Source organism: Ornithinibacillus jepli (genome assembly GCF_047228935.1).
Lineage (GTDB): Bacteria > Bacillota > Bacilli > Bacillales > Amphibacillaceae > Ornithinibacillus.
The window spans coordinates 115,343-230,685 of sequence record NZ_JBFEGG010000004.1 but is presented as its reverse complement, the minus strand read 5'-3'; the positions used below and the strand labels follow the sequence as shown (position 1 = coordinate 230,685).

Here is a 115,343-nt window from a genome sequence, read left to right as displayed (position 1 = left end):
TAAGTGGGTCTTCAATCTTATCTTGAATTACGCGACGTAATGGGCGTGCACCAAACTTAGGATCGTAACCTAATTTTACAAGAGCTTTTTTCGCTTCATTAGTAATGGTTATTTCAATATTATTTTCTTTCACTGCTTCCGTTAGTTCACCTAACATTAAGTCGATGATGCGCATTAGGTTATCTTCAGTTAATTCGTTGAAGTTAATAATCGTATCAAAACGGTTTAAGAACTCAGGTTTAAAGTAAGAGCTTAAGTTTTCTAATGTGGAGACAGATTCATGCTTATCTTTGTTAAATCCAACGGTGATGGATTTCGTACCTGTTCCAGCATTACTTGTCATAATAATGACTGTATCTTTAAAGCTCACTTTTCTACCTTGTGAGTCCGTTAAGTGACCATCCTCCATAATTTGCAAGAACATGTTTTGCACATCTGGGTGTGCTTTTTCAATTTCATCTAGGAGGATGATGGAATATGGACTACGACGAACACGTTCTGTTAATTGACCAGCTTCATCATGACCAATATATCCTGGAGGTGCTCCGATTATTTTAGATACAGAGTGTTTTTCCATATACTCACTCATATCCAGACGAATCATCGCGTCTCTCGTACCAAACAGTTCTTCCGCAAGTGCTTTTGTAAGCTCTGTTTTACCTACACCAGTCGGACCTACAAATAAGAATGATCCGATTGGGCGAACTTTAGATTTAAGTCCAGCTCGACTTCTGCGGATTGCTTTTGCCACTTTATCAACCGCTTCATCTTGACCAATTACTTTTTTACGAAGGTTCACACCAATATTTTTCATTTTCACTTGTTCATCTGATTGTAGTTTTGTTACAGGAATCCCTGTCTTTTCTTCTACAATTAGTTGAATATCTGAAATATCTACATCAATCACTTGTTCTTCGCCTTTTGCTTTTTCCAGTTGCTTTTGTAATTGGATTTCTTGGTAGCGTAAGTTTGCTGCGCGTTCATAATCTTCTTGCTCTGCTGCAGCTTCCTTTTCTTTTATGATTTCATCAATTCGTTGTTGGATCGAGCTGGAATCATTTTGATAATTTGCTAGGTTCAAACGTGACCCAACTTCATCCATTAAATCAATCGCTTTGTCTGGTAAGAAACGGTCTTGAATATAACGTGCAGATAATGTTACAAATGCACGGACTGCTTCATCAGAATAGCGTACTTCATGGAATTTTTCGTAACGATCCTTAATTCCATTTAGAATTTGAATTGCTTCTTCTACTGATGGTTCTTTCACAATAATCGGTTGGAAACGTCGTTCAAGCGCTGCATCCTTTTCAATTTTGCGATATTCTTTTAATGTAGTCGCACCGATAATTTGTAATTCACCACGGGCTAAAGCTGGTTTTAAAATATTCCCAGCATCCATTTGAGAACCTTCTGCAGTTCCAGCACCTACTACCTGGTGAATTTCATCTATGAAAAGAATGGTTTCTTTTCGTTCTTGAAGTTCTTTAATTAATTGTTTCATACGTTCTTCAAACTGACCACGAACACCTGTATTTGCTACTAAAGAAGCAACATCTAAAATATATACTTCTTTGTTGATTAATTTTGCAGGGACTTGACCTTCTACGATTTTTAAAGCTAGTCCTTCTGCAATTGCTGTTTTACCTACGCCGGGTTCACCAATTAAAACAGGGTTATTTTTATTTCTTCTATTCAATGTTTCGATTACTCGTTTAACTTCTTGGTCACGACCAATTACTGGGTCTATTTCCCCACTACGAGCAGCATCGGTTAAGTTTCTCCCTAGTTGGTCAAGTAAACCATTTCGTTTAGCTCTTCTTTGTTTTGTCTTTGTCGATGTATTTGAATATGCTGAACCATTATTTTGGAAAAAGTTATCCTGATATGCGTCATCTTCTTCTCCAAATGGGTTAGAGAATAATCCATTTGCATTCATCATATTTTCTTGGATTTCACGGAAACATGAATTGCAAAGGTGCATATGCATCTTTTCATGATTCATTTGCATCGCCATATTAATGTTCGCTTCATTCACACCACATTTTTGACATTTCATTTTCCATTCCTCCTAATGTTTAAGTATCAAGAATAAATCAAATTTGACTTTGACTATCTTTGACCTTGTGATTTTATTATACTCTGACCTTTTTTGACTTTCAAGTGTTTTGAACTAATATTTTATTAAACATGAAAGAGATGCTTGTTCATATCACTTTTTTATTTGGAGAAAATATATATTGCTGGAGTTTATCGTCATTCTTATCACGTACAGTTTTCTTTATTTACCAAAAAGCACGTTGATTCCTTACAATACAAAGAAAAAGCAACCAAATGGCTGCTTTTAAATAACTTATTGAGATACTTTCCTATCTAATTCTTTCTTCCTTAGCTCCACCCGTCTAATCTTGCCGGAGATTGTTTTCGGTAATTCTTTAATAAATTCAATTTCTCTAGGGTATTTGTAAGGTGCGGTTGAGTTTTTGACATGTTCTTGTAATTCCTTTACTAGATCTTCCTCATCACCTTTAACTTTATCTTTAAGAACTACGAAAGCTTTTACGATACTACCACGAACTTCATCTGGACTAGCTACTACTGCACATTCCTGTACATATGGATGTTTTACCAAAGCGTCTTCCACTTCAAATGGTCCGATTGTATAGCCTGAGCTAATAATAATGTCATCACTTCTACCTTCAAACCAGAAGTAGCCATCTTCATCTTTACGAGCTTGGTCGCCTGTTATATAAAAATCTCCTCGGCGTGAAGCATTCGTCCGTGCTGGATCTTTATAATATTCCTTAAATAAAGCTGGGCTGTTTAACCTAACTGCGATATCACCAACTTCATTTACACCAACAGGTTCTCCAAACTCATTAATGATTTCAACATCATTGCCTGGAGTTGGTTTTCCCATCGATCCTGGTTTTACTTCCATGTTCTTCATAACGCCAAGTAATAACGTGTTTTCTGTTTGACCATACCCATCTCTTACAGTTACATTGAAATACTTTCGGAACGTATTAATGACTTCAACGTTTAACGGTTCCCCTGCAGAAACAGCACTTTGCAGATGGGAAAGCTTATATTTACTTAAATCATCTACCTTTGCCATTAAGCGATATTCTGTCGGTGTACAGCATAATACATTAATTTCATTTTCTTCTAGTAAGCTTAAATATTTCTCTGCATTGAATCGCCCATTATAAACAAATCCAGTTGCACCCATACCAAGTACAGATAAAAACGGACTCCAAATCCACTTCTGCCATCCAGGACCTGCTGTTGCCCATACCTTGTCTCCAGCTTTAACACATAACCAATTCTCTGGAGCGGTTTGAAGATGAGCAAAACCCCATCCGTGCGTGTGGACGACTCCTTTAGGATTACCTGTTGTACCAGATGTATAGGAAATAAAGGCAATATCATCACGATTAGTATCTGCTATCGCTAACTTACTCGATGTATCTTCCATTAAACCATCTAAAAATAACCAGTCATCTACTGGCTTACCGACTGCAAATTTAAGTAGAGAATCATATTCTTCAAGGTCTTTATATGTTTCAGTAAAACTATAATAACTTACAACTCCGTTTACTTCCCCATGACTAATACGGTATTGTAAATCCTTTGTCTTCAGCATTTCTGAACTAGGAATAACAACAATTCCCGTTTTTAATGCAGCAATATAAACCTCATAAGCTTCAATTCTACGAGGTATCATGACGAGGATTTTATCTCCTTTTTTTAAGCCACTCTCTAAGAAAACGTTTCCAATTTTATTTACATTATCCATTAATTGACCATATGTAATTTCCCGTCTTCTTCCTTCTTCATCTTCCCAAATTAGCGCTTTTCTTTTTTCATTTTTTGCATGCTTTTCGATTTCCATCACTATGTTGTAATCCATAGGAGCAATTAGATCTTCCCGATTCATCCTATCAACTCCCTTTGCATATTTTCAACTATTATAACAATAAGTTCGAAATTTTAAAATAAATAAAATGAATCAAAAAAATATCCCAAAAGGGAATAGTCCCTTATGAGATATTAGTAGCCGTAAATCGGTTCTGGTATTTTATCTTTTATAACTAGGTCATCCAAGCTTTTAAAGGTATATCCTTCTTTCTTTAAATCTTTTATAATCTTTTCCAATGCTTTTGCATTATCTTCTGACACGGCATGGAGAAGGATTATTGCCCCGGGATGAATTTGCTCCATTACTTGATCATAGGCATATTGCCAGCCTTTTTGATTATTAGTATCCCAGTCAATGATTGCAAGTGACCAGAAAACATGGATATAACCTAATTCGTTTGCCCATTGTAATGTCTGCTGATTAAACATCCCTTTAGGTGGACGAACATATTTTATATCGTCTTGTTTTGATGCTTTGGCAACTGATTCCTCAAGGGTCTCTAACTCTCGCTTCATAACCTCTTTTGTCAAAATTGTAAAATCCGGATGATGATAAGAGTGATTCCCAATAGTATGTCCTTCATCTACCATTCGTTTAATTAAATCAGGAGCACTACTTACATAATGTCCGGTAACAAAAAAAGTGGCAGGTACCTTTTCATTTTTCAATACATCTAATATTTCTTCGGTATGCCCCTGCTCATAACCATTATCAAATGTTAAGTATACTGTTTTATCCCCAGAATCATCTACATAGTAACTTCCATTATCCTTTAATATTTGATGATACTTTCCAACATCTGGTCTTTCATGATCCTTATTTTTCTTATATCCCCAGCCATAAGCTCCTGCCTCGTCTAAATCAACATAAAAAAAGGCAAGAAAAAATATGATGGCAGATCCTAATACGTAATGCAATTTTTGCATGATACCCCACCTATTTTTTTCTTACCTTTTGCAAAATCAATACTTTTTATGCACTGTTATTTTGTCTACCTTAAAGGAATAGTGATGCTGCCCAACCAAAAATGAATAACGGGATGTTAAAGTGAATGAATGTTGGTACACAAGTATCCCAAATGTGATTATGTTTTCCATCTGCATTTAAACCAGAAGTTGGTCCTAGTGTACTATCTGAAGCAGGTGATCCAGCATCTCCAAGTGCACCAGCAGTTCCAATAAGTGCCGCAGTTGCTAACGGCGAAAATCCTGCAGTAAGGCAAATTGGAACAAATAAAGCCGCTACAATTGGAATAGTACCAAATGATGATCCAATCCCAATCGTAATTACTAAACCTACAAGTAATAATACAAATGAAATAAGTGCTTTATTATCTCCTAAAAATCCCGAAGAAGCCTCTACTAATGCATCTACTGCGCCAGTTTCTTTAAGAATCGTTCCGTAGCCCGATGCTACAAGCATTACAAATGCAATTGAGCTCATCATACTTACACCATCGGTAACAATTTTATCACCCTTAGAAAACGGAACGACAAAGAATAATACCATTAAAATTAAACCAGTTAAAGCTCCTAGAACTAAGTTTCCTGTTATAATTTGAACAATTAGTGCTCCTAGAATAGCTATAATAGTTAGTACATGTTTAAGGTTAAAACTTACATCTTTAACTGTTTTAACGTAGTCAGGAGTCCCTTCTACATCTGGACGTGGTTCTTTATCTTTTCGGTACGTAAAGAAAATCGCAACTAATAAACCTACAACCATTCCTAATCCTGGAATAAGCATTGCTAATGTAACATCATTCTTCGTAATATCAGCACCGTTTTGTACCATGCCATCAAAAATAAGACTGTGGAAAAGCAATCCAAATCCAGCTGGAATCATGACATATGGGGCCTTTAATCCGAATGTTAATGCAACGGCAACTCCACGTCGATCAACACGCATTTGATCAAACAATTTTAATAATGGTGGAATTAAAATCGGTATAAATGCAATATGAACGGGTACAACATTTTGTGATAAAGAAGCAACACCAGCTATTACTAATAAAAGCATCGTCTTCTTACCCGTTAATATTTTGATTAAAAAGTTTACTAAAATAGTTGTGATACCGGTATAACTAATAGCTACAGCAAATGCACCAAGCAGTATGTAGCTTAACGCTGTATTTGCTTGATCTCCCATGCCACTAACTAGCATTTCAATAGCTTCGATTATATTTAAGCCTGCCATTAAACCAGCAATAACAGCAGCGATAATAACAGATATAATGACGTTTACCCGTAATAAACTTAGTATAGTCATTACTAATACGGAAATAATTACTACCCATTCCATTATGTTTTCCCCCTCAACTCTTTCGCTTCATTACTTTAACATGATAAAGCAATGAAGCGAAAGAGTCAACCTATTATTTTTGCCATCGGTAACTTTTTTATACTACAGTATCCATAAAAAAGCTCTGAAACCTTATCAGAATCAGAGCCACCAAACTTCAAGATGTTTTATTTTAATTCAAAGGAAAATGATACATGATCTTGTATTGGAATCCATGCACCGATACCTTGTTTGGTCACATTTTTAATAACAAGGGATTTCTTACTGCCCTTTAATTCAATATACACTTCACCAAATGTCACTTTTCCTTTTTCATTAATTGCTGGAGCAAAGGCATGCAAATAACCGTACTTTTGTGGTGGTACAGCATATGAATTCGCTTTTTTCGTGCCTGCCCCGATAGTCGTTGTATAGGAAAGCGGTAATTTTGTTTTTTGTTTCGATGTAATAATTATCATTCGCTTCACATCATCTGGGTTAGCGATTTTATTCGTTAATGCACCTTTGATTTCTTTTTGAGTTTGTTGGTTGAAATTCAATTTTTGGTTATCTTTCCCACCGATATTGTTTAATTCATTAACATTAATCTTTTGATATTCCCAATTAATATTCGTATCACCTGATTCGTAGTTTAATGGCCAACGTCCTAAGAAAATTAAACCGCGATAACCAAAGCCAATTGGGGATGGTTCTATACTTGATTCATTGAGCATTTTAATTAAATTTGGGTTAGTAATATTAACTTCTGCACTTTCAATTAACTCCTGTGTTAATTCACTTGGTTCAACCACTTCTTCATCTTCATTTGAATTAGGATAAGTATTTTCTTTTGCAATATCTAAGACATGACTTGGAACTTCATAGTCATTTTTATTGCTTTCCTTGTCTTCTTTCTCTGCCGCTAAGACCATAATGGGGGTGAATATTGCAAGTAGAAATATAATTAATCCTATGATATATTTGTTTTTCATATGCCCATTCCTCTCTTTTTGCCTTAGTTTTTTCGTGCACTAGTCATTTTATACATAATTGTCATCTCTAGGGGGGACGAAATTTGATTTTAGATCGCTATCGCTTTTGGATTTTAATTTTACTTGTCATGATTTCTGGCTTATCGCAAGGAATGTTAATGCCGTTACTTGCCATAATTTTAGAACACTTAGGTGTATCCTCTTCGGTTAATGGCTTACATGCTACAGGGCTTTATATTGGTGTTTTACTTGCATCTCCCTTTATGGAAAAACCGATGCAAAAGTATGGATTTAAACCAATCATTCTAATCGGTGGGTTGTTAGTCATTATTTCTTTACTAATGTTTCCTTTATGGGAGACGCTTTGGTTCTGGTTTATACTGAGGGTAGCGATTGGAATTGGGGATAATATGCTACACTTTGGGACACAAACATGGATTACGACAAGTGCGGATAAAAAAACTCGAGGAAGAAGTATTTCACTTTACGGGATGTCTTTCGGATTAGGATTTGCCATTGGTCCCTTATTAACAAGGCTACTTGAAGTTAATCAAGCATTACCATTTATCGTATCTGCATTACTTAGTACAATCGTTTGGTCCCTTATGTTATTTGTACGGAACAAGTTTCCAGATACTAGTGTGAATGCAGTAGAAACGTCAAAAGATAGTTCGATTAAGCGTTTTATCCAGACAACTAAAATAGCTTGGATTGCTTTATTACCACCATTTGCCTATGGCTTTTTAGAAGCAACATTGCATGCTACCTTTCCAATTTATGGGCTAAGAATCGGTCATGAAGTAGATACACTTTCCTTGATTATTCCGTGTTTTGCAGGTGGAAGCTTAATTTCTCAGTTACCATTGGGTATTCTAAGTGACAAGATTGGTAGAAGAAAAATACTTTTATTCATCGTAAGCTTAGGAATGTGCTGTTTTATTGGAGCTGCATTTTTGGAATCATCTGTTATAGCTTTATTTATCTTATTTACTTTAGCAGGAATTTTTGTTGGTTCGCTTTATTCATTAGGGATTTCTTACATGACTGATTTATTACCACAGTCACTACTACCTGCCGGAAACCTATTATGTAGTATTGCTTTTAGTATTGGAAGTTTGGGTGGTCCTTATGTTGGAGGGTTATTTATAGATGTATTACCTGAAGTATCTTTCTTCTATATTATTGCAGTGGTATTAGCCGTTATTGTTGGGGCGATGTTGATGAAACGTAATACCTCAGTTTCGGTGAGTGAAGCCTCGTAATCGTTATTTACATTATAAACGGCTGATTCGAGATTTCGTCTATAAGAAATGTTTTATTGGACAATTTAATATGTTTAGTAAGCAAAGTTGTCCATTAGAACAACTCTATTAGACAATTTATCTTATCATCAAATTATAATGTCTATTAAATTGATTCTATTGGACAAAAACTTGGTATGTGTATTGAAATTTGTCTAGCAGAAAAAGAAACAGGGAATCCAATTGGCGGATTCCCTGTTAATTTATAGCTCTACTTTCTTTAGCTCTTACATCAATATAATTCCCATACCGTTTTTCTAATCTATCTTGTAGATAAGAAATACCAATTCCTATTGGCCAGTATAAAAGTGCAACCATGATATACATCGTCATCGCATCAAATTCTCTACCAGCAACAATTTGTGCTTTTTGAAACAACTCCGGTACTGTAATAATCGAGGCAAGAGAAGTTCCTAGCATTAAACTTAAAAACACATTTGCTAAAGGCGGAATCGCAATACGAATCGCCTGTGGAAGAATAATCAAGCGCATTGCTTTCCAATATGGAATGTTTAATGCTTTCGCCGCTTCCCATTGCCCTTTATCCACACTAAAAAGAGATGCACGGTAAATTTCAGCAATATAGCCTGCACTATTTAACCCGAATACTATAGAAGCAGCAATAAAGGCAGTTAACTTTATTCCTATAATAGGTAAGCCGTGATAAATCAAGAACAGAAATACTATGATTGGTGTACTTCTCATAAAAGAGATATACATTCTTGATGGCCAACGAAGTACAATGTTTGATGAACTTCTAGCTAACGAAATAAAGAAGCCTAAAATAAGACCAATGATCATACCAATTATTGCAAGAGAGATAGTCATCGGAATTCCTTCTAATAAAAATGGTAGGCTCTCCCATGCAAGCTTTAGATCAAATAATTTATCTAATTGGACTCTATCAATTTCAAACATCTGATCACCTATTATTCAATGCCTTCGATTTCAATTACTTCCTCTTCTGGTTCTTTCGATACATCAAGTCCTCCGAAGAATTCTTCCGAGATCTTAGTTAATGTTCCATCTTCTTTCATATCTGCAATAATTTCATTAATTTTTTCTAATAGAACAGTTGCATCCTTTTGCATCACAACATTGTTAGTAGTCGGGTGGAATCTAAGATCTGGATGTAACGTAATATTGAATTCAGGAAATGCTTGAATTGCTAAAGATTGAAGATAGTAATCGTTAATTACTACATCTGTACGTCCATTATGAACGTCTCTTAAATAAGCATCATTCGTTACATTTCCGTATGTTACAACTTCAGCACCATATTTTCTAGCTATATCACTATAAACTGTAGTTGCGGCTCCACCAGCTCTTTTACCTTTTAAATCTTCTAAAGTATGAATACCAGATAAGTCATCTGCACGAACAATCATAGTTGCAAATGAATACTTCACTGGCTCAGAAAATGCGAACTTATCGCGGCTTGCTTCTCTTGGGCCCGCTTGAATTATATCAACACGACCACTTTGTAATGCAGATAGCATTGCATCAAAGCCGAGAGTTTCAAATTTAATATCTACACCTAAACGCTCCGCAATTTCACGGAAAACTTCAACATTGTACCCTGTTAATTCATCAGACCCCTCAGGATAATAAGAGGCTGGATATAACGTTCCTGCAGTTCCAACTACAATCTCACCAGACTCCTCAATTTGTGACCAAACACTATCCTCTGCTTGTTCTTCTGTTTCTCCCCCACAAGCAGCAAGGATAATTAATGTACTTAATACTACTAGTATAAGGATAAATTTCTTCACCTTAAAACCCCCCTTTTGTTTTCTGTTACAATTCATTGAACATTTCAGATTATAACAGATAAATACTGAATTATTCAAGTTTTACTCACCTTTCCAAAAACTGTTATTAAGCATAGCAGATAATAATAGATACAATTTGTTTTATCTTGAAAACTAAAGTATTGATTCCTGGTAATCTTATGTTATTATAATATATATTAGATTATAATTATTATTAACTAGTACATATTTTTAATTATAGGAGGGAATGAAAAATGGAAGAACGTACAGCTATTACTCCTACTAGCTTGTTTAAAAAAATAACACCACATATGGAATTAATTGCTGCCTTATTAAGTGGGGTTATCATCCTTGTCACTTGGTCACTAGAAAATAATATGCCACATTCAGCATTTGTAATACTTCACCTGATTGCCTTTGCAATTGGCGGTTATGCTAAAGCAAAGGAAGGAATTTCCGAAACAATTCAACATAAACAACTCAATGTTGAAATGCTTATGATATTCGCTGCCATCGGTTCTGCTATTATCGGTTATTGGACAGAAGGTGCAATATTAATTTTTATTTTTGCTCTATCAGGTGCTCTAGAAACATATACGTTAAATAAAAGTAAAAAAGAAATTTCTAGCCTTTTGAAACTTCAGCCTGAAGAAGCAACAAAAATATTAGAAAAAAAGGAAGAGATTGTACCGGTCAACCAATTAAAAATTGGTGATGTAATTCTAGTTCGTGCAGGAGAGCTAATTCCTGCAGATGGCATTATCCTTACCGGCTCTACTTCGATTGATGAAAGTGCAATAACAGGCGAATCTATTCCTGTAACAAAAGCAAAGGATGAGGATGTTCTTGCAGGTACCGTGTCTCTCGACGGGACGATTACCATCTCTATTACTAAAAGTGTAAATGAAAACATGGTTCAAAAAATAATCAATCTCGTTCAATCAGCACAAGAAGAAAAATCTCCCTCACAGTTATTTATCGAACGATTTGAAGGAATCTATGTGAAGGTCGTAATAGTAGTATTTGCTATTATGTTATTTTTACCTTTCTTTTTATTTAACTGGTCATTAGAAGATAGTATTTATCGAGCTATTATACTTCTCGTTGTTGCATCTCCTTGTGCACTAGTCGCATCTATTATGCCGGCTACTCTATCTGCTATTTCAAACAGTGCACGAAAGGGAGTATTATTTAAAGGTGGCATTCACCTTGAAAACCTTAGTCATATAAAAGCAATCGCTTTTGACAAAACTGGCACATTAACAAATGGAGCCCTAGTTGTTACTGATGCATATTTTGCTCCAGATGTTGATAAAGATTCCGTAATTGCTATAACAGGCGCCATTGAGAATAGGTCCACACATCCATTAGCAAAAGCAATCGCTGCTTATAGCAAAGAACATACTGAAACAAATTCAATTGAAGTACATGACATGAAAACAATTAGTGGTAAAGGTGTAGAAGCAGTAGTTAATGGTCAGTTATGGCAAATTGGTAAACCTGATTATATCGGTAACCAAATAGCTGAGGAATTTTTAGATGGAATCTTAAATACATTTGCTGCTGAAGGAAAGACAGTAGTTTTTGTAAAAACAGAAGGTAAAATCGCTTCGGTATTTGCCTTAAAAGATACAATAAGAAAAGATACAAAGACAGCAATACAATCTTTACAAAAGCATGGAATCAAAACAATCATGTTAACCGGCGATAATAAACTAACCGCTGAAGCAATTGCTAAAGAGGTTGGAATAGATGAATATATCGCAAATTGTCTTCCTGAAGATAAAGTTACTCATATAAAAGCGTTACGAAATAGATTTGCTAATGTCGCAATGGTTGGAGATGGAATTAATGATGCTCCATCCCTAGCTACTGCTAATCTAGGTATTGCTATGGGGGAAGGCACAGATGTTGCATTAGAGACTTCAGATGTAGTTCTAATGAAAAATGATTTGTCTAAGATTTTGAATGCAATTAAGCTTTCAAGTAGGATGAATAGCATAGTAAAACAAAATGTTATCTTTTCTGTTGGTGTTATAATTGTTTTACTTATTTCTAATTACTTCCAAGCAATTGATCTACCCCTTGGTGTTATTGGTCATGAAGGAAGTACTATTTTGGTTATTTTAAATGGATTACGCTTACTAAAATAAGAAGCATGGGGAAGTTAATTCCCATGCTTCATTTTGCTTATTGTCGCGTTTAGTATACCACCAACTATGACAATAAAAGCGGATAAGTAAAACCATATCATTAACGTAATAACGGCTCCTAGACTGCCATAAGTAGCAGAATAATTTCCAAGGTTAGATACGTAATAAGAAAATACAAGTGACGATAATTGCCATGCTACTGTAGTAAACAAAGCACCCCAAAAAGCTTCTCGAAACTGCACCTTAAGGTTGGGTGCCAATTTATATAAAAAGAGAAATACAATGAAGAATACAATAGATGTGAAGACCCATCTTAGCATTTCCCACACCGTTAGAAAATCATCTGATAATCCAAAAAAGGAAAATAGATACACACCAATCATTCTGCCAAGTACTGGCAGTAATATTGCTATCACAATTACACCTATCATAGCAATCGTTAGAACTAATGCTATCAACCTCGAAATAAAGAAAAATCGATCTTCCTCCACTTCATAAGCATGGTTAAATACACGCATAATCGCATTAACCCCATTAGATGCTGCCCAAAGCGTACCTATAATCCCAATCGATAATAAGTGTCCATGTTGATTTGAAACAAGTTGATCGATATTCTCCTTAATTAATTGCATCGATTCCGCAGGAGCAACAGAAGAAAGAATACGGATTAATACATTTGTATCGATAGGCAAATATCCGACTAATGTAATTAACACAACTAATAACGGAAATAGGGATAAGAGAAAGAAATAAGCTAATTGGGCGGCTAATCCGAAAGCTTCCTCTTCCAAAATTCGACCAATTAGCTTTTTCATAAAGGATATCATTTGCTCCAAGCTTTAACCCCCTAAAGGCTTCTGTTACCCTTGTATTCTTTTTGGTCTTGAGGTTACTCTTGTTAGCGTATTTTCCACTTGTTCCAATGCATTTACAGCATTTTCTGCTTGATAAACTAGACTCTCACTAAACTCTTCCATGGCAATTCGGGCATTATGAACGGATATAGTTGGATTTTTAATCATCTCAACCGATTTATCCTTTACATTTGATAATTTATGTTTTGTATAATTCCTTGTATCCCAATCAAATAGAGCAGCAATACCACCAATTGCAGCACCGATAGCAATACTAGAAATTAATCTCTTTTTACCCAAAATATATCTCTCCTTTTTTTATATGTTGTGCTTCTCCCTTATATACTGAAGTAAATTTGTACATCCTTCTGAAACTAATTCATAGGTGTAATCAAAATTACCCGTATAGTATGGATCTGGTACTTCTTGTTCTTTTGGTTTGTCAACAAAATCCATTAGTTTAGCAACAACAACATCTTCATTTTGTGTATTGAATTTTTGTAAGTCTTTTATATTTTGGTCATCCATCGCAATAATATAATCAAAATCGTTCCAATCATTTTTAGATACTTGTCTCGCTTTCATTCCTGAATAAGAGATTTTTTGTTTATCAAGAACTTTCCTTGTACCTATATGAGGAACTTCATCGATATGCCATCCCCCTGTTCCGCCAGAGTCTACCTTAATTTTATTGGAAATATTTTCTCTTTCAACTAAATGACGAAAAACCGCTTCAGCCATCGGTGAACGGCAAATATTTCCTAAACATACAAATAAAACATTAATCATAACGTACCACCCTTCCACTACTATTATAATAAAAGTTCTACTTAGTTTTAAATAATTTGGTATATTTATCTAGTAATACTCATTGAATGTTCAAAATATTATATCTATAATAGATACTAAAAGGAGGGGTTATGTGGAAGATTTAATTGGTCAGATTAGTGATTTTGTCTGGGGACCACCGACTTTAATTTTAATAGTTGGTACAGGGATTTACCTTACATTACGGCTAGGATTTTTACAGATTCGCGCACTTCCTTATGCATTAAGGTTGGCATTCAGTCCCGCAAAACAGGATAAAAATTCTAAAGGGGATATTAGTCATTATCAAGCTTTAACAACTGCAATGGCAGCGACAATCGGTACTGGTAATATCGTTGGGGTTGCAACTGCTGTTGTGTTAGGTGGACCTGGTGCCGTCTTTTGGATGTGGATTACTGCTTTATTTGGCATGGCAACCAAATATGCTGAAGCTATCTTAGCGGTTAAATATCGTGTAGAAAATAGTAAAGGTGAAATGTCTGGGGGGCCAATGTATTATTTGGAAAAAGGACTTAAGGCAAAGTGGCTCGGAGTTCTTTTCGCAATATTTGGTGCATGTGCAGCATTCGGTATTGGAAACATGGTACAGGCTAATTCGGTTTCGGACGCATTAAACAGTTCCTTCAGTATACCAACCTGGGTTACTGGTTTGGTTCTAACCGTTTTAGCAGCATTAGTTATTATCGGGGGCATTAAAAGTATCGGTAAAGTAACTGCCTTCTTTGTTCCAATTATGGCTTTATTCTATGTGCTTGGTGGACTAGTTATTATTGTTATGAATTTGGACATAGTTCCGGCGGCTATAGGATTGATTTTCTCTGACGCATTTACAGCAAGTGCTGTCGGAGGTGGATTACTTGGAACAGTAATTCGATATGGTGTTGCCAGAGGAGTATTTTCTAATGAAGCTGGTTTAGGGTCAGCACCAATTGCAGCTGCTGCCGCCAAGACTGATTATCCAGGAAGGCAAGCACTTGTATCCATGACACAAGTATTTATTGATACGATTATCGTATGTTCCATTACTGGAATTACTATTGTTATGGCAGACCTTGCAGGAAGTGGCTTAGAAGGAGGACCTTTAACACAAGCATCATTCGCTGCCTTCTTAGGTGATTGGGGAGGTTACATTGTCACAATAGGAATTGTTTTATTTGCCTTTTCAACCTTAGTTGGTTGGTCATATTACGGCGAGAAATGTTTTAGTTATCTATTTAATGATAAAGTTGTTCCGGTTTACCGAATAATTTTCGTTATCGCTATTTTCTGGGGATCTGTACAAACCCTCGATCTTGTTTGGAGTATATCGGATGTCATGAATGCATTAATGGCAATACCAAACTTGATTGGCTTATTAGGGTTATCAGGGGTTGTAGTATATGAAACAAAGAAATTCTTAGAGATAGCGAAAAAAGAAAAAGAAGAAGCCCGTGCATAAAAGCTTCATCTTGTACAAAGAAAGGACAGTTCCCTTCCTTAGGGAATTGTCCTTTTGTCTTAATCCTCTAATAAAATCCCTAGCTCCCTTAAAGACTCACACGCTTCATCCAATTGGTCTTCCTTTTCCGCCGCAATCGTATGTAAATGGACACCTTCTGTTAGTTTCGAGAGAAGCGATGCCCCTGTATCTTTTAATTCTCCAAGAAATGAATCAGCTTCTTTTCGAGTTTTTATCATTAATGAACCAGTTATATCACCATAGATTGGATGTTCAACCATTACATTTCTTACAGTAACCCCATGATCAACTAATGTATACAACTCGGTTGCAGTTTGATCTGCAGTATGTTTTACAACAATTACACGAGTTGCTAGTTCGTTATCATTATTTTCTCGCAAATATACATACCCTCTTGCTGTCGCCATAATCGGTTCACCGGTCGCTTTAAGTAAAGAAATATCTTGGACTATTACTTGACGGCTGACTTTAGTACGTTCAGACAATTCCTTACCAGTAATCGGTTCACGTTCTCCCTTTAACCAAGATAAGATTAATTGTCTTCTTTCTTCTCCGAGTATTTTGTTCGTTTCTCCCCTCATTCAACACCCTCCGCATATTTTTCACCTTATCATGCACACTAACGTTACACATTTCCTTTTATTATACATTACGTTTTGACTTGACACACTTATAGCAGCTTAATAAATTTTGTATTGATTTTTCCTCCTCTATATGTAAATATATGTGTAAAGACACATGTAAAGTATTTGTTGAATCTAGTAAATTATTAATTGAAGGAGACTAAAAATGAAACGTTTTTGGGGAATTATCATCATTTTAACGATACTTCTAGCTTACATTATTCCGTATACGGTTTTGTCTGATGTTCAATCATGGACGGGAAGCTTCTTGTTTTGGGGTATTACAGGGATTGTCATCATTATTGCAAACATCATGCTTACAAGGGATTGGAGTGAATAGTTTTGAATACTAGTTATGTCATTTGGGGAATTGTCATTTATACAATTATCGCATCTATTATTGCATTACTGTCCCGAAAAGGGAATTTACCTGGAATGTCAGGTTACTTTATCGGTAATCGAAAAATGAATGGGATTTTATCTGCTTTAAGTTATAGTGCAACTACCTATAGTGCATTTATGATGGTAGGTTTAGCTGGGCTTACCTATCAAGGTGGCGTTGGTGCACTTGGTTTTGAAATTATATATTTTATCGGTGTTTCGTTAATCTTAATCTTCGGTCCTAGATTTTGGCTAGCTGGTAAGAAAAATGGTTATGTTACACCTTCTGAAATGATTGGGGATCGTTATCAAAGCAAAACAGCCGCAATGGTTATTGCACTAATGAGTTGTTTATTCCTTATCCCTTATAGTGCTGTTCAATTAGCTGGTGTTGGATATTTATTACAAGGGATGACTGGAGGAGCGATCTCTTTTTCAACTGGAGTCATCATTGCCATTGTACTAGCATTATTCTTTTCTTACGCAGCCGGTATTCGGTCTGTTGTTTGGACGGACTCCCTTCAAGCTATTTTTATGATTATAACATCCACGATTGTTGTTATCTTAATCGTTAATTCACTTGGAGGGTTTGGTCAGTTTTTCGAGAACATACAAACAACACAGCCAGAAATGCTAACTGTACCAGGAAATGGTTACTTCAGTATTCTAACATTCTTAGGGCTGACTATACCGTGGTTTTTCTTTAGTATTTCAAACCCACAGGTAAGCCAACGTTTGTTTATGCCAAACTCCTTTAAAGGGTTGCGACAAATGTTAATCGGTTTTCTAGTATTCGGTCTAATTTATACGTTTGTATCCGTTATGTGGGGATTTTCTGCATTACAACTATTCCCAAATTTAGAAACTGCAGACTTAGCAACACCGAGCTTACTTTCTTCTGACGCTGTTCCTCCTCTCTTAGGAGTAATTGTCATGGTTGGTATTTTAGCAGCTGCGGTTTCAACTATCGATTCAATTATGCTTACACTATCATCGATGTTTGCTCGAGATGTATATGGAAACATGAAGAGCCGGCCAGATGATTCCAAGCAATTGAAGATAGGAAAAATTGTAATTCCGGTAATTGCCGTACTAGCTTATGCTTTCGCAGAACTAGAGTTAGATTTAATTGCTGTATTATCTGTAGCAGCTTCATCTGGATTAATCGTCGGAGTTCCAGCAACGGTAGGAACTTTTTTCTGGAAAAAAGGAACAGCAGTTGGCGTTATCGTCAGCGTTATCGTTTCTGCAATATTTGTCCTTTCCCTTGAAGTTACTGGCACAAAACCACTTGGACTTGGATCTGGTATTTGGGGACTAATCGTGTCTAGTGTACTATTTGTTGGTGTTAGCTTGGTATCTAAGGCACCGAAGGAGAAAGCAAATGAGTTTGTTAATTTGATGAAGGAACATCGGAAAGCTAAAAGAGTTTAGATATACTTAAGTCCTTAGACCGTTGGTTTAAGGACTTTTTATATAGGCTTGAAGTTTAAAGTCAACCACTTCTATTCTGCCAATGGTGCTATGCAACTCTCATCATTGTTTTTTGCGGTATTTACATAACTAGAAACATTATAAGCAGCAAATGTTTCTGGTTCTAAATGGAAAAGAAACTCTCGAGCATCTACAGGTTCTAAAAATTCCGGAGCAATCCATTCATTTTCCTTATCTTTCGGTAGAATAATCGGCATACGGTCGTGAATGTCTTTCATAAAAGGATTGGCTTCACGTGTCAAAATCGTACAAGTAAATAAATTTTTATCCTGATGTGTCCATTTATCCCATAATCCTGCAAAAGCAAATAGTTTACGGTCTGTTAAATGGATTCTCTTTGGTTGTTTCCCATCTTCTGTCTTTTTCCATTCGTAAAAACTGTCAGCTATAATAAGACATCGTTTTCGAGCCATCAACTGTTTAAAACTAGGCTTTTCATGTGCAGATTCACTTCTAGCGTTAATCATTTTATAACCGATTTTTTCATCCTTTGCCCAAAATGGTACAAGTCCCCAACGCAGGTATCCTGCACGTTTTTCCTTTCCATCATGGATAATAGCAAGAACGTTCTGCCCTGGTGCGATATTGTAGCTAGGTTGGTATCCTTCAATCCCCCGTTCTAGATCAAATTCTTCCAATATTTCTAGTTCATCTGCTAGTAAAGTATATCTCCCACACATGACAACTCCCCCTTTTTTAACTTATCTAAAAAATACTCAAATCCCATTGTGATGCAATATGTTTTAAGAGTTTCATCCCTGCAATACTGTTTCCTCTATCTTCTAAAGCAGGACCATAAACCCCGATACCACAGCCTTCTATAAAAGGAAAAGGTGCATTTCTAACTCTAGGAGGCGCTACTGCCACAATACCACCTGATACACCACTTTTAGCTGGAATCCCGACATAGGTAGCAAATTTTCCTGATGCATCATACATGCCGCAAGTTAGCATTAATGCTTTCGTAATTCGAGCAATCTGCCTTGGGATAATTTCTTCTTCATTATTAGGATCTTGGCCATCATTTGCTAAAATTAATCCAATTCGTGCTAAATCATCCACTGTTATTTCAATTGAGCATTGTTTAAAATACGTCTCTAATGTTACTTCTAGGTCAGACTCCAAAAATCCTGTTTCCAATAAATAATAACCAATTGCTCGATTACGTGCAGAAGTCTCATCTTCAGATTTAAATACTTCTTGATTGACACTAGGACGATAGCCAATCATTCTTTCAAGTAAATTGAATAATGGAGCTAGTTTATCACTTGATGTTGCTCCATTTAGCATGGATGTTACCGTTAATGCACCTGCATTAACAAAAGGGTTAAAAGGTTTATTGAGGCTTTTCATTTCTAAATGCATTATAGAATTAAATGCTTCTCCAGTCGGCTCAACGTCCACCCTGTCTAATACATAACTAACCCCATTTTTCATGCATGCAACCATAAAACTAATCACTTTGGAAATACTTTGTATCGTAAATGGTATATCAATATCCCCAGAACAAATCTTCAGTCCATTTTTCCCATGTATCGCGATACCTAAATGATTTGGATTTGCTTTAGCTAATATTGGAATATAAGATGCCACGTTTCCTTCCTTTGTAGCTTTACGGTAGAACGCTACCCAATCATCTACATATTCCTGTAACCATTCCTTATCTAGCTTAATATTCCAATTGACTGTACCTTGGACCACCGATTTCACCTCAAATAATATGCAAATTAATTTATAACTATCTCTAGTATGCAACGTTATTGCTTGGGTTATAGAGATTTTTAAAATAAAAAAACAGCAGGCTAACACGCCTAACTGTCTAAGATAATTATGAAGTGGTAATAGCTACTTTTGATTCTTCAACAGTTGAATTTGGTAATGCACTTTCAACTATTTCTTGCAGTTCTTTTGCAAGTTCAGCACTTTTTAAAGCTTCATACGCTTCGGGAAAAACTGGATCATGAATTGTCATTGTAACCTTAGACCCTTGTACACGACCATTACGCTCCTCAAGCATCTTATATGTCCCATTAATTGTTACTGGTACAATTGGCACCTTCGCCTTCGTTGCAAGACGCAAACTCCCTGGTTTAAATTCATTAAGGTTACTTCCTTTACTTCTTGTACCCTCCGGAAAGATGACTAGTGAATGACCCTTTTGTAAGTTTTCAATCCCTTGATTAATTGCCTTCATTGATTGCCGTCTGTCATCACGATCGATAAAGACACAATTTAATAGCCCCATCCATGTTCTAATAATAGGTAGCTTATTAATTTCCTTTTTTGCAATAAAGCCTATAGGTTTTTCTAGATGCCCTAAAAAAGCTAAAATATCAAACAAACCTTGATGATTTGCTACATATAATACGGCACCTTCGGGTATTTTCTCTTGGCCAGTAACCATTACCTCGGTACCTGTGGCTTTTATTACCTTTTGTGAAACGGTTTTTGGTGTTTCAAATATTTCTTCTCTTATTTCTTTCGTACTAGGCTTCTCATATAACTTTTTGGCTTTTTGTAAGCTAAAGAGACTACCTATAACTAAAATAGCTGCATAGGTATATATCCATATCGTAAATAACATATTTATGCTCCCCCCATTATCCAATATTATTATACTGTGAAACGTTCCATGTTCAAACAATATTAACAGTAATGTTAGATGCAATGGATTAAAAAGTGTATTCTAGTAAAAGAAAATCTAATATAAAGGAGTATTTAAATTGAAAACCGAGAAAGAAAAGATGCTACTTGGCGAGCTTTATCTTGCTGGTGATACAGAATTAGTAAATGAGAGAATAGAAGCTAGAAGGCTAACAAGACTATATAACGAGACAATTGAGACAGATAATCAAAAACGTAAAACGATTTTAGAAGAATTATTTGGTTCAATTGGAAAAAATATATTTATTGAACCGACATTCCGATGTGATTATGGTTATAACATTCATGTAGGAGAAAATTTTTACGCTAATTTTAATTGTGTGTTTCTAGATGTATGTGAAATTAAAATTGGGGACAATTGTTTTATCGCACCAGGTGTACATATTTATACCGCTACACATCCTTTAAATGCGAAAGAGAGGATTTCAGGTGCTGAATTTGGAAAACCGGTTAGAATCGGAGATAATGTGTGGATAGGTGGTAGTTCAGTTATAAACCCAGGAGTAACTATCGGTAATAATGTTGTGATTGCTTCTGGTTCAGTTGTGACGAAGGATGTGCCAGATAATGTACTTGTTGGTGGAAATCCTGCAAGAGTGATAAGGGAAATAACAGAGTAAAATGAAAAGAGTACATTCTGAATATACTACCTAAAATAGCGGACAGTTAAAACTGTCCGCTATTTTTTACCAATAAATTGTTGTGTCCATATAATTTTGTCCCTTACAAATCCTACCCCAATATGAGTATAATCAGGATTTAATATATTTGCCCGATGTCCTTCACTATTCATCCAAGCTTGCACTACTTCCTCTGGAGTAAATTGTCCCCTAGCAATATTTTCCCCCGCTGTCTGATAAGTGACACCGAATTTATCCATCATATCAAAAGGGGATCCATATGTTGGACTAGTATGGTCAAAATAATTGTTTTTTGCCATATCGATTGATTTCTCACGGGCAACTTCTCTAAGCATAGGATCTAAGGTTAATGGTGCTAAACCATGATTACTACGCTCCTGATTCGTTAATTCTACTACCTGCTCTTCAAACGCAGACGCATTTACTGATGTATCCAGTGCTTTAATAAATTGCTGTGTCCAATGATACCCTTTTTCTTCAAACCCCACTCCAATGTGGGTAAAATCAGGTTGGAGAATATTTTCTCTATGGCCTTCACTATCCATCCATGCTTGAACTACTTCTTGAGGTGAAGTTTGACCTTTTGCAATGTTTTCTCCTGCAGAGTAATAGGTAATTCCAAAGTTCTCCATCATATCAAAAGGTGACCCATACGTTGGACTATCATGGGAAAAATATTTATTTTTAGCCATATCAAGCGATTTTCCCCGTGCCACTTGAGCTAATTTTTCAGCTAACTTCAATGGTACTAGTCCATGTTTTTCACGTTCCTTATTAGTCAGCCTAATAACCTCTTGTTCAAATTCAGCTTGATTAATTACTACTTTTGGAGGAGCTTGCTCTTTCGGTTTTTGTTGGGTATGTTGAGAAGGTTTGACTGGTTTTGATTCCTCGTTCGCTTTAGGCATTTCTTGCTGAAGCTTTAGTTTCTCGGACTCCTTTTCCTCAACTACGTTCTGTTCTTTTTCTACCTTTAGTGCAAGAACTCGATTATCTAACTCTTTCCAATCGATATTTGCTAAACTTCCTTCCTTTGATTCAGACCCTATATGAAAATACTCATATAATGAAGAGTATGTATATTTATAAAAAGTTCCATTTTTATAATAATAACGGAAAAATTCTTTACTATCTGCAGCAACAAGACCTGGTATAATAAGAAATATAATCATGAGGATAAGTAATGCTCTATGTATTTGCTTCGTTTTCATGTTGCCACCTCCTTTATTTCTACAATCCTTTTAAGAATTCGACGTTTCTCTATACCATTATCTCACGTTTTACCGTTATGGGAATTTCCAGTTTTATTACATTTAGTCAAAAATGTAAAGGAATTGAAACTTGTAATTCCCTCTGTTTTATCTTATTTTTATATAGTAACGCTTTTAATTTTGCATTATTGGACTTTTAACCATTTATTGCTAATAATGTTATATAGATTGTAGATAATAAAAGTATGTCTGTTTAACACCCATAAATTTTTTGTCGAAACAGAAGACTATATTGTTATACTATTTGTCACCAATGGAGGAACTTATTATGTTTTCGAATGCAGAAATCGGAATTGATTTAGGAACTGCTAATATACTTATCTATGCCAAAAATAAAGGCATTATTTTAAATGAACCATCAGTTGTTGCAATTGATATTAATTCGAAGCAAGTTGTAGCTGTTGGCGCAGAGGCGAAGGAAATGATTGGTAAAACGCCAAGAAATATTGTGCCAATTCGTCCTCTTAAAGATGGTGTTATTGCTGATTATGATATTACTGCTCAAATGCTGAAAGCTTTCTTAAAGAAGGTTAGTAAACAGTTAGGTACGTCTATGCGTAAACCAAATGTTGTGGTTTGTACACCATCTGGCAGTACCACTGTAGAAAGAAGAGCTATTCATAATGCAGTAACAAGTTACGGTGCAAAACAAGTTCATTTAATTGAAGAACCTGTAGCTGCTGCTATAGGAGCTGATTTACCGGTGGATGAACCAATTGCAAACGTTATTGTTGATATTGGTGGAGGTACTGCTGAAATTGGTATTATTTCACTTGGTGGAGTCGTGTCGTCAAGCTCTGTTCGTGTTGGTGGAGATAAAATGGACGATGAAATCATCCAATACATCCGCAAGAAATATAATATACTAATCGGTGAACGTACCGCGGAAAACGTTAAAATTGAAATCGCCTATGCTCATAGCAATCATAAAGAAGAGTTTATGGACGTTCGTGGTCGTGATATGGTAACAGGATTACCAAAGACAGTTTCTATCTCTTCAAAAGAAGTGTATGAAGCGATTAAAGAATCATTAGAACAAATTTTACAAGCAATCCGTGTTACACTAGAAAACTGCCCACCAGAATTAAGTGGTGACATTGTTGATCACGGTATAGTAATTACCGGTGGAGGAGCCCTACTAAAAGGTATGCAAGAATGGCTAGCACATGAACTATCTGTGCCTGTTCACCTTGCACCAAATCCATTAGAATCAGTGGCGATTGGTACTGGTAAAGCGATTAAAATGATATCTAAGCTTGAAAAAGCTATGAAGTAGTTGGTAACGGGAGTGGATGCTCCCGTTTTTTTGTTGATGTTCGATACTCACACCGGACCTTCTACAACTTCTACTCCCCCAAATCATAATAAACTTATGAAATTTATACAATACCTATTTACAAATTTTTCAGAATAAATTAAACTATAGTCAAGAGTCATGTTAAAGCGCTTACACCGTTATTCCACATGACCTTTCTAAAAAAGATTAATAAATTTCCACCTTACTGCCTAGCTTGTTCACATTTCATACCCTGAATTGTTCCAACAAGCGAAAAGCCAGTTCAATTTGTGTACAGCGAAGACTGTGTTCATTTTGAATTGGCTTTTTTTCATGAAATGAAGAAAGGAGTGTCGCCGTGTCAGGAGCTTTAAAACATATAAGAGTTCTTGATTTAACCCGGGTTCTAGCTGGACCTTATTGCACAATGATTCTCGGAGATCTTGGTGCAGAGGTCATAAAAATTGAAGCACCTGGTGGAAGTGACGAAACGAGAAAATGGGGTCCGCCTTTCCAAAATGATGTAAGTGCCTATTACTTGTGTGCTAACCGAAACAAGAAGAGTATCACAGTAAATTTAAAGTCCGAGGATGGCATTCATACCATTAAAGAATTAGTAAAAGAATCTGATGTAGTGATTCATAACTTCAAAACAGGCACGATGGAACGATTTGGAATTGATTACGACAACCTCACTAAAATTAATCCAAAGATTATTTACTGTTCTATTACGGGATTTGGTGAAACAGGTCCATATAAAGACTTACCTGGATATGATTTTATCATTCAAGGTATGAGCGGCCTAATGAGCATAACTGGTGATGAGGTATCTGGTCCACAAAAGGTAGGCGTTGCCATTACCGATATATTAACTGGTCTTTATGCAGCAATCGGTATACAGGCGGCAATTATCGAAAGGGAGCAATCAGGAAAAGGACAAAAATTAGACCTCTCTCTTTACGATTCTGCTGTTAGTGCCTTGATTAATATTGGAAGTAATTACTTAATGTCTGGCAAAATACCATCCCGACTTGGTAACCACCATGCCAATATCGTTCCATATCAAACCTTTCAAACGATGGATGGGGAAATGATTATTGCGATTGGGAACGACAATCAGTTCAAAGCTTTTTGTACTATTATAAGAAAAGATCAATATAGTGATGATGAGCGTTTTAAAACTAACCCAGCTCGTGTGAAGCATCGAGATATTCTCGTTCCATTAATCCAGGAGGTTTTAATTACAAAACCAACTAGTTATTGGTTGGACCAATGTCATGAAAACAATATCCCATGTGGCCCTATTCAAAATATACAAGAAGTAACAGATGATCCACAGCTACATGCGCGAAATATGTTTTTAGAAACTGAACATCCGACAGCTGGCATCATAAAAATGATAGGAAGTCCATTAAAACTATCGAGAACACCTGTCACGTTAAGGTACCACCCACCAGATGCCGGTGAACATAATGATGAAATATTACAATCTATTAAAAAAACTAATATAAATCAGGAGTGATGAAAAATGAACTTTAATTTTACTGAAGAACAGAATATGCTGCGTGAGACCGTTAGAAGTTTCGTAGACAAGGAAATAATGCCATATATTGCTGAATGGGATCGCGAAGGAAAATTTGATCAAAACATTTATAATCGTTTAGCAGACCTCGGCCTTATGGGGGTTTGTATCCCGGAAGAATATGGTGGAAGTGGCATGGATTATAACGCTCTTGCAATTGTATGTGAAGAGCTAGAGCGCGGAGACACTGCATTTCGTACAGCAGTATCGGTTCATACAGGATTAAACTCTATGACCCTATTACAATGGGGTACGGAAGAACAAAAACAAAAATACCTTACCCCACAAGCAAAAGGAGAAAAAATAGGTGCTTTTGGCTTAACTGAGCCAGGTGCAGGTTCTGATGTTGCCTCCCTTCAATCTACCGCTGTTAAAGATGGCGACTATTATATTTTGAATGGGCAAAAAACTTGGATTTCTCTATGTGACGTCGCGGATCATTTTCTCGTCTTTGCCTATACCGATAAATCGAAAAAACATCATGGTATCTCCGCCTTTATTGTAGAAAGAACATGGGACGGATTTTCCTCAAAAGCTATTAAAGGAAAACACGGGATTCGCTCTGGAAACACAGGTGAACTGTTTTTCGATAATGTAAAAGTGCCTGCTGAGAATTTACTAGGTGAAGAAGGAGAAGGATTTAAGATTGCGATGTCTGCATTGGATAATGGCCGCTTTACAGTTGCCGCTGGGGCTGTTGGTCAAATTATGGCATGTCTTGAGGCTTGCGTGAAATATTGCCATGAGCGCGAGACGTTCGGCAAGTCAATTGGCCGTCACCAGTTAGTTCAGCAAATGATTGCCAAAATGGAAGCAGGACTTCAAATGAGTCGCCTACTTGTATATCGTGCTGGTGAGCTTAAAAATGAAGGAAAACGTAATACAAGAGAAACGTCATTAGCAAAATGGCAAGCCTGTGACTTTGCTAATCGTGCTGCGGATGATGCCATGCAAATTCATGGAGCATATGGTTATTCAGATGAATATCCAGTTGAACGCTATTTACGCAATTCTAAAGCTCCTGTTATTTACGAAGGAACTCGAGAAATTCATACGATCATGCAGGCTGAGTATGTACTTGGATACCGAAAAGATAAGCCACTAAATAAAATGCTCCCTGCTTGGAATCCTGATAAGGAACTAGTTTAATAAACTCTTAAGATTAGCACCTACAATTTGATAGGATATTGTAGGTGCGTTATGCTTAATTTATATCGATGTTTGTTAGCATAAGCAGGAGTTGGGTTTACATGTGACCTTTTGTGAGGAGCATCTAACCTTTTGGAGTTTACATGTGACCTAAGGTGAGGAGCATCTACCCAATTCGAGTTTACATGTGACTTTAGGTGAGGAGCATCTACCCAATTCGAGTTCACATGTAACCTTAAGGTGGGGGCATGGACCCTTTTTGATTGTACATGAGCCCTTAGGTGAGGAGCATCTACCCAATTTAAGTTTACATGCGACCTTTTGTGAAGAGCATCTACCCAATTCAAGTTTACATGTGACCTTAGGTGAAGAGCATCTACCCAATTCAAGTTCACATGTGACCTTATGTACTGGGCATAGACCATTTTTGAAGTAGTATTTAATAATTTTATAACAACCCAATAAAATATATTGAGGAGGATTGACATGATTTCAACCTTAACAAAAAGCATTTACATTAATGGTGAGTGGCGTGATGTTGATTCATCGAAAACACAAACTGTATATGATCCAGCAACATTAGAGCCAATAACGGAAGTAGCTTATGGTGGTCAGGAAGAAACAAAGGAAGCAATTGTGGCTGCATCAAATGCATTTCCTCTTTGGAGCGAAATGACCGGTAGACAGCGTTCTCGAGTTTTATACAAAGCTGCTGAACTAATGCGGAAAGACGCTAAGCGACTTGGTGAAATTTTAACAAAAGAACAAGGTAAGCCACTTCCTGAAGCGATTGGTGAAGTTAAAGGTGCCGCAGGATTTTTACTTTGGTATGCGGAGGAAGCTTCTCGAGGGTATGGGGAATGGATTCCTTCATCGGTTAAAACGAAGCGTATGTTAGTGATTCCTAAGCCAATTGGAGTGGTTGGAGCGATTACACCATGGAACTTTCCATCGTCGATGATTACTCGTAAATTAGGTCCAGCACTTGCTGCAGGATGCACGGTAGTATTGAAGCCATCACCTGAGACTCCACTTTCTGCAATTGAAATAGTGAAGATATTTGAGGAAGCTGGAATGCCTGCTGGAGTTGTAAATCTAGTAACTGGAGACGCACAAGCTATTGGTAAAGAAATGCTAACCAATCAAGACGTGAAACTCATCACCTTTACTGGTTCAACTGCAGTCGGAAAATACTTAATGCGTGAAGCAGCAGATCAAGTGAAAAAGGTGTCCCTTGAGCTTGGTGGCCATGCACCAATTATTGCTTTTGAGGATGCAGATCTTGAAAAAGCTACCACTCTATCATTAGCAAGTAAATTCCGTAATAATGGGCAAACCTGTATTTGCGCAAACCGTCTATATGTGCATGAATCGATTGCAGATGAATTTACTGCATTATTAAAGGAAAAGCTTGAGAAAATGAAGGTTGGATATGGATTGGATGAAGGGGTTGATTTAGGACCTTTAATTAGTGAAGCTGCTCGTAAAAAGGTAGAAAGTCATCTAAACGATGCCCTAGAGAAGGGGGCGGAAATCGTCTCTGGTGGAAATAAATGGGACGGGGACCTAAAAGGTTATTTCTGTCCACCAACCATTGTGAAAAACGCAACCGATGATATGAAGGTAATGCGTGAAGAAACCTTTGGACCACTCTTCCCAATTCAGACGTTTACAGACGAAGCAGAGGTTATTAAAAAAGCAAATGATACCGACTACGGTTTAGCCGCTTATATTTTCACGGAAAATACTGGTCGTACGTTACGCGTTGCAGAAAAACTTGATTATGGAATGATCGGGGTAAACGACGTCTTCCCTTCTGTACCTGAAGCACCGTTTGGTGGAATCAAGCAATCTGGTAATGGTAAAGAGGGCGGGCATCATGGTATGGCTGAATTTTTAGAAGAAAAGTTAATTTCAATAGCAATAGATTAATGAAAAATCGGTATTAGCTCATGCTGGTACCGATTTTTTTAATTATCCTGGACAATTCCAGCCATACTCTTCATCAAAACCACAAGCAACTCTCTCTCTTTCCGTTCCATCAGGCATCAGCTCATAAAAATAGATAGTCCTCTCATCACTATTTAAAAATAATACGGTATATGCTTCCACATTATTATTTGTATTCCATTCCACAAATAGTTGGGCTTGGATAATCCCCCTTTGCATCCCTTCAATATCCGCATGATCATAACCTTCATTATATATATAACCACCTATTGCCCCAAAGTCATATCGCCAAATTTCAGCTTCGTCAAAAGCAGATTTTACCTTATGGTAATTTTCGCCAAATAAAGCCTCTACTTCATTTTTCGATAGGTCTAATATTAGTTGCTCCTTCACATCATCTAAACTTCCTAACGGATCATTACTACTCTTAATGGAAGGATTAATTAAGTATGTTAAGTCGGTAGAATTCCCCCTTAATTCAAGGGTGTAATCCTTTTGATCACTAACCTCTAATAAAACTCTACTAGATGAATGTTCAGGAGGTTGACTACTGTTATTGGTTGGTTCATTGGTAAAATCTATTTCAATTTCATATGTTCCTTTCCCCAGTTCATTTGGGTAAAAAATAAAATCTAAGTGATCTCCTGCTTCAATCGGTGAGTCGTCGGCAACAGTTCCTCCTTGTGTATGCTTTATCATCCCGTCTTTAATAATTTTTATTTTCATAAAATAGATATCCAAGCTAGTTTGATTCACTATATTTAAGGTAATTTCCTCTTTTTTCTCATCAATTGTACCTGGAGTATTAACCTTAGAACCATGTGTCTCTTCATGATTTCCTCCAACTAAGTTAAAATCACTATTCATAAGTGGTAAAGCAATCAATCCTATAAGAAGTATCGAAACCGCTGATGCAAGGTGGTACTTCCATTGGAGAGATTTACGTTTTTTTACTGGTGCATTCATTTTCTTATTAATCTCCGATAATAGTTTTGATTGTTCTTCTTCTGGTAACATAAATTTTTGATCCAACGATTTCAACCCTTGATTCAAGTCATCATATTGTTTCATGGCCAAAATTCTCCTTTTCTAATTCTTTACGAAGAGCTTTCATTCCCCTAAACAAATTCACCTTCACTTTATTCTCAGAACAGCCTAGAACACTTGCAGTTTCACTAATGGATAGCTCTTTAATTTTCCTTAAAACTATTACATCACGATAAGCGAGTTTCAGTTTACTTAGTGCTATGTATAGTTCCTGTTCTGATTCATTTAGGAGAGCTATTTGCTCAGGACTTAGTTCAGACGACTTTAGTATAGGAATGGAATCTAAAAAATAAGAGATAGGCTTTTTCTTTCTGATATCATCTATCGTTAAATTCCTCGCAATTCGAAAAAGCCACCCCCTGATATTTTCGCCCTTAAAGGAGTCGTAATGGTTGTATGCGCGTAGGTATGTTTCCTGTAAGATATCCTTCGCTTGTTCATGGTTACCTATCAAAAAATAAATATAGTTGTATACATCATTACTATAAGCGTGGTACCAATCATTAATTTGTTCTTTTCTACTTTGTAGGTCCATGACCTCAAATCCTCTCAATCTATGATTTGCTTTTCAATGAATCAACGGATGAAAAATGAAAAAGTTACAAAAAAATAAAAAACGCTCCGTTACGAGCGTTAGTATTCATCATTTTCAGTAAATGGATCAACATATTGATCTAGGTCCATTCCGACTCCAATATCAATCATAAATTGCATTTGTTCAATAGTAAGAGAATATCCTGGAGACAATCCACTACAAACATAAGGAACCATCCCAATATATGGTCTAACACCTAATTCATCTTTAAGTTCGTTTATAATTTGCACTTTGTCTTGAAATGTCTGGACGATTAAATCTACTAACCCTTCAAAGTCTAGAGTTTCAATTCTACCTGTACTATATTTCCATTTTGTAAATGAATATTGTCTAATCTTTTTATAATATTCTCCTTGTTTTTCTGTTTCAGTAGGAATAATTCCAAGTCTTTCTGTCACATAATCTAAATCAAAATCATAATCATTCTCTTCCGTGCCATACAAAGCAAAATATATCTCGACAGAAGTTAATATAGTACTTTCAACAAACTCCGCAAACTTCTCCTCTTCCTCTGAAAATGGATTATGATTACTTTCTTCAAAAATCGTCAACGAGGCATTTGGAATAAGCTCAGCAATTTCAATTCCAAACTTTGCTGGGCACTGGGAATCATGTCTTCCCGTATAAATATAACTTGGAATATTGATATATTGTATCTCTTCCCTTATATCATAAGTTGGATATTCGACTTTTCTAAAATAGTCTAGTCTTGTCCCTACAGTCTTACCACTGTTTGGCTTCTTCATCGATTCCTGAAACTTTTCTTCTGAATGATAAGACATTAGTGACCACTCATAACCTATTTTTCTTCTCGTTTCGATTGGGGTTGAAGGATTCTCTAACAAATTCATGATTTCTACAATTCTATTGAAATTCGGATTCTTACTACAATATATTGAATCAGGATCTGCACCATACTCATAACTTGCTGCTGCCCCACCTGCAATTATTTTTGATAATGAATCTGGTCTAGCTATAGCATATTTTAATGCAAGCATACCACCAGTAGAATGCCCTGCAAATCCCCATTTTACAAAACCTAAAGCTTCCCGAATTGCCTCTAAATCTAGAACAGCAGTATCCATACTATATTCACTATCATCCTTTGCAGGAGAAGAGTTTCCTGCACCTCTTAAGTTAATCAGATATACATGATAATGCTCTGTAAATGGATTGGCAAATGTATTACCATTTTCATTGTAAGCACTATAATGATGGGTTACCGCGAGTGGTGCTCCATATCATTTTTCAAATAACTCAAATACCCCTCTGTTTGTTTCTACTAATCTTGTTGTCCACATATTGAATCCCCCATTGTTTTCTTTATAAAATCTTTAATAATTGGTAAGTAGAGAATTAACTCGCCATTCTACAATAGTTAATACCTCCAAATTTAATTCCTTCTTGACGCATTGATTTAGTATCCTAATATCTATATTTAATTCAACTGTAGGTGTGGAGTTCATTTTATATCTCCTTATTTACTAACTTGTTTACCTGTTCTTTTACATAATCTCTTAACTGCTGAAGTTCATCCATAGTAAAATTGCTCGAATTTCCCTCATTTATATAACCATCTATAGCTTTACGTACTGTTGCTTGTAACTTCTCTGGTAGGCTTACCAATCCCCATTCACCCGCTTCTAGCTTCGAAGAGATTACTCCTTCTTTTAAATACCAATATACTCGAATCATGTTCAAACAACTATATATCGGGTCACCACTTATATTTTCTATACATCCTTGGAAGTCATCCATAATTGCATCGATATAATCAAGCTCTGATACTTGAGGAAATACCTCTTCAATTTGTTCTCCTTCTAAACAAATACCTCGCTCGTGAAGAATCGTTATATGGGCAGTTAAATCTGCATCTGCTGGAATATCTTCGTTCAGGTACTTAGTTGTTCCGACCAAATCTTCTTCATAGCGCGTACGCCAAAACTCACTATAATGAAATTCAAACGGACAAGGATGTTGCCAGTTTTTTAATGAATCTATATGTAAAATACTTATTTCAACTGGGTATGGGGAATTGGATTCCTTTAATAAAAGTTTAGCTAAATTACGCTTTGTATCTACAGATAAAGAGTCTTCTGTAACCACAAGCAGATCAATATCACTCCGATTTGGGTTAAAGCAACCCATAGCTAATGAGCCATGAAGGTAAAACCCGATCATGTTTCCTTCCATCATTTCTTTTATTTCTTTTTGCAAAAGAATAACAAGATCTTTAATTTCATCGTTAACCGTTTCCCATGAATAAGTCATATTTGTTCCCTCTGTTCTAAGATTTTTGTCTAATTTACTTATATTCTATCAAAGATTCTGAACCTTTTAATAGATTTATTAAAATTTCTGGTAAAAATAAAAGAAACGTATAGATTAACTATACGTTCGATTTCGTTTACGGATTATAGTGAAGCACTTTTTCGCTTTTCTAGATACAATTCATATTGCTTATGCAAATCCTTTAATGCCGAAACAATTGCATTTCCCGCTTTCCCCATGTAATGACTTTTAACTGTCTTAATCGGCTCTTCTATTCCATCTTGTAAACTATAACCTCTTAATAAATGTTGAACAAAATCACGGCCATGCTCCGTTGCCAATGTACAGCTAGCCGCAACAATGACACCATATTTCTGATCCATCTCTGCTGTAATCGTTAACGTTTCAAACATATTCTGCGCTGCCATCCCCGATGGTAATCTCGCATGCCCAGCGATAAACACCGTATTCATTTTCAATCAACAACTCCTTGGATGTGACCACGAAATCCTAGTTTTCTAGAAATTTTCGCGGCTGTTTCTTCGGTTTTCACTTTAATTCGGGTTAAGTTTTCACCTTCAAAATAAGTGGATAAGCCACTCACCGTTAAAGCTGCAATAACACGGCTCCGATAATCAAATATCGGGTATGAAATGCCTGTTGTATTTTCATCTTGCTCGCCAATACTATAGGAATAACCTTCTAAACGAATTCGTCTTAACTCTTCTTTAAAATTTCCTCGATTGATCCTGTTATCAGCTTCGTTTAAAATGGTCTCTTGTTCCTGTTCTGGTAAATATGCCAAAAGTAGCTTTGGTCCAGATCCAATATAAAGTGGTGAGTTTTTTCCAATCCTAGTATATAAACGGATTGCTTTATGACTTTCCACTTTTTCTATATAGGTAGCCTCTTGATGGTTCACTATTACTAGGTGAACAGCTTCCTGTATATCACGTGCTAGCATCTCCATATAAGGAAAAGCAATCCTTCTAACTTCTAATTGATCGGAAACTAGTTGTCCAAGCTCTAACAGCTTTAGACCCAACCGGTAACGACTATCATGTTCACTATCTTTTAATTTATAAACATATTTCATCGATTCTAATGCAGACAATAAGCGATAGGCGGTCGGTTTGGGCATATTTGCTCGGTCTGCAATTTCTTTTAACGTTAATTCATAGTTTTTTTCATCAAATAAGTTTAATAGGTTTAGTGCTTTCTTTACACTTTGATTCATCACCATTCCCCTTATTGAAAATTAGAAAAGACCCCTCTGCCTAGACAGAGGGATAACATTTAACTTCTAATCTTGGAATCTTCTTTTATTACGGTTTCTTTTATATGAACATCTCGTTTTGCCATTTCTTCGATATAAATATCACCTGGAACACTTTGCTCAGGAGGATATACTCCTTTTTTCGTGATTACTCCATTTCCTATTAATTGAGCAACAACTGAGATGGTATTAGCAGTTGCTCTTGCCATCGCTGTTACATTATGTTCTCTATCTTTAAATGTGGCCATTTCATATTGATACGTAGTCGGCTCTCCATCCTTCAATCCAGACACAACAACACGAAGTAATACTGCGTCATCTCTATCTCCAAGTTCTACAATTGGGTCTAATACCTTTAATAATACTTCTCTAGGATTGATTTTTTGACCATGTAATTCAATCTCATAATCGTTACGAGTTAGATTTAAATCTACTAATAACTTAAACTTCTCCGCATGACCTGGATAGCGAATCGTTTTATACTCTAATCTATCTACATTTGGATAAGAGATTGGAAGTGTGGATGTGCCGCCTGAAGTATGAAAAGCTTCTAACGGACCAAATTTATCAAAGTGAATACGCTCCACTTCAGATAAAGAAGGGATCTCTTGTTTTACACCATTACGTATGATTAAGGATGGATCCGTATAATGATCCATTAATCCTTCCATAGAAAAAACATGGAAATACTCTAACGGTGGTTCTGGTCTTACTGGGATTCCACCAACGAATAATCGAATTGATTTTACTTCATCCAGTTTACTTGCTCCATATCCGGAAAGAATATTAATCATTCCCGGGGCAACCCCTAAGTCTGGAATGATGGTTACGTTTGCTATTTCGGCATCTTCATGCAGTTCAAGTACTTTATCTGTTATGTGCCCGATATGTCCTCCTAGGTCAACGGAGTTAACTCCGACTTGAATTGCTGTTTTAGCTACGATTTCATTAAATGAGTAGAAAAGGGCATTGATAATAACGTCATATTGGCGCATGAATGCTGCTAGTTCTTTTTCATTGGATGCGTCTACTTGGTGGGCTGTTAGTTTTGGTGAGTTTAGTTGGGTTACTACTGTTTGTGCGCGTGATAGTTCGATGTCTGCAAGTCCGATTGCTGTTACTTGTTTGCTTGCTGCTAGATCGCGTGCTGCTTCTTTTCCCATTAGTCCTGAACCTAATACTCCTACTTTCATGTGATCACTCCTTCAAAATATTATGTCTATTGTTCTTAACTTCCTTACCTAATCCGCGGGCGGAATACACTTCGCTTTCCGTGGGCGGCTGGTGAGCCTCCTCAGAGCTAAAGCTCTTGCGGGGTCTCACCGAAGCCTATCCTCCCACAGGAGTCTCCGTGTATTCCGCCCGCTCAGTGCAAACTCTTAGCACACACTCTCGTTATTAAAAGAACACCACTCAATCAAAATCAACTAATTTTTTACTCCACGTCTATTTGTGCTCTCTGGAGTTTGCCGCTGTAGTCTACGTAGACGGATTTCCATTCGGTGAAGACGTCTAAGGCTTGGACCCCGGAGTCTCTGTGGCCGTTTCCTGTACCTTTTGTTCCTCCGAATGGGAGGTGGATTTCGGCGCCAGTTGTTCCGGCGTTAACGTAAACGATACCGGTATCTAGATCACGTTGTGCTTTAAAGACACGGTTTACGTCTCTTGTGAAGATGGAGCTTGATAGTCCAAACACAACGCTATTATTTACATCAATTGCCTCTTCAAAACTCTTTACTGGAATTAGCGATACTACTGGACCAAAGATTTCTTCTTGAGCAATACGCATGGTAGCTTTTGCATCGGTAAATAATGTCGGTGCAAAGAAGTTACCTTTTGCGTAATCACTATCTGTTAATTCATAGCCACCTGCAAGAAGTTTTGCTCCTTCTTCTTTGCCAATCTCAATATACTTCTTAATCTTTTCTATTCCACCCTTATTAATAATTGGGCCAACTTTGATAGATTCATCTAATCCGTTACCAATTGTCAGAGTTTCCATAGCTACTAACAGTCTTTCCTCCAAAGCCTGCTTCGCATCTTCATGAACAATTACACGGCTACAAGCTGTACAACGTTGTCCACTTGTTCCAAAAGCACTCCATAGGATTCCTTCCACGGCTAAATCAAGATCTGCATCATCCATGACGATTACAGCGTTTTTACCACCCATTTCTAATGACACCTTTTTCAACTGACGACCACATTCCCCAGCAATGTTACGTCCAACATCATTTGAACCAGTAAAGGAAATAACACGGATATCATTATGATGAACCATTGCATCACCAACTTGTGAACCACTTCCGAATACTACATTTATAACTCCTTTTGGAAGACCCGCTTCTTCAAATACTTTTGCTAATTCGTAGGCCATAATCGGTGTCTCCGTAGCTGGTTTCCATACGACCGCATTCCCTGCTACAATTGCAGGGAATGACTTCCACGTTGCAATAGCAATTGGGAAATTCCACGGGGTAATAATGCCCACAACGCCGATTGGTGCACGAACACTCATCGCAAACTTATCTTTAAGCTCTGCTGGAGTGGTTTGACCGAATAAGCGCCTTCCTTCTCCCGCCATATAGAAAGCCATATCAATACCTTCTTGAACCTCTCCTCTAGCTTCTTCAATCACTTTTCCGTTTTCCATTGTTAATAATTGAGACAATTCTTCTTTTCTTTCTTTTAATAGATACCCAACTCGATATAATACTTCCGCACGTTGTGGTGCAGGAACTAATGCCCATTCTTTTTGTGCAGCCTTTGCAGCTTTAACTGCGGCATCAACACTAGCTGCATCGGATAGCGGTACATCAAGAATAGCTTCACCAGTTGCTGGGTTGATTACTGGTGTTGTCTTTTCAACCTCTATCCATTCTCCATTAATAAAGTTTGCTAGTTTTTTCGTTTTTACTTCTATCATTTTAAATACCTCCTCGAATATAGTGTTTATTTAAGGGACTTTTCCCTAATCGATGAAATGGTTGATGTAACTGAAATTTGCTCTACATCGGTAATAATTTCAATGATGGTAGGTAAACCACTTCGCAATGCTTGGTTAAATGCGTTCTTAAATTCATCTATAGTTAATACCGTAAAACTTAAAGCACCTACTGCACCCGCTAAAGCAGCAAATGATACTTCTCCTAAATCAGTACCAATTACTCGATGCGGATAATGGATCTCCTGGTGCATTCGGATAGTGCCGTAGCTATTGTTATTAAATACAAGAGCAATTATTGGTATATTTTCTCGTACTGCTGTCTCTAGCTCCTGAAAAGTCATCATAAACCCACCATCACCAGAAAGTGAAACAACTGTCTTATCTGGTGAAGCAAGTTTTGCACCAATTGCAGCTGGTAAACCATATCCCATTGCTCCCGAGGTCGGACCAATATAAGTATTTTTCTTTGTAAATGGATAGAAGCCATGTAACCAACCAGCAAAATTTCCTGCGTCATTCGTAATGATTGCATCAGAAGGTAGCAAGTCTACCATTGCATTGATAATATGCTTGTTGATAACATCAGACTCTGAAACCTCTAAACTACTAACCTCTCGATATCGTTGATTACATTCATGAGCCCATACACCCCAAGAACTAGTAGCTTTTATAGCATTAAATGACTCCAACGCCTTTTTCATATCGGCAATAATTGCTAAATCTGGTGGATATACCTTCCCAATCACCTCATGCTCAATATCAACATGAACCAGCTTTTGGCTAGTAGACAACAGGGAATAATCCTGTGTTGTTACTTCTGAAAGCCTCGTTCCAAATGCTATGACTACATCAGAAGCTTTTACTGTTTCAATAATTTTTTTCGGAGTTCCTAACCCTAAATGCCCTGCATATAGGAAATGGTTATTTGGAAAAACATCATGGCGTCGGAAAGCTGCTATAACTGGAATTTGAAAGCGTTCTGCAAAGCCCACTAAATCATCCTCTGCCTGGGAAAGCTTTACTCCACCACCGGCAATTATGAGTGGTTTCTCTGCTTGTTGCAGGAACAATTCAATTGTCTCAATTTCTTCCTTCGCTGGTGATGGCTTTGGTATGGAAATTTTCGGGCCAAAATACATCTCTGCTTCGGCAGGTAATACATCTTCTGGCAGAGAGACTACTACCGGACCAGGCCTACCTGACTGTGCAATACGAAATGCTCGACCGACTAATTCTGGCATTCTTTCTGGATCTTTAACCTCCACTGCCCATTTCGTTATCGGTTTCAGAAATTGTTCTAAATCTACTTCTTGAAATCCTTCCCTGCCACGGAACTTACTATGAACCTGACCGAGAAATACAACCATTGGTGTAGAATCTTGATAAGCAGTATGGACTCCAATGGATAAGTTAGCAGCGCCAACACCACGTGTTGCTAAGACGACTCCAGGTTTTCGGGATGCCTTTGCATACCCTTCCGCCATAAAAGCGGCTCCACCTTCATGTCTCCCGGATACAAGGTCAATGGACGGTTCATCATATAATGCATCAAGAAGTGGTAAATAGCTTTCACCAGGGACACAAAATACTTTCTCGATCCCTTCTCTCTTTATGCACTCTACAATGGCTTGTGCTGCGGTCATCTTTGTTTTCACTTGGATGTTCACGAGGAAATCACATCCTTACTAGTAAATTCCTTTATTCTTTTAATAACTTCATCGATACGCTCCAGTTGTACGGATAACGATATTCTGATATACCCTTCTCCTGAGGGTCCAAAAGCAGTACCCGGCGTAACAATAATTCCTGCTTCCTCCAATAACCTTTCAGCAAACTCTGCTGAAGTAAGCCCCGGAGGAATTTTTGGCCAAATAAAAATAGATCCTCTAGGTTTTTCAACTTTAAATCCTGCCTCTGTTAACCCTTGATACATTCGTTCCATTCTTTTTTTAAATATGTCACTATGCTTTCTCACATCCGCCAAATCACTCGTTAATGCATGAGCAGCTGCTTTTTGAATAGCTAAAAATTGACTAGTATCTATATTACTTTTGTACGTATGAAGTGCTTTGATTAATTCCTTATTTCCTACTACATAACCAATCCGCCAACCAGTCATGTTAAAACTCTTGGATAATGAGCCAAACTCGACGGCTACTTCTTTTGCGTGTGGTACTTGAAGAACGCTTGGAGACTTATATCCATCAAATGTCACCAGATCATAAGCGGCATCGTGAATAATCGCAATGTTATTGTTCTTACCAAATGTAATCGTTTCCATAAATGTGTCTAATTCAACCGTTGCTGCTGTTGGATTACCAGGGTAGTTTAAAAACATTAGCTTTGCTTCCTGTTTATCCTCTTCCGAAACATGATCAAACATCGGCACGTAGTTATTCTCTGCATCTAATGGAAAATATGTACTATTTCCACCAGCTAAATGCACTGCTGTTTGGTATACTGGATAACCCGGGTCAGGTATCAGTACTTTGTCACCAGGGTTAATCGTTGCATGAATTAGATTTGCGATTCCTTCTTTGGATCCTATTAATGCTAAAACTTCGGTGTCTGGATCCAACTCTACCCCGTAATGGTTTTTATAAAAGTATGCGACTGCTTCTCGGAATTCTCTACTTCCATCATAGGGTGAGTACCGGTGATTAGACGGACTTTGTACTTCCTCGCAAAGCTTATCAATAATAAACTTCGGTGTTGGTAAATCTGGTGCTCCTATTCCAAGATCAATAACATCCACACCTTGTGCCATCAACTCTTCTTTTCTTTTCTGAAACTTAGAAAAAAGATATGGTGGCAAATCCTTTACCTTATTAGACACATACATGGTTCTACCCATCCTTCCGTTTCAATATACGAAATGCCATTTCATATATCTGTCATCAGTATAATCGTATTAGTTAAAATATTCAATTATTATTAAAAAACAAAATATTTTTGATACAATATAACTAGAAAACGCTTACTTTATTTCTTTCAAGAGGTGATATTGTTGAACACAAGTAGAGAATATGCCATGAAATTAGATCAGAAGGACTCGTTGAAACATGTTCGAGAGGAGTTTTATGTATCCGATGAAAGAATATATTTAGATGGAAATTCATTAGGATTACTGTCAAAAAGGGCAGAACAAGCTGTTCTTTCCTTACTAGATTCTTGGAAAAACTATGCAATTGATGGCTGGACAGAAGGCAAGCATCCTTGGTTTTATTTATCAGAGGAACTAGGCAAACAGTTTTCACCACTTGTTGGCGCAAGTCCCGAAGAATTGATTGCAACTGGCTCCACAACTATAAACCTGCATCAACTTTTAGCTAGTTTCTATAAACCAGATGGCAAGAAAACAAAGATTCTTGCAGATGAATTAAATTTCCCTTCGGATATATATGCGATGAAAAGCCAGCTTCAATTACATGGATATTCGCCAGAAGACCATCTTGTAAAAGTGAAAAGCAAGGACGGCCATACGCTGCGAACAGAAGATATCATCAAAGCAATGACGAATGATATCGCACTTATCGTCCTTCCCGGAGTATTATATCGAAGTGGGCAAATTCTAGATATAAAGACATTAACAGAAGCAGCTCATGAACGAGGAATTCCAATCGGTTTTGATTTATGCCATTCGATTGGGTCCATTCCGCATCATTTATCTGAATGGAATGTAGATTTTGCCTTTTGGTGTACCTATAAACATCTTAATGGTGGACCAGGGAGTGTAGCTGGTATATATGTAAATGAAAAACATTTAGGAAAAGAACCTGGTTTATCTGGCTGGTTTAGCTCAGCAAAGGATAAGCAGTTTGACATGGAGCATGATTTAACACCTGCCCCAAATGCTGGAGCTTACCAAATTGGTACACCACATGTATTAAGTTTAGCTCCATTAATTGGGTCACTAGAAATTTTCCAAGAGGTTGGTATAGAAGCTATCCGCAATAAATCACTCGCACTAACTGATTACCTACTGGAGTTAATTCAAGTCGAGTTAAAAGAATTTAGATTTACCATAGCTTCACCACTCGAACGCACTTCACGTGGTGGTCATGTATACTTAACTCATCCTAATGCGGCAAGTATATGTAAAGCATTAAAAGCAGCTGGAATTATACCGGATTTTAGAAGTCCAAATGGAATCCGTCTCGCTCCGGTTGGGTTATATAATACATTTGAAGAAGTTTGGAAAACGGTTCAAGTTTTAAAGCAGATCATGCTGGAAGAACAATACAAAAAATACGAAAACACAAGAGGAGTTATCGCATAATGACGAAATGGATTGATATTACCCAACCCCTTACAAACGATATGGCCCACTGGCCAGGAGATAGTCCCTTTACATATGTCGTATCGGCTACAAAGGAACAAACTGGATCTGCTAACGTCGGAAAAATTACAACAAGTGTTCATATGGGGACCCATGTTGATTCCCCTTTCCATTTTGACAATGGTGGAATCACAATTGAACAAATTCCGGTCGATACGTATATTGGAAACGCAATAGTAATTGATGTAAGCCCGTATGATTTTATTTCATCCGAAGTTCTAGAGCAATTTGATTTAAGAGGTGTAGAGCGTGTATTACTCCATACTTCATTACCGAATAATCCAAAACGTTTCCCAGAAGAAATGCCATTTTTAGATCCTAGTATTGCTCCATTTTTGGCTGAGAAAGGCGTTCGTCTACTTGGAATCGATATGCCTTCTGTAGATCCTATAACGAGTAAGAGTTTAGATACACACCATGCTCTCTATAAGCATGGGATAAATATTTTAGAAAATCTTATGTTAGATGATGTAGTACAAGGGCTATATGAATTAATAGCCTTACCAATGCGAATCGTTGGTGCTGATGGCAGCCCCGTGAGAGCGGTAATCCGTCCTCTAAAGGAGGATGTTACAAGTGTGTGATGATTACGTTTGGGATTTTTATTCAGATGATACAGGTGCCTATACCGACTTTAAGGAAAAAATGACATATGGGGATTATTTACAGCTTGAGTCGTTATTAGACAGTCAAAAGCGTCTCTCTAATCATCATGATGAAATGTTATTTATTGTTATTCATCAAGTTAGTGAGCTGTGGCTAAAATTAATGATTCATGAGATTGAAGCTGCAACAGAGGCGATAAAAAATAGTGAATACCAAGCAGCATTTAAGATGCTAGCTCGAGTTTCTAAAATTCAAACACAGATTATCCATGCTTGGGATGTGCTTTCAACACTTACCCCAGCTGAATACATGGAATTCCGGGGATATTTAGGAAATGCATCTGGGTTTCAGTCTTATCAATATCGTTTAGTGGAATTTGTTTTAGGATATAAAACACCACATATTGTGAAAATTTATGAAAAGGATTCGGTTTTACATGCACGACTTAAAGAAGCATTTGAAGCCCCTGGACTTTATGATGTTTCGATTCAAGCGTTATCTAGAGAGGGGTTTATAATTAATCAAAGCATCTTAGAGCGAGATTTTTCTAAGAAATATGAGCAGGACTCAACAGTTGCTAATGCTTGGTTAGAGGTGTATCGAAATACAGATAAGTATTGGAATCTTTATCAATTAGCAGAAAAACTCGTTGATATCGAAGACTGGTTTCAGCAATGGCGCTTCCGTCATATGAAGACTGTTGAACGTATTATCGGTCATAAAACTGGTACTGGAGGAACTTCGGGTGTTGGGTATTTAAAACGGGTGCTTGATCATTATTTCTTCCCCGAGTTATGGGAAGTCCGAACAAAAATTTAATAAAACAATGCACCTCAATAGGAGGTGCATTTTAATTCTGTTGGATTAGTATAAGTTAATTACGACCATTTCCATTTCCCTTACCTTTATTTTCATGATGAACTTTCTCTTTTACTTTTCCATGTAATTCTTTCGCTTTCTTCTCCATTTTATCCAAAGCTTTTTCATATCTATGATCTACTTTTTCTTGTACTTTTTTAGCTGCTTCTTCCGCTTTTTTATGTAATTTATGATGTTCTACCTTAACAGTCTCTTGAATTTCTTCCTCACGCGAAATTTCTTGTTCCTCATCCGTTTCAGGTGCTTCAACAGTTACTGTTTCTTTTTCATCATTGTCCTTGTTTTCACTAGGTACATTTGTTGCAACATCTTCATCTACAACTTCTTCGTCATTTTCCTCTTCTTTAACAGCTTTTTCTACTTTCTTCTCGATTTTCTTCGCTAATTTAGCGAATGACTTTTCGATGTTTTTCATAATAGCAGCTTGTGCTTTAGGATTGTCAATTTTAGCTAGAACTGCAGATAGGGCATTAATATTATTTGCGAGTTTTACTTTAATTTCCTCCACATTGCTGTCATCTTCATTTTCTACTCCTGTCTCTTCTTCCACTACTTCTTCTGTTTCCGTTGAATCTCCCTCAACAGCTTCTTCTGATTCAGTTTCTTCGTTAGTACCTTCTTCTGTTTCTTCAGCTATTTCATCTGTTTCTGACTCATCAGTAGTGCCTTCCTCTGACGACTCTCCTTCATTAGATTCTTGTTCAGAATTATTATTTTCCAGTTTTTCTTCTGCTTCTTCTTGGTATTTTACAGCAAGTTGAAGCAACTCACTAGCTTCATCATATTTACCTTCTTGAATTAGCGTATTCGCTTCAGCAATGCGGTCTGCTGCAAGTTCCGCTAAAAGCTGACTCTTTTTATAGTCATCAAAAGTTAAAGCTAACTTTATCTTTTCTTGCATGATTTTTACAAAGTAAAAAAAGTCTCCAGGAATAAGTTCAGTTTCTTCTTCCGTATCCTCTTTCACGGTTTCTGCTGAAGTCTCTTCATCAGTAACCTCCGTGTTTTCTTCTATTGCAGGGTCCTCGTTAGACGTATTAGTATCCTCGTTTACCTCGGTTAGGGTAAGTCCCTCTTGGTCACTCTCTTCAGCAAATATCGCGGCTCCAGGTGCTACGAAAATGGATGCTAAAACGGCACTTGTTACAACACTTGTTACTTTTTGCGAAAATTTCATTGAAATCATTCCTCCCTAACTAACTAAATTTATTATTGCGTTCATAGGTTTCGCATGTATTAATCAATATGTGTCGTTTTTTGCTAACATATTAAAAAATGGAACTATTTGCCTATATAAAAAAAGACCCTAAAGTTAACACTTTAGAGGTCTTCTTCAATCCGGAAGATTACTTTATATTTTTGTTCATCGAATAAATCTGTCACATGAACTCGTTTTCCATGACCGAAAATGACTTCTGTTTCCGTCATGGCTACAACCATAGCTTTCGTATTATTTTCAATATCTAAGAAAACATCACCAACAACTGGTTTGACAACATCTTCATCACTATCTGTTAAGTATGTGATCGATTCGTCTTGAATTTGCTGTTCTTCAGGGACAAGACTCTTATCATAATAGGCAATTTCTTGACTAGCATCAGCTTTACCTGGAACCATCACGACATATTCATTGTGCTTCACACCGTTATCCCTAGTTGTCACGACATTCCCGTCTTCTACACTCTCTACTTTCTCAATAGAATTTAGCGAGTAATGATCTAAGAAATCCGGATCAGGCTTTGTAATTAAGATAAAGTCACCGGGATTAGGCTTTCTTTTTACATCAATCGTGTATCGTTTTCCATAGAAGATAAACGTATCATTATGTTTAGGTTTATAGAAGGTTATTTCATTTGCACTTGTTAGAACTTGCTTCATGTCCTTCAAACGATACAAATGGACTGACTTCTTAAACATTGGTTTTACTGCATAAACTTTATGAAGTTCATTTTGATAAAAAACAAACTGACCTTTCCGAACCTGCAAAAGCTTCATAGGATTTTCCTCCTAAATTTTCATGTATAACATTTAATATGACTAGCCTTATCTTTTGTTACATTAAAATATTTAAACATCATAATAACAAATTATCGTACATTCTTATCCATATGCACAAAAGGTAGTTCCGTATCCACTTTCCCTAGTATTCTTTTTAAGTTTAGTTGTTCTCCTTTTAACCATTTACCAAAGTCAACAATTATCGGATCACGGTCTCCTCCCAATGCGAACCACGCTTTTAATTCCTTAGGAAAATATGCAGAAGTATGAATCGTTCCAGACCAGTTTTTATACTGTTTAGAGAAAACTCCTTTATCCGAATCATTCATCATCCGAAAAGCTTGATAAGCATCTGTCGCATGGTGCCTCTGTGCTTCGATTGCATTCATTCGTTTATAAGAATCATCTAAATGGTGACGATTCTCATGTTTCATAATTTCAAAGTGATTCGTGCAAACGTTGGATTTACGTACCTCTGTCCCTCGAGGAGTTGCTTCTACAATAAAGGTTTCCCCTGTTTTGTCTAATACAATATAACTAAAGGAATGTCGATGTGGTACTTCCTTTAACATATTTACTGCCTCATCCACTGTTGCACAATTCTCCAGCACCATTCTACCAATCATATTACAAATAAAACCGTCCCCTGGTTTCTTACGATGCATGAAGTTATACCCTAAGCTTAACCCTTTCTCATTCATGCCGTCCATTCTACCAGTAATTCTTTGAGTGGGACCAATAACAGCATATCCTTGATCTGTAGGTGCAAAAAGCGTATATCTTCCTTCATATGTCTTTGGATGATAATCATAGTTCCGTATCATGTAATCTGCATCTGTAAAGATAGAACAGCCACTTCTCATATAGTGAAGGCGATAGCCACCGAATTCTCTTAGTACATCTTCTATATTCCACTGTAATGCATCACGTAAACCAAGTAACTCTTCCCATATTCCAGGGGCAAAAGGAAGGATTGCATTTTTCACTTCTTGTTCTTCAATGATAAAATGTGGTCTTCGTATTTTCCAAATACGTTTCCGATTTTCTATCGTTAATGAATCCTTTAATAATTCTCCTTGTTTAAATCCAAAGTCATAATGTGACCCACGGAATTGTATAACATCACTGTAAACCTCTTTCACTTTTAATCATTCCTTTATGAAGATAGGGTCGAGGCAGTCAAATAGTTCTATTGATTCTCAAATTCTTCAACTAAAAGCGACAGTTCTTCCCAACGTTCCATTTTTGCTTCTAGCTCTTCTTGTACTTTTTGCTGTTCAGCAAATAATTTTTGAACCTTCTCGGAGTCACTACCCGCCTCTATAATTCCTTCTTCTAATTCCATAAGTTTCTCTTCTAATGTAGCTATTATATCCTCAATCTCATTCCATTCTTTTTGTTCCATATAAGAAAGCTTCTTTTTTTGTTTCGGTTTTTGTTCTATCTTGCTAGTTTTCACTTCTTTTTTCACGGAAACTTGAACCTTTTCCGTGTATTCACTGTAGTTTCCAAAGAATTCGCTTATTCGACCTGCTCCTTCAAATACAAGTAATTTATCCACAACACGATCTAAAAAATAGCGGTCATGGGATACGGTAATAACAACTCCTGGAAAATGGTCTAAGTATTCTTCCAAAACTCCTAAAGTTTGAATATCCAAATCATTAGTAGGCTCATCCAAGAAAAGTACATTTGGCTCTGTCATTAGTATTTTTAACAGGTACAGACGTCTTCTTTCACCGCCAGATAGTTTGCGAATATAGTTGTATTGCTCACTACGTGAAAACAAAAAGCGTTCTAGCATTTGTTCCGCTGTAATGACATCGCCATTTTTCGTATGAATGACCTCGGCAACTTCTTTAATGAAATCAACTACACGCATTTCACCATCTAATTCTTCATCACCTTGTGTATAGTAACCGATTTTCACCGTTTCACCCGTCAGGACTTCCCCGTTATCTGGCGTAATCCTTTTTGCCATAATATTTAATAGGGTAGTTTTACCAGAACCATTCGGTCCAATAATACCAATACGGTCACCAGGAATAATAAGCTGACTAAAATCTTGGATCAATTGTTTGCTACCAAATGATTTATTAATATCTTTTAGCTCGATAACCTTTTTCCCTAGGCGAGTAGAACCAACATTAAATTCTACATTTTGTTGATTCGTATGAAATGTTTTTTCTTTCATCTCATGAACTCTGTCAATTCTAGCCTTTTGTTTCGTCGTTCTTGCCTTGACTCCTGCTTTTAGCCAAGCTAATTCGCGCTTTAATGTATTAGCATGTTTTTGTTGATTGCTTCTCTCTAACTCTTCTCTTTCCGCTTTCTTTTCTAAGAAAACCTCATAATTCCCTTCATAGGAATATAGATAACCTTTATCTAGTTCGATAATCTTATTCGTAACTCGATTTAGAAAATAGCGATCATGAGTAACAAGTAAAAGCGCACCTTTAAAGTTTTGCAAATACTTTTCTAACCATTCTACTGTTTCATTATCCAAATGGTTAGTCGGTTCATCCAAAATTAATAAATCAGCAGGTTGAATTAACGCTTTTGCTATGGCGATACGTTTACGTTGTCCACCTGATAGCTCTGTTACATTTTTATTAAAGTCTGTAATACCGAGTTTGGTTAAAACCGTTTTCGCTGCAGTATTCGCTTCCCATGCTTCCTGTTCATCCATTTTCTGCTGGACCCGCATTAACGCATCCTGGATTTTGGTGTTTGCTGGATCCTGTGCGAGCTTTTGTAATACACTCTCATACTCACGCAACACCTTCATAATCGCAGAATCTCCAAAATAAATCTGTTCGATGACAGATAAATTTGGATCTAGCTCAGCTTCTTGTTGTAAGTATTCAATACGATAGTCTTTAGGGTATTGAATTAATCCGGCATCTGGTGAATCCAATCCAGCTATCACCTTTAGAAAGCTTGATTTTCCAGTTCCATTTACACCAATTAATCCAATACGGTCATTTTCCGTAATGGTATAGTTTATATTTTCAAATAAAACCTTATCTCCATAAGATTTATGTAAGTTTTCAATCGTTAACATACGAATCCCTTCCTTGAGATTCAAAGATTACTTTGAATTTTTTCTTTTACGAATTACTTCTTTGACTAGAAGTACTACTAATAATAGTAACCATGACGTTACTAAATAGAAAATCATTTTACTCAATTGGTCCATATCATGAATAAAAAATAACATGCCAATCCAAATAACAGCTATTATCAGAATTTGGTAAATTAATGGCTTCATACTCATTCCCCCTGCTTTAAAATCCCATTTATAAGTTTACATTAACCTTATCTATTTTGCCATTTGTTAATAATAAAGAGAGGATAACAGCTGATTTAGCAGTTATCCTCCATCGTTAAAATTGCTTAATTATATTAGCCATCTCTATAGCAGAAATAGCAGATTCAGCCCCCTTATTACCTGCTTTTGTTCCCGCCCGCTCAATTGCTTGTTCAATTGTCTCTGTTGTTATCACACCAAATATAACCGGCTTTCCAGTTTCCAACGAAACACGAGAAACACCCTTAGCTACTTCACTACATACATAATCAAAATGTGGAGTCGATCCTCGAATTACCGTTCCTAAGGTAATAACCGCATCATATTTTTCACTTTCAGCCATCTTTTGTGCTACTAACGATATTTCAAATGCACCAGGAACCCATGCTATATCAATATTTTCATCTAAAACCCCGTGCCGCTTTAACATATCTTCAGCACCAGCTAATAACTTACTTGTAATAAATTCATTGAATCTCCCAACAACGATACCAATTTTCAAATCACTGCCAAGTAGATGTCCTTCCAATACTTGTCCCATTTATATTCAGCACCCTATCTTTCTTAAACTTCTATTTCATTATTTTTACGAAAAACGACTAAATCCTGAATCGATATTAGTTTCAAATCCATACGCTTTGCTATCTCAATTAAATCTGGTAAGCGAGCCATAGTACCATCTTCATTTATTATTTCACAAATTACGCCAGCAGGAGTTGCCTCGCTTAATATCGCCAAATCGACTGCAGCTTCTGTATGGCCCGGCCGAGTTAGAACGCCACCATCCTTAGCGATTAGAGGAAATATATGGCCAGGTTTTTTAAAATCTGTATCCTTTACGTCGGGATCGACCATTTCTTTGATTGTTCTTGAACGTTCTTCCGCGCTAATTCCTGTAGTAGTACTAACATGATCAATACTTACGGTAAAAGCTGTTCCAAAAGGATCTGTACTTTGATCCACCATCATTGGCAAATTAAGCTTCTTTGCCGTCTCTTTCGTGATTGGCACACAAACTAGTCCTTTCCCATGTGTAATCATAAAGTTAATAATAGAAGGAGTAGCCATGTCAGCTAAGGCAATAAAATCACCTTCATTTTCTCGATTTTCATCATCCACTACAATGATTGGTTTTCCTATTTTTAAATCTTCAATGGCTTCCACTATACTGTTAAACATTCATTGTCACCCTTCACATAAAACCATTTTGTTTTAAAAACGCTGTGTTTAAATCTGCTCTTTCTTTTTGGTTACTTTTTGTTAGTAAGCTGTGAATACTTTTAGTAAGCAAATCACATTCAATATTTACAATGTCTCCTCGTGCTTTATCCCCCACTACTGTTTCCTTAACTGTATGTGGTATAAGTGAAATCGTAACGACATTGTTATTTACGTCAAATATCGTTAGGCTAGTTCCGTCAACAGTAATAGACCCTTGAAGCATTAAATACTTATCTAGTTCCTCAGGGACCTTTATATCATAGTACATGGCATTTTCCCGCTTTTGTTTATTTATTATCTCGCCAATGCCATCAACATGACCAGAGACAAAGTGTCCTCCAAATCTGCCATTAGCTAACATAGCACGCTCTAAATTCACAGGAGATCCGGTATTTAATGCCCTTAAAGAAGTCGATTTGACTGTTTCAGGCATGACATCGACTTGAAAATCCCTTGATGTAAATTTAGTCACTGTAAGACAAACACCATTTACAGCTATACTATCTCCCAGTTTAACGTCATCCAATATCCTATTAGCTTCTATAACCAATACTAGTGATTGCTTAGAAGCCTTTTGTATCCTTTTAATTTTTCCCTTTTCTTCTACTAATCCCGTAAACACTTACCTCACCTCTTTTCTTAGCACAAATATAAAAAGCCCCTGAATCATCTTCAGGGGCATAGGAGTGAATTTGTACATAAAAACAGAATTAACTAAACCAAACAAGCACATTACGATATCACTATAAAAATAGTAATAGTTAAATGCATCGTTTTGCTAGTTTCCGCACAAAATCCCTTCTCCCATCCAGACTATACTGTCGGCTCTGGATTTTCACCAGATCCACCGTATGAATATTTCATACGGGTCACGGACTTAGAAGTAACCACTTCATCACCGCCGGTTGGGAATTTCACCCGACCCCGAAGGAATACAAAAAATATTGAATTGGGTTCAGTATAGTACCTTTTAACATGTAATGCAACCAAGATGTTTACGGAAAAAGCATCACGATATTATCACTCTTTTTATTACTTATATGAATGTTCCTAGTGATTATCTTTACAATTTCGTACATAATATACTTATCAACTCATTCATTAGGGGGAATTCTATGGCTTTACAAAAGGGGAATAAAAATTGTATTACGGACGTAGAAGGTGTGTATGTTGGACATAAAACATTATATGAAAAAATAAGTGATAATCAGACAATTTGTACCGGGGTTACTGCAATCCTTCCACATCCGAGAAATCTCTTCTATGAGAAGGTACGTGCTGGCTGCTATGTCATTAATGGATATGGCAAGACTAGTGGACTTGTTCAAATTGATGAGCTCGGTTTTATTGAATCACCTATCATGTTAACAAATACCCTCAGCATTGGACCTGTTATAGAAGGTACTGTTACATATATGTTGGAACATAATAAAGAAATTGGCACTTCTGCTGGGACGTTAAATGTAGTGGTTGGAGAATGTAATGATGGATATTTAAATTCTATGCGGCTTCAAGCGGTAAGGCCGGAGCATGCTATTGAAGCAATTGAAAATGCAAGTAATAGTGCTTGTGAACAAGGGGCTGTTGGTGCTGGAAAAGGAATGATATGCTTCGGGTATAAAGGTGGCATCGGTACTGCTTCACGTATTGTAACAGCTTCAGATGAAAAATTCACAGTCGGCTGCTTAGTATTAAGTAATTTTGGGGATAGTCAGGACGCGTTATTTGCTAATTTCCCTGAAAAGAAGAAAAATCCTAATTCAACAGACGGTTCTATCATGATGATCATCGCAACAGATGCACCTCTTTATGACCGGCAACTAAGAAGGCTTGCGAAGCGAAGTGCAGCGGGATTAGGTCGTGTTGGAAGTCATATGGATAATGGGAGTGGAGATATTGCTATTGCTTTTTCAACTGCAAATACTTCCCAGCATAATATAAACGGCCATCTGGAGACGATTACATACCTTAGAGATGATGACCAAGCAATGAACCAACTATTCCAGGCTGTGGCTGAGGCAACTGAGGAAGCCATTATTAATTCATTAAAATTTGCGGAGACTACAGAAGGGCAAAATGGAAGAATAATTGAGAAAGCACCACTATCATAGTGGTGCTTATTATTTGATCTATCTTTTTAAAAAAATTGGTTGAGTTCTTCACTAATTCGGTAGATATCCGCTCATATTCAGTTCAAACATTCAACTACCTCGACTTCGCAAAAAATGACTTCGGCACATCAGATCGAAATAGCATTAACTGCTCCGTTACCGGATGTTTAAAGGATAAAATTTTCGCATGAAGTCCTAACCTACCAATTTCATTTGTCTTCGCTCCGTACTTCTTATCCCCAACTATTGGATGACCGATATCACTTAAATGAACACGTATTTGGTTTTTTCGGCCTGTATCTAAATTGACTTCAACTAGTGAAAACTGTTTATTTGATTGGACTTTTCTAAAATGAGTAATTGCTAGCTGGCCATCTCTATCTTGAACAGAATACATTTTATGCGTCTTACTTTCCTTCAACCAAGATTTAATTGTTCCTTCTGGCTTGGTTAGCTCCCCTTCTACTAAAGCGACATAAGTACGTTCTTGTACAAGCTCCCGCCAATTATCCTGGAGCTTCCGCTTAACCTTTTCACTTTTAGCAAACATCATAACACCAGAAGTTTCCTTATCCAGACGATGAACTACAAAGACGCGATTTCTAGGATCACTTCGCTTTACATAATCCATTAATTGATGAAGCGCTGTGTTCTTTTTTTCCGTTTCTGTTGCAATAGAAAGTAATCCAGCATCTTTTTCAATTACAATAATGGAATTATCCTCAAATAAAATCTTCATTCCTATTAAAGTACTTGCCTTCACCGCAACTTTATTTTTTAACACACTAACTACTTGACCACGTTGAAGAGGGTAGTTATGTTTCGTTTCAATATGGTCATCTACCTTCACTTGACCACGCGTCAAAATAGATTTTACCGAGTTTCTACTGCGATTATCCATTTGTTGTAATAAAAATGGCAACAATTCTCCTGGCTCATTTACTTTAAAAATAATCGTACCATTACTTGATTTCTTTGTATTTCTTTTATTATATGACATGCAATAATCTCCTAATCTTCATCTTTTACATCAATATCTTCTGGAATCGGTGTACTTAAGTATTCTTGTATCATTAACCTATATTTTTCAACTTGTTCTAAATGGGTAGTAAATTGGGTCTTGTTTACTAAAAACTGTTCTCCATCATGAATTGCTCGTATTTTCCCTTGTAAAACTAGTGACTTTACCTTCGCTTCATTTATCGATAAATATTCTGCTAGTTCCGGTATTGTTACGTACATCGAAAACACCATCCTCTTTCTTGTATTTATCAGTAAGCGAATAACTAATCCTAACTTTACTAATTTATTCAATAGTAAAATTGTCCTATATATACTATAATTACCACATAAATCATAACTTACAATAACCTACAGGAGATTAAACTTATATGCAAATGGAAGTAAACGACATTCAAATTCATTATCAGTTATATAATTCCCAAAAAGCAAATTCCGAATATATTATATTCTTTCACGGCTTGGGTTTAGATTTAACGATTTGGGATGCGATTATACCATATCTAAAAGAACATTATAATATTATCACATTTGATATGAGAGGGCATGGTAAGACAAAAGCGGATACCTCTAACATTACTTGGGATGTTCTTATTACTGATTTAAACGAATTCATTACTGCTCTTAATATTCCTAAATTTCATGCTGTAGGATTAGGTTTCGGAGGAAATTTAGCTTTAAAATATTTAGAAAAATACCCGAAAAAGATTGAAAAAATCATCCTAACTTCTATTTATATGTATTTTCCAAAGCACATAGCAGAAAGGGAACTTCAAAAAAGAAAACAGTTAGTTACTAATGGGAAGATGTCTGACTTCTCCACTAGTATGATTCATCAGATATGTTATAATCTCACACCAAAAAATGAACTTTTATTACAAAAAGCTTATAACAGAACAGACCAAGAAACTTATTTTAAACTCTTTGAGATGCTTGTCAAAACGGTTTCCATAGATGAGCTGAATAATATCGATCGAGAGGTCTTATTAATCCAAGGAGAGAAAGACCCACTTTATCCAATTCAACAAACGAACCTTTATCAAACATACTTAAATAAATCAACCAGCTATAGCTATGCAGTACCATATTCGTCTAATCTTGTACCGCTTGATAGCCCGTATATTTTTGCTACCCTAATCTTAAACTTTCTAAAACAAGGTGCTTCTAATTCTATTACTGCGATAATAGAACAAGAACTTCTTAATACACTGGATGATTTGCTTTCTAACTCCTTTAATACATTAGAAATAAACATTATTAATGGATTTTCTGTAAAATTTAGAGGTAGCGATATCACGGACAAGTGGAATCAACGAAAAGCAAAAAATTTACTAGCTTACTTAGCTTATCATAAACATTCAACAAGAGAAGCTTTAATTAATGAATTTTGGGGAGAAAGTGATCTAGATAGTGCAAAAAACAGCCTACGTGTTGCATTAAACCATTTGAAAAGTATTTTACAGCATCATGGACTTAACTGTTATTTAAGAATTAAACGTGAGAATATTAGTTTAGTAGGAGATATATCCTTTGACCTAACTAATTATATGCAACTACTTTATGCTTGTGAGACGGAAACAGATTGGAATAGAAAAAAAACTCTTTATAATGAATTAGTCATTCAATATAAAGAGAGAATGTTTATCGATTTTTATGATGATTGGTTGTTTAGAATCCAAGAGGAAATTGATGAACAGCTTGATAAAATAGCACAATCCATTAATTAAGAAGAGAAGCTGTATGAGGCACAGCCTCTCTTCTTTATCTTTTATTTTCAGTTATTAATAATACCATGCCGCTCTCTATATTCGTAAAACTCCACTTCCGAAACATCTAAAGCATTACATAATAATTCAATAGGAAATTTCCCCTCTAATGTTTGGATAGCTTTAAACTTTTCTTCCTCACAATGAAGTATTTGCTCAAGGTATGTTTTTAAGGCTTCTACTTCTGTCTTTAAAATTTGTATCTGTTTTTCATCTTCATTTTTTTCCAGTGGTTTTACTTGCTTCCCTATGTTTCTTTCAAATGCATCTGGACCGTACTTTTTATATTTTTTAATCCATTCATAAACATTGTCCCGATGTCGAATACCTAAGTCGGCAATTACCTCCTGGACAGGCTGATCCTCATCTAAAACACGTCTAATAGCTTCTAGTTTAATTTCTTTTGTATATCTACTATACCGTTGTCTTTCTTTAGGCAAAACCCATCCCCCCTTTTATTACAACACTACTGGCCCTAGTGTTTGACTAAAATAAAAGTCCATTTTATCTTACAATATTCATCATTACACTATCATTACAAAATAATAAGTGCTCAAGGACTATTGATTTACTTCGACGAACCAATTCCTGCTCCTATTGCCACTCCTATTGCTATTCCAATAGCAATATTATCCATTGCAACACCAAGAGCAACTCCTATAGCAATTCCGACAGCCAACCCACTAGCTAATCTGTTCTTTTTCTTTTCTTTCATAAGAAATTCCACCTTTAACCAATATATTATATATACGAATTATTAATTGGTTTAGTTTCAAAAAATGGAATATATTAGTAATTAATTTTACCCCAATCAAATAACTTACCAGGGTCCTGCTTCCTGTCTGGTGCATAATCTTCATGCCCAATAACATGCAGCCTACTTTTCGAAATGGTAGGATAACGATGATGTAAATCTTGTAATAACATGTTGAGTGATTTATATTGCGCAACAGTAAAGCCGATTAGACTCTTATCAAGAGAATCATATACTTCATCTGGAACACTTGGGCCTATTTCCCCCTTCGTACCGATGCCCATTAATTCAATCCCTATTGAAAACTGATTCATATTATGTGGAAAAAACGGCAAATAAGGGAAGTTACTTCTTCCAGCATGATACGCAACTCTATCCTCAGGGACTAGTTGATAAATATTTCCTTCACGATCAATAAGGTAATGAGTTGATACACCGTACTCAAGCAATAATAAATATAGATCAACTATCCGATATGGCTCATTCGGATTTTCAATCACATTACTGATAGAATGAATCATAATATGGGTAATCACTTCCTCTCTTGGTTCAGAATATGTGGGAGGTAAATAAATCTTTCTAACTTCTAATTCATCAAGTGTCGATAAAGCTTGAACTGATAAAACTTGCCGTGGGGTTAATACTAAGAGCAAAACACAGATAACGAGTCTAAGAAATTTCACTTCCCTCACCTTACTTTCCAAATTTTCCATAAAAACGTTCCTTTTGTGCTTGAAATCAAAAAAGCTTACAATAGTTCTAGAAAAACTTGCATTCACTTATCTTTATTAGGGATGTATTTGATTTTTCTTATGCAGTCGGGACTGATTTTTATCGATTTCCATCTGCCACTGAAAGGAGAAAACAACATGAACTATGAATTACCGACCGAAATAACAACATTATTAACGGAAAAACAAAGCCGTTCAAATACATTTCAACATCTTATTAGACAAGGTGGTTACATGCCCCCAAATAATGACCTTTTAATCGATGCCATTACCGCCTTAAGTATGGGCAAGAATGTATTATTAAAAGGTCCAACTGGTGCAGGAAAAACAAAGTTTGCAGAAACTTTATCCAATCTATTTAATCAACCTATGTTTAGTGTGAACTGTTCCGTTGATTTAGATGCAGAAAGCTTACTTGGTTTTAAAACGTTATCCTACCAAGGGGAAAAGCAAGTCATTGAGTTTATCCCTGGACCAGTAATCAATGCTATGACAAATGGAACATTCTTATATATTGATGAGGTTAATATGGCAAAACCAGAGACCTTGCCACTTATTAACGGGGTACTTGATTACCGGAGAACCCTCACTAATCCATTTACAAATGAAATAATTACAGCAAAAGATGGATTTGGGGTTATTGCAGCAATAAACGAAGGTTATATTGGTACTGTTCCTTTAAATGAAGCACTGAAAAATCGTTTTATCGTTTTAGAAATTCCGTATATTGAAGGGGATCAATTAAGTCAGTTAATTAAATCAAATACTAATTTAACAGATGAAAAACAAATAGAATTATTTGTAAATCTATCATCTGATTTAATTAAAGCCGTTACACAAGGAAAACTTTCTGAAGATGCTGCCTCTATTCGTGCTTTACTCGATGCTTGCGACTTAAGTGTTCTCATCCCAGCAAAACGAGCTATTCAGCGTTCTATTGTAGATAAATTAGATGAAGAAAGAGAAAAAGAATTTGTAAAAAATTTAGCGGAAACTTATTTTTAGATAGGAGAATACAAGATGCACGTCTTTAATGATAGAAGAGTAGATACCAATCTATTCTTACAGCTGCAGGATCTTGCTACTGTCTTATCTGGTGATGCTGATATTAAGTTCGAGTACAACTACGGTTCAATTATTGACCTGATTGAATATAAACTCACTGCAAGTAGGTTTTGGGATAATACTAGTTATGAGATTAAAGAAGCCGGGCTTAAGACAGATGTTTATTTAAGAGCAATTGGAACTTTAAAGTATTCTACAATTCCTGAGCTGAAAAATTTTATTTATGACATTACAGATTCATCATTGCCGAAATTCGCAAACCAGTTATTTGCTTTACTAGAGGATTTGAGACTAGAAGAGATTATTAAAAAAGAACGTCCAGGTACGAAGCGAGCTTTTGCCATTCGAAGACAAGCATATCAGCATTATTTCTCTAGCCAATTAATAGTTAATGCAACGAGAAGTTTTCCGTTAGATGAACTTTTTTGTCTAATTTATTTACAACTCGTTTCAGTAACGCCAGATCCAACCTTCCCGAAAGCAACACAAGGACAATTGGATATGTTGGATGATTTAAAGCCATTGCTATTTCAAGTATTTGAAGCACAAACTACAGCTGATACGACTAGAATTACCGCACAAATTGTTTTTCGGTTAACTGAATATAAAGATACACTAAATGAGTACTTTGTTTTCCCGATAAGTCATGTTGAGCGGTATGAAAAAAATACGTTGTTTGATGAACTTACAAGAACTGATTCCTTATCTAATGATGATTTTGAAGAAGTGGATCAGGATGAAAGTGAGTACTTCGAACAAGAGTTTTCCACTTGGCATCGTGAAAATAAAAATGAAAATCGCAAGCAAAACTTCCTTCAATTTGAATTAGAGCAAGGTACAAAGACGAGTATATTAGGTGGCGGACCCCGGGAAACAGAAGACGGTGACCAGGCTATGGCGTCCATTCAAGGAGCTTCCAGTCAAACGAAACAAAATGATTACTCCGATATGGAAGCCTTGGAAAAGGATGAATCTTCTTCCAATCAAGGCGGGAAGCCAGATGAATTTGGGGAAGAAAATCGGGATGCAGTAAAAATAGATAAAATTGCTAACCCACCAAGTCATGAGGATATAGCGGATTACCAAGATTTTGTTCGAGATATTGAACCGTATAAACGAAAACTTGCAAAGACGATCGAGAAAACGATTGAGCATAAGAAGAATGAACCAAGGCGAGATCTTGTTTTTGGTCGACTATCGAAAAAGCTTTTGCCCGTGATTACCGATGAAAATCCGAGAGTCTTTTATAAGAAAAACGAGGATACGAATGAGTTTGATGCTGTTTTTACCCTTCTCGTGGACTGCTCTGCTTCCATGCATAATAAAATGGAGGAAACAAGACGAGGCATTGTCCTATTCCATGAGGTTTTAAAGCATTTAAAGATACCTCATTCCATTCTTGGATTTTGGGAAGATGCAAATGAAGTAAAAGAAGGGTATCAACCAAACTATTTCCACCGTATTCATTCATTTACTGACTCGTTTTACGAACAAAACGGTCCGAAAATCATGCAGCTTGAGCCAGAAGAGGATAATCGTGATGGGTTTAGTATTCGAGTGGTCTCCAAGGAGCTTGAAGCGAGAAGGGAAAAAAATAAATTCCTACTCGTGTTCTCAGATGGTGAGCCAGCTGCAGCTAACTATGACCAAAATGGGATAGTTGATACGAACCTCGCAGTATCCGAAGCCCGTAAAAAAGGTATCGAAGTAATTGGCATGTTCTTAGCCAATGGGGAGATTGAAGAACGCGAAGACAATACGATGCAAAATATATACGGTAGAGAACGCATCATGATTCCAAGTGTCGCAGACCTCCCTGAACATTTCGCACCACTGCTAAAAAAATTGTTACTGAAAACAATATAAGTGGGACACGGGGACAGGTTCCTTGTCCCAACACCAATGCTCTGTACATAAGTACAGAGCACTTTTTAATAGAACTAAACTTAACCCATACCGGACTTTTGGGCCAGTGTACCTGTCCCCTTGTCCCAGCTAGTTAGTAGTGTTTTGATTGCTGTTGGTAGTTGTGCTTCTGGTATTCCTGCAAAACCCAATACTATTCTTGGATATCCGCCATATTGTTCTTCCATTGTATAGTTCGATAATGGGTAAATTTTAATATAGGACTCTCTGGCGCTTTGAACAAGTTTTTCTTCATCCCATCCATTTCTCACTTCTAACACAACATGAAACCCAGATAAATCACTGACAACTTTTATCATTTCGGAATAAGGCCTGAGCAAAGATAATGTCTTTTCCATCTTCCTCCGGTATACTTTCCGCATTCTATTCAGATGCCTTTCAAAGTCTCCTTCTTTCATAAAAGCTGTTAAAATATGTTGGTCAATTCTAGAAACCGTACATTGAAAGAAGGATAGCTCTTTTTGATAACGAGATAATAATGGCTTAGGTAACACCATATAACTAATTCGTATCGAAGGAATTAACGACTTTGAAAAAGTCCCAAGGTAGATAACTTTTTCACTCTTATCCATGCTTTGCAAAGATGGAATCGATTTTCCACTGTAACGAAATTCACTATCGTAATCGTCTTCAATAATATAGCGGTTATCACTACTCAATGCCCAATTTAACAACTTAATTCTTCTATTAGCTGATAAAACGGAACCATACGGGAAGTGATGTGAGGGCGTTACATAAACGACATCAATTGGTAACACGTCTAATGTATCCACTTTGACACCTCTATCATCCACTTCTAGTGGTTGAACCTCATTAGGATAGTTATTCAGAATACGAGAAATAACATGGTAACCAGGGTCTTCTACGCCATAAATTATCGATTGACCTAGTAATAATATCAGTTGCTGTAGGAGCGTTTCAATCCCCGCTCCGAGAATAATCTGGTCTGGGGAGCAATGAACACCTCGGGCTTGATACAAATAATTCGCAATCTCTTCCCTTAGCTCATACTCTCCTTGCTTATCCCCCATTAAAAGTAAAGATTGATTTTCTATATCAATAATATTTTTAGCGTACCTTCTCCATTTGTCATATGGGAAATGTTCGGTATCAATCCAGCTTGGATGGAAATGGTAACGAAGCTGCTCCTGTCTTTCAGAAGGTTGATTATAACTTGGCATCTTTTCTTGTACATATTCTAAATCCTCCGAAGCTAAGACAAAATATCCTTTCCTCGGGATACCTTCTATATACCCTTCTGCTACCAATTGTTCATACGCTGTTTCCACTGTATTTTGGCTAACTTTCAGAAACTCGGATAGCTTACGTTTGGAAGGAAGCTTGGTATTATAAGGGATTCTTCCATTCATTATTTCTATTTTAATAAACGTATAGAGTTGTTCATATAACGAGACGTCACTATCTCTGTTCAAATCACAAGACAACATTTCCATAAAAAACCGACCCCTGACCTCATCAAAATCTATAAAACTGACACTTTCATCCGTGCCAACTACTTTTTATAATAAATTAAAAATCAAATAAATCAACTAATAGATTAGGAGTGTTACAGATGGAAAAATTATTAGGTACGGAAACGGTAAAACGCGGCATGGCACAAATGCAAAAAGGCGGCGTCATTATGGACGTTGTGAATGCAGAACAAGCTAAAATTGCGGAAGCTTCTGGTGCAGTTGCAGTAATGGCACTAGAGCGTGTGCCATCCGATATTCGTGCGGCTGGTGGTGTCGCTCGAATGGCAGACCCTCGCATTGTGGAGGAAGTAATGAATGCAGTTACGATACCCGTCATGGCAAAAGCTCGTATCGGACATATCGTAGAAGCTAGAGTGCTAGAAGCTATGGGTGTAGATTATATTGATGAAAGTGAAGTACTAACCCCGGCAGATGAAGAATTTCATATTTTAAAAAGCGAGTTTACTGTACCTTTCGTATGCGGATGCCGTGACCTTGGGGAAGCTGCAAGAAGAATTGCGGAAGGAGCTTCTATGCTACGTACAAAAGGGGAACCAGGTACAGGAAATATTGTAGAAGCAGTTCGTCATATGCGGAAAGTTCAAGCACAGGTTCGTAAAGTGACCTATATGAGCGATGATGAATTAATGACCGAAGCAAAAAATCTTGGTGCACCATATGAAATTTTAAAAGAGATTAAAGAAGCTGGTAAACTACCAGTTGTTAACTTTGCTGCAGGTGGGGTGGCAACACCAGCAGACGCTGCTTTAATGATGGAATTAGGGGCTGACGGTGTATTTGTTGGATCTGGTATTTTCAAATCAGAAAACCCTGAAAAGTTTGCTAGTGCGATAGTTCAGGCAACAACTTACTACAACGATTATGACCTAATCGGAAAACTATCAAAAGAACTTGGCACTGCAATGAAGGGAATTGACATTTCCAAATTAAGCCTAGAAGAACGCATGCAAGAGCGTGGCTGGTAAGGGTACCTGTCATTCCAGAGTTTTACCTTGAAAGGATGAGTCTAATGAGCGAACTTATTATTGGTGTGCTTGGACTACAAGGAGCAGTGTCTGAGCATATTAAGCAAATTGAAGCAACTCATTGTAAAGGAATTATCGTAAAAAAGCCGGAACAACTCCATGACATTGATGGGTTAATTCTTCCTGGTGGAGAAAGCACAACAATGCGGAAGTTAATTGATCGCTATGGCTTTCTAGAGCCATTAAAGCAATTTAGCTTACAACAAAAGCCCATTTTTGGTACTTGTGCTGGGATGGTACTCGTTGCAAAAGATCTAACAGATTCTGACGATGTTCATTTGAAGTTAATGGACGTACGAGTAAAACGCAATGCATTTGGGAGACAAAAAGAAAGCTTTGAAGCAACACTTCAAATAAAAGGGTTTGAATCCCCTTATACAGCAGTATTCATTCGCGCACCATACATTGAAACTGCTGGTGATCAAGTAGCAGTATTAGCAACCTATGAGAATAAAATTGTAGCAGCCAAACAAGATCACATTCTTGTGAGCGCATTTCACCCGGAACTGACGAGCGATACTCGTTTTATGAAACTATTTGTAGATATGGTTAAAAAATCAAAAGAAATAGCGGCATATTAGAAAGACGACTAGACCTTCTATTTGGTCTAGTTTTTTTATGTTATGATAATATCGTTCAAAATTATTGTAACTTTCTTTTATTACTCTCGTATTAATTATTACATAAAAAGGGGGACTTATTATGGATACAATGGGACCAGGATTCGGCTCCGGCTTCAACCAAGGATTTGATTTCTTTAGCCTATTCCCAATTTTCTTCGGTATTATTTTTGTTATTGTTATCGGTGTATTTATTGCGAATGCAGTTAAAGGAGTCAACCAGTGGCGTAAAAATGAGCAGTCGCCAGAACTATCTGTACCAGCAATGGTTGTTGCTAAAAGGGACCACGTTACAAGCTATAGAAATAATGATCATGGAAGAACACGAACTACTTACTATGTAACATTTGAGTTCAACAGCGGAGATAGAAAAGAATTTAATCTGACTGATCAAGAATACGGTATGATAGCGGAAAATGACGTCGGAATTCTAACATTTAAAGGGACAAGATTCATAGGTTTTGAAAGAAATAAGGAGCAATACCAAAATTCATAGTCTTTTTAATAAGGAAGGGCAGAATACAGCTTACAAGTATCTGCCCTTCTTTGCTTTAAGCACTTTTTTTCATTAGCCATAAAAAGTAAGGTGCACCAATAATAGCTACCAAAATACCAGAAGGAATTTCATTAGGTGCTAGTAATGTACGGCTAAATAAGTCAGCAATAACCATGACAATGCCACCTACTAAAGCAGTAACTGGCAATAATCGTTGGCTAGATGGGCCAACTAACAGTCGAGAAAAATGCGGAGCAATTAAACCGACAAAACCAATCGTACCTACTGCTGCAACACTAAAAGCTGATAAAATTGTCGCATAAAATGCTAACTCAAACCGTGTAGACATAACCTTGACACCTAAGCTTTTGGCGGTTTCATCACCAAAGGCTAAAATATCTATCCCCTTCAGTCTTATAAAAAGCATTGGAAATAAAATAAGGATTGGCGCCAGCAAATAATGGGTTAACTCAGACCACCCTCTTGCATAGGTAGATCCAGATAGCCACGTTAATGCAGAACCGACTGCCAAATCAGCCTGTACTACTAGAATTTGTATAATAGCTGATCCAAGTGCTGAAATTCCAACACCCAATAACGCTAATATAGTTGGAGCAAATTTTGCTCGTATCGCTAAAATCATCACTAGAATAAAGAATAAAAACGCCCCAATAATAGCACCTATTGGAATCCAAACAGCGGAAACTCCAAAAACAAACATCATAACTAATGCTCCAACTCCAGCACCAGAAGTAATTCCAATTACTGATGGATCAGCCAATGGGTTTCGTAATACACCTTGAAAAATTAATCCACTTATTGCCAGCATCATTCCAGCAAGTAGTGCAACTAACGCTCTTGGAAGCCGAATATCTAGAATCAAGCTCTTCATAAAGTCATTCCCACTTCCGAAAAATGCCTGCCAAGTAACTATAGGCTCAAATCCATAATTTCCAGAAGCTAAGCTAATGAGAAAAACGCCAATAATCGATGCAATTAATATAATGATGGTTCTACTCAAAGAAATTTTCTTCTGACTTTTTCCAGCAATAACAGATGTGTTCTCTTCCCCATACCTAGTTTTATTCAACCTTATAACAAGGTAAATTAACCATGGTGCTCCGATTAATGCAGTTATTGCACCAACTGGAAGCTCTGAAAATGAAGGATCAATTATTCTTGCTAAAATGTCAGCAACTAATAGAACATTTGCCCCCCATATGAAAGAAGCAATGATTAAATAATAATGATTCCGGTAGCCAATTAATTTAATAATATGAGGAGCTACAAGGCCGACAAAGCCTATCGGACCAACAACACTAACTGTAACGGATGTTAACAACACTGCTAAGACAATCGAACTGACCTTAACAGCAGCTACTTTTTGTCCTAAAGCAATTGCAACATCGTCTCCCAAACTAATCGTATTTAATGGACTGGACAACAGCAAAGTAATAATCAGACCAACTACTACGATAGGTAATGAAAATTGAACACCCGACCAATCATTTTGCACCAATGTCCCCGATCCCCAGAGAAAGAGACCTGCTGTTTCATTTTCATAAAATATTTGGAGCACACTTGTTAAAGAAGCAAATAAAAGAGAGACAATCATTCCAGCTAATACCATTCGTACCGGTGTTGCTTTATTACCTCCGGATATGATAAATACAATAAGGTATGTAATCATTCCACCAAAAAAGGCAACGATCATACCATTACTAAACAATGTGACTGGGAAGAAAACTGTAGAAAATACAACTGCAAAATATGTACCTGAATGTATTCCCAAGGTACTTGCTGAAGCCAATGGGTTTCTTGTTACAGTTTGTAAAATCGCCCCTGCAACAGCCAAGGCACCACCGGCAACGATTCCCATTATTGCTCTAGGTAAGCGAAATCCCCGAATCGTATGGTGCTCCAATGAATCCTTTGGATGAAATATAGCATCCATAACTGTATCAAAGGGAATCGAGACACTTCCTTGGTTTATATGTATTAAAATTAATAGACATAAAAGCGCGGTTCCACCACCAAAGGTTAGAACCGCTCTTATAGATTTTTTAATTCCCGAATTCATATGATCACTCATTTACCATAGCATTTACAAGCTGCTCTGTTAAAACTTTTACTGATAACACACCACCAAAGGTCCATGTATCTCCTGGCAAAGCATGTGTATTACCATTCTTAACAAAGTTTAAATTCTCCCAAACTGGATTATCCTTCAACTGATTTTCAAAAATATTATCCTCTTCCTGAACAATATAAAGGAATTCAGGATCTTCATCTTGGAAGTTCTGAAGGGCCTCCACCGTTACCTCACTATAACCATATACTTCTACCTTATCAGATTCATATGCATTTTTAAATCCTAGATTATTCATAATTTTCGCTACCATAGAGTTATCCGTAAACAATCGAATGATCGGCGTGTTTTGTGATGAATAGGCTTGAGTAACTAAATAGGTCTCACTCTCAATATCCGTAACTCGCTCTTTTTGTTCTTCAGTAAATTGATCCAATTCCGCAAGAACTTCTTCGGCTTCTTTTTCTTTATTTACAATCTGTGCAACCATGTTAAACTCTTTAACCATATTTTGATAATGATCTTGGATCGCTTCTTCACCATATGGGGAAAACGTAACCACTGGTGCAATACCTTCTAAGCTATCCATAAACTGTTCGTGACGAAAATCAACAGCAATGATTAGATCCGGGTTCAAACGAGAAATAGCCTCAAGATTCGGTTCCTGACGTGTACCAACATCTTCTACAGTCGCATCAAATTCTTCCTCAATCTTCACCCATTGATTAAAGCCATCCATATCCGCAACTCCAACTGGTTGTACTCCTAGTGCTAGTAAATCCTCAGCATAGGACCATTCCAACACAACAATTCGTTCCGGTGTTCCCTTTATTGTTTGTTCACCATAAGCATCCACTATCGTTACCGTTCTCTCGTCCATATTAGTATCTGAAGAATTTTTTGCTTCCTCCGAACCATTCGATTTGTCTTGAGAAGAGCCACAAGCAACTAAAAAAAGCAAGAAAACTAATGTAATAAGTAACGTTATTTTTTTCATAATACTTTCTCCTCTTCCATCTGAATGGTATTTACCCATTCGATATTATTTACAATTGAATCTCGTTTTTTTCCTTTAGGAAGTTTATTAGGATAGCCAACCTGTACTACAGCTACTAATCGGTGCTTTTGAGGTGATAAACCGATTTCCCTAATATAGGTTTCATCTCGAAGCGTTTCCTTAGCGGTCCACATTGTTCCGATTCCCTGATCCCAGGCTAAAAGCTGAAAGTTCTGGATAAATGCACAAACTGCAGAAAAATTTTCATCATCTATATACCCATTGTCCTCTTTTTCAATGTAAAACAATATATGATGAGGTACCGAAGTAAAAAAACGATCATAGGCAATTCTTGCTTGTTTTAGCTTTTCTTTATTCAAGGTTTTTAAATATCCTAATCTTATGTAACTGTCTACTACTTTTTCACCAAATACAGATCTTGCCTCATCCTCATATATTCTAATTTTCCACGGTTGTTTCATATAATGATTTGGTGCATATGCTGCATCATTAAGGATTTGTATTAAAACCTCTTTTTTTATCTTATCTGGTTTATAATCAAGAATCGTACGTCTCTCACGTATTGCTTTTACTAAATCGATTTCGAACACCTCCAATTGAAAATGATTATCATTTTCAACATAATTATATAAGAAATATCATAATTGTCAAATACATTTTTTATGATTTTGTAGATATAAAAAAACCATCAAATAATAAATTTGATGGCTCTTAAATCCTTTTTCGATTAATATTAGATGTAGGTGGTAGTATATGTCTTCCTTTTCCATGTGGGATACACATAGGCGTCCCATAAATTGGGTCAAATAAAACATCACATTTTAAATTAAATACCTCTTCGACTAATGCACATGTAACGATTTCTTCTGGTTTACCAAAAGAAGTGACAGTTTGGTTTTTGATGGCAATAATATGATGTGCATACCTGCATGATAAGTTAAGATCGTGCAACACCATGACAATTGTACGCCCATCTTTCTCATTTAACTTATACAATAAATCTAATATCTCAATTTGATGTGTCATATCCAAATAAGTAGTTGGTTCATCTAATAACATAATATCCGTTTGCTGTGCCAACGTCATTGCAATCCACGCACGCTGTCTTTGACCACCGGATAAAGAATCTACTGACTGATCTTTAAGATTTAACATATTCGTAAGTTCTAGCGCTTCATAAACCGCTTCCTCATCTTTTTTAGACCACTGTTTTATAAATCCACGGTGAGGGTGTCTCCCTTGCTTAACCAGTTCTAATACGGTTAGCCCTTCAGGAGAAATTGGACTTTGTGGTAAAATAGAGAGTTTTTTTGCTACTTCTTTTGTCTTCATCGTTGCAATTGCTTGCCCATCTAATATAACAGTACCGTCTTGGGGTTTAAGTAATCGTGCCATAGACCTAAGTAGGGTTGATTTCCCACAACCGTTTGCACCTATTAAGACAGTTATTTTCCCCTTCGGAATTTCAATATTTAAATCATCAATGATAATTTTATCCCCATAACTAATGGTTAAATCTTTTGTAGATAGCATAATGTACTCTCCTCTACATCAAAACTCAGTTCAACAATTGTTCCCTATTTCTTACCCTAACTAATACATTACCTTAAGTTTATGTGGTTTTTAAGTGATAGTCAATGATAATCATTTTCAATTATAATATTAAAGAATTTCACGAGATATTCATTGTATAATAAAATTAAAATAAATGGATGAAAAAGGAGAAACCTATGGCGCCTACTATTGATTATATTATCTCAAGCAATGCTGTTTTTACTGGTACTGAAAATACCCCAAAACCTGCCGCAATTCTCATTGCAAATAATAAAATTGTAAATGTCATTGATAAACAAAATATGAAAGAATACATTTCAAGTCATACTAAAGTTATTGATTTTGATGATAAGCTTATTATGCCTGGATTTCATGATTTTCATATCCATCTTTTATTAGGTAGTATGTTAAAAAATAGTGTAAACCTACAAGATGCTCGCTCTGCTCAGGATATCGCTACACTTGTAAAAGAATATGCAGCCAAGCACCCAGACCTCCCCCTAATCATCGGTAGTGGCTGGGATGAAAACACATGGCATACGAATGAACAAGTTAATAAAAAGTATTTAGATGAAGTAGTCTCAGATAGACCGGTAATACTATATCAAGCTGAATTTCATAGCGCTTGGGTAAATAATGCCATGTTAGAGCTTGCCGGGATTACGCAGGAAACCGAGATTCAAGATTTTGGTGAAGTTGTTAAGGATGAGAATGGTGAACCTACTGGGTTACTATTAGAACATGCCGTAGGACTTGTAACGAAAGCAATGCCTTTGGATTTAAAAGCTAAAGAAAAACTTCTCGAGCAATTTTTAAATGAAGCTGCTCAAGTAGGTGTTACTTCCGTACATGACCTTCTTAGACTTCCCGAGATGAGTACGGAAGAAGCAGAGATTTATGCTGATTTCGAGAAAAGAGACAAGCTCTCTGCAAGAGTTCATTTTGTAGCTCCATTAAACGGTGACCTTGAAGAAGCAAAACGTCTTCGAAAAGAATTTCATTCTAATATGGTTCAATTTACAGGTTTTAAACAATTTATTGATGGTGTGATTACAAGCTATACCGCATATTTATTAGAACCCTATTCGAATAAACCAGATTCAGTTGGTGGAACGGTCTATCCAGAAGATACTATTAAAAAATGGACGATTGCCGCTGATAAGGAAAACTTCCGAGTTCGTTTCCACTGTGTAGGAGATAATGCGGTCAAACTAGCCTTAGATACCTTTGAAGAAGCACAAAAACAAAACGGGAAGAGAGACTCACGTCATGCGATTGAACATATAGAAATGATTAGACAAGAAGACATTCCTCGCTTCCATGAATTAGGGGTATTAGCTTCTATTCAACCTGAACATATCAATGGTTCTTCGTATGAAGTATTCGAATCATTAATTGGTAAAGAACGTATGGAGCTTTATATGCTACAAAAAACACTCAAAAATAAGGAAGCGACATTAGTTTACGGAAGTGATTATCCTATCGTAGGGTTAAACCCATTAACTGCTATTTATAGGGCTGTAACACGTCTAGATGATGATTATGTTGTTTGGAATGAAGAAGAAAAAGTCACCCTTGCTGAAGCCCTAAAGTCCTATACATCCACGCCAGCTTATGGTGCTTTTCGCGAAAAAGAATTAGGTACATTAGAAGCCGGTAAATTAGCTGATATAGTTGTATTAGATAAAAATCTATTTACTGTTCCAAAGGAAGACATCAAAACTGCAAAAGTTATTTTTACGATGGTCGATGGAAAAATAGTATTTGAAAGATAGGTAAAAGCCAGTTCTAATGAGCTGGCTTTATTTATAATATATTCTCCACAAACACTTGCACAATAAGCGCAAGTGTTACTACTCGTAAAATCGGCTTCATATACGCTGGTTTTATTTTTTCTGCTACACGTACACCGATTTGTGCACCAATAACAGAACCACAGAGAAGTGCTAGTGTTAATGCCCACATTATTTTTCCTGAAGTAATGTACATTGTAGCTGCACCAATACAACTAGAGAAGGTTGCAAAACGAACATAACCAACTGCCTTTAAATAATCAATTTTTAAATATGCAAAAAGGTATAGCATTAATGTACCTTGTCCCGGACCGAAGAGACCATCATAAATTCCGATACCATATAAGCCTGGAATACTAATTTTACTCGGTTGTAAAGTGTTACCGCCCTGAAAATTTCGTTTACCGATCATGGAAGCAATTAGAGCAAATAATAGTAGTATAATGGCAATAATGTATAGGTGTTTGGGAGAAAGTAATGTAGCTATAAATCCTCCACTAAGTCCTCCTGTTATACTAATAGGGACAATCCAATAACACTCTCTTAAGGATATTTTCTTTTGTCTAAGCAAATGAAAAAAACTGGAGAATGAGCTTACCGTATTAGAAACTTTATTCGCCCCAATTGCAGAGTGGATTGGCATTCCTAATACTAGCATCATTGGAAGACTGATTAAGCCACCACCTCCGGCTATCGTACCTAAAGTTGTCGCGATAATTCCAGTAAAAAAGATAAAAATAAGATCCATACTGAACACCCCCTGCATCCAGTATAGATCTTATTGGCAATTAGAAAAAATACAATATTTCTATATAAGTTGATAACTTTTTGTTATATTACTTTTTCACTAACTGTTTTAATTCCTTACTTAATTCACTTATCTCCGCTACTGCTGTATTGATGGAGGTGATCAGGTCGTGTTCACTTTCAAGTGTAGAAACGATTTCTTGTGTAGAGGATGCGTTTTCTTCTGAAATGTTTGCTACATTTTCTAATTGTTCCTGAATATCTTTTAAATCTCCAGTTGCTGATTGAATCTCCTTCATACTGATGGAAAGACTGTTACTAGTATCTTTGAAAGAACTTTTTAGCTCATCAAAGAAAGTAGAAACTTCATCCAATAGCTTCATACCTTCTGCTGCAGCGAGTTCTCCTTCGGTAGATTTCTCTCGTGCATTCTCTGATTTCTGGAACAGACTATCGGTCACTTCGGTAATATCAACTGTAATATTTGCACTTTGTTCAGCAAGTTTTCGAACTTCATCTGCAACAACTGCAAATCCTTTACCATATTCTCCTGCACGTGCCGATTCAATCGCAGCATTTAAAGCAAGCAAATTCGTTTGCTCAGCAATGTCCCTAATTCCTTGAAGTAACGTATTTACTCTTCCTAAACTATCTTGCAAGTCAGCTACAGTTACAGTAGTTGTGCCTATTGCGTCGTTAACCGTACGAATATGATTGGATGCTTGCTGTACTTTCTCCCATCCTACTTGTACTTCTCCATTCATATGCTCAGACTTCTTCACGATGCTTTCCGAAATAGCTATCGTTTGATTGGTTTTTTCAAGTGATGAACCCATAGATTCATTAACCGTGCTCACACTTTCTGCTTCCTCTTGAATAGCAGTAGCCATTTGTTGAGCAGAGTCTAATACAAGATCACTGGACTCATAAATTGTCGTGATATCTTTATTAAATTGACCGATTGTCGTATCTAATTTATTCGCACCTTCCTCAATTGCATTAAAGGTATCTTGAAGCTTATCTAATAATTCCTTCGCTTCTAATTCTTTCTTAGAAGAACTATCTACTAATTCCCTACCCCATTTCGTTAATAGATACAAGGCAACTAATATCCCATCGATTATAGCAATAACGGTAATAAGTCCTTTTAAGTTATCATCAATACCTAATAAATCTTGCGGGCTGAAGAAAAACATTCCTATAATAAGTACATTTAACACAATACCAAATATTAAAATGAGCTCTTTTTTAAAATACATCGCTACCATAGCAACTGTTAAAAATATTAAATAGTGCTTATTAAGTGCAAATCCATCAAGAACAAATAAAAGCATTACAACTACGTTTGGAATTATTGCAAAAATAAACCCTTTTACATAGGTTGGTAGAGGCAACAAGTAATTAACACTTGAAATAATAATAACTACCACACCTGCTACAACAATTCCTATACTATCCGCAAATCCTCTTGCCATGACTACTGGTATAACTAAAAGAAAAACAATAGCAATTAATAAAATATAATTTACTTTGTGGACTCTTTTTGTATTATATGTATCTAAACTTTTCATGATGTTCCCCCTTCTAACATACTATATCGACCATATTCCCTTTATGTGTAGTTAATTTGATTTTTTTAATATATGTCGTTATATTTGCAAGATATGACTTTATTCCTATAATCTTATCTTACTAGGATAAAACTAGAAAAGTATTTATTTTACTAAGGAGGATGTTCATCTTGAGAATTGGAATAATGGGAGCAGGTTCATTAGGTACTATTATTGGTGCACTTATTTCTAAAGGAAATGATGAAGTTGAATTAATTGATGTCTATGAGGATCATGTAAAAGCACTTAATGAACATGGTGCAATGATTACAGGAACTATGAAAGAAACCATTCCAGTAAAAGCAATTACGCCTAAAGAAATGTCTGGGACTTATGATTTAGTTTTATTACTTACAAAACAAGTATTTAACGAAGAAGTTGTTACTAATCTAAAAAACTATTTACAAAACGATAGTATCGTACTATCACTTCAAAATGGGGTCCCTGAGGAAAGCCTTGTATCGATTTTAGGGAAAAACCATGTAATTGGTGGATCAGTTGAGTTCGGAGCTACATTTAAAGAACCTGGTGTATCTGAATTAACTACTGCAACAGAAGCATTCAAGAGCAATGCCTTTCAAATTGGTGAATTAGACGGTTCCGTGACAGACCGAGTTCAAAAAATAAAGGAAATCTTAGATTTAGTCGGTGGAACTCATGTTACTGATAATTTAATCGGAACTAAATGGTCTAAATTACTAGTAAATGTTGCCCTAAGTGGTATGTCTGCAGCTCTTGGGTGTACTTTTGGTGATGTTATTAAAGATGAGGTTGGCGTTTACAGTGCTGTCTCACTAGCGGATGAAACGATTCGTGTTGGGGAAGCAGCTGGTGTATCATTTGCTTTATTAGCTGGATTTGATTTAAGTATCTTTAAACTAGCTGAAGACGAAAGTAATTTACCAACCGCTATTGGATTTGCTAGAAAAGCATTCGAACCACAAGCATTATTAAGAGCAAGTATGCTACAAGATCTTGAAAAGCAAAGAAAAACCGAAATCGACTATATTAATGGTTTTGTAGCAACAAAAGGAAAAGAACTAGGTATTGCAACTCCTTACAATGACTTAGTAGTATCACTCGTAAAAAAAGCAGAAGATGAAAAATCTGTACCTACTTTTGAAGAAAATATTTGTCACTTTAAAGAACTTAAGAACAAATAGAAATAAAAGGGAACAAAGTGCTCATACTGGAGCAAGTTGTTCCCTTTTGATTATCTATTCCAATGTCTATGCTTTGCAACAGCATTTACGAAATCCCTTGCAAATTCAATGGGACTTCCATTAGTAATTACCCCTGGTTTATTGACCATATGATTTACCTCTAGCCATCTTCGCCCTTCTCCAATGGCACCAATCGTCTTTTTATGTCGATATGCTTCATCTAGGAAATAGGCAGCTTTTTCATTAAACATTCGATCGGTACTACTACCACGTACCATAAAGACTGCGTCATACAAAACTGATTGAGCAGTATAAACATTTTGTGTCGCCTCTAGCTCAACACCATTTGTTCCTTTTACTGGTCCTAAATCTTCACTAATAATCTCTGGAACAAGCCCTTCTTTTTTCCAATAATCGAGCACCGTTTTTACTAAAGGACCATTAAATCCATCAGATACTATGATGGCAACTTTACGTGTTTTCGCTGTCATTGTAGTATTTAACTGACTTAATGCTGGAGAAGCCTTCGTTACAGGGGCACCACCTTTAGTTGGCGGTTTTACTCCGATATTTCTTGCAATGGTTTTGGCTAATTCTAAATCAACATTAGCAAACAAATCAACATTTTGCTGACGAACCGATCTACTCTTTACCTTTCCTAACTCAAAGCTAAAAGCGTCTATAATATGTTTTTTCTCTGGTGCACTCATACTATTCCAGAACAGTTTTGCTTGGGAAAAGAAGTCCGTAAAGCTTTTACTTCGCCTCCGAATTTTCTTTCCTTCTACTTTTTCCTCATAATGCTTATACCCACCTTCTTCAGGTGAAGCGGGAACCGGAGTATTACCTGCAAGTGAATTACGATGATAATTAACCTTTCCTACATTTATCGTCTGCCTATGGAACCCATCACGTTGATTATTATGAAAAGGGCAAATCGGTCTGTTAATAGGAATCTCATGAAAGTTCGGTCCACCAAGGCGGAGTAATTGTGTATCGACATATGAGAATAGTCGTGCTTGTAATAACGGATCATTGGTAAAATCAATTCCAGGTACGACATTTCCTGGGTGGAAGGCTACTTGCTCCGTTTCTGCAAAAAAATTGTCAACGTTTTTCGTTAAAGTCATCTTCCCAATAATTTTTACTGGAACTTCCTCTTCTGGTATTAGCTTCGTCGCATCCAATAAGTCAAAATCGAATTTAAATTCATCTGCTTGAGGTACAATTTGAACACCTAACTCATATTCAGGATAATCCCCTCTTTCAATCGCTTCCCATAGATCATTACGATGAAAATCAGGATCAATCCCCATCAGTTTTTGTGCCTCATCCCATACTAGTGAATGTACGCCAAGCTTAGGCTTCCAATGAAATTTAATAAAGAAAGCCTCACCACTAGCATTGACAAAACGAAACGTATTAACGCCAAACCCTTCCATCATCCGGAAACTTCTCGGAATAGCGCGATCTGACATAACCCACATTACCATATGAGCATTTTCCGGATTATTAGCAACAAAATCCCAAAAATTATCATGTGCGGTGGATGCTTGTGGAATATCGTTATGGGGTTCTGGTTTAAAGGAGTGGACAACATCTGGAAATTTAATTCCATCTTGTATAAAGAAGACTGGTATGTTGTTGGCTACAAGGTCATAGTTTCCTTCATCTGTATAAAATTTTGTAGCAAATCCGCGGGCATCTCTAGCAGTATCCCCAGAGCCTTTGGAGCCATTAACGGTGGAGAAACGAACAAATACCGGGACCTTTTTCGATGTATCAGTAAAAATTTTTGCTTTCGTATATCGTTCCATACTTTCATATAGCTGAAATTCACCATGGGCAGCAAACCCCCTAGCATGTACTACCCTTTCTGGAATTCTTTCATGGTCAAAGTGAGTCATTTTCTCCCTGAAGTGAAAGTCTTCCATTAAAGTAGGACCACGAACTCCAGCAGTTAAAGATAACTCATCCTCTGACACCTTCAGCCCTTGGTTTGTTGTCATATACTTCCCTTTGTCATCTACACGAAACATATCCAGTTGTTCATTCTTTTCGTTTTCTTTTCGTTTATCTGTCATTACCATACCTCCCCATCTAATGGATATGATATGAGAGGCTAATTTATCCATATGAATTGATAAGGACTTGTTAGTGAACTACTAATACCAAAATTGAAAAAGGAGTTATTTAAACTATCAATTTATCAGCGGAAATATAACTGTATCAGCCATTATTAACATATTTCAGCAATTCCCTTATAACGCAAAAATTTCCACCCCCTAGTGAGGTGGAAATTTCAATTTTTCTTAAACCAATACGTAATTTTTATGATTGATAACCGTTTTGATTGGTTCATCTCGAACTGTATTATGACCAATTTCCACAATTACTGAGTTTTCTCTCACGATAAGTACCGTTCCCTTTTTCCCTTTATGTTCTCCAGACATAATTTCAATTGTATCGCCTTCAGCTGCTTTTGCCATAACGTATGACTCCTTCTTTTCTTCTTTAGGATAATAATAGTATTCCACATGGCATGATATCAGATTCACGGTAATTATTATAAGTAAAATGTCTTATAAAAATAAATCCAGAATAGTTTCAATCGTGTCACTTTCTAGTAAAACATGTATACCAATCCAGATAAAGACTACTGGAATAAAGATCCGTTCATACTTATTTACGAAAGCATAAACTTGTTTGGTAGAACTAAGCACATGACAAATAATACTCCAAATCAAAACCATAACGAAAAATGTAACAGCTGCAAGAAATAAATCTATCATGGTTAACGTTGTAAAATAAGGTACAATCACAGCTATTTCTTCAGCCCCTCCAGCTATAGCAATGATTGCTACTCTAACGGAAAGATTACTAAAGATTGACGATTTGCTTAAAAATGCGTTATCTTCTTCCTCTTCATCCCTTTCAAATAAAGCCATTACACCAATAACAATTGGAAGTAACCCAAGTAAGCCTGTCCACTCTCCATTGATAAAGGAAATTCCATAAAGTGCAAGTAAAGAAACAATCAGAACACTTGTCATTCCTACCTGCTGGCCAACATACACTTGCTTTATTTGTTTAGCATTATTAGCATGGGCAAAAAATACAATAAGTACAAGCATCTCATCAATACCTGCTGCAACAAACATAAGCACCATAGTTATCATCGTAACCAACAGACACTCCCCCTATTAGACAAGCTTTGTATTATTATAGGCTTTCCAAATTCGGAATAGACCAGTTAATTATATGACAAAAGGAAAATCTTGAATGGAACTAATAAGAGACATACTGCATACTTATCAACAATTGGACACAAAATAGCCGTATATATAACCATTTTACTAGGAGGACATTATGAAGGCAGTCACGTATCAGGGTAAATACCAAGTCGCAATAAAAGATGTAGAAGCACCGATGATACAAGATAAAGAAGATGTTATTGTTAAAATTACCTCTACTGCTATATGTGGGTCAGATTTACATTTATATCAAGGAAACTTCCCTCTCCCAATTGATTATGTCATAGGACACGAACCGATGGGAATTGTAGAAGAGGTTGGTACTGATGTCACGAAAGTTAAAAAGGGAGATAGAGTAGTGATTCCATTTACCGTTGCATGCGGAAAATGTCATTATTGCAACCATGATTTGGAAAGCCAATGCGATAACTCTAACCCACACTATGACTCAGGCGGGTATTTAGGATACTCAGAGAAGTTCGGTAATTACCCAGGTGGACAAGCTGAATATTTACGAGTACCGTTTGGTAATTACACTCCATTTGTCATACCGCAAGATTGTGAGCTTGAGGACGAATCATTATTGTTTTTATCAGATGTGCTCCCTACTGCTTATTGGAGTGTTGTAAACAGTGGGGTAAAAGAAGGAGATACTGTTATCGTACTCGGTTCAGGACCCATTGGATTAATGACCCAACAATTCGCATGGCAACAAGGGGCAGAGAGGGTTATAGCTGTTGATTATATTCATAACAGGTTAGAGCATTCTAGAAAGATTAACAAAACAGAAGTGTTCAATTTTACCGAAGATGAAGATATGGGAGAAACATTAAAGGAAATCACAAAAGGCGGGGCAGATGTTGTTATTGATTGTGTTGGAATGGACGGAAAAAAATCCCCACTCGAATGGGTAGAACAAAAATTAAAGCTTCAAGGTGGAACGTTAGGACCAATTCAAATTGCCACGAAAGCTGTACGAAAAGGTGGAACTCTTCAAATAACTGGAGTATATGGCGGACTTTATAATATGTTTCCATTAGGTCCATTCTTTACCAGAAACATCACAATCAAAATGGGGCAAGCACCAGCAAGACATTTCATGCCACATTTATACGATATGATTATTAATGAAAAGATCGATCCAAAACAAATTATCACCCATAATCTAGCCCTGGATGAAGCACCTCATGCCTATAAAATTTTTAATAATAAAGAGGATAATTGTATTAAAGTGGTCTTAAAGCCATAATAAAAGGTGCTTACCCTCTGCAGGATAAGCACCTTATCTTCATTACTTCACAATTTCATTTGTTAATTCTATAAATTCTTTCGCATCATTAGCCATTAATTGAATTCCAGCAGCCCAGAAATCTTCTTTTGTAATATCTACGCCTAGATGTTTTTGAGCTAAATCCTCCACCTGCATGGAGCCAGTATCTTTCAGTAAGGCAATGTATTTCTCCTCAAAACCTTCTCTATCCTTTAGGTATTCAGCATAAATACCTAGGCTGAATAGGAATCCGAATGTATATGGGAAATTATAAAATGGTACGCCACCAATGAAAAAGTGTAGCTTACTGCACCAGAAGTGTGGATGGTAGCTAGCTAGGCTATCACCATACGCTTCCTTCTGTGCTTCAACCATTAATTCATTTAATCTTTTTTCTGAAACAATGCCTTTTGCGCGTTCTTTATAAAATGCATTTTCAAACAAGAAACGAGCATGAATGTTCATGAACATTGCTGTTGCATTTTCTAATTTCGTATTTAAAAGTGAAGCTTTCTCTTCTTTGGACTTAGCATTCGCCACTGTTGCATTTCCGATAATCGTCTCAGCAAACGTACTAGCAGTTTCCGCAACGTTCATCGCGTAACGACGATTCAACGTTGGTAAATCCTTCATTACATGACTATGGAATGCATGGCCAAGTTCATGTGCTAATGTACTAGTGTCTGAAGAAGAACCAGTAAATGTCATGAAAATACGGGATTCTCCAAACTCTGGAAGGCTAGTGCAGTATCCACCCGGTCGTTTATTTGGTCTATCCTCTGCTTCTACCCAGCGATTTTCTAAAGCATGCTTCGCAAATCCAGCTAATTTAGGGCCGAAAGATGCGAAGTTTTCAATGACGAAATCACATGCTTCATCATATGTAAAACGAGTAGGTTTTACTTCCCCAAGTGCAATGGGAGCATCAACATCCTCCCAACCTAATTTTTCCATACCTAATAATTTTGCTTTTTGACCTAGGAAATCTAGAAATGGTTGCTTGTTATTCGAAACTGCTGACCACATCGCATCAAGAGTTTCCTTTGTCATGCGGTTATATTCCAACGGTTCTTCTAAGTGATCTTTGTATTGGTGTTTCGTTTGTAATGTGATACGGTAGCCATCTAAATGGTTTAAGGTGTCAGCAAATATCGGACCATATTTAGTCCATGCCGCTTCCCAGTTTTCAAATAACTGACTTCTTACTTCTGGATCTGGGTCAGCGTACATTCTATTCATTGCTTGACCAACGGATAACTCAGTAGTTTTTCCTTCTTTATCCGTAAATGGAATCGTCATAATCGAAACTACTGTATCGTAAAGGTTACTCCAAGCAGAAAGACCATCCTTGTTTAGCTCTGCTATAAGTTTTTCTTCCTCTTCTGATAACAAACGTTTACCATCAGAACGAATTTCATTTAATGCGAAAGAAACCTCGTTTAAATCTTTATCCTCTAAAAGTTTGCTCCATTCGGCATCAGGTATTTCAACTAGTTTTTTTGTGAAAGTGTTTGAAAGCTTTTGCACTTCACTATAAAGCTCCATAATCTGACCCTTTACAACACTCGCATGTTCATCATTCATATAAGCATCATGCCACATGCTCACAAATGTTCCAGATTGACCCAATCCTTTTCCGATTGCTTCTTGCTTTTGTAAAATCGTTTTAAAATCATCTACTGGCTGTGATTGATAGTTCCACTCATTTAATAATGATTGGTACTGGGCAATTTGCTTTTCAACATCTTTTAATTTCGCCTGTAATTCCTCGGATTTAGTACCTCCAGGGAAAATTGTTTCTAAGTCCCAAGTATCCATATAGTTCATCTGCTTTTCACTCTCCCTTTTAACCATTGTAAACCTTGAATTAATATTTGAAAACTATAATAACTTTTAATAATAGAAACACTTTTTCAACAGAATGGAACCATTTGCTTTTCCGCATCATTCAGTAGTAAAATGACAGAAACTTGAAAGAAAGTCGGTATAATGATGAAAGTAGTAGAAGATATATCTCAGCTTATCGGAGAAACTCCCATTGTTAAGTTAAATAAAGTTGTCCCGAAAAACTCGGCTGATATTTATGTGAAACTAGAGATGTACAATCCTAGTAGAAGCGTAAAAGACCGTGCTGCTTATAACATGATTCAAGTCGCAGAAGAAAAAGGCTTACTAAAACCTGGTGGAACAATTATTGAGCCTACTAGTGGGAATACCGGTATTGGGCTAGCGATGAATGCAGCAGCTAGAGGCTATAAAGCTATTCTAGTAATGCCTGACAATAGTACGATGGAGAGAAGAAGAATTTTACAAGCCTATGGGGCTAAGATTGTGTTAACACCAAGTGAGGACAAGATGCCTGGATGTATAAGAAAAGCATTAGAATTACAAAGAGAAATTCCAGGTAGCTTCATCCCACAGCAATTCGAGAACGAAGCAAATCCTAATATACACCGTACAACTACCGCTCTCGAAATTTTGGAACAAATGGATAGTAATTTAGATGCATTTGTTTGCACTGCAGGTACTGGTGGAACCGTAACTGGTACCGGAGAAGCGTTGAAAGAAAACCTACCGAACCTTCATATAGCTGTTGTAGAGCCAAAAGGTTCTCCAGTCTTATCTGGCGGGAAACCAGGTAAGCATAAGCTCGTTGGAACAAGTCCTGGATTTGTTCCGAAAATATTAAATACAACTATTTATGATGAAATTATTCAAATTGAGGATGAGGAAGCCATTACGATGCTTCGTGATCTTGCTAGATTAGAAGGGATTTTCATTGGACCATCTGGGGCAGCTGCTGTTTATGCAGCAATCCAAGTAGGGAAGAAGTTAGGTAAGGGGAAAAGAATTGTCTGCATCGCACCAGATACAGGAGAACGGTATTTAAGTATGGAATTGTAGGGGGCTTCTTGGCGCCCCCTACCTTTTATTTTGCTAATTCATAAACAGCTTGTGCATAAATTGCAGTTGCCTTTAAAAGATCATCAACAATAGCATATTCATCTTTTTGATGCATGACATCTTCACGCCCAGGGAACATTGCGCCAAAAGCTACCCCATGGTCTAAAGCACGTGAATACGTCCCACCACCAATTGCTAATAGATACGCTTCATCACCAGTTTGTTCCTCATACACTTTTTGTAATGTCTTAATAAGTGGATCATCTTTCTTCACATATGTTGGCTTTCCATCAGAGAAGTTTTCTAATTGAAGACCTTTTGTTTCCAAGTAAGTTTCAATTTTTTTCTTTCCTTCTTCAATATCAAATGTAACCGGGTATCGCATATTAATCCCTATACGACCTAAAGACTCATTACTATAACTCATCACTCCAACATTAATTGTTAAATGACCAGATTCTTCATCCTCATATTCAACTCCAAATACTTCTCCACGTGACTTGTCATGGAATTCAGCTACGGTTGTAACATATTGCTTTCCTGCATTATCTAACTCTAGTTGTTGTAAATAGTGTGCTAAGTAAGTACCAGCATTTTTACCTTTACTAGGCTCTGCACCGTGAGCACTTTTTCCAACTAAGTTAAGGACTACAACACCATTTTCAACGTTTGCATTTCCCTCTAGTTTCACTTCATTAAGATATGCCAGATAACCTTGAATTAAGTCAGTTGCGTCATGTTGCACGTTTATTTTTGCTTCTGCAAAATCAGGTACCATATTATAACGAAGACCGGATTGGAAGGAAACTAATTTTTTGGAAGCCGTATCATCAATCGTTTGAATAGGTTGAACAACGTCATAATCAGTGATTCCTTTTTCTGCAAAAATAATCGGGAAGTCTGCATCCGGTACAAATCCAGTAGTAGGCATCTCTTCATGTTCAAAATAATGGTCTACACATCGCCAATTACTTTCTTCATCAGTTCCTATAATAAGACGAACGCGTTTATTTAAAGGTAATCCTAATTCTTTCACTATTTTCATTGCATAATAAGCTGCAATAGTTGGTCCTTTATCATCGCTTGATCCTCGAGCATAGATTTTTCCATCTTTTATGATTCCACTGTAAGGGTCAACACTCCATCCATCACCCTCTGGTACAACATCCACATGTCCTAAAACACCAACTAATTCTGAACCTTGTCCCATTTCAAGGTGACCTGCGAGATTTCCAACATTTTTTGAAGTAAAACCATCTTTCTCTCCTAAGTCTAGCATATACTGGAGTGCTTCTTTAATGCCTTTTCCTAGTGGTGCCTCTTCAGTTGCATTTTCTTCATCCAACACACTTTTAATTTGTAATAGACCTTGCAAATCTTTTATAAAATCCTCTTTACGTTTTAATACCTCATCCATCCAATTAATCGTGCTCATATGTATCCATTCCTCCTTAAACAAACGTTTGATTAATTTTTTCTTTTATAAGTATATTTTACTCCTTTAGAGAGATGAATCACAATTCTTTACACCTCTTAACCACCATTCGCAAAAACTATTGGCATATTACAGTCTTTTATATTACATTTAAAATAATAGTACTATTTAAACTAAGTAATAATATATACCAATAAACTTGGTGTCTGAAAAGACTTAATAGGGAATCTGGTGAAAGTCCAGAACTGTCCCCGCAACTGTAAGTGCTGATGAAATAAGATAATCCACTGTCTTAGGATGGGAAGGCTTAAAGTAAGATGAAGCACAAGTCAGGAGACCTGCCATTTTTATTACGTATAATCTTCTTCGGGAGCTAGGAAGGTTGGATATCAGGGTAATAAGCGCATGTAGACCAGTTACGAATTCTACCTAATTTTCGCTTTTCACAACCCTTATTTGTAAATCCATCTTCTTAAAGAATGATGGATTTTTTTATTTCCGAAACCATTTCGAAGAGACCTAACTATCAAAAAGAAAGTGGGAGTAATATGGAAAGTTTATCTACAAATATTTCTCGTACCATCCAAACAAAATTAGTTTTACCTCCAGATACAAATCATTTAGGCACGATTTTCGGAGGAAAGGTCTTATCTTATATTGATGAAATTGCGGCGATTGCAGCGATGAAGCACAGTAATAAAGTAGTAGTTACAGCATCAATAGACAAGGTGAACTTCTTATCCTCGGCAAGAGTTGGTGACATCCTCACGTTAGAAGGTTTTGTTATTGCAACAGGTAGGACTTCCATGGACGTATACGTTAAAGTAGAATGTGAACATTTTAAAACAAGGGAAAAAAGTTTAACAACGACCTCCTTCCTTACCATGGTTGCAATTGACGAACATGGAAAACCAGCACCTGTTCCTGCGGTTATTCCAGAAACAGAGAATGAACGTGAACTGTATCAACAAGCACGTAAAAGGAGGAGTCAATTAATGAAAGGATAAAATAGCCACACCCTATCTTCAAAAATATGTTATCAGTATCTGGGTTTTCACCCAAGCAAACATTTACCACTTACATACATTACCATATGGGCAATTTAATCACTTTTAAACGTAATATGACTCAAGTTTTAAGGGGGAATATGAATGTATCAAGGGGTAAATTCAGTTCCGGTACAACAATATGACGAAAGAATCTTCGGAAGACCTAGACCATTTGGAAGGCCATTCTATTACGGAAGACCTTTCGGGTTTGGTAGGCCTTTTGGTTACGGATTTGGAGCTCCTTTCGTAGGTGGAGTATTGGGAGGATTACTAGGAAGTGCCTTATATGCTCCATATGGGTATGGATATGGTTATCCGTTCTATGGATATGGGCCATTTTTTCCTTACTATTAATGAACATAGTCGTAAAAGGTAATACAGTAAAGGAGAGTGCTGAAACATGTTTATATGTCCCAGCACTCTCCTTTATATTTCACGCTGCTTCCGGTCGGTCATCTCGTCTTTCATTTCTTCCTTCATCGCTTTAATCGATTGTTTACGACGCTCATTTTTTTGTATTAAATATTCCCTCTCTTCAAGACTTGCAAATTCCATGCTCATTTCAGCTTCTTTCAGCTTTGCTTCCGTATTTTCAATCATATCATGTAATCGTTCCACATTATTATGTCGATTATCAACGTTTGGTTGCTTTTTTTCAGTCATATTTATCCTCCAAACTTTATGCATATAAACTTAGTTTGGGTTTGTTCAACTATTTTATACCGAAAAGGAACTTGAAATGAAGTACCTCCAGTTGGACATGATAGTTAACGTGTTTTTCATCATATAGACGATGTGAACTGTACCCAGGAAGTCACTTAACAGATGCATATAATTGTACCGAATAGAAAAAGATATAGTAATAAGGTGGGATGTTGAATGAAACGATCTTATTCTAGACTTCATAAGAAATCACCAAAAAAAGAAGCGAAACCCCAACCTTCAAGCACTCACTTGAGACCAGTTTTAGAACGTAATATTACTTACATAAAAGATGAGCTAGGTAATAGTGCAGATCTTAAAATCCGAAGAATTCAATTCAACTTTATCGAACCTACTGACGCATGCTTAGTATTTATAGAAAGTTTGATAGATACGGCCTTACTTCAGGAATTAATTGATTCATTAATTAATCATAAACAAATTTCTCCGAACAAAACGGACGATACGAAGAGAAATATCATTACAGACCTAATTCAAAAAACCATAACCGTTGGTGATGTGGAAGAAGTAATAGATTTTGATACACTAATTTCTAATCTTCTTTCCGGTCAAGCAGTGGTATTAATAGAAAATGAACAGCATGCGATATCAGTAAACGTTCCTGGAAATGAAAAAAGAAGTGTAGAGGAACCACAATCTACAACCGTTATCAAAGGACCACATGACGGATTTACTGAAACGATTTCAACTAATATTTCATTAGTTCGTCAAAGAATACGTAGTCCGAAATTCCGCTTAGAGTCAAAGAATATAGGGAAGGTCACCAAGACAAAAGTGATGGTGGCTTATATAGAGGGGATTGTTAACGACGGTGTAGTTAAAGAAGTACATCGTCGTTTAGATGCAATCGATATTGATGGGATTATAGAGTCAGGATATATTGAAGAACTGATTCAAGATGAGACCTTTACACCATTCCCAACCATTTTCAGTACCGAAAGACCCGATGCAGTGGCCGGGAAGCTATTAGAAGGCCGTGTAGCAATTTTTGTAGATGGTACCCCATTTGTGATGGTGGTACCTAGCTTGATAGTAGAGTTTTTCCAAGCAAGTGAAGATTATTATCAGAGAGCAGATGTCGCTACACTATTGAGGTGTTTACGGTTTTTATGTTTTTTCATTGCATTGTTAGCACCATCAGTATATATAGCTGTTTTAACCTTTCATCAAGAAATGTTACCAACACCATTATTGATAAGTATAGCTGCCCAGCGTGATGGGATTCCTTTCCCTGCATTTCTTGAAGCATTAATAATGGAGGTTGCCTTTGAAATTTTACGTGAAGCAGGTGTAAGGATGCCCAGGGCTGTAGGACAGGCGATGAGTATAGTAGGGGCTTTAGTTCTTGGGCAAGCAGCTGTTCAGGCTGGAATAGTCTCCAATGCTATGGTAATCGTCGTTTCTATAACAGCCATTGCGAACTTTTGTTTACCTGCCATTAATTTAGCAGCATCTGTACGAATGATTCGATTTGGAATAATGAGTTTAGCTGCTGTTTTCGGCCTTCCAGGTATCATGTTTGCCATTATCCTACTATGTATTCATTTGTCCTCTCTTCGATCTTTTGGTGTTCCTTATACGACTCCAGCAGCACCGTTTATATTAAAAGACCAAAAGGATGTATTCTTTCGTGTTCCAATATGGGCAATGATAACTCGTCCAAAATTAATAAGTCAAAAAAATATAAAAAGGACGAGGCATCATAAAAAGGGAGGTAGTTGAGTAAATAATGAAAAAATCGTTAATGCTGTTATTTGTATCATTGCTACTCTGTCTATCTGGATGCTGGAACAGCCGAGAGGTAAATGACCTGGCTATTGCTGTAGCACTTGGAATTGATAAGTATGGTGATGATAGTTATCGTGTTTCAGTTCAAGTATTAAACCCAGGAGAAGTTTCAACCTCTTCGACCAGTGGCTATGATACCCCCGTTACTACGTATACAGCTACTGGAAGAATTATATTTGAAGCGTTAAGAAAATTAACTCAACAACTCCCAAATAAAATCTACTTAGCTCACATTCGAATGATTATTATAGGAGAAGAAGTTGCAAGAGAAGGGATATATAAACCTATTGATTTTTTATCGAGGGACCCTGAAATGAGGACTGATTTCTATGTCGTGGTCTCTAAAGGAAACACAGCTAATGAGATATTAAACGTGTTAACTAGTTATGAAAAAATACCAGCAAATAAGTTATTCGATTCCTTAAATTCTTCCTCAGAAAATTGGGCGGCAACTGGTAAGATTCGATTAAACGAACTGATGGATGATCTTGTTAAAGAAGGAATTCACCCTATTTTAACAGCTATCAAAATCATAGGAGACCCAGAAGCTGGAGAATTTACAGATAATGTCTTAACAACAGCTCCCGATGCAATTCTTAGCTATGATGGTATGGGTGCATTTCGTGCAAACAAATTAGTTGGATGGCTCAATGTAGATGAAAGTAAAGGTTTAAATTACGTTAAAGGAAATGTTAAAAACACCGTTATAGTTTCAGACATGGATGATGGCCAAGTTGGGATTGAGCTTACAGATGCGAATAGCGAGATTATTCCTCACTTCACTCATGGTGATCCTACCATCGAGGTTAAAATTACAGGCGTTGCAAATATAGCAGATGTCAATACCAAACTAGATTTAATGACTGAACATATATTCTCTGAGCTCGAAGATAAAACGAATAATAATATTAAAGAAAAAATTACACAGGCTATCGATAAGGCACAGAATGAATTTGAATCTGATATCTTCGGATTTGGTGACCAAATACATAAGACCGACCCAAAAAATTGGGAAAAAATAAAAAACAAATGGTCAGAAATATTTCCAAAAATACCTATTAATGTCACTGTAGACATTCAGCTTAAGCGTGCAGGTACAATTAAAGACCCTTTCTATCAAGAGATACCAAGTAAGGAGTCTAGCTAATGGTTAAAACGATTGGGGTTATTTTACTTTTTCTTTTCATAGCTTTTTTCCAACTTAAGAATTTAGTGAAGAAAAAGCTTTTCAAAGAAATATGGATATCGTTGCTAATTTTAACGTCTGCCGCTTTGTTAAGTATATTGAAAGTTCATGACATGAATATCCCAAATCCATTAGAATTAATTTCCATAACGTTAGACCCTTTTATAAAGCTATTTTCAACCCAATAAGCTACTGGGGAGGATGTATTTACTTGGAAGAAAAAGTAAGAATAAGCCCTTTTCAACTCTCAATTCTAACAATCCTTTTTACAACTGGTACGACTATTCTTGTAACTCCTTCTGGTATGGCAGCTGATGCAAAACAGGATGCATGGTTGTCTAGTCTATTAAGCGTAATAATCTGTTTAGGAATAGTCTATTTTTTCTATCAATGTGCTCTCTCAATGGGAAGAAAAAACTATATTCAATATTTAGAGAGCATATACGGGAGAATTCTCGGGAAAATATTAGGGCTTTTATATGCTTTTTTTGCTTTTATTGGCACATGTACTCTCATATCCTATTTTGGCTTTTTTACTACGACGCAAATTTTAACAGAAACTCCTATTGAAATTCTTAATATTTTATTTACGATACTAATTATATGTGTGGTACGGGCTGGACTAGAGGTTCTAGCAAGAACCGGAGAGTTGTTAAGCACGTGGTTTTTTATCCTACTTTTCGCTCTCATAGTCTTTTTACTACCACAGATTGAATTTCAACGCCTAAGTCCGTTATATGAAGCTTCCATAAAAGACCACGCAAAAGCGATCTTTAATTTTGTCTCCATAGCTGGATTTCCTTTAGTTTTATTTCTCACTTTTTTCCCAAAGAACATTAACCGGCCAGATAAAGCAAAATGGAACTTCCTAGCTGGATCATTCGTTGGTGCATTTATTGTTGCTCTTATAACGGTACTCTGCATCTTAGTTTTAGGGGCTGAAACTACTGCTAGGCAACTATACCCAAGTTATGTTTTAGCAAAAACGGTTAGCTTATTTGAAATTGTAGAACGAATCGAATCCATCATGGCTGGAATTTGGATCATATCGATTTTCTTTAAATCCTCCATTTATTTCTATGCCCTTGTCATGACGTTGACGCAAGTTTTAGAGTTAAAAAATTATCGATTTCTAGTACTACCATTAGGGATAATTTGTATTATTTTTTCAACAGTTGTCTACCCAGATATACAGTATATGCTAACTTGGGATGAAAAATATTGGGTACCATACTCCTTTATTATGGGGCTAATCATCCCTGTTATTACGTTTGTAATTGATAAGATTAAAAATAGGATTAATAAAACAAAGAAAGCTTTTAAAGCAAGTTAGAGCCTTCATCTATAAAAAAAGACCCGAATTCAGCATTCAGACGAAATCGGGTCTAAATAAAAATAACTTAGGTATATATTTGTCCACCAGCACAGTTTACAACAGAACCGTTTAACATCTTCGCTCCACCCATTGCAAATATGACAACATCTGCAATTTCTTCAGCAGTAGCAGGAATATTAGGAGCTGTTGTAGCAGCAATTTTCGCTCCTACTTCTTCCGTATAAGTAGAAATAGCTTGAGCAGAAATATTCGTTTGCATTGTATTTGGTGCAACACCTACAGCATAAATATGTTTGTCTTGATAGTCTTGTCCAATAGATTTGGTTAATCCAGCTAATGCATGCTTGGAAGCTGCATAGACTCCATTGTATGCTGTCGGTTTAAAGGAGTTAGATGAAACGGTGTTAATGATGACACCACCGCCATGCTCTAGCATAACTGGAATCACATATTTAATACCTAAAAATGCCCCTTTTACGTTAATATTCATTAAACGATCATACTCTTCACTTGAATATTCATGAAGTAGACGGAAAGGAATCATAATACCTGCATTATTATGGAAATAATCAATAGCTCCAAAAGCTTCCACTGTTTGAGCTACATATTGTCTCACTTCCTCTTCCTTAGAGACATCTGCTTTTACGAAGATAACTTCTGCACCTAATTCTCTTGCACGTTCTGCAGTATCATTTCCATCCTCATCGTTATAATCTACTAGACTTAAACGATATCCTTCTTGAGCCAGCTTTAATGCTGTTGCCCTTCCAAGGCCAGTTGCAGCGCCTGTTATTAATACGACTTTACTCATGTTCTTTCCCCCTATTATTATTTAATATAGCCACTAATAGTTTAGCTCATTTATCACCTTATGTAAAAGCGCTTACATTTATAATTATAGTTTTAAACTAGCATACTTGAGAAAAAACGTGATGCAAATAGGTCCTCATTATTTCTTCAAAACTAGAACCACGTGTCCACTTGGGAAATCATAATATCATTAATAATAGGTAAAAAATTCAATATTTATTGAAAATTCGACAGTTTTTACGATATAATTTTCTCGTAACAAGAATAATAATTGATATTGGAGGGGTTATTTTGGATTTATTTAATAAAGTAAATAGGTATTCAAGAGCAAAGGATATTTTACGTAATTCCGTTTTTCCCTTTCATCCTACAATTGAAGAAAACTATGGAACAGTTGTGAAAATGGATGGTAAAACTGTCATTATGGCAGGTTCAAGTGATTATCACGGTTTTTCACAGGATGATCGAGTAAAAGAAGCCGCTATTCAGGCTGTCAGTAAATATGGTGTAGGTAATAATGGAAGTAGGCTACATAACGGTACATTAGATTTACATTTAGAATTAGAGGAAAAACTAGCAAGGTTCCTTGGAAAGGAAGCTGCGATTACTTTTACTACTGGTTATCAAACAAACCAAGGTGCTATTGTGCCATTAATCAGTAAAAATGATCTCATTTTCAGTGATCGAGACAATCATAACAGTATTGTACAAGCGACCCTAATCTCTCGGGGAACATTTCTTAATAAAGATCAAATCATCCGTTACAAACATAATGATATGAATCATTTAGATCAATGTTTACAGAAAGCACCAGATGATCATGGGAAATTAATCGTATCAGATGGTGTATTTTCCATGTCCGGAGCAGTGGTTGACCTTCCAAATATGGTGAAGGCTGCTAGAAAAACAGATGCAAAAATTATGTTGGATGATGCACATGGAATTGGCGTAATTGGGAAAAACGGAGCTGGCACTGCAAGTTATTATGATCTAGATCATGAAGTAGACATTATTGTTGGTACGCTATCAAAAGGGTTTGGATCCTTTGGCGGCTTTATTGCTGGAAGCAAGGAACTGATACATTATTTATCTTATACCAGTTCTGCTTATATTTTTTCAGCAAGCTTACCTTCAGCACATGTAGCAGCAGCTAATACCTCTCTAGATATTCTACTCGAAGAACCTGAACGTATAGATAAGCTACAAACTCTAACACAAAACGTTCGAAAAGGGTTACGCTCACTTGGATATACCGTACCGGATGGAATAGTTCCGATCGTCCCTATAATATTGGGAGACGACATGCAAGTATTTAAAACATGGGGAGAATTAATGGAACATGGAGTATATACGAACGTCGCTGTAAGTCCAGCAGTTCCTGAAGGACAGCAAATGATTCGTATTAGGTTAATGTCAACACATGATGAGGAACATGTTGAACGGATACTAGATGCATTTTCGAAGGTTAAGAGTGGCGTTTTAGTTTAAGAGACAAAAGCTATTCATTTCATTTTGAAGAGCAGTTATTTAAATAAAATGGGCGTAATCAATACTAATTAAAGTTACGCCCATTTTTATGTTCGTGATGCAACACATTCTACATGTCTTTAGTGCTTAATATTTCTTCTATACTAGCTTTCATTTATTGAAACGAACTTCTAGATTAACACCAAATTTTTTATGGTCGACTATCTAATATAATCGAATGTAGATGAAATATTAGAAGTCAGTTTCCACTAACCATTTCAAAATGCTTTCTTCCCTTTCTTTACTATCATCAAGCTCAATATTGTATTTTCTCATTTTTTTCTGTGCAACTATCTTTCCATCTACCATAAGCAATACTCTTTCGGTTTTTGCTGCTACCTTTGCATCATGCGTCACAAGCATGATAGTTGTCCCTTTTTCGTTAATCTCTGCAAGAATTGACATAATCTCTGCTGTCGATTTAGAATCTAATGCTCCGGTAGGTTCGTCCCCGAATAGGATATCGGGGTCATTTATCAGTGCTCTGCAGATAGCGACTCTCTGCAGTTGTCCACCCGATGCCTGAGAAATTGTATTATCTGCAAGCTTTTCAATTCCAGTCATTTTCATCAGTTTTTTTGCTTTTTCATTGACCGTATTTTTATCCGCATTTTTCAATACAAGTGCAGGGAACATAACATTATCTATTAATGAAAGATTCTTTAATAGATTAATATCCTGAAAGATGAATCCCATATGATTCAGTCGAATCTTGGCCAATTCTTCTTCCTTTAGACTGTAATTAATTTCATGCCCTTTAATTTTCACACTGCCAGAAGTAAATCTATCCATACCGCTTATATTATATAGAAGTGTTGATTTCCCACTTCCGGATGGTCCCATGACAGATATAAATTCACCTTCTTCTATATCCAAGTCAATATCTTTTAAAATATGAAGCACATTATCTTTTGCTAATTCTACTTTTTTATTCATACTTCTTGCTTCTAATATACTGCCCATTCATATTCCTCCCATGCCAAATATTAAATCCACTCTATATCTATAAAGCGACCTAGGATTAACCTTATTTTTCAAGAGTCTTTACCTCTTGATTGGTCCTTTTCAACTGTACTAACTTCTTAAAACTACCGATAAATCATCTTTTATTGAGACCTTACAGAACAGAGATATCGTAAATCCAACTATTACAACAAGTGCTATAGGACACAGTAACCAAGTCTGCCAAATAACATTAACAAACTCAATTTTTGCAGCTCCCATAGAGGACATAGCCATACTTACAAGAAATTCCCCCAATAAATTAGAAGCCAATACGCCAAATAGGATTCCCATTATCAGTACCACCAAAGTTCCCGCCATATATTGATGACTAATATTTTTAGATGTTAATCCCATACTTCGCATGATAGCAATCTGAGACGAATCCTTTGATAATAGCATTCTAATGAATAATGCAGTAATCAATATAACAATGCTTACTGCAATGACAATTCCCCCTATAACAATTGTGCTCATTTGATCAATGAGATTTCCAAGAGTCTGTCCTGTATATTCCTTGATATCATTTACCTGTGCTGAATCATAGGTATTCTGGTAGTAATCCATTTTCTCACGAATATCCACACCTGGGGCAACGTCCATGCTCAAAATATACCAAAGAACAGCACCTTCATTTACGCCAAGACTGGTATCTGCCTTTGCAGTTTTTCCACCATTCGTAATATCTTGATAAATACCACTTACTTTTAATGTCTTTTCGATCTCGCCAACCTTTACGACAACTTCATCTCCCACTTTCTTGTTCAATCCATCCGTTGACGCATTTGCATAGGAAAGTGAGATTTCTCCTTCACCGTTTGGTGCTTTCCCTTCCAGATAATTTAATGGAAATACGGAAAAGTCTCCTATTTCAATATTAATATAGTCCCAGGAACCATCTGTATTTTTAACCTGATAGGAACTTGTGATGTAGGCTGCATACTTTTCAATATCCGTATCATTCCGTAAATCTTCCTGAAGCTTCTTAAAATCTTCTGTAATACGATCCGTCTTACGAAGGTCAATTCTCATGTCGGATTTTCCTATTCCCAAATAAGTAGAAAATTCTGGTGAATTCATAGTATTATACATATTTAACGGGAGTATCACAATGAACGTACATACTACAAATATTAAAAATAGTAACCTGTATAATTTAAATCGTTTCAATACATCCCTAATTCCCATGTAAATATTGGTGCTATAGAGTTTATTTTTAATTAGTGGAAAACTATATTTTCGGTTCTTTCCACGTTCCATAATATCTGAACGTAATGCTTCCACCGCAGTAATCTTATCAATTCTTTTCAGCACTTTCTTACAGTACATTACTATCATAATATAAATAAATAATGGAGCTATAATAGACAGTAGATACTTTAAGTTCCCAGATAAATCAGAAGATATGTACAGTCTCATATTACTATTTAATAAATTGACCGCAAAAAAGGATAGCAGATAACCTAAAATACCAGCCGCTATTGACATGACTCTGTATTTGTTAAGATATACGTTCTTTATATCTTTTTTGGAAATTCCCATTGCTTTCATAACACCGATTTCTCTTATATCTTCATCGATTGTTGCCAGAAATGTAAGTCTGATACAAAGCGAGGCTATAATTATAAGTAATATACTGATAAGTATTATGACCATTGCAACTGCCATATCTGACAAGGCATTAAACAACGTAAATATTTTTGCTCCGACTGTAGGACCGTTTGCTGGAAGACCAGCTTCGATGTAGGCGGTCTGAACAGCCTGAGCATCACCGTTTTCCTTTATTTTGAATTCGATTAGATATTCCGGTTCTCCGATCAATAGGTTCTCCATTTCATTATAGTCCAGCTGATTAATCACAAACCGTTTTGACGATGTTAAGGAAGAGTTCATCTCATAATCTCTTGCATAATCTGATATGACAAACTCTTTTTGATACTCTTTATTTTTTACGGTTATCCTATCCCCTATTTTTAGGTCGTAGTATTCCATAAAATAGATAGGAACTGCCACTTCCCCTTGCTTTACATCCAGCCTTTCATTATCCAAATCCAAGATAAAATCAAACTTCTCGTTCTGTACCACAAATGAAATATCCTGTACGGTTCCAGCCATCGTTTGATTATCACCAAAATGAATATTACTTCCATCCAAGGTCAGAAGAACCATCGTCTCTTGCATCGCTATATGTTCTCGCTGTTCTTCTGTAAATTGATCGATTTCTGCTTGGTTATATTCTCCCGAATGCATCTGCGTAATGTCGGCTGGTACTGCACGTTCCTTTAGTTCCGACATCGATTGAATCAAATTAGCTATGTTATTAATTGCACTAGCTGCCAAAATAACTGCCATAGTAATAAATACAAATACAGATAGAGTTACTATTTTGTTCCTGATAAAATCATTCTTTACCATTTTCAAAAACACTTTTTCTCCTCCCTGCTGCACCTTTTATAAAACCGAGAAATAAGAATGACCAGATTGTTTGTCATTTCTACAACCTTGCCATTGTTTTTACTATTGCTGAAAATACTCTCTCAATCACAGAAGGAGAATTATGAGAAAAATTTTCCCACTATTCTTTGCTGTCCCCATCTTTACTACCAAACATCCTCATAACTGGCATAAGGCTTCCCTCTTCAGCACCAAGTAGTCTTTCAACATTGAAAACAAACGCCTGTATACGCGAAGCGATTTCCTCATTTGTCATTTCAACCATATCTTCATCAAAAATAGTATTTGTATATGCAACTACCATCTCCATACATTCAAACGGAAAAGGAGTGCTAAACATTCCTTGCTCAATACCCTCTTGGATTATTTCCGTCAGTATCGGGGGAACGCTATTAATTATGACCTTTTGTATTTTCTGATGCATAAGTGCATTCTGTGGCTTATGGATATGCTCCATTATTACCTTGCCTCCCTCATCTCCTATGTCCAGAGCCATTACAACACGAATAATACGCTCGATAATAGGTATACTCTTGTCAGCTGCAATTTCCTGAGCCGCCCCAATTATGCGGTCACTATACCGCTCAATCAGGGCATCCATAATTGCCTCCTTCGATTTAAAGTGGTAATAAAGTGTTCCCCGTGCAATTCCAACCCTTTCGAGAATATCTTTCGTAGTGGTACCGTCAAAGCCCTTCTGAACAAAAAGATAATCAGCCGCGTCAAGTATTTCGTTCCTACGTTCCTCCGCTTCTTTTACAACTCTCATTATTCCATCCCCTTTCACACACCGACCGACTGTCTGTCGATAATAGAGTATCATATTATTTTGAATTGTCAAGACGGAGTGCTAAACCTTACTCCCATTCCATTGAAAATTAAAGTCTACCACCTAATACCTACATGCTTCTTGAAACTTTTTTCTAGATTTTAAACCAAGATTTTACACCCGTCTAGTTGATAACATTGAATTAATGAAGACATATCTCCACGAATTTAATGTCTTTTTTACAATTGAATTACTTTAAATATGTAATTAGAAAAGCTCGTCTAAATGGAAATATTTAAACGAGCTTACAAAACTTTTTTACTTTTAATAGCAATGCACACACGCCAGATGTAAAAAGCGTTAGATTATATTCGCTAAAAACCAACTTCTACCAAATACAACCCCTCAGCGTCCGCTAGACGACCTGTTTGGATTCTTTCTTTTGATTCGAGAATAGCTGGTATGGTAGAAGCATCTTTTTCTCCTAATCCAACTTCTATTAAAGTCCCTACAATTTTTCTCACCATATTGTATAGGAAGCCATTGCCTCGCATTTTAATTTCGATAAAGCCCTCGTTTTCATTTATCTCAATTGAGTATATTTCACGCACCATAGACTTTTTCTTCGACTTTGCGTTCGAATAGGAAGTAAAGTCATGCTTACCTAGAAAATACCCGGATGCTTTTCTCATTTTTTCGATATCAAGCTTTTCCTCCACATGCATACTGTACTTTCGCATGAAGGGATGTGTATATTGCTCGTTCCAAATCTTATACAAATAGGTTTTATCTTTGGCATTATAGCGTGCATGAAAACGATCCGGAACTAGCGTAACATCCACAACACTAATATCATGAGGTAAATATCTGTTTAAATATTGCATTACTTCCTCTTCCGCTATATTTTTACGCATTTTAAAATTAGCAATTTGAGCAAGAGCATGTACACCTGCATCTGTTCTTCCAGATCCAATGATTTCAATCTTTTCTCCTGCCAACTCTGTCAATACATTTTCAATTTTACCCTGAATCGTATTGTCACTATTACCAAGTCGTTGCCAACCCTTGTAACGGCCACCATCATACTGAATCGTTAATTTATAATTATTCATTGTATGCTTTCTCCTTATTAGCTATTAATATCTCACCAATCATACCTACTATTATTACATAAGATTCCATCAAAATAAAAAACCTTCCAAAAGGAAGGTTTCATTTACACGGTAAATCTCATTAATTTTTTCTTACAAGCAGAGCAACACACTCAACATGCGTCGTATGCGGGAATAAATCAACTGGCTGAACCTCAACTAACTCATAACCAAACGGTTCAAGCTCTTTAATATCTTCAGCAAATGTATCTGGATTACAAGATACATAGACGATACGTTCAGGTTGAGCACGGCCGATTCTGCGCATTACTTTACCACCTGCACCAGAACGAGGTGGATCTAGTAATAGAAGTTCTGGAATACCGAAGCTCTGTAACACTTCATCAATACCACGTCTCGCATCTTTCGCTAAGAAGTAAGTGTTGGAGATTCCATTGTCCTTCGCATTACGTTTAGCGGATTCGATAGAAGTCTCTACAATCTCAATACCTGCCAGCTTACCAACTCGACTCGCAAACGGAAGCGAGAATGTACCAACACCACAGAATAGATCAATCATTTTCTCTGTTTCTTTTGGTTTACCCATTTCCAGTGCTAACTCTACTAGCTTTTGTGCTTGTGTTGGGTTCGTTTGGAAGAACGTATCAAACCAAATACGGAAACGATAATCAAGCATCTCATCATAGATGAAATCGCGCCCTGCTAGAATATGAGTTTCTTCCGCTTGAGTACGGTCACCCCAGTCCGTATTTTTAAACCACATTAAGCTCTTCACTTGAGGGAAGTTCTTTGTAATTCTTTCCTCTAAGTCATGTGCTGCAGCTTCTAGTTCACCAGTTGGACTTTCCGTAGCAAATAACCCTAACATAATTTCGCCAGTAGCGAATGACTGACGGACCATTAAGTGGCGAAGCAAGCCTTCATGAGTATCTTTATCATAGCCTGATAGTTCATGGTCCTTTGCCCAATCTGCTACTTCCATTGTAGCTTCAACCATTTCCTTACCAGCAATTAAGCATGTTTCTAAAGAGATAATTTTTCTCCAGTTCCCAAGTTCATGAAGTCCTAAAGAACCATCCGTAGCAAACGTGAACTCCATTTTATTTCGATAATGCCAAGGATTAGCCATTCCGATTGTGTCATGAACTAGATTCGGGTCAAATCCTTGTTGTTCTATAACTTGCTTTACATGATTCGTTTTTTCGTTTAATTGGCCAGTGTATGTCCAATGTTGCCACACACAACCACCACATCGTTCAAAATGTGGGCATGGTGCTTCTGTTCTTTCTGGATGGGCCTCAATTATTTCTTCAGGCATTACTCTCGTTCTTTTTCGGTCAGGCTGTCCAACTGTTACTTGTACCTTTTCACCAGGTAATGTTTGCGGAATCGTAAGCTTTAACTTTCTTGGGTTTACCTCCCCAATATCACGCCAAACAACCGCACGACCTGAACCTTTTTTATCTAAATCATTAATTTCTGCAATATATGTTTCACTTTTAACTGTCGTCAAGATTGCTTCCTCCTCTCAAAAGTATTATCTATATCAACCTATAGTATCAATCTTAAACAGTTCTCTTTCTTTACATACTTTCCTATTATATCCGATGACACCCCAATTGGGAATTCCTAATTTGGGACAGGGGGACAGGTTCCTTGTCCCAGTCGAGTACAATCGGAAAAACAAGCAATTCTCCAAGAAATGCATGAACTTAATTAATAATAAGTGAAAAATGCTCTGTTGATATACAGAGCATTTACAAGATTGCTAATCAGTTTTTTCCATATTCATAACCTATCAATTGGGACGAGGGACCTGTCCCCCTGTCCCATTAAGCCCGGATAAGAAAGCTTTTAGCAATAAGGTTAGGCTTTCCTCTTTTTTAAGTGACATTCCAAATCCTCCCTTTTGTTCTAGGGAAGAGAAACCATGGAGAATACTTCTTAGGCCTCGAACTGCATGAATTGCATTTTCTTCTGTCAATTGGTAAACAGTCAAGGCTTCAATAATAAGATTAATAATTTTATTACCCTCTTGCTCAATTTCTTCATCCTTAGGTTGCGGGAGCGCTATTGTGTACTCATATAAGCCTGGATGTTCCCTCGTAAACGTTAAGTACGCATCAGCCAATGCAAAGATAGCTTCTTCACCAACTTTACCTCTAGCTGCAGCATCCATTTTCTCATGTAATTTCATTACACCATACAAGGACAACTCTCTTTTAATATGTGGTAGCCCTTTCACATGATTAAATAACGATGGCGGACGAACATGTAGCTTTCTAGCTATTGTTGCTAACGTTACATATTCAATTCCTTGCTCATCCGCTATCTGAGCAGCAGTCTCTATAATTTGCTTTAAATCAAGTCCTACTCTTGGCATGTATCATGCTCCTTTTTGTTTAGTACTCAAATTTTCCTCTGCTTCATTAATCGCTTTTTCCATAAGAATCCTAGGATTTTCGACCATGTTTCCATGCCCTACTGCTAACAATGTAGGATTCAAAGACAATATTTTCTTAGCACTCTCAATAGCTAGGTCCTTATTCCATGTACCAAACGCAGGGAAGGGAAAGCTCCGTACTAATTGCCCGCAGATTGCTACCCTTCCTTTAGTTTGAAAGGCATCCCCAGCTATAATAGCACCATTTTTGGTATCGAATATGGAGACTGATCCTGGTGTATGTCCAGGAGTCATAAATACTTGTAACGATTCTATTTTATCCCCTTCTATTAATAAACGATCCGCTCTAGTTTTTAAACTTTTAGGTACACCACCTTTTACCGGTGTTTGTGCTTCATCCGCATCCAAAGAAGTGTCTCCTGATAACAATCTACTATCTCGCTCTGAAATCGAAACTACCGCATTCGGGAAAGCTTCCTTCAGTTTATCTAAAGCACCAACATGATCCCCGTGTCCATGGGTTAACACAATATTCGTTAACGGCTTATTTATTTCTCCAACCAATTTTCTAATACCTTTAAAACTATTCGGTATACCAGCATCAATTAACGTCAGTTGATCCGCTTCTTCATAAATGTAACAATTCACCGGAAAGATACGTGGTAAAACCGTTAATTGATAAAGATTGTGAATTCGAGTTATTCTCATCATTAAATCCTCCTATTTTTCCAATACTTTTTCCGTTCATAAACCTAAAACTAATACCATTAGTTTTAATGTATTCCATTACTTCACACATTGCAAGCCTATTTTTGTAAATTTTATTGACATATTTTAATATAACTATTATAGTTATATACATAACTATATAACCGTAAAAGAATATAACCAAATAAAGATAGTGGGCGATAGTATGAGTAAAGCTTTTGAGCAAGACAAACCGATTTATATTCAAATTCGGGAGAAAATTGAGGACCAAATCATTAATAATCAACTTAAAGAAGGAGATCAAGCCCCTTCGACTAATCAACTAGTTAACTTTTATAAGATTAATCATGTCACCGTTTCAAAAGGTGTGAATCAGTTAGTTGATGAAGGGATTCTCTACAAAAAGAGAGGGATAGGAATGTTTGTTGCAGATGGTGCCAGAGAAAAGCTTATTCAAAAAAGAAAAGAATCATTCATCGAAGACTATATCATCAAGCTAGTACAAGAAGCAGATAAGCTAGAAATTACGGAAAGTGAAATTATTGAGTTTATTAAAAAAATAAAAGGGCGTGATAACAAATGATTGTAAAAGTAGAGAACGTAAGCTTAAAATATGGCAATTATGCAGCTCTTCAGGACGTCTCCTTCGAGCTACCCGATAAAAAAATATATGGCCTATTAGGAAGAAATGGCGCAGGAAAAACATCCCTTTTATCCATCCTTGCCTCTTTCCGAAAACAATCTTCCGGCATTGTCACGATTCATGGAGAAGCACCTTTTGAAAATGCATCAATCATGCAACAGGTTGCTTTTCTATACAACAAAGACTACAAGGAAGAATCAGATAATGTAAAACAGCTATTAGATGGTGTCGAACGGTATCGTCCTAACTTCGACCGTGAATATGCTGAGTACCTGGTGAAGCGCTTTAAGCTTGATCAAAATAAAGCTATAAAAAAGCTTTCGAAAGGGATGCAATCGGCAGTAAATGTCACGATTGGTTTAGCTAGTAGAGCACCAATAACGATTTTTGACGAGGTGTATTTAGGAATGGATGCACCATCTCGTGATATTTTCTATAAAGAATTACTGGAGGATCAAGCAAAACACCCGAGAACCATCATTCTCTCTACTCATCTCGTTTCTGAAATGGATTATTTGTTTGACGAAGTTCTATTATTACATGATGGAAAGATTATGCTGCAGGAGGACTATGACTCTCTTATCTCAAAAGGAGCAAAGATTACAGGAAATGCTGAGCAAGTGGATGAATTTGTTCAATCAAAACAAACGATTCATGTTGAACGTTTGGGTGAAACCAAAGCCGTTACTATCCTAGGTGAATTATCACAGGAAGAAAGAAGAACTGCATCGGATAAGGGATTAGAAATTAGACCAGTGACACTACATGAGTTATTTGTACATTTAACAAAGGGGGAAGATGAAGATGAAGATGAAGCAACCAATTAATTATCCTAAAGTTGCTACTGATATGTATATGGCTCTTTCGTCTTGGACATTCAGTTTCTTAGGTGTTTTGCTTGTTATTCAAGTTGTCAAAGGAATATCAGCATATAACAGTGGGGCTGAATTAGACACATATTATAATGCAGTTTTCGTTGCTGCAGGTATTTATATGTTTGTCATCGGGATCTTAACTACGTACTTTTTAACTTACTATGTTGAAAATGGAGTAACAAGAAAAGACTTCTATAAAGGTGCATTGCTTTCCTCAGTAGGGATATCCCTTCTGATTCCAATTATTACGTTACTCTTTTCCAATGTCGTTCAATTCATTTTAACAAGATTGGATTTGTTTACATTTCAAACTGCTGATTTTAATGAATCCGCTAGTTTAGAAGAGGCTCATATGATTGCTGATATTGTGCAGTCTTTTATTCTATCTCCTTATGTAGATCCAACTAATAACTGGTTACTATCCATTGCTATCTATGCAGTTAATATCTTTTTTTACTATTTACTAGGTTGGCTAATTGGTTCCAGCTTCTATCGATATAATACGATAATTGGATTAGGTACTATTTTCATCGGCCTAGTCATTATCACAATGAAAGACTCTCTATTACGAGCTTCTTTAGATTTACCCATTCCGGACCGAATCATTTCTACAGAATTTATACCTGCTAGTCTATCAGAAGTTAGTCTTGTCATTTTAGGCTTTTTCATGATGATCATAATTCGTTATTTTACTAAACATGTATCCATCAAAATGTAACCATGTAAAATCCCTTCTCAGGATGCTCTGAAGAAGGGATTTTACTTAATCTTTCTTTGTCTTAAGAGACTTATTATTATAGGAAGCGCAACACCTATTAGTAAAAGCGGTAAAAATAGTGCCCCCGAACCGGTTGACCAGTTTAATGCAATCGATACAGACTTCAATAATATTAATGCAAAAACTAATAAACTAATATTCTTCATCATGTTCATCATTTGCCTACTAACAAGGTAAAACTGTGCAGCATTTGTTTCATTAAATCGACTAGGATAATTATGGATTTCTGGAAATTTCTCAAAGATTTGCAGCATCAACAGTAAAAATCCACTAACAATCGGCAAAATTAATAGTTCATACTTCTTTCCCCAACGGTCCACCTCTCCTAATGCATTATAATGAGCCGGCACTTCATCAGGGAGTGAATTCCATACAGATATTAAAAAAATAATGGAAGCTATATATGCGGTGTACCCTATAATATCAAAAATCCATTCGGTCTTCTTTTTTGGGATTTTAATTTTTGGGCGGCTTCCAGAATTATTCATTTTTCTCTTCCTCTCTTAAATTCTAGTTATCTTTTTATACGAGGAAGTTATGTTTTTAGTTTCACTCTATCAATTAAAAATTTCTTTCAGTTCTTCCACAGTGTTAACGATATAAGTAGGTTGTGATTTACTTAGCTCGTCAAATGACCCATATCCATATGTTACCGCAATAGAGTCAATCCCCGTATTAACTGCCCCAACAATATCATGCATCCTATCACCAATCATTACAAAATCACGCTGGCTGTAATTGTTATACTTGTCTAATATGTATTGAATGATTTCCGTTTTGGCTGTTCTTGATCCATCCAGATTGCTACCGACTATAAGTTCAAAGTAGTGGTCAATGTTAAAATGCTTTAAAATTTTCTCAGCAAATACTGTAGGCTTAGATGTTGCAACAACTAGAACGTATTCTTTTTCCTTCAATGATTTTAATAATGACTGTATTTGGGGATATAATTTATTCTCGAACATTCCTTTTTCTTTAAATCTTTCACGATAAAATTCAATTGCCTTTTGTACCTGGTAAGCTTCAAATCCGTAATGTTCAGCAAAAGATACTTGGAGTGGTGGTCCGATAAAACTATCGAGTTTTTTTAAATCTGGCTCGGTAATGTTCATTTTTCGTAGTGCATATTGAACGGATTGTGTGATGCCCTCTTTCGGATCTGAAAGTGTTCCATCCAAGTCAAATAGAATTACTTTATAGTTAGTCATGTACAACTCCTTTCTTATATCAAATTTTTCTTTATTTTACCATAACTTGGAAAATGAGTTTATTACTGAGACACAATAAAAAGCTCCCCTAATTCAACTGGGGAGCTTATGCATTATTTAGTAGCTTGATTCAACACTTCCAAATTATATTCCATTAGTGAAATATAGTCTTCTTCATTATCAATATCTTCTTGAGTTAAAACCGAAAGATTATGAATGGTTAATGGTTTAGCACCAATCTCTTTTTGTATTACTTCTGTCAATTTATTCGAGCTATTTTGCTCAAAGAGAACGTATTCTAAATTATGCTCTTCTGATTGATTAATAATTTCAGTAATTTGCTTTTGTGAAGGCTCATCTGCTGTAGACAGTCCATGAATAGCAATCTGATGGATACCATAACGCTCTTCCCAATATCCAAAAGCAGCATGAGATACAATTATCGATTTATTTTCCTTTGTTGAAAGCAACTCCGTGAACTTACTATCAAGATCTAATAATTTCTCCTCTAGTGCTTTAAAATTCTCGTTGTATAATTCTTCCTCTTCTGGATTCATTTCAATTAATTGATCCTTTAAAATTTGCGCTATCTGGACCATACGCAGTGGATCAATCCAAATATGAGGGTCATGATCCCCTTCATGATCGTCAATTTCAATTATAACTGGTTCAGATTCTAAAACAACTTCATGATTATCGCCATAGAATACTGCTTTTATTTGTTGTCCATCCACTTCTGCTACACTCTCAAATTCATTTGACGTTTGACCATCAACTACTGTCCAATCTCCCCCATCCGGATTTAGGATGAACCAATGTACATGATCATACGTTACTGCTTCATCAATATTCGCTGTTAGATTAATAGAATCTCCAGTATGATAATGCCCTGATAACCCTTCTATTTCAGCATCTACACTTTCATTATTGTTTCCATGATCATAGCTCTCATCTTCGTGCTCATGCTCTCCTGCGTGGTCATGGCCCTCTTCTCCATGTTCATGCCCTCCTTCATGGTCATAGCCCTCTTCTCCGTGCTCATGCTCTCCTTCATGGTCATGGCCCTCTCCTCCATGTTCATGATCTCCTTCATGGTCGTCAATCTTAATCGTTACCGGTTCAGATTCTGCAACAACCTCATGATCTTCACCGTAAATAACCGCCTTTATCTGTTGTCCATCAACCTCTGCCTTCATATTAAGACTGTTTGATGACTGACCTTCCACTACTACCCAGTCCTCCTCATCCGGATTTAGCGTGTACCAATGTAGATGATCATGCTCTGTACCATGAATTACTGCTGATAGATTTATAGAACTATCTGTGTGGTAATGGTCCGATAAGCCAGTGATTTCAATAGTAATCTCTCCAGACTCTTCATGTTCATGATGTTCTTCATGACTATGACCACTATGGAATAATTCATCATACTTCCCCATCTCGATCAACTTTACATTTTGTGAGCCTAGTGATTCCGCAATAGACTCTGAAAAGCCCTCCATCCCAGCTCCTAAATAAATGAACGCATCACTATTTGCTATATCAATAATATCCTTTGAGGTAGGTTCATATGTATGCGCATCTGTACCAGGTGGAAAAACCGTTTTTACCGTCGCAGTATCCCCTGCTAGTTGTTCGACTACATATTTAAACGGATAAACAGATGTATATATAGTAAGCTCTGAATCTTGTTTACTACTAGAAGCATCTTCCGCTGATGAACACCCTACAGTTAATAGCGTAATAAAAAATAAAATCATGAGTGTTTTCATATACTTCATTTCTCAATCTCCCTTATTCATAATTTGAACATTTATACTATATCGTAATGATTACGATTTGTAAACAGTAATCATTACGATTTAACAAACGTTTTTTGCAGATGATTATTTTTCCTTAGAAATAATTGACGGATTAAGTCCTATGAGTAAAACCATCCCACAAAAAAAAGCCCCTTTCTTAATAAAATGGGGCAACTAATTTAATTTTTAATATGATTAAGAAAAATATAGATTTAATAAGCCGGGGTATTACTATTGCCTGATTATTGTTAGTGTATTTTCGCCAACGAATAATATTGATTTTAAAGAGTCATAGAATGAATAAATGGCTTAGAGAGTATCCCTAAACCATTCTATGTTCATTCTATTCTTTTCTCGTCTTCGGCTTCAAAGGTGCATTTCGCATAATTGGATAGGATAATAGCAAGGATCCAACACCACATAGACCAACTAATGATATCAATGTCATCCCTAGCTCCTCTAAATCTAATCCTGAAAACCATTCTATGCTGCTATCTAAATAACCACCATAGTACAAAAACATTCCTACAAGCAATAGGACCATCAATATAATAGTACTTTTTCGCATGCCTATCCGAAAATTTATACTATAAAGTAGAAATGGTACCCCGAACAAAAAGAGACCAAACATTATATCGATCCATAAATACCCAAAGAAATGATATTCTGGTAATATGACAACACCTGGATGAAAAATATTAGCTCCGATGTCCCACTCTAGGTATACTGTTTTTAAGATAAACTGCAAAACATTTAAACATATTATGGTTATGACGACAGCTATCACTCCCACAATACTATATACTCTTAAAAGTTGTACTCTAGTGCTCCCTAACCCCATAGCAATTGGATACAACATTTTATAACCTATTAAAGAGAATAAAATAATAAAGAAGTAGGCTGGACCCGAGATAGAAGCAACTACTTCATCACCAATTTCGAATACATATCCTGATAAGAGCCAAAATAAGGTCAATGGTATCGTAATGTAGACAAGCACTAGTCTACCTAGGAAATATAACACATCCTCAGATACTAAACGTATTGTTCCATACAATGAATTCATTTTATTATGCCTCCTCTGTTTTATTTAGTAAATAATCTTGCAGTTTTACTTTTTCTATGGAAAGTCCGTGTAATGCTGCAATTTCTTTCCATTCTTCGTTATAAGGTGCATCAACCATAACCTTTAACCTAGATCCAAGATTGCTAGTTTCTAATATTCTTTGATCAGCTATAGCGTCATTGACTTTACTTTTCTCACCGGATAACCATATCCCTAACTCTCGTATCTCATCCATTCCTTCATGCAAAAATACCTTTTCATCATGTATCACCACAAGGGAGTCGCAGATAGACTGTATTTCTTCAATGTGATGCGTCGATAACAATATCAAACGTGGATAGTCTTCTTGAGCTTCTCGTAATTCCTGATGCATCTTCTTTCGCATACTTGCATCTATACCATTACTCGGTTCATCCAAAATTGTAATTTCTGCACAACTAGAAATACCGATTATAAATTGTAAAGCAGACTTCATTCCTTTCGATAACTTCGAAACTTTCTTCTTTTCATTCAACTTAAAGACCTTCATAAGCCTTCTTGCCAAATCATCATCCCAATTGGAAAAATAGTACCTTGCAAATCTGAGTGCATCCTTAATTGTCCAGATAGAACTAAACGGATGATCTTCTTGCATATAACATATATGCCTGACAACATCAGCACGATTATAAGGATTGTTTCCCATGATCTCGATATTTCCTTTGCTTGGCTTCTCATGGCCAGCTAGCAGTTTCATTAAAGTCGTTTTTCCAGCACCATTTCTCCCCCATATTGCTGTAATACCATGTTCCTGTTCTTTGAAAGAGATATCCTCAAGTACCATCCCTTCACCGTAACCATACGTTACATTCTCTACTCGTATCATTCCTTATCCTCCTCTTTGATAAGCATCAATACCGCATCCACACTCATTCCCAATCGTTTTGCTTCTGCTAATAGTGGTAAAATATATTCCTTCCTATACTGTTTTTTTCTTTCGTTTAACAATTTCTCTTTAGCCCCTTCCCTAACAAACATTCCTATTCCTCGTTTTTTGTAAATGATTTCTTCATCCACTAAAGACTGTAGTCCTTTTCTTACTGTTGCTCTATTAATATTATAAAAATTGGATAGCTCATTTTCCGATGGAACCTTTTCTTCTTCCTTTAGCTGTCCCTCCACAATGTCATTGCTTATAATTTGGGCAATTTGTTGAAAGATTGGCAATGACTCATCTAATATTGGTTTCAAAAAGAGCACTCCTTTCTATTCTCTCTATTGCTCATGTTGAATAATTAATTGGTTGGTTGGATACTCGTGTAACCAACTATACAATATTAAGGTGTATTTGTAAACTCTTTTTGATAAAAAAATTCAGAAAAAAAAGAAGGCCTCCGTAAATTAACGGAAACCTTCAGTTTGATAAATGTGTTAATCGATGTTAATTCTCAATATCCCGCCGTCTAAAGCAAACAAAACTAATAGCCATTAACACTATAGCCAATACCGTTAATAAGAACATCGGCATAAATGTTGCATCCTCTATTGGAACTTTTGGAACATAACCAAATGGAGATAGCTTTCCTACCCATTCTGGGAATTGCATTAAGTTCCCTAAATATAGGACGAAAAAGGAATAAATAAAATATATCCAAATTAAGTAGGTTAATCTTGGTAAAAGGCCATTAAGTAATGCCACAATTCCAATCATAACAAGCATTGCTGGGTAAAATACTATAGCTGCACCATAGATCATACCAAAATCAAACCCTTCTTCCATTACAGAAGTTGCTGCTGACCATAGACCAATTGCACTTAACGAAATCATCACAAAGCCATTTACAATAGCTATCACAACGTATGAACCAATAAGCTTATACCGTGATACAGCCCTTCCTAGTAAATGGTCTAAACGGTTTTTCTTCTCTTCACCACGAAGCTTATTCATAGCCATTACAGCTGGTACTGTTGCAATTAACGAAATCACGATCATTAACGTTGGAATGAATTGTTCTGCTATAGAAGAACCTTCAGATAGTTGTAGCATTTGCATATACATTTCATTTCCTTCAAAAAACGATTCCAAATCACCAAATATCGATCCATAAGACACCCCTAGCACAAACATACCAATCGCCCAAGAAATAAATCCGGTACGTTGTAAGCGAAACGCCAAGCCAATTGGACTTTGTAAGAAACGCGATGCAAAACTACGCCCTGGTTTAGCAGCAATAAAGCCTTGCTCTAAATCACGAATGCTATTTAAGTAGTTTGCTATAATGAAAAAAATAATAGAAACGCCTACCATTAAAACAATCGGACCCCAATTATTAGATGAATAAACTTCAGCTTTTGACGCCCATCCTATTGGTGATAGCCACGATAATGCCTCATTACTTATATCCGTAACCGCACGAAACAGATACGCAAACAGCAGAATGGCAATGGACCATCCAATCGTTCCTCGTGAGCTTTCTGAGATTTGAGCAAAAATTGCCGTTATACCTGTAAACACTAATCCAGTCCCACCTAATACAGCTCCATATAATAACGAGCCTTCTAAATCGAGACTTTCGATACCGAGTCCATATAATCCAAAGCCTGTTACTAATGCTAAGGTAATAAATGTTCCGCTCGTTACGAGTAATGTAGCATTTAAGTAAGAAAGACGCCCAACTGGTAAGGAACGGATCATTTCTATCCGACCATCTTCCTCATCTGCTCTTGTATGTTTCGTAACGAGTAAAATTGCCATTAAACCAGCGAGCACCGCCGTCATGACTAGCATTTGATGGGCTGTCATTGCACCAATTGTATAATTTTCCAGATCACCAGTACCCATCATAGCTGTCATTGCAGGATTAGCCATTGTTTCGACCATCGTGTCTCTATCCTCTTGAGTTGGATATAAACTATCATAGGCAGGTGGTACGATTAGTGAGAATAGCGCTAATCCAATAATCCATAATGGTGCTCTTATTCTATCAAGACGGAGAATGAATCGTGATAATTTGCCTGTGTTAGAAAAAATACTATCGCCCATTAAAGGACACCTCCCGCTTCGTTCCCTTCCGTTTTATCTTTACTTTCATAATGACGCATAAATAGATCCTCAAGCGTTGGCGGTGCGCTTTCCAACTTTACTATTCCGAACTGGCTAATATGTCTAATTACTTTATCCAGCTCTTCTGTATCCACCTGGAATGTCAAACCTTGATCCTTTTCTTCTATTTCATGCACCCCTTGTAATTCCTGCAAAGCTTCTATCTTTTCCTTCGTTTCCACGAGAATATGAGTACGGGTTAAATGACGTAGCTCATTTAGCGTTCCCGTTTCAATGATTTGCCCTTGACGAATGATGCCAACTCTATCACATAATTTTTCTACTTCAGATAGAATATGACTAGATAATAGGACACTTTTCCCTCTACGTTTAACATCCATCACACATTCCTGAAATACTTGCTCCATTAGGGGATCTAGTCCTGAAGTTGGCTCATCTAGAATATACAAATCAGCATCTGATGAAAATGCTGCTATAAGTGCTACCTTTTGGCGGTTCCCCTTCGAATAGGTACGACATTTCTTAGTAGGATCTAAATTAAATTTCTTAATTAACTCTTCTCTTCTGCTTTTATTATTCGTTCCTCTTAGTTTAACGAATAAGTCAATTACTTCCCCACCAGTTAGATTTGGCCATAAATTGACGTCCCCTGGCACATATGCAACTCGTTTATGAATTTCTACAGCATCTTGCCAAGCATCTTTACCGAATAATTTCACTTCCCCCTCAGTAGCCTTTAAAATACCAAGTAATACACGTATCGTCGTAGATTTACCAGCACCGTTAGGACCAATAAATCCAAACACTTCACCACTTCCAACCTCAAAGTCAACACCGTCTAAAGCCGTAAACTTTCCAAATCGCTTTGTTAAATCTTTAACTTCAAGAACACTCATGTTTCATCCTCCTTATTTGTAAAAACTAGACTTTAATATGTTAGAATAACTTTCCCATTCTTTCAGATATTCCTCTCCAACTAACTCAAACGTATCTAATTGACTAATTGCCTTCTCTCCAAAGCCAAACATCGTCCAATTCATAATTTCTATCGCTTTTTGAATATCAATATCTTCACGAAACATAGAGTAATCTATATTCTCATAGATTTTGGAAACACCTTGTTCCTGAATAGTATCAATTCGATTGCTAATTTCCTTCCTTACTTCCTCTGATTCCTCAAGTTTTAAAGAAATTAGAAAATCAAATATTTTAGGGTATCTCTTTTGGAGATGTAACTTATACAAGCCTATTTTCTCAAGCCTTCGAAAAATATCTCTTTCATTCAAATCAATGTGTTCATATATTTTCTCGATAATTTGAACACTGTGTTCGATTAAATAAACATATAAATCTTTCTTGCTAGTAAAATAGTTAAACAGTGAACCTTTTGATATTTGTGCCTTTTTTACAATTTCATTTGTGGATGCTTTCGCATAGCCACTCTGCATAAATTCTTCAAACGCAGCGTTTATTATACGCTGTTGTTTTACTGAATCTAAATTATGAAATAAAGAATTCAAGATGATTCCCCCCTTTCTATTTTGAACAAAATGACCAATGTGGTCATTCGTAATCATGAGGAAAGGATGGGCGGGCTATCTACAACCCTATGAAACTTATTACTTCTCCATATGTTCCCTCCCAAAATTCCCCAACACAAGCAATAATTCGCTGTACAAAGCATGAAAAAAGACCATCACGAATTAGAATGGTCTTAAGGTAACCCTTAGACCTTTCTCTCGAATAATACTTGTAACGCTTACGAGGTTAGCTGTCGGATTAGGGACTGAGAGTATCCCCTCTTACAAAGTAAGATTCACCCCTAGATAGATTAACTATCATTATTGGTTCCCCCGCTCTATAAAGATTCAGCGAATAAAAGGTGTTCGGAAATATAATTTTTACTATCTACCCACAAATTACTCCCTTTTCCTTCTTTTGTCAATGACTTTTTAAACAAAAAAATCTACATTAAATCGACTTCAAGATAAATCCTTTTCGTATACTGTGTTATCGCTTCATCATAACCCGGGTAATCATATGCTAAGCTTTTAGCAACAGACTTAGAGTACTTTCTAAATAGTTCCTGGCAAGCAAATAAAGCCCGCCACATGTTTTCGTAGCTATCTTGAGTATAGGTTGTAAGTAATGTCTCCCAATCAGTCTTTGGCAAATAGTGGTTAATAAATTTATAATTTTTCCCCAAACTGAAATTAAATCCTCCTTCTAACCCAATGTGCCAAGACATCATTCGTAATAAATTCGGTCTAGCAATCTCACTCAAGTGATCGATGGCATATAAGATTTCTCTCCTGGCAAGCCCCTTCACAACATATGTGGATACAAACCAAAATTCATTGCAGCAATCATCAAATTCCCTTGCTGTAGGCTTTTTTATCCAATACTTTCTATCATTCGGGATTACCTTATGTTTAATAAGGCTATCTTTATCAAGAAGTACTTCTACTAAACCATCACTAGAGGAAAAGTATTCTGCCACTTCATTAACTGGAATTAATGTTAAATCTACTTTATTCCCATCTGCCAATATCATGAGATAAGAAAACCAATTCCCAAGCTCTGGCGGAAATAACTCCATAGCTTCTGGTTTTTGCATGATTAAGCGCTCTCCAAATCGGTCTAACCATCGATCATTCTCTTTAAAAGAATCCATATCTGTTACAAAATAGGAAATATCATAATCTTGAAAAGTGTCATGGGGAATGTTTTTATTTGTACGTGAGCCTTCTAGTGTTACGAAGCGAATTCGATCATCATTTCTAGCAAACTCAAGGAAAAGATTCATCATTTCTTTCTCACTTCTCATTTTCGTTACCTCCCGATTTATTATTATAAAAGAAAAGTGAAAGCTTCCTATTAGGCTTTCACTTGTTCCGAGTTCATGACGACATATTTATTTTACTTCTATCGTGTGTTCCTCATGCTCATGCAGGCCCTCATCATTCTCAACATGAATAACAATTGTGTACGTTCCTGCAGTATTAAAGGAATGCGAATTACTATATTCTCCAGGAGCTGACTCTTCTGTATCAACCCAAGCATACTCTTCCGTTCCATCTTTATTTATTTGATAGCGAACTCTTGCCCCTTCAAGAGGTTCATTATTCATTTCTAAATGTAATCCAAGTTCGACTTCTTCATTTACTTGTACATCTTCAAGCTCAATAAAGTGCATAGCAAAGCCTTCTGTATGGCTATGGCTATGTCCATGTTCATGGCTTCCTTCATCATCGTGATGTTCTTCCTCATGATGAGCTGCATGACCTTCACCAATTGTAATGGATTTCTTAGGCATCGTATGCATATCTCTTGCTGTAGTATGAGCATAAATTTCATAAACTCCATCTGTATCAAAGCTTATTTCTGCAGTGTATGTTCCATCCGCATTGTTAGTTGCCTCAACAGTTGTTGTTTCATCTTCATTACCTTGCATCCAATATTCAAATTCCATTTCATCCGCATCAGTTACTTTGTTATCACCATATGTAACGATAGCTGTTAATTCCACCTTTTCTCCAGCCTCAGCTGTTTCAGGTAATTGAAAATCAACTTCTAGCACCCCAACTTCTTCTTCCACTTCCGTATTTCCCTCATCCTTACCACATGCGGCTAAAGCCACTACAATCAATGCAAACATCAGTATTCCAATATATTTTTTCATATTTTAAATCCTCCATTTATTCTAAATAAACAATAGTTGTTTATACTTTTATTGATGATTACTACAGCTTGAATCATGTCCACTCATCTTTTGAAAAATAGCATCCAAAGCTTCACTAAAACTATAAACGCTTCCTCCAAAGCCTTTCACGAAATTATCGGCATGTTCCTTCCACTCAAAAGTTAAAATCTGTGGTTGACAGCAGCCCATCTCAACCGTAGTATCCATAACATACCAAGCCAATGGTGCACTAATCGTTGTCTGTCTAAAAAAGTCAGGACAAATCGATTGAATTACTTGATCACCTAATTGACGAGTACGGAGAAGTCCACAATGAGCACAACACGCAACTTCAATTTTGTTCTTAGGCATGAATAAGCGGTATGCCAAACGTTCATTTACTTTACGGTTGCATAGAATACATTCATCTGAAGATGATTTTTTATTATTGTTATTGTTTGCTAGTGTAACACCACCAAACGTCTTTAACAGAAACCCTTCATCAATTAACGGTTTTAAATCCCTATGAATCGTCATCTCGGATACACCGATTACCTTACTTAGATCTGAGATTTTCATAGTATGATGTTCTAACACTAATTCTTTAATACGTTTTTGACGTTCGAGTGGTAACATATTAATTCCTGCCTCCTAACTCTCATAACTATTCTTAACAAAAAATAACAACTTCTAACAAGAATGTATCAGCACTACTATAATTATTCAATATAATTCATGTGAATAAAGTGTGAAAACATTATTAATCCCATAAATGTTCATGAATTATTCAAAAATAAGTAAGTTTAATTTCTATAATTCAATTGTTGATTATATTTAACAAAATCAAACATACGTTATATCAATAATGGAAGCAACTTATAATTGGAATTCCTTTTCATATATTCCTTTAACTCACAGTAGAATGAAATAGAGGCATGAAAAATTCGTCTAATAACAAAGGTGGTGAACAGAATGAATGAAACAATTTACATAGATATAAAAGGAATGCATTGTCCAGATTGCCCAAAAAAGGTAGAGAAATCTCTTTCAAAACTAGTTGGAGTAGCCGAAGTAAGTGTTAACTATGAAACAGAAAATGGCACTGTCACATTCAATCGTGATTTAACAAGCATTTCTGAAATCGTTAATAGGATAAATAAAATGGGATTTACGGCTGAAAATATTCAAAGTAAATCGGAGACGACGATATAGTACAGCTAATAAGAAGAGGCTGGGACAAAAGTTTTTTAGTCAAACGAATAACCGAATGTAGTGCACCTACGACGCACCGGAAATATACTACGCTTTCCGCGGGCGGCTGGTGAGCCTCCTCGTGCTAACGCACTTGCGGGGTCTCACCGATGCCTTTCCTCCCGCTGGAGTCTCCGTATATTTCCGGTGCTAGTATGGTGAATCATTCGGCTTTACTTCTGTACAATTTTGTTATGTCCCAGCCTCTTCTTTACTGTTGAGTGAGCTTTTTATCTACAATTTTAAACTGGATATCTGCTACATTCTTAATGAATTGCTTGTCATGCGACACAAAGATTATCGTTCCATCATAGGAAGCAACAAATCTTTCTAACGCCTCAATCGCACGAATATCTAAGAAATTAGTTGGTTCATCTAGTAATAAGATGTTATATCTACCTAAAAATAAATGACAAAGTTGCAGCCTAATAGCCTCTCCACCACTTAAAGATTTCACTTGTTTCTGAATGTCATTACCAACGAACAGCATAGAGTGTAATACACTCCGTAAAAAACCTTCTTCATAATCTGAACGATTTTTTAAAAATTGTAAAACTGTTTCATCCGTTGAAAATTGATAACTCATTTGTCGGAAATAACCGAACTTCGCTTTAGGTGATATGGTTATTCCTTCTTCTTCCTTCATGATATATTGCAAAAGTGTACTCTTCCCGCTACCGTTTGGTCCTGTGATGGCAATTTTCTTCCCTAGTGGTAGTTGAAAGCTAACATCTTCCAATAATATTTTTTCACCAGCTAAAACGGTAAGTTGATTAGCCATAACCGGTACCTTATTATGGAGTTCCAATGCTTTTGATTGATGAAAGACAATCGGTCTTTCGCCTGGAACTGCTTCTACTTCCTCTAACTTCTCCATTCGCTGTTCGATAGCTTTTGCTGCACGGGCCATCGCCTTTTGACTCGTACCTTTTGATTTGGTCATAAACGTCTTGTTAGGCTTTGCATTTGCTTCCCTTTTGGTCATCTTACCAGCTTGTGCAACTTTACTAGCCTTTCTCATTTTTTCCTGAGCAGCTTTTTCTAGGCGAGACTTTTCCTTCTCGTACTGTTCATATGCTTGAGCTTGTTGTTCTCGTTCAAGTTGCTTTTGAGCTACATAATCAGAATAATTTCCCGAATAAACGATTACCTTCCCGTCACTAACCTCCCATATCGTCGTAACTAGTTCATCTAATACCGCACGATCATGGCTAATCAGGACAAGGGCTCCATAATAATAACGTAGTTCTTCAAATAAATAAGCAATTCCATCCTGGTCCAAATGGGTAGTAGGCTCATCCATTAACAATGCCTCGTAATAATTACTAAACAGCTGAGCTAATTTTAGTCTCGTCTGTTCCCCTCCACTTAAGCCTTCCATTTCTTTAGGGACGTGTAATTTCCCAAGTAATTTCGGATCAGCTTCTCTCTTAACAGGTGGTTCCATTTGTTCGAAATAACCAAAATCAACATGTCTATTCACTTTACCTTTTGTTGGTTGAATCTCACCAGCTAGTAACTTCAGCAAGGTACTCTTCCCTGCACCATTTTCACCAACTATACCGATGCGGTCAAATTGATGTACCGCCAGTCTTTCCATTTTTAATATCTCTTTATCTAAAAAATTCACTTCTATATTTTCTAACTCGAAACAAATTTGTTCCATATTGCTACCTCCCGAAATATTGTTATTTATTTCGTACCGATAGCTTGAATCGATACGAGCATTGAATAATCAAAAGCTCGTGTATTAAAAGAATAATAGTAATTGCATAGAACTTCCCTCCTATCTTTATTTCTATAAAAATAAAACTCACAGACGTCTGCCTGTGAGTTAGAGTAAAGGGATGTGTCTACATAATAATTTTGTTAGGTTAAATACCGCATCACCCTCAAAAAGGGGAATCAAAACAAAAAAAAGAAAGGCAGAAAATCCGCCTTTCTTCATTTGAATTTATATTTTACGAAGATTATTAAAAAAGGACAGACTAATCCCATTAACTCTGTCTCACAAACAGAGCCTTTGACCGTATTAAATTACTGGTTCAAAGTTGGGAAACGTAGTCTTATTGAATACACTTTTTCATAATCCTCCTTAACGTTAAGTTACAGTTAGTATTATATTTTGTTTAATTAAGAAAGTCAATTTGTTGTTTTCTTAGAAAATGCTTGTTTTCAATTAATAATTAGTTTTTAAGATATCTTAACTCAAATTCATCTAACAAGGAACGCGCCTCATCTGTAGACTCTGTGTTCATCAACTGATTTCTTAATTCACCCGCACCTTTAAACTCACGGATATATATCTTAAAAAATCGATGAAGTGCCTTGTACGAACGTAAGTTTAATGACGTATAGTTATCATGGAGGTCCAGATGCAATCTTAAAAGATCAAGTAATTCCTTACTACTATGTTCTTTCTTCTCTTTTTCAAAGGCAAAAGGATTTTTAAAAATGCCACGTCCAATCATAACACCATCAACACCATATTGTTCCGCAAGCTTTTGCCCTGTTTGACGGTCAGGTATATCTCCATTGATAGTAAGAAGTGTATCTGGTGCCACCTCGTCCCGAAGCTTTTTAATCTCGGGAATTAACTCCCAATGAGCGTCTACCTTACTCATTTCTGCTCTTGTACGTAGGTGAATAGAAAGATTTACAATGTCTTGTTTTAATATGTGTGTTAACCAGTCACGCCATTCTTCTACTTTTGTATAGCCCAGCCTTGTTTTAACACTTACAGGTAATCCTCCAGCCTTTGCAGCTTGTATTAATTCAGCAGCTACGTCTGGACGACGGATAAGACCACAGCCCTTGCCATTCCCTGCTACATTAGGTACTGGACAGCCCATGTTAATATCTATACCTTTAAACCCCATTTCCGCCATACCGATACTCATTTGTCGGAAATATTCAGGCTTGTCCCCCCAAATATGAGCTACAATTGGCTGCTCATCCTCCGTAAAAGTTAAGCGCCCTCGCACACTCTGAATCCCGTCTGGGTGACAATAACTCTCCGTATTTGTAAACTCAGTAAAAAACACGTCCGGTCTTCCTGCTTCACTAACCACATGACGAAAAACAACATCTGTTACATCTTCCATTGGAGCTAGTATATAAAATGGTTTTGGTAACTCATGCCAAAAGTTATCATTCATATATATTCAAATCCTCTCATTACTAGTTTAGCTGAAAAAGC

General features: G+C 36.5%; 106 protein-coding genes, 4 pseudogenes and 3 riboswitches (1 of these 113 cut by a window edge). Of the genes and pseudogenes, 35 read left to right on the top strand and 75 right to left on the bottom strand.

Annotated elements, in window-relative coordinates:
* The 5 genes from AB1K81_RS15545 to AB1K81_RS15525 form a co-directional block, all read right to left on the bottom strand.
* On the bottom strand, positions 1-2,059 hold the 5' portion of the coding sequence (locus AB1K81_RS15545) for an ATP-dependent Clp protease ATP-binding subunit (protein WP_412977583.1). It extends 83 nt beyond the left edge of the window; 2,059 of the gene's 2,142 nt are visible here — the first part of the coding sequence; it begins with the start codon at positions 2,057-2,059; its stop codon lies beyond the left edge, outside the window.
* Positions 2,060-2,353: 294 nt separating this feature from the next.
* A complete protein-coding gene (mbcS, locus tag AB1K81_RS15540; protein WP_412977582.1) occupies positions 2,354-3,940 on the bottom strand; it encodes an acyl-CoA synthetase MbcS in 1,587 nt (528 codons plus the stop codon).
* A 113-nt stretch (positions 3,941-4,053) separates the two neighbouring features.
* The gene (gene pdaA, locus AB1K81_RS15535) at positions 4,054-4,848 is read right to left on the bottom strand and encodes a delta-lactam-biosynthetic de-N-acetylase (RefSeq protein WP_412977581.1); all 795 of its coding nucleotides are present in this window, start codon (positions 4,846-4,848) and stop codon (positions 4,054-4,056) included.
* 70 nt (positions 4,849-4,918) lie between these two features.
* Positions 4,919-6,223: a Na+/H+ antiporter family protein gene (locus tag AB1K81_RS15530; RefSeq protein ID WP_412977580.1), complete on the bottom strand. Its 1,305-nt coding sequence runs from the start codon at positions 6,221-6,223 to the stop codon at positions 4,919-4,921.
* 167 nt (positions 6,224-6,390) lie between these two features.
* Complete coding sequence (locus tag AB1K81_RS15525) at positions 6,391-7,194, bottom strand: YfkD famly protein (RefSeq protein ID WP_412977579.1); 804 nt, start codon at positions 7,192-7,194, stop codon at positions 6,391-6,393.
* 83 nt (positions 7,195-7,277) lie between these two features.
* Between AB1K81_RS15525 and AB1K81_RS15520 the strand changes: the two genes are divergently transcribed.
* The gene (locus tag AB1K81_RS15520; protein WP_412977578.1) at positions 7,278-8,456 is read left to right on the top strand and encodes an MFS transporter; all 1,179 of its coding nucleotides are present in this window, start codon (positions 7,278-7,280) and stop codon (positions 8,454-8,456) included.
* A 237-nt stretch (positions 8,457-8,693) separates the two neighbouring features.
* On the opposite strand, the gene AB1K81_RS15515 is transcribed toward AB1K81_RS15520, so the two are convergent.
* A complete protein-coding gene (locus AB1K81_RS15515; RefSeq protein WP_412977577.1) occupies positions 8,694-9,413 on the bottom strand; it encodes an amino acid ABC transporter permease in 720 nt (239 codons plus the stop codon).
* Positions 9,414-9,424: 11 nt separating this feature from the next.
* The gene (locus AB1K81_RS15510; protein WP_412977629.1) at positions 9,425-10,303 is read right to left on the bottom strand and encodes a transporter substrate-binding domain-containing protein; all 879 of its coding nucleotides are present in this window, start codon (positions 10,301-10,303) and stop codon (positions 9,425-9,427) included.
* Between the two features lie 218 nt (positions 10,304-10,521).
* Here AB1K81_RS15510 and AB1K81_RS15505 point away from each other — a divergent pair, with 218 nt between their 5' ends.
* Entirely contained in the window at positions 10,522-12,420 is a 1,899-nt protein-coding gene (locus tag AB1K81_RS15505) for a heavy metal translocating P-type ATPase (protein ID WP_412977576.1), read from the top strand.
* A gap of 14 nt (positions 12,421-12,434) precedes the next feature.
* Here AB1K81_RS15505 and AB1K81_RS15500 read toward each other — a convergent pair whose 3' ends face one another.
* The 3 genes from AB1K81_RS15500 to AB1K81_RS15490 are packed head-to-tail and all read right to left on the bottom strand — an operon-like array spanning position 12,435 to position 14,063.
* Positions 12,435-13,256: a YihY/virulence factor BrkB family protein gene (locus tag AB1K81_RS15500; protein WP_412977575.1), complete on the bottom strand. Its 822-nt coding sequence runs from the start codon at positions 13,254-13,256 to the stop codon at positions 12,435-12,437.
* Between the two features lie 24 nt (positions 13,257-13,280).
* A complete protein-coding gene (locus tag AB1K81_RS15495) occupies positions 13,281-13,574 on the bottom strand; it encodes a YtxH domain-containing protein (protein WP_412977574.1) in 294 nt (97 codons plus the stop codon).
* Between the two features lie 18 nt (positions 13,575-13,592).
* The gene (locus AB1K81_RS15490; RefSeq protein WP_412977573.1) at positions 13,593-14,063 is read right to left on the bottom strand and encodes a low molecular weight protein-tyrosine-phosphatase; all 471 of its coding nucleotides are present in this window, start codon (positions 14,061-14,063) and stop codon (positions 13,593-13,595) included.
* Between the two features lie 133 nt (positions 14,064-14,196).
* On the opposite strand from AB1K81_RS15490, the gene AB1K81_RS15485 reads away from it, so the two are divergent.
* A complete protein-coding gene (locus AB1K81_RS15485; protein WP_412977572.1) occupies positions 14,197-15,540 on the top strand; it encodes an alanine/glycine:cation symporter family protein in 1,344 nt (447 codons plus the stop codon).
* Between the two features lie 59 nt (positions 15,541-15,599).
* Here AB1K81_RS15485 and AB1K81_RS15480 read toward each other — a convergent pair whose 3' ends face one another.
* The gene (locus AB1K81_RS15480) at positions 15,600-16,142 is read right to left on the bottom strand and encodes a transcription repressor NadR (protein WP_412977571.1); all 543 of its coding nucleotides are present in this window, start codon (positions 16,140-16,142) and stop codon (positions 15,600-15,602) included.
* Positions 16,143-16,350: 208 nt separating this feature from the next.
* Between AB1K81_RS15480 and AB1K81_RS15475 the strand changes: the two genes are divergently transcribed.
* Both AB1K81_RS15475 and AB1K81_RS15470 read left to right on the top strand, forming a co-directional pair.
* The gene (locus AB1K81_RS15475; RefSeq protein ID WP_412977570.1) at positions 16,351-16,524 is read left to right on the top strand and encodes a hypothetical protein; all 174 of its coding nucleotides are present in this window, start codon (positions 16,351-16,353) and stop codon (positions 16,522-16,524) included.
* 2 nt (positions 16,525-16,526) lie between these two features.
* A complete protein-coding gene (locus tag AB1K81_RS15470; protein WP_412977569.1) occupies positions 16,527-17,999 on the top strand; it encodes a sodium:solute symporter family protein in 1,473 nt (490 codons plus the stop codon).
* 71 nt (positions 18,000-18,070) lie between these two features.
* Here the strand turns inward: AB1K81_RS15470 and AB1K81_RS15465 are convergent, their stop codons facing one another.
* The 3 genes from AB1K81_RS15465 to AB1K81_RS15455 all read right to left on the bottom strand — a co-directional run bounded on the left by AB1K81_RS15465 (position 18,071) and on the right by AB1K81_RS15455 (position 20,643).
* Positions 18,071-18,739: an SOS response-associated peptidase gene (locus AB1K81_RS15465; RefSeq protein ID WP_412977568.1), complete on the bottom strand. Its 669-nt coding sequence runs from the start codon at positions 18,737-18,739 to the stop codon at positions 18,071-18,073.
* 25 nt (positions 18,740-18,764) lie between these two features.
* Positions 18,765-19,760, bottom strand: a complete 996-nt coding sequence (locus AB1K81_RS15460; RefSeq protein WP_412977567.1) for a glutaminase — start codon at positions 19,758-19,760, stop codon at positions 18,765-18,767.
* A gap of 127 nt (positions 19,761-19,887) precedes the next feature.
* Entirely contained in the window at positions 19,888-20,643 is a 756-nt protein-coding gene (locus tag AB1K81_RS15455; RefSeq protein WP_412977566.1) for a lysophospholipid acyltransferase family protein, read from the bottom strand.
* A gap of 139 nt (positions 20,644-20,782) precedes the next feature.
* Here AB1K81_RS15455 and AB1K81_RS15450 point away from each other — a divergent pair, with 139 nt between their 5' ends.
* Positions 20,783-21,343, top strand: coding sequence for a sugar O-acetyltransferase (locus tag AB1K81_RS15450; protein ID WP_412977565.1), 561 nt, complete (start codon positions 20,783-20,785; stop codon positions 21,341-21,343).
* 59 nt (positions 21,344-21,402) lie between these two features.
* On the opposite strand, the pseudogene AB1K81_RS15445 reads toward AB1K81_RS15450, so the two are convergent.
* Positions 21,403-21,807, bottom strand: a pseudogene (locus AB1K81_RS15445) (CAP domain-containing protein); the annotation flags it as partial.
* Positions 21,808-21,816: 9 nt separating this feature from the next.
* Positions 21,817-22,272, bottom strand: a pseudogene (locus tag AB1K81_RS15440) (CAP domain-containing protein); the annotation flags it as partial.
* Positions 22,273-22,903: 631 nt separating this feature from the next.
* On the opposite strand from AB1K81_RS15440, the gene mreBH reads away from it, so the two are divergent.
* From mreBH to AB1K81_RS15420, 4 genes are all read left to right on the top strand, one after another.
* The gene (gene mreBH, locus AB1K81_RS15435) at positions 22,904-23,911 is read left to right on the top strand and encodes a rod-share determining protein MreBH (RefSeq protein ID WP_412977564.1); all 1,008 of its coding nucleotides are present in this window, start codon (positions 22,904-22,906) and stop codon (positions 23,909-23,911) included.
* Between the two features lie 358 nt (positions 23,912-24,269).
* Complete coding sequence (locus AB1K81_RS15430) at positions 24,270-25,433, top strand: CaiB/BaiF CoA transferase family protein (RefSeq protein WP_412977563.1); 1,164 nt, start codon at positions 24,270-24,272, stop codon at positions 25,431-25,433.
* Between the two features lie 6 nt (positions 25,434-25,439).
* Entirely contained in the window at positions 25,440-26,642 is a 1,203-nt protein-coding gene (locus AB1K81_RS15425) for an acyl-CoA dehydrogenase family protein (protein ID WP_412977562.1), read from the top strand.
* A gap of 486 nt (positions 26,643-27,128) precedes the next feature.
* Positions 27,129-28,574 carry an NAD-dependent succinate-semialdehyde dehydrogenase gene (locus AB1K81_RS15420; RefSeq protein WP_412977561.1) on the top strand — a complete coding sequence of 482 codons (1,446 nt, stop codon included), beginning with the start codon at positions 27,129-27,131 and terminating at the stop codon, positions 28,572-28,574.
* A gap of 42 nt (positions 28,575-28,616) precedes the next feature.
* Here the strand turns inward: AB1K81_RS15420 and AB1K81_RS15415 are convergent, their stop codons facing one another.
* The 11 genes and pseudogenes from AB1K81_RS15415 to AB1K81_RS15365 form a co-directional block, all read right to left on the bottom strand.
* Positions 28,617-29,663, bottom strand: a complete 1,047-nt coding sequence (locus tag AB1K81_RS15415; protein ID WP_412977560.1) for a hypothetical protein — start codon at positions 29,661-29,663, stop codon at positions 28,617-28,619.
* Positions 29,650-30,174 carry an RNA polymerase sigma factor gene (locus AB1K81_RS15410; RefSeq protein WP_412977559.1) on the bottom strand — a complete coding sequence of 175 codons (525 nt, stop codon included), beginning with the start codon at positions 30,172-30,174 and terminating at the stop codon, positions 29,650-29,652. Before AB1K81_RS15410 ends, AB1K81_RS15415 begins: the two co-directional genes overlap by 14 nt.
* A gap of 98 nt (positions 30,175-30,272) precedes the next feature.
* Positions 30,273-30,689, bottom strand: coding sequence for a DUF4279 domain-containing protein (locus AB1K81_RS15405; RefSeq protein WP_489685625.1), 417 nt, complete (start codon positions 30,687-30,689; stop codon positions 30,273-30,275).
* Positions 30,690-30,704: 15 nt separating this feature from the next.
* Positions 30,705-31,535: pseudogene (locus AB1K81_RS15400) on the bottom strand (alpha/beta fold hydrolase); the annotation flags it as partial.
* A gap of 166 nt (positions 31,536-31,701) precedes the next feature.
* A complete protein-coding gene (locus tag AB1K81_RS15395; protein ID WP_412977558.1) occupies positions 31,702-32,505 on the bottom strand; it encodes an aminoglycoside adenylyltransferase domain-containing protein in 804 nt (267 codons plus the stop codon).
* A 143-nt stretch (positions 32,506-32,648) separates the two neighbouring features.
* Entirely contained in the window at positions 32,649-32,978 is a 330-nt protein-coding gene (locus tag AB1K81_RS15390) for a DUF3870 domain-containing protein (protein ID WP_412977627.1), read from the bottom strand.
* A gap of 2 nt (positions 32,979-32,980) precedes the next feature.
* Complete coding sequence (locus AB1K81_RS15385; protein WP_412977557.1) at positions 32,981-33,742, bottom strand: IclR family transcriptional regulator; 762 nt, start codon at positions 33,740-33,742, stop codon at positions 32,981-32,983.
* Positions 33,743-33,801: 59 nt separating this feature from the next.
* Positions 33,802-34,974 (bottom strand): saccharopine dehydrogenase family protein, encoded by a 1,173-nt coding sequence (locus AB1K81_RS15380; protein ID WP_412977556.1) that lies wholly within the window; start codon positions 34,972-34,974, stop codon positions 33,802-33,804.
* Positions 34,975-35,216: 242 nt separating this feature from the next.
* Complete coding sequence (locus AB1K81_RS15375; RefSeq protein WP_412977555.1) at positions 35,217-36,707, bottom strand: aldehyde dehydrogenase family protein; 1,491 nt, start codon at positions 36,705-36,707, stop codon at positions 35,217-35,219.
* A 26-nt stretch (positions 36,708-36,733) separates the two neighbouring features.
* Positions 36,734-38,371, bottom strand: coding sequence for a thiamine pyrophosphate-binding protein (locus AB1K81_RS15370; RefSeq protein ID WP_412977626.1), 1,638 nt, complete (start codon positions 38,369-38,371; stop codon positions 36,734-36,736).
* Positions 38,372-38,391: 20 nt separating this feature from the next.
* Positions 38,392-39,570, bottom strand: a complete 1,179-nt coding sequence (locus AB1K81_RS15365; RefSeq protein ID WP_412977554.1) for an LL-diaminopimelate aminotransferase — start codon at positions 39,568-39,570, stop codon at positions 38,392-38,394.
* 189 nt (positions 39,571-39,759) lie between these two features.
* Here AB1K81_RS15365 and kynU point away from each other — a divergent pair, with 189 nt between their 5' ends.
* The 3 genes from kynU to kynA are packed head-to-tail and all read left to right on the top strand — an operon-like array spanning position 39,760 to position 42,492.
* On the top strand, positions 39,760-41,007 hold the full coding sequence (kynU, locus tag AB1K81_RS15360) for a kynureninase (protein WP_412977625.1): 1,248 nt from the start codon (positions 39,760-39,762) through the stop codon (positions 41,005-41,007).
* On the top strand, positions 41,007-41,651 hold the full coding sequence (kynB, locus tag AB1K81_RS15355; RefSeq protein WP_412977553.1) for an arylformamidase: 645 nt from the start codon (positions 41,007-41,009) through the stop codon (positions 41,649-41,651). Before kynU ends, kynB begins: the two co-directional genes overlap by 1 nt.
* Complete coding sequence (kynA, locus tag AB1K81_RS15350; protein ID WP_412977552.1) at positions 41,644-42,492, top strand: tryptophan 2,3-dioxygenase; 849 nt, start codon at positions 41,644-41,646, stop codon at positions 42,490-42,492. Before kynB ends, kynA begins: the two co-directional genes overlap by 8 nt.
* A gap of 55 nt (positions 42,493-42,547) precedes the next feature.
* On the opposite strand, the gene AB1K81_RS15345 is transcribed toward kynA, so the two are convergent.
* From AB1K81_RS15345 to ribE, 8 genes and pseudogenes are all read right to left on the bottom strand, one after another.
* Entirely contained in the window at positions 42,548-43,729 is a 1,182-nt protein-coding gene (locus AB1K81_RS15345) for a DUF5667 domain-containing protein (protein WP_412977551.1), read from the bottom strand.
* A 143-nt stretch (positions 43,730-43,872) separates the two neighbouring features.
* Entirely contained in the window at positions 43,873-44,547 is a 675-nt protein-coding gene (locus tag AB1K81_RS15340) for a hypothetical protein (protein WP_412977550.1), read from the bottom strand.
* A 92-nt stretch (positions 44,548-44,639) separates the two neighbouring features.
* A complete protein-coding gene (locus AB1K81_RS15335) occupies positions 44,640-45,692 on the bottom strand; it encodes a C45 family autoproteolytic acyltransferase/hydrolase (RefSeq protein ID WP_412977549.1) in 1,053 nt (350 codons plus the stop codon).
* A 47-nt stretch (positions 45,693-45,739) separates the two neighbouring features.
* A complete protein-coding gene (locus tag AB1K81_RS15330) occupies positions 45,740-47,614 on the bottom strand; it encodes an ABC-F family ATP-binding cassette domain-containing protein (RefSeq protein WP_412977548.1) in 1,875 nt (624 codons plus the stop codon).
* A 27-nt stretch (positions 47,615-47,641) separates the two neighbouring features.
* Positions 47,642-47,821, bottom strand: coding sequence for a hypothetical protein (locus AB1K81_RS15325; RefSeq protein ID WP_412977547.1), 180 nt, complete (start codon positions 47,819-47,821; stop codon positions 47,642-47,644).
* Between the two features lie 115 nt (positions 47,822-47,936).
* A complete protein-coding gene (gene ribH / locus AB1K81_RS15320) occupies positions 47,937-48,401 on the bottom strand; it encodes a 6,7-dimethyl-8-ribityllumazine synthase (protein ID WP_412977546.1) in 465 nt (154 codons plus the stop codon).
* 35 nt (positions 48,402-48,436) lie between these two features.
* Positions 48,437-49,039, bottom strand: a pseudogene (gene ribB, locus AB1K81_RS15315) (3,4-dihydroxy-2-butanone-4-phosphate synthase); the annotation flags it as partial.
* Between the two features lie 13 nt (positions 49,040-49,052).
* Positions 49,053-49,703 (bottom strand): riboflavin synthase, encoded by a 651-nt coding sequence (gene ribE, locus AB1K81_RS15310; protein WP_412977545.1) that lies wholly within the window; start codon positions 49,701-49,703, stop codon positions 49,053-49,055.
* A gap of 170 nt (positions 49,704-49,873) precedes the next feature.
* Positions 49,874-50,017, bottom strand: a riboswitch (FMN riboswitch).
* A 179-nt stretch (positions 50,018-50,196) separates the two neighbouring features.
* Between ribE and AB1K81_RS15305 the strand changes: the two genes are divergently transcribed.
* Positions 50,197-51,192 (top strand): P1 family peptidase, encoded by a 996-nt coding sequence (locus tag AB1K81_RS15305; protein WP_412977544.1) that lies wholly within the window; start codon positions 50,197-50,199, stop codon positions 51,190-51,192.
* Positions 51,193-51,286: 94 nt separating this feature from the next.
* On the opposite strand, the gene AB1K81_RS15300 is transcribed toward AB1K81_RS15305, so the two are convergent.
* Positions 51,287-52,192 (bottom strand): RluA family pseudouridine synthase, encoded by a 906-nt coding sequence (locus tag AB1K81_RS15300; RefSeq protein WP_412977543.1) that lies wholly within the window; start codon positions 52,190-52,192, stop codon positions 51,287-51,289.
* Between the two features lie 11 nt (positions 52,193-52,203).
* Complete coding sequence (locus AB1K81_RS15295; protein WP_412977542.1) at positions 52,204-52,434, bottom strand: excisionase family DNA-binding protein; 231 nt, start codon at positions 52,432-52,434, stop codon at positions 52,204-52,206.
* Positions 52,435-52,583: 149 nt separating this feature from the next.
* Here AB1K81_RS15295 and AB1K81_RS15290 point away from each other — a divergent pair, with 149 nt between their 5' ends.
* Positions 52,584-53,939, top strand: a complete 1,356-nt coding sequence (locus AB1K81_RS15290; protein ID WP_412977541.1) for an alpha/beta hydrolase — start codon at positions 52,584-52,586, stop codon at positions 53,937-53,939.
* A gap of 47 nt (positions 53,940-53,986) precedes the next feature.
* Here the strand turns inward: AB1K81_RS15290 and AB1K81_RS15285 are convergent, their stop codons facing one another.
* From AB1K81_RS15285 to AB1K81_RS15275, 3 genes are all read right to left on the bottom strand, one after another.
* Entirely contained in the window at positions 53,987-54,418 is a 432-nt protein-coding gene (locus AB1K81_RS15285) for a transposase (RefSeq protein WP_412977540.1), read from the bottom strand.
* 128 nt (positions 54,419-54,546) lie between these two features.
* Complete coding sequence (locus AB1K81_RS15280) at positions 54,547-54,693, bottom strand: glycine zipper domain-containing protein (protein ID WP_412977539.1); 147 nt, start codon at positions 54,691-54,693, stop codon at positions 54,547-54,549.
* A gap of 74 nt (positions 54,694-54,767) precedes the next feature.
* On the bottom strand, positions 54,768-55,415 hold the full coding sequence (locus AB1K81_RS15275) for an N-acetylmuramoyl-L-alanine amidase (protein ID WP_412977538.1): 648 nt from the start codon (positions 55,413-55,415) through the stop codon (positions 54,768-54,770).
* Between the two features lie 186 nt (positions 55,416-55,601).
* Between AB1K81_RS15275 and AB1K81_RS15270 the strand changes: the two genes are divergently transcribed.
* A complete protein-coding gene (locus AB1K81_RS15270) occupies positions 55,602-56,468 on the top strand; it encodes an ATP-binding protein (RefSeq protein ID WP_412977537.1) in 867 nt (288 codons plus the stop codon).
* A gap of 15 nt (positions 56,469-56,483) precedes the next feature.
* The gene (locus tag AB1K81_RS15265; RefSeq protein ID WP_412977536.1) at positions 56,484-58,394 is read left to right on the top strand and encodes a vWA domain-containing protein; all 1,911 of its coding nucleotides are present in this window, start codon (positions 56,484-56,486) and stop codon (positions 58,392-58,394) included.
* Between the two features lie 80 nt (positions 58,395-58,474).
* Here the strand turns inward: AB1K81_RS15265 and pdxR are convergent, their stop codons facing one another.
* Positions 58,475-59,908: a MocR-like pyridoxine biosynthesis transcription factor PdxR gene (gene pdxR / locus AB1K81_RS15260; protein ID WP_412977535.1), complete on the bottom strand. Its 1,434-nt coding sequence runs from the start codon at positions 59,906-59,908 to the stop codon at positions 58,475-58,477.
* A 119-nt stretch (positions 59,909-60,027) separates the two neighbouring features.
* Here pdxR and pdxS point away from each other — a divergent pair, with 119 nt between their 5' ends.
* The 3 genes from pdxS (at position 60,028) to AB1K81_RS15245 (ending at position 62,091) form a co-directional block, all read left to right on the top strand.
* Positions 60,028-60,915 carry a pyridoxal 5'-phosphate synthase lyase subunit PdxS gene (gene pdxS / locus AB1K81_RS15255; protein ID WP_412977534.1) on the top strand — a complete coding sequence of 296 codons (888 nt, stop codon included), beginning with the start codon at positions 60,028-60,030 and terminating at the stop codon, positions 60,913-60,915.
* Positions 60,916-60,959: 44 nt separating this feature from the next.
* Positions 60,960-61,556: a pyridoxal 5'-phosphate synthase glutaminase subunit PdxT gene (pdxT, locus tag AB1K81_RS15250; RefSeq protein WP_412977533.1), complete on the top strand. Its 597-nt coding sequence runs from the start codon at positions 60,960-60,962 to the stop codon at positions 61,554-61,556.
* Positions 61,557-61,677: 121 nt separating this feature from the next.
* A complete protein-coding gene (locus tag AB1K81_RS15245; protein ID WP_412977532.1) occupies positions 61,678-62,091 on the top strand; it encodes a DUF2500 domain-containing protein in 414 nt (137 codons plus the stop codon).
* A 55-nt stretch (positions 62,092-62,146) separates the two neighbouring features.
* Here AB1K81_RS15245 and AB1K81_RS15240 read toward each other — a convergent pair whose 3' ends face one another.
* The 4 genes from AB1K81_RS15240 to AB1K81_RS15225 all read right to left on the bottom strand — a co-directional run bounded on the left by AB1K81_RS15240 (position 62,147) and on the right by AB1K81_RS15225 (position 66,731).
* Positions 62,147-64,171 carry an iron ABC transporter permease gene (locus AB1K81_RS15240; protein ID WP_412977531.1) on the bottom strand — a complete coding sequence of 675 codons (2,025 nt, stop codon included), beginning with the start codon at positions 64,169-64,171 and terminating at the stop codon, positions 62,147-62,149.
* A gap of 4 nt (positions 64,172-64,175) precedes the next feature.
* Positions 64,176-65,177, bottom strand: a complete 1,002-nt coding sequence (locus AB1K81_RS15235; protein WP_412977530.1) for an ABC transporter substrate-binding protein — start codon at positions 65,175-65,177, stop codon at positions 64,176-64,178.
* Positions 65,174-65,788 (bottom strand): nitroreductase family protein, encoded by a 615-nt coding sequence (locus AB1K81_RS15230; protein ID WP_412977529.1) that lies wholly within the window; start codon positions 65,786-65,788, stop codon positions 65,174-65,176. The genes AB1K81_RS15235 and AB1K81_RS15230 overlap by 4 nt, the downstream gene beginning before the upstream one ends.
* 121 nt (positions 65,789-65,909) lie before the next feature.
* Positions 65,910-66,731: an ABC transporter ATP-binding protein gene (locus AB1K81_RS15225; protein ID WP_412977528.1), complete on the bottom strand. Its 822-nt coding sequence runs from the start codon at positions 66,729-66,731 to the stop codon at positions 65,910-65,912.
* A 197-nt stretch (positions 66,732-66,928) separates the two neighbouring features.
* Between AB1K81_RS15225 and AB1K81_RS15220 the strand changes: the two genes are divergently transcribed.
* A complete protein-coding gene (locus tag AB1K81_RS15220) occupies positions 66,929-68,527 on the top strand; it encodes an amidohydrolase (protein ID WP_412977527.1) in 1,599 nt (532 codons plus the stop codon).
* A gap of 31 nt (positions 68,528-68,558) precedes the next feature.
* Here AB1K81_RS15220 and AB1K81_RS15215 read toward each other — a convergent pair whose 3' ends face one another.
* Positions 68,559-69,293: a sulfite exporter TauE/SafE family protein gene (locus AB1K81_RS15215; protein WP_412977526.1), complete on the bottom strand. Its 735-nt coding sequence runs from the start codon at positions 69,291-69,293 to the stop codon at positions 68,559-68,561.
* Positions 69,294-69,381: 88 nt separating this feature from the next.
* Positions 69,382-70,863, bottom strand: coding sequence for a methyl-accepting chemotaxis protein (locus AB1K81_RS15210; protein WP_412977525.1), 1,482 nt, complete (start codon positions 70,861-70,863; stop codon positions 69,382-69,384).
* 170 nt (positions 70,864-71,033) lie between these two features.
* Here AB1K81_RS15210 and AB1K81_RS15205 point away from each other — a divergent pair, with 170 nt between their 5' ends.
* Positions 71,034-72,065 (top strand): ketopantoate reductase family protein, encoded by a 1,032-nt coding sequence (locus AB1K81_RS15205; RefSeq protein WP_412977524.1) that lies wholly within the window; start codon positions 71,034-71,036, stop codon positions 72,063-72,065.
* 50 nt (positions 72,066-72,115) lie between these two features.
* Here the strand turns inward: AB1K81_RS15205 and AB1K81_RS15200 are convergent, their stop codons facing one another.
* The 3 genes from AB1K81_RS15200 to AB1K81_RS15190 all read right to left on the bottom strand — a co-directional run bounded on the left by AB1K81_RS15200 (position 72,116) and on the right by AB1K81_RS15190 (position 75,244).
* A complete protein-coding gene (locus tag AB1K81_RS15200; protein WP_412977523.1) occupies positions 72,116-74,149 on the bottom strand; it encodes a catalase in 2,034 nt (677 codons plus the stop codon).
* Between the two features lie 228 nt (positions 74,150-74,377).
* Positions 74,378-74,554, bottom strand: a complete 177-nt coding sequence (locus tag AB1K81_RS15195; RefSeq protein WP_412977522.1) for a DUF2187 family protein — start codon at positions 74,552-74,554, stop codon at positions 74,378-74,380.
* 93 nt (positions 74,555-74,647) lie between these two features.
* Positions 74,648-75,244, bottom strand: coding sequence for a cadmium resistance transporter (locus AB1K81_RS15190; protein ID WP_412977624.1), 597 nt, complete (start codon positions 75,242-75,244; stop codon positions 74,648-74,650).
* Between the two features lie 190 nt (positions 75,245-75,434).
* On the opposite strand from AB1K81_RS15190, the gene AB1K81_RS15185 reads away from it, so the two are divergent.
* Positions 75,435-76,568 carry a zinc-dependent alcohol dehydrogenase gene (locus AB1K81_RS15185; RefSeq protein WP_412977521.1) on the top strand — a complete coding sequence of 378 codons (1,134 nt, stop codon included), beginning with the start codon at positions 75,435-75,437 and terminating at the stop codon, positions 76,566-76,568.
* Positions 76,569-76,610: 42 nt separating this feature from the next.
* Here AB1K81_RS15185 and AB1K81_RS15180 read toward each other — a convergent pair whose 3' ends face one another.
* Positions 76,611-78,416 (bottom strand): M3 family oligoendopeptidase, encoded by a 1,806-nt coding sequence (locus AB1K81_RS15180; protein WP_412977519.1) that lies wholly within the window; start codon positions 78,414-78,416, stop codon positions 76,611-76,613.
* A gap of 165 nt (positions 78,417-78,581) precedes the next feature.
* Between AB1K81_RS15180 and cysK the strand changes: the two genes are divergently transcribed.
* Entirely contained in the window at positions 78,582-79,493 is a 912-nt protein-coding gene (cysK, locus tag AB1K81_RS15175; protein ID WP_412977623.1) for a cysteine synthase A, read from the top strand.
* Positions 79,494-79,518: 25 nt separating this feature from the next.
* Here cysK and pepV read toward each other — a convergent pair whose 3' ends face one another.
* Positions 79,519-80,928, bottom strand: coding sequence for a dipeptidase PepV (gene pepV / locus AB1K81_RS15170; protein WP_412977518.1), 1,410 nt, complete (start codon positions 80,926-80,928; stop codon positions 79,519-79,521).
* 183 nt (positions 80,929-81,111) lie between these two features.
* Positions 81,112-81,288, top strand: a riboswitch (cobalamin riboswitch).
* Between the two features lie 188 nt (positions 81,289-81,476).
* Between pepV and AB1K81_RS15165 the strand changes: the two genes are divergently transcribed.
* Together AB1K81_RS15165 and AB1K81_RS15160 are read left to right on the top strand one after the other, a co-directional pair.
* Positions 81,477-81,935, top strand: a complete 459-nt coding sequence (locus tag AB1K81_RS15165; protein WP_412977517.1) for an acyl-CoA thioesterase — start codon at positions 81,477-81,479, stop codon at positions 81,933-81,935.
* 144 nt (positions 81,936-82,079) lie between these two features.
* A complete protein-coding gene (locus AB1K81_RS15160; RefSeq protein WP_412977516.1) occupies positions 82,080-82,331 on the top strand; it encodes a hypothetical protein in 252 nt (83 codons plus the stop codon).
* 72 nt (positions 82,332-82,403) lie between these two features.
* Here the strand turns inward: AB1K81_RS15160 and AB1K81_RS15155 are convergent, their stop codons facing one another.
* Entirely contained in the window at positions 82,404-82,640 is a 237-nt protein-coding gene (locus tag AB1K81_RS15155) for a small acid-soluble spore protein Tlp (RefSeq protein WP_412977515.1), read from the bottom strand.
* A 216-nt stretch (positions 82,641-82,856) separates the two neighbouring features.
* Between AB1K81_RS15155 and AB1K81_RS15150 the strand changes: the two genes are divergently transcribed.
* The 4 genes from AB1K81_RS15150 to AB1K81_RS15135 are packed head-to-tail and all read left to right on the top strand — an operon-like array spanning position 82,857 to position 87,007.
* On the top strand, positions 82,857-84,422 hold the full coding sequence (locus tag AB1K81_RS15150) for a spore germination protein (RefSeq protein ID WP_412977514.1): 1,566 nt from the start codon (positions 82,857-82,859) through the stop codon (positions 84,420-84,422).
* Positions 84,423-84,429: 7 nt separating this feature from the next.
* Positions 84,430-85,635 carry a Ger(x)C family spore germination protein gene (locus AB1K81_RS15145; RefSeq protein ID WP_412977513.1) on the top strand — a complete coding sequence of 402 codons (1,206 nt, stop codon included), beginning with the start codon at positions 84,430-84,432 and terminating at the stop codon, positions 85,633-85,635.
* Entirely contained in the window at positions 85,635-85,862 is a 228-nt protein-coding gene (locus AB1K81_RS15140) for a hypothetical protein (RefSeq protein WP_412977512.1), read from the top strand. Before AB1K81_RS15145 ends, AB1K81_RS15140 begins: the two co-directional genes overlap by 1 nt.
* 23 nt (positions 85,863-85,885) lie before the next feature.
* On the top strand, positions 85,886-87,007 hold the full coding sequence (locus AB1K81_RS15135; RefSeq protein WP_412977511.1) for a GerAB/ArcD/ProY family transporter: 1,122 nt from the start codon (positions 85,886-85,888) through the stop codon (positions 87,005-87,007).
* Positions 87,008-87,074: 67 nt separating this feature from the next.
* Here AB1K81_RS15135 and AB1K81_RS15130 read toward each other — a convergent pair whose 3' ends face one another.
* Positions 87,075-87,821 (bottom strand): SDR family NAD(P)-dependent oxidoreductase, encoded by a 747-nt coding sequence (locus AB1K81_RS15130; protein ID WP_412977510.1) that lies wholly within the window; start codon positions 87,819-87,821, stop codon positions 87,075-87,077.
* 290 nt (positions 87,822-88,111) lie between these two features.
* On the opposite strand from AB1K81_RS15130, the gene AB1K81_RS15125 reads away from it, so the two are divergent.
* Positions 88,112-89,308 carry an aminotransferase class I/II-fold pyridoxal phosphate-dependent enzyme gene (locus tag AB1K81_RS15125; protein WP_412977509.1) on the top strand — a complete coding sequence of 399 codons (1,197 nt, stop codon included), beginning with the start codon at positions 88,112-88,114 and terminating at the stop codon, positions 89,306-89,308.
* A gap of 231 nt (positions 89,309-89,539) precedes the next feature.
* On the opposite strand, the gene AB1K81_RS15120 is transcribed toward AB1K81_RS15125, so the two are convergent.
* The 7 genes from AB1K81_RS15120 to AB1K81_RS15090 all read right to left on the bottom strand — a co-directional run bounded on the left by AB1K81_RS15120 (position 89,540) and on the right by AB1K81_RS15090 (position 97,796).
* On the bottom strand, positions 89,540-90,310 hold the full coding sequence (locus AB1K81_RS15120) for an ABC transporter ATP-binding protein (RefSeq protein WP_412977508.1): 771 nt from the start codon (positions 90,308-90,310) through the stop codon (positions 89,540-89,542).
* Between the two features lie 111 nt (positions 90,311-90,421).
* Complete coding sequence (locus AB1K81_RS15115) at positions 90,422-92,776, bottom strand: ABC transporter permease (protein ID WP_412977507.1); 2,355 nt, start codon at positions 92,774-92,776, stop codon at positions 90,422-90,424.
* A 148-nt stretch (positions 92,777-92,924) separates the two neighbouring features.
* Positions 92,925-93,572: a TetR/AcrR family transcriptional regulator gene (locus tag AB1K81_RS15110; RefSeq protein WP_412977506.1), complete on the bottom strand. Its 648-nt coding sequence runs from the start codon at positions 93,570-93,572 to the stop codon at positions 92,925-92,927.
* A gap of 374 nt (positions 93,573-93,946) precedes the next feature.
* Positions 93,947-94,684 carry a tRNA pseudouridine(38-40) synthase TruA gene (gene truA, locus AB1K81_RS15105; RefSeq protein ID WP_412977505.1) on the bottom strand — a complete coding sequence of 246 codons (738 nt, stop codon included), beginning with the start codon at positions 94,682-94,684 and terminating at the stop codon, positions 93,947-93,949.
* A 121-nt stretch (positions 94,685-94,805) separates the two neighbouring features.
* On the bottom strand, positions 94,806-96,197 hold the full coding sequence (rlmD, locus tag AB1K81_RS15100) for a 23S rRNA (uracil(1939)-C(5))-methyltransferase RlmD (protein ID WP_412977504.1): 1,392 nt from the start codon (positions 96,195-96,197) through the stop codon (positions 94,806-94,808).
* Positions 96,198-96,482: 285 nt separating this feature from the next.
* Positions 96,483-97,067, bottom strand: coding sequence for a TetR/AcrR family transcriptional regulator (locus AB1K81_RS15095; protein WP_412977503.1), 585 nt, complete (start codon positions 97,065-97,067; stop codon positions 96,483-96,485).
* Positions 97,068-97,070: 3 nt separating this feature from the next.
* The gene (locus AB1K81_RS15090; RefSeq protein ID WP_412977502.1) at positions 97,071-97,796 is read right to left on the bottom strand and encodes an MBL fold metallo-hydrolase; all 726 of its coding nucleotides are present in this window, start codon (positions 97,794-97,796) and stop codon (positions 97,071-97,073) included.
* A 205-nt stretch (positions 97,797-98,001) separates the two neighbouring features.
* Here AB1K81_RS15090 and AB1K81_RS15085 point away from each other — a divergent pair, with 205 nt between their 5' ends.
* Genes AB1K81_RS15085 through AB1K81_RS15075 form a run of 3 tightly spaced genes read left to right on the top strand, consistent with a single transcriptional unit; the run spans position 98,002 to position 100,032 of the window.
* A complete protein-coding gene (locus tag AB1K81_RS15085) occupies positions 98,002-98,379 on the top strand; it encodes a GntR family transcriptional regulator (protein WP_412977501.1) in 378 nt (125 codons plus the stop codon).
* Positions 98,376-99,266, top strand: a complete 891-nt coding sequence (locus tag AB1K81_RS15080; RefSeq protein WP_412977500.1) for an ATP-binding cassette domain-containing protein — start codon at positions 98,376-98,378, stop codon at positions 99,264-99,266. The genes AB1K81_RS15085 and AB1K81_RS15080 overlap by 4 nt, the downstream gene beginning before the upstream one ends.
* Entirely contained in the window at positions 99,244-100,032 is a 789-nt protein-coding gene (locus AB1K81_RS15075) for a hypothetical protein (RefSeq protein WP_412977499.1), read from the top strand. Before AB1K81_RS15080 ends, AB1K81_RS15075 begins: the two co-directional genes overlap by 23 nt.
* Before the next feature lie 41 nt (positions 100,033-100,073).
* Here AB1K81_RS15075 and AB1K81_RS15070 read toward each other — a convergent pair whose 3' ends face one another.
* From AB1K81_RS15070 to AB1K81_RS15015, 12 genes are all read right to left on the bottom strand, one after another.
* Complete coding sequence (locus tag AB1K81_RS15070; protein WP_412977498.1) at positions 100,074-100,580, bottom strand: DUF1648 domain-containing protein; 507 nt, start codon at positions 100,578-100,580, stop codon at positions 100,074-100,076.
* A 69-nt stretch (positions 100,581-100,649) separates the two neighbouring features.
* A complete protein-coding gene (locus AB1K81_RS15065; protein ID WP_412977497.1) occupies positions 100,650-101,300 on the bottom strand; it encodes an HAD family hydrolase in 651 nt (216 codons plus the stop codon).
* 113 nt (positions 101,301-101,413) lie between these two features.
* Complete coding sequence (locus AB1K81_RS15060) at positions 101,414-103,081, bottom strand: metal ABC transporter solute-binding protein, Zn/Mn family (protein WP_412977496.1); 1,668 nt, start codon at positions 103,079-103,081, stop codon at positions 101,414-101,416.
* Between the two features lie 364 nt (positions 103,082-103,445).
* Entirely contained in the window at positions 103,446-104,168 is a 723-nt protein-coding gene (locus AB1K81_RS15055) for a hypothetical protein (RefSeq protein ID WP_412977495.1), read from the bottom strand.
* 4 nt (positions 104,169-104,172) lie between these two features.
* Positions 104,173-105,033 carry an ATP-binding cassette domain-containing protein gene (locus AB1K81_RS15050; protein WP_412977494.1) on the bottom strand — a complete coding sequence of 287 codons (861 nt, stop codon included), beginning with the start codon at positions 105,031-105,033 and terminating at the stop codon, positions 104,173-104,175.
* On the bottom strand, positions 105,030-105,398 hold the full coding sequence (locus AB1K81_RS15045) for a GntR family transcriptional regulator (protein ID WP_412977493.1): 369 nt from the start codon (positions 105,396-105,398) through the stop codon (positions 105,030-105,032). Before AB1K81_RS15045 ends, AB1K81_RS15050 begins: the two co-directional genes overlap by 4 nt.
* A gap of 190 nt (positions 105,399-105,588) precedes the next feature.
* On the bottom strand, positions 105,589-107,190 hold the full coding sequence (locus tag AB1K81_RS15040) for an ABC transporter permease (protein WP_412977492.1): 1,602 nt from the start codon (positions 107,188-107,190) through the stop codon (positions 105,589-105,591).
* Positions 107,190-108,107, bottom strand: coding sequence for an ABC transporter ATP-binding protein (locus AB1K81_RS15035; RefSeq protein ID WP_412977491.1), 918 nt, complete (start codon positions 108,105-108,107; stop codon positions 107,190-107,192). Before AB1K81_RS15035 ends, AB1K81_RS15040 begins: the two co-directional genes overlap by 1 nt.
* Positions 108,108-108,119: 12 nt before the next feature.
* Entirely contained in the window at positions 108,120-108,731 is a 612-nt protein-coding gene (locus AB1K81_RS15030) for a TetR/AcrR family transcriptional regulator (RefSeq protein ID WP_412977490.1), read from the bottom strand.
* Positions 108,732-108,952: 221 nt separating this feature from the next.
* Positions 108,953-109,095, bottom strand: a riboswitch (cyclic di-AMP (ydaO/yuaA leader).
* 82 nt (positions 109,096-109,177) lie between these two features.
* A complete protein-coding gene (gene ant(6) / locus AB1K81_RS15025; protein ID WP_412977489.1) occupies positions 109,178-110,038 on the bottom strand; it encodes an aminoglycoside 6-adenylyltransferase in 861 nt (286 codons plus the stop codon).
* A gap of 87 nt (positions 110,039-110,125) precedes the next feature.
* Entirely contained in the window at positions 110,126-110,893 is a 768-nt protein-coding gene (locus AB1K81_RS15020) for a FixH family protein (RefSeq protein ID WP_412977488.1), read from the bottom strand.
* 48 nt (positions 110,894-110,941) lie between these two features.
* A complete protein-coding gene (locus AB1K81_RS15015) occupies positions 110,942-111,529 on the bottom strand; it encodes a DeoR family transcriptional regulator (RefSeq protein ID WP_412977487.1) in 588 nt (195 codons plus the stop codon).
* Between the two features lie 336 nt (positions 111,530-111,865).
* On the opposite strand from AB1K81_RS15015, the gene AB1K81_RS15010 reads away from it, so the two are divergent.
* Entirely contained in the window at positions 111,866-112,105 is a 240-nt protein-coding gene (locus AB1K81_RS15010) for a heavy-metal-associated domain-containing protein (RefSeq protein ID WP_412977486.1), read from the top strand.
* A 250-nt stretch (positions 112,106-112,355) separates the two neighbouring features.
* On the opposite strand, the gene AB1K81_RS15005 is transcribed toward AB1K81_RS15010, so the two are convergent.
* Both AB1K81_RS15005 and AB1K81_RS15000 read right to left on the bottom strand, forming a co-directional pair.
* Positions 112,356-113,810 carry an Msr family ABC-F type ribosomal protection protein gene (locus tag AB1K81_RS15005; protein WP_412977485.1) on the bottom strand — a complete coding sequence of 485 codons (1,455 nt, stop codon included), beginning with the start codon at positions 113,808-113,810 and terminating at the stop codon, positions 112,356-112,358.
* Between the two features lie 520 nt (positions 113,811-114,330).
* Positions 114,331-115,302, bottom strand: coding sequence for a tRNA dihydrouridine synthase (locus tag AB1K81_RS15000; RefSeq protein WP_412977484.1), 972 nt, complete (start codon positions 115,300-115,302; stop codon positions 114,331-114,333).
* Positions 115,303-115,343 lie beyond the last annotated feature (41 nt).

Bases quoted from the DNA above. Each gene is read 5' to 3' on its own strand.
- mbcS (WP_412977582.1), bottom strand. From the start codon at position 3,940: ATGAATCGGGAAGATCTAATTGCTCCTATGGATTACAACATAGTGATG.
- pdaA (WP_412977581.1), bottom strand. From the start codon at position 4,848: ATGCAAAAATTGCATTACGTATTAGGATCTGCCATCATATTTTTTCTT.
- AB1K81_RS15530 (WP_412977580.1), bottom strand. From the start codon at position 6,223: ATGGAATGGGTAGTAATTATTTCCGTATTAGTAATGACTATACTAAGT.
- AB1K81_RS15525 (WP_412977579.1), bottom strand. From the start codon at position 7,194: ATGAAAAACAAATATATCATAGGATTAATTATATTTCTACTTGCAATA.
- AB1K81_RS15515 (WP_412977577.1), bottom strand. From the start codon at position 9,413: ATGTTTGAAATTGATAGAGTCCAATTAGATAAATTATTTGATCTAAAG.
- AB1K81_RS15510 (WP_412977629.1), bottom strand. From the start codon at position 10,303: ATGAATTGTAACAGAAAACAAAAGGGGGGTTTTAAGGTGAAGAAATTT.
- AB1K81_RS15505 (WP_412977576.1), top strand. From the start codon at position 10,522: ATGGAAGAACGTACAGCTATTACTCCTACTAGCTTGTTTAAAAAAATA.
- AB1K81_RS15490 (WP_412977573.1), bottom strand. From the start codon at position 14,063: ATGATTAATGTTTTATTTGTATGTTTAGGAAATATTTGCCGTTCACCG.
- AB1K81_RS15480 (WP_412977571.1), bottom strand. From the start codon at position 16,142: ATGAGGGGAGAAACGAACAAAATACTCGGAGAAGAAAGAAGACAATTA.
- AB1K81_RS15475 (WP_412977570.1), top strand. From the start codon at position 16,351: ATGAAACGTTTTTGGGGAATTATCATCATTTTAACGATACTTCTAGCT.
- AB1K81_RS15465 (WP_412977568.1), bottom strand. From the start codon at position 18,739: ATGTGTGGGAGATATACTTTACTAGCAGATGAACTAGAAATATTGGAA.
- AB1K81_RS15455 (WP_412977566.1), bottom strand. From the start codon at position 20,643: ATGTTATTTACGATATGGATATATACCTATGCAGCTATTTTAGTTATA.
- mreBH (WP_412977564.1), top strand. From the start codon at position 22,904: ATGTTTTCGAATGCAGAAATCGGAATTGATTTAGGAACTGCTAATATA.
- AB1K81_RS15425 (WP_412977562.1), top strand. From the start codon at position 25,440: ATGAACTTTAATTTTACTGAAGAACAGAATATGCTGCGTGAGACCGTT.
- AB1K81_RS15420 (WP_412977561.1), top strand. From the start codon at position 27,129: ATGATTTCAACCTTAACAAAAAGCATTTACATTAATGGTGAGTGGCGT.
- AB1K81_RS15415 (WP_412977560.1), bottom strand. From the start codon at position 29,663: ATGAAACAATATGATGACTTGAATCAAGGGTTGAAATCGTTGGATCAA.
- AB1K81_RS15410 (WP_412977559.1), bottom strand. From the start codon at position 30,174: ATGGACCTACAAAGTAGAAAAGAACAAATTAATGATTGGTACCACGCT.
- AB1K81_RS15395 (WP_412977558.1), bottom strand. From the start codon at position 32,505: ATGACTTATTCATGGGAAACGGTTAACGATGAAATTAAAGATCTTGTT.
- AB1K81_RS15390 (WP_412977627.1), bottom strand. From the start codon at position 32,978: ATGAATACGGTGTTTATCGCTGGGCATGCGAGATTACCATCGGGGATG.
- AB1K81_RS15385 (WP_412977557.1), bottom strand. From the start codon at position 33,742: ATGAATCAAAGTGTAAAGAAAGCACTAAACCTATTAAACTTATTTGAT.
- AB1K81_RS15380 (WP_412977556.1), bottom strand. From the start codon at position 34,974: ATGAAAGTAGGAGTATTAGGTTCAGGACTAATGGGAAAAGAAGCAGCA.
- AB1K81_RS15375 (WP_412977555.1), bottom strand. From the start codon at position 36,707: ATGATAGAAGTAAAAACGAAAAAACTAGCAAACTTTATTAATGGAGAA.
- AB1K81_RS15370 (WP_412977626.1), bottom strand. From the start codon at position 38,371: ATGACCGCAGCACAAGCCATTGTAGAGTGCATAAAGAGAGAAGGGATC.
- AB1K81_RS15365 (WP_412977554.1), bottom strand. From the start codon at position 39,570: ATGTATGTGTCTAATAAGGTAAAGGATTTGCCACCATATCTTTTTTCT.
- kynU (WP_412977625.1), top strand. From the start codon at position 39,760: ATGAAATTAGATCAGAAGGACTCGTTGAAACATGTTCGAGAGGAGTTT.
- kynB (WP_412977553.1), top strand. From the start codon at position 41,007: ATGACGAAATGGATTGATATTACCCAACCCCTTACAAACGATATGGCC.
- AB1K81_RS15345 (WP_412977551.1), bottom strand. From the start codon at position 43,729: ATGAAATTTTCGCAAAAAGTAACAAGTGTTGTAACAAGTGCCGTTTTA.
- AB1K81_RS15340 (WP_412977550.1), bottom strand. From the start codon at position 44,547: ATGAAGCTTTTGCAGGTTCGGAAAGGTCAGTTTGTTTTTTATCAAAAT.
- AB1K81_RS15330 (WP_412977548.1), bottom strand. From the start codon at position 47,614: ATGTTAACGATTGAAAACTTACATAAATCTTATGGAGATAAGGTTTTA.
- AB1K81_RS15325 (WP_412977547.1), bottom strand. From the start codon at position 47,821: ATGAAGCCATTAATTTACCAAATTCTGATAATAGCTGTTATTTGGATT.
- ribH (WP_412977546.1), bottom strand. From the start codon at position 48,401: ATGGGACAAGTATTGGAAGGACATCTACTTGGCAGTGATTTGAAAATT.
- AB1K81_RS15305 (WP_412977544.1), top strand. From the start codon at position 50,197: ATGGCTTTACAAAAGGGGAATAAAAATTGTATTACGGACGTAGAAGGT.
- AB1K81_RS15300 (WP_412977543.1), bottom strand. From the start codon at position 52,192: ATGTCATATAATAAAAGAAATACAAAGAAATCAAGTAATGGTACGATT.
- AB1K81_RS15295 (WP_412977542.1), bottom strand. From the start codon at position 52,434: ATGTACGTAACAATACCGGAACTAGCAGAATATTTATCGATAAATGAA.
- AB1K81_RS15290 (WP_412977541.1), top strand. From the start codon at position 52,584: ATGCAAATGGAAGTAAACGACATTCAAATTCATTATCAGTTATATAAT.
- AB1K81_RS15280 (WP_412977539.1), bottom strand. From the start codon at position 54,693: ATGAAAGAAAAGAAAAAGAACAGATTAGCTAGTGGGTTGGCTGTCGGA.
- AB1K81_RS15270 (WP_412977537.1), top strand. From the start codon at position 55,602: ATGAACTATGAATTACCGACCGAAATAACAACATTATTAACGGAAAAA.
- AB1K81_RS15265 (WP_412977536.1), top strand. From the start codon at position 56,484: ATGCACGTCTTTAATGATAGAAGAGTAGATACCAATCTATTCTTACAG.
- pdxR (WP_412977535.1), bottom strand. From the start codon at position 59,908: ATGGAAATGTTGTCTTGTGATTTGAACAGAGATAGTGACGTCTCGTTA.
- pdxS (WP_412977534.1), top strand. From the start codon at position 60,028: ATGGAAAAATTATTAGGTACGGAAACGGTAAAACGCGGCATGGCACAA.
- pdxT (WP_412977533.1), top strand. From the start codon at position 60,960: ATGAGCGAACTTATTATTGGTGTGCTTGGACTACAAGGAGCAGTGTCT.
- AB1K81_RS15245 (WP_412977532.1), top strand. From the start codon at position 61,678: ATGGATACAATGGGACCAGGATTCGGCTCCGGCTTCAACCAAGGATTT.
- AB1K81_RS15240 (WP_412977531.1), bottom strand. From the start codon at position 64,171: ATGAATTCGGGAATTAAAAAATCTATAAGAGCGGTTCTAACCTTTGGT.
- AB1K81_RS15235 (WP_412977530.1), bottom strand. From the start codon at position 65,177: ATGAAAAAAATAACGTTACTTATTACATTAGTTTTCTTGCTTTTTTTA.
- AB1K81_RS15225 (WP_412977528.1), bottom strand. From the start codon at position 66,731: ATGCTATCTACAAAAGATTTAACCATTAGTTATGGGGATAAAATTATC.
- AB1K81_RS15220 (WP_412977527.1), top strand. From the start codon at position 66,929: ATGGCGCCTACTATTGATTATATTATCTCAAGCAATGCTGTTTTTACT.
- AB1K81_RS15215 (WP_412977526.1), bottom strand. From the start codon at position 69,293: ATGGATCTTATTTTTATCTTTTTTACTGGAATTATCGCGACAACTTTA.
- AB1K81_RS15210 (WP_412977525.1), bottom strand. From the start codon at position 70,863: ATGAAAAGTTTAGATACATATAATACAAAAAGAGTCCACAAAGTAAAT.
- AB1K81_RS15200 (WP_412977523.1), bottom strand. From the start codon at position 74,149: ATGACAGATAAACGAAAAGAAAACGAAAAGAATGAACAACTGGATATG.
- AB1K81_RS15195 (WP_412977522.1), bottom strand. From the start codon at position 74,554: ATGGCAAAAGCAGCTGAAGGCGATACAATTGAAATTATGTCTGGAGAA.
- AB1K81_RS15190 (WP_412977624.1), bottom strand. From the start codon at position 75,244: ATGATAACTATGGTGCTTATGTTTGTTGCAGCAGGTATTGATGAGATG.
- AB1K81_RS15185 (WP_412977521.1), top strand. From the start codon at position 75,435: ATGAAGGCAGTCACGTATCAGGGTAAATACCAAGTCGCAATAAAAGAT.
- AB1K81_RS15180 (WP_412977519.1), bottom strand. From the start codon at position 78,416: ATGAACTATATGGATACTTGGGACTTAGAAACAATTTTCCCTGGAGGT.
- cysK (WP_412977623.1), top strand. From the start codon at position 78,582: ATGAAAGTAGTAGAAGATATATCTCAGCTTATCGGAGAAACTCCCATT.
- pepV (WP_412977518.1), bottom strand. From the start codon at position 80,928: ATGAGCACGATTAATTGGATGGATGAGGTATTAAAACGTAAAGAGGAT.
- AB1K81_RS15165 (WP_412977517.1), top strand. From the start codon at position 81,477: ATGGAAAGTTTATCTACAAATATTTCTCGTACCATCCAAACAAAATTA.
- AB1K81_RS15160 (WP_412977516.1), top strand. From the start codon at position 82,080: ATGTATCAAGGGGTAAATTCAGTTCCGGTACAACAATATGACGAAAGA.
- AB1K81_RS15155 (WP_412977515.1), bottom strand. From the start codon at position 82,640: ATGACTGAAAAAAAGCAACCAAACGTTGATAATCGACATAATAATGTG.
- AB1K81_RS15150 (WP_412977514.1), top strand. From the start codon at position 82,857: ATGAAACGATCTTATTCTAGACTTCATAAGAAATCACCAAAAAAAGAA.
- AB1K81_RS15145 (WP_412977513.1), top strand. From the start codon at position 84,430: ATGAAAAAATCGTTAATGCTGTTATTTGTATCATTGCTACTCTGTCTA.
- AB1K81_RS15140 (WP_412977512.1), top strand. From the start codon at position 85,635: ATGGTTAAAACGATTGGGGTTATTTTACTTTTTCTTTTCATAGCTTTT.
- AB1K81_RS15130 (WP_412977510.1), bottom strand. From the start codon at position 87,821: ATGAGTAAAGTCGTATTAATAACAGGCGCTGCAACTGGCCTTGGAAGG.
- AB1K81_RS15120 (WP_412977508.1), bottom strand. From the start codon at position 90,310: ATGGGCAGTATATTAGAAGCAAGAAGTATGAATAAAAAAGTAGAATTA.
- AB1K81_RS15110 (WP_412977506.1), bottom strand. From the start codon at position 93,572: ATGAGAGTTGTAAAAGAAGCGGAGGAACGTAGGAACGAAATACTTGAC.
- truA (WP_412977505.1), bottom strand. From the start codon at position 94,684: ATGAATAATTATAAATTAACGATTCAGTATGATGGTGGCCGTTACAAG.
- AB1K81_RS15095 (WP_412977503.1), bottom strand. From the start codon at position 97,067: ATGCCAAGAGTAGGACTTGATTTAAAGCAAATTATAGAGACTGCTGCT.
- AB1K81_RS15090 (WP_412977502.1), bottom strand. From the start codon at position 97,796: ATGAGAATAACTCGAATTCACAATCTTTATCAATTAACGGTTTTACCA.
- AB1K81_RS15085 (WP_412977501.1), top strand. From the start codon at position 98,002: ATGAGTAAAGCTTTTGAGCAAGACAAACCGATTTATATTCAAATTCGG.
- AB1K81_RS15080 (WP_412977500.1), top strand. From the start codon at position 98,376: ATGATTGTAAAAGTAGAGAACGTAAGCTTAAAATATGGCAATTATGCA.
- AB1K81_RS15075 (WP_412977499.1), top strand. From the start codon at position 99,244: ATGAAGATGAAGCAACCAATTAATTATCCTAAAGTTGCTACTGATATG.
- AB1K81_RS15070 (WP_412977498.1), bottom strand. From the start codon at position 100,580: ATGAATAATTCTGGAAGCCGCCCAAAAATTAAAATCCCAAAAAAGAAG.
- AB1K81_RS15065 (WP_412977497.1), bottom strand. From the start codon at position 101,300: ATGACTAACTATAAAGTAATTCTATTTGACTTGGATGGAACACTTTCA.
- AB1K81_RS15060 (WP_412977496.1), bottom strand. From the start codon at position 103,081: ATGAAGTATATGAAAACACTCATGATTTTATTTTTTATTACGCTATTA.
- AB1K81_RS15055 (WP_412977495.1), bottom strand. From the start codon at position 104,168: ATGAATTCATTGTATGGAACAATACGTTTAGTATCTGAGGATGTGTTA.
- AB1K81_RS15050 (WP_412977494.1), bottom strand. From the start codon at position 105,033: ATGATACGAGTAGAGAATGTAACGTATGGTTACGGTGAAGGGATGGTA.
- AB1K81_RS15040 (WP_412977492.1), bottom strand. From the start codon at position 107,190: ATGGGCGATAGTATTTTTTCTAACACAGGCAAATTATCACGATTCATT.
- AB1K81_RS15035 (WP_412977491.1), bottom strand. From the start codon at position 108,107: ATGAGTGTTCTTGAAGTTAAAGATTTAACAAAGCGATTTGGAAAGTTT.
- AB1K81_RS15020 (WP_412977488.1), bottom strand. From the start codon at position 110,893: ATGAAAAAATATATTGGAATACTGATGTTTGCATTGATTGTAGTGGCT.
- AB1K81_RS15015 (WP_412977487.1), bottom strand. From the start codon at position 111,529: ATGTTACCACTCGAACGTCAAAAACGTATTAAAGAATTAGTGTTAGAA.
- AB1K81_RS15010 (WP_412977486.1), top strand. From the start codon at position 111,866: ATGAATGAAACAATTTACATAGATATAAAAGGAATGCATTGTCCAGAT.
- AB1K81_RS15005 (WP_412977485.1), bottom strand. From the start codon at position 113,810: ATGGAACAAATTTGTTTCGAGTTAGAAAATATAGAAGTGAATTTTTTA.
- AB1K81_RS15000 (WP_412977484.1), bottom strand. From the start codon at position 115,302: ATGAATGATAACTTTTGGCATGAGTTACCAAAACCATTTTATATACTA.